The 83,809-nt window shown below is 59.4% G+C and carries 76 protein-coding genes, 1 tRNA gene, 2 rRNA genes and 1 pseudogene; 53 read left to right on the top strand and 27 right to left on the bottom strand.

The genetic code is table 11. The annotated features are described in order from the left end of the window. Both F6R97_RS09705 and rrf read left to right on the top strand, forming a co-directional pair. Window positions 1-365, top strand: a 23S ribosomal RNA gene (locus F6R97_RS09705); the annotation flags it as partial. Between the two features lie 173 nt (window positions 366-538). Next, window positions 539-654, top strand: a 5S ribosomal RNA gene (gene rrf, locus F6R97_RS09700). 255 nt (window positions 655-909) lie between these two features. Here the strand turns inward: rrf and F6R97_RS09695 are convergent. Together F6R97_RS09695 and F6R97_RS09690 are read right to left on the bottom strand one after the other, a co-directional pair. Continuing rightward, the gene (locus tag F6R97_RS09695; protein WP_048393681.1) at window positions 910-1,173 is read right to left on the bottom strand and encodes a hypothetical protein; all 264 of its coding nucleotides are present in this window, start codon (window positions 1,171-1,173) and stop codon (window positions 910-912) included. Further along, complete coding sequence (locus tag F6R97_RS09690; protein ID WP_038979073.1) at window positions 1,163-1,954, bottom strand: VacJ family lipoprotein; 792 nt, start codon at window positions 1,952-1,954, stop codon at window positions 1,163-1,165. The genes F6R97_RS09695 and F6R97_RS09690 overlap by 11 nt, the downstream gene beginning before the upstream one ends. Before the next feature lie 166 nt (window positions 1,955-2,120). Between F6R97_RS09690 and F6R97_RS09685 the strand changes: the two genes are divergently transcribed. Together F6R97_RS09685 and F6R97_RS09680 are read left to right on the top strand one after the other, a co-directional pair. Continuing rightward, entirely contained in the window at window positions 2,121-2,831 is a 711-nt protein-coding gene (locus F6R97_RS09685; protein WP_038979074.1) for a response regulator, read from the top strand. Then, a complete protein-coding gene (locus F6R97_RS09680; RefSeq protein ID WP_315866448.1) occupies window positions 2,828-4,180 on the top strand; it encodes an ATP-binding protein in 1,353 nt (450 codons plus the stop codon). Before F6R97_RS09685 ends, F6R97_RS09680 begins: the two co-directional genes overlap by 4 nt. Window positions 4,181-4,355: 175 nt before the next feature. On the opposite strand, the gene F6R97_RS09675 is transcribed toward F6R97_RS09680, so the two are convergent. The 6 genes from F6R97_RS09675 to F6R97_RS09650 form a co-directional block, all read right to left on the bottom strand. Next, on the bottom strand, window positions 4,356-4,577 hold the full coding sequence (locus F6R97_RS09675) for a formate dehydrogenase subunit delta (RefSeq protein ID WP_038979076.1): 222 nt from the start codon (window positions 4,575-4,577) through the stop codon (window positions 4,356-4,358). Further along, the gene (gene fdhF / locus F6R97_RS09670; protein ID WP_038979077.1) at window positions 4,574-7,456 is read right to left on the bottom strand and encodes a formate dehydrogenase subunit alpha; all 2,883 of its coding nucleotides are present in this window, start codon (window positions 7,454-7,456) and stop codon (window positions 4,574-4,576) included. The genes F6R97_RS09675 and fdhF overlap by 4 nt, the downstream gene beginning before the upstream one ends. Continuing rightward, window positions 7,453-9,015 (bottom strand): formate dehydrogenase beta subunit, encoded by a 1,563-nt coding sequence (locus F6R97_RS09665; RefSeq protein ID WP_174160250.1) that lies wholly within the window; start codon window positions 9,013-9,015, stop codon window positions 7,453-7,455. The genes fdhF and F6R97_RS09665 overlap by 4 nt, the downstream gene beginning before the upstream one ends. Beyond that, window positions 9,012-9,488 (bottom strand): formate dehydrogenase subunit gamma, encoded by a 477-nt coding sequence (locus F6R97_RS09660; RefSeq protein WP_038979078.1) that lies wholly within the window; start codon window positions 9,486-9,488, stop codon window positions 9,012-9,014. The genes F6R97_RS09665 and F6R97_RS09660 overlap by 4 nt, the downstream gene beginning before the upstream one ends. Before the next feature lie 464 nt (window positions 9,489-9,952). Further along, on the bottom strand, window positions 9,953-10,318 hold the full coding sequence (locus F6R97_RS09655; protein WP_038979079.1) for a hypothetical protein: 366 nt from the start codon (window positions 10,316-10,318) through the stop codon (window positions 9,953-9,955). Window positions 10,319-10,597: 279 nt separating this feature from the next. Beyond that, the gene (locus F6R97_RS09650; RefSeq protein ID WP_048393684.1) at window positions 10,598-10,909 is read right to left on the bottom strand and encodes a DUF3077 domain-containing protein; all 312 of its coding nucleotides are present in this window, start codon (window positions 10,907-10,909) and stop codon (window positions 10,598-10,600) included. A gap of 730 nt (window positions 10,910-11,639) precedes the next feature. On the opposite strand from F6R97_RS09650, the gene F6R97_RS09645 reads away from it, so the two are divergent. From F6R97_RS09645 to F6R97_RS09625, 5 genes and pseudogenes are all read left to right on the top strand, one after another. Then, window positions 11,640-12,776 carry an ImmA/IrrE family metallo-endopeptidase gene (locus F6R97_RS09645; RefSeq protein ID WP_315866447.1) on the top strand — a complete coding sequence of 379 codons (1,137 nt, stop codon included), beginning with the start codon at window positions 11,640-11,642 and terminating at the stop codon, window positions 12,774-12,776. Beyond that, a complete protein-coding gene (locus F6R97_RS09640; RefSeq protein ID WP_315866446.1) occupies window positions 12,773-13,270 on the top strand; it encodes a DUF4411 family protein in 498 nt (165 codons plus the stop codon). The genes F6R97_RS09645 and F6R97_RS09640 overlap by 4 nt, the downstream gene beginning before the upstream one ends. Window positions 13,271-13,613: 343 nt before the next feature. Continuing rightward, window positions 13,614-13,793, top strand: a complete 180-nt coding sequence (locus F6R97_RS09635; RefSeq protein ID WP_315866445.1) for a transposase — start codon at window positions 13,614-13,616, stop codon at window positions 13,791-13,793. Beyond that, window positions 13,774-14,058 (top strand): annotated as a pseudogene (locus F6R97_RS09630) (transposase domain-containing protein); the annotation flags it as partial. The gene F6R97_RS09635 and the pseudogene F6R97_RS09630, both read left to right, overlap by 20 nt. Window positions 14,059-14,070: 12 nt before the next feature. Beyond that, a complete protein-coding gene (locus F6R97_RS09625) occupies window positions 14,071-14,727 on the top strand; it encodes a VOC family protein (RefSeq protein WP_315866444.1) in 657 nt (218 codons plus the stop codon). Between the two features lie 83 nt (window positions 14,728-14,810). Here the strand turns inward: F6R97_RS09625 and F6R97_RS09620 are convergent, their stop codons facing one another. The 3 genes from F6R97_RS09620 to F6R97_RS09610 all read right to left on the bottom strand — a co-directional run bounded on the left by F6R97_RS09620 (window position 14,811) and on the right by F6R97_RS09610 (window position 15,942). Beyond that, window positions 14,811-15,365 carry a hypothetical protein gene (locus F6R97_RS09620; RefSeq protein ID WP_315866443.1) on the bottom strand — a complete coding sequence of 185 codons (555 nt, stop codon included), beginning with the start codon at window positions 15,363-15,365 and terminating at the stop codon, window positions 14,811-14,813. Then, on the bottom strand, window positions 15,366-15,695 hold the full coding sequence (locus tag F6R97_RS09615; protein ID WP_315866442.1) for a hypothetical protein: 330 nt from the start codon (window positions 15,693-15,695) through the stop codon (window positions 15,366-15,368). It lies immediately after the preceding gene. A gap of 162 nt (window positions 15,696-15,857) precedes the next feature. Continuing rightward, window positions 15,858-15,942, bottom strand: a tRNA-Leu gene (locus F6R97_RS09610). Between the two features lie 107 nt (window positions 15,943-16,049). On the opposite strand from F6R97_RS09610, the gene queA reads away from it, so the two are divergent. The 12 genes from queA (at window position 16,050) to F6R97_RS09550 (ending at window position 29,238) form a co-directional block, all read left to right on the top strand. Next, window positions 16,050-17,099: a tRNA preQ1(34) S-adenosylmethionine ribosyltransferase-isomerase QueA gene (queA, locus tag F6R97_RS09605; RefSeq protein WP_048393697.1), complete on the top strand. Its 1,050-nt coding sequence runs from the start codon at window positions 16,050-16,052 to the stop codon at window positions 17,097-17,099. A 14-nt stretch (window positions 17,100-17,113) separates the two neighbouring features. After that, complete coding sequence (gene tgt / locus F6R97_RS09600) at window positions 17,114-18,229, top strand: tRNA guanosine(34) transglycosylase Tgt (protein WP_162130630.1); 1,116 nt, start codon at window positions 17,114-17,116, stop codon at window positions 18,227-18,229. Window positions 18,230-18,273: 44 nt separating this feature from the next. Continuing rightward, window positions 18,274-18,609, top strand: a complete 336-nt coding sequence (gene yajC, locus F6R97_RS09595) for a preprotein translocase subunit YajC (protein WP_007903559.1) — start codon at window positions 18,274-18,276, stop codon at window positions 18,607-18,609. A 63-nt stretch (window positions 18,610-18,672) separates the two neighbouring features. Further along, window positions 18,673-20,541 (top strand): protein translocase subunit SecD, encoded by a 1,869-nt coding sequence (gene secD, locus F6R97_RS09590; RefSeq protein WP_038979085.1) that lies wholly within the window; start codon window positions 18,673-18,675, stop codon window positions 20,539-20,541. Between the two features lie 9 nt (window positions 20,542-20,550). After that, complete coding sequence (gene secF / locus F6R97_RS09585; protein ID WP_038979086.1) at window positions 20,551-21,465, top strand: protein translocase subunit SecF; 915 nt, start codon at window positions 20,551-20,553, stop codon at window positions 21,463-21,465. 121 nt (window positions 21,466-21,586) lie between these two features. Continuing rightward, complete coding sequence (locus F6R97_RS09580; protein ID WP_038979087.1) at window positions 21,587-22,141, top strand: glycine zipper 2TM domain-containing protein; 555 nt, start codon at window positions 21,587-21,589, stop codon at window positions 22,139-22,141. Window positions 22,142-22,275: 134 nt separating this feature from the next. Then, complete coding sequence (gene xerD / locus F6R97_RS09575; RefSeq protein WP_038979088.1) at window positions 22,276-23,172, top strand: site-specific tyrosine recombinase XerD; 897 nt, start codon at window positions 22,276-22,278, stop codon at window positions 23,170-23,172. 267 nt (window positions 23,173-23,439) lie between these two features. Further along, complete coding sequence (gene dsbC, locus F6R97_RS09570; protein ID WP_038979089.1) at window positions 23,440-24,171, top strand: bifunctional protein-disulfide isomerase/oxidoreductase DsbC; 732 nt, start codon at window positions 23,440-23,442, stop codon at window positions 24,169-24,171. A gap of 132 nt (window positions 24,172-24,303) precedes the next feature. Next, the gene (locus F6R97_RS09565; RefSeq protein ID WP_038980216.1) at window positions 24,304-25,608 is read left to right on the top strand and encodes a homoserine dehydrogenase; all 1,305 of its coding nucleotides are present in this window, start codon (window positions 24,304-24,306) and stop codon (window positions 25,606-25,608) included. A gap of 66 nt (window positions 25,609-25,674) precedes the next feature. Further along, window positions 25,675-27,084, top strand: coding sequence for a threonine synthase (gene thrC / locus F6R97_RS09560; protein WP_038979090.1), 1,410 nt, complete (start codon window positions 25,675-25,677; stop codon window positions 27,082-27,084). A gap of 133 nt (window positions 27,085-27,217) precedes the next feature. Further along, entirely contained in the window at window positions 27,218-28,573 is a 1,356-nt protein-coding gene (locus F6R97_RS09555) for a transporter substrate-binding domain-containing protein (RefSeq protein WP_038979091.1), read from the top strand. A 377-nt stretch (window positions 28,574-28,950) separates the two neighbouring features. Then, window positions 28,951-29,238 carry a DUF3509 domain-containing protein gene (locus F6R97_RS09550; protein ID WP_038979092.1) on the top strand — a complete coding sequence of 96 codons (288 nt, stop codon included), beginning with the start codon at window positions 28,951-28,953 and terminating at the stop codon, window positions 29,236-29,238. Window positions 29,239-29,408: 170 nt separating this feature from the next. On the opposite strand, the gene F6R97_RS09545 is transcribed toward F6R97_RS09550, so the two are convergent. Together F6R97_RS09545 and F6R97_RS09540 are read right to left on the bottom strand one after the other, a co-directional pair. Continuing rightward, complete coding sequence (locus F6R97_RS09545) at window positions 29,409-30,335, bottom strand: TIGR02285 family protein (protein WP_038979093.1); 927 nt, start codon at window positions 30,333-30,335, stop codon at window positions 29,409-29,411. Further along, the gene (locus tag F6R97_RS09540; RefSeq protein WP_038979094.1) at window positions 30,316-31,515 is read right to left on the bottom strand and encodes a CaiB/BaiF CoA transferase family protein; all 1,200 of its coding nucleotides are present in this window, start codon (window positions 31,513-31,515) and stop codon (window positions 30,316-30,318) included. Before F6R97_RS09540 ends, F6R97_RS09545 begins: the two co-directional genes overlap by 20 nt. Window positions 31,516-31,662: 147 nt before the next feature. On the opposite strand from F6R97_RS09540, the gene F6R97_RS09535 reads away from it, so the two are divergent. From F6R97_RS09535 to F6R97_RS09525, 3 genes are all read left to right on the top strand, one after another. After that, window positions 31,663-32,205 carry a YaeQ family protein gene (locus F6R97_RS09535; protein ID WP_028623872.1) on the top strand — a complete coding sequence of 181 codons (543 nt, stop codon included), beginning with the start codon at window positions 31,663-31,665 and terminating at the stop codon, window positions 32,203-32,205. 66 nt (window positions 32,206-32,271) lie between these two features. Beyond that, window positions 32,272-33,981 carry a single-stranded-DNA-specific exonuclease RecJ gene (recJ, locus tag F6R97_RS09530; protein WP_038979095.1) on the top strand — a complete coding sequence of 570 codons (1,710 nt, stop codon included), beginning with the start codon at window positions 32,272-32,274 and terminating at the stop codon, window positions 33,979-33,981. 267 nt (window positions 33,982-34,248) lie between these two features. After that, window positions 34,249-35,355: an NADH:flavin oxidoreductase/NADH oxidase gene (locus F6R97_RS09525; protein ID WP_038979096.1), complete on the top strand. Its 1,107-nt coding sequence runs from the start codon at window positions 34,249-34,251 to the stop codon at window positions 35,353-35,355. Between the two features lie 202 nt (window positions 35,356-35,557). Here the strand turns inward: F6R97_RS09525 and F6R97_RS09520 are convergent, their stop codons facing one another. Next, the gene (locus F6R97_RS09520; RefSeq protein ID WP_048393710.1) at window positions 35,558-37,183 is read right to left on the bottom strand and encodes a glucan biosynthesis protein D; all 1,626 of its coding nucleotides are present in this window, start codon (window positions 37,181-37,183) and stop codon (window positions 35,558-35,560) included. 411 nt (window positions 37,184-37,594) lie between these two features. On the opposite strand from F6R97_RS09520, the gene F6R97_RS09515 reads away from it, so the two are divergent. Further along, on the top strand, window positions 37,595-37,780 hold the full coding sequence (locus F6R97_RS09515) for a hypothetical protein (protein ID WP_038979098.1): 186 nt from the start codon (window positions 37,595-37,597) through the stop codon (window positions 37,778-37,780). 177 nt (window positions 37,781-37,957) lie between these two features. On the opposite strand, the gene F6R97_RS09510 is transcribed toward F6R97_RS09515, so the two are convergent. The 5 genes from F6R97_RS09510 to ydcS all read right to left on the bottom strand — a co-directional run bounded on the left by F6R97_RS09510 (window position 37,958) and on the right by ydcS (window position 43,692). After that, window positions 37,958-39,382, bottom strand: coding sequence for a gamma-aminobutyraldehyde dehydrogenase (locus F6R97_RS09510; protein WP_315866441.1), 1,425 nt, complete (start codon window positions 39,380-39,382; stop codon window positions 37,958-37,960). 175 nt (window positions 39,383-39,557) lie between these two features. Continuing rightward, window positions 39,558-40,382 (bottom strand): ABC transporter permease, encoded by an 825-nt coding sequence (locus F6R97_RS09505; protein ID WP_048393715.1) that lies wholly within the window; start codon window positions 40,380-40,382, stop codon window positions 39,558-39,560. Then, a complete protein-coding gene (locus F6R97_RS09500) occupies window positions 40,372-41,319 on the bottom strand; it encodes an ABC transporter permease (RefSeq protein WP_048393718.1) in 948 nt (315 codons plus the stop codon). The genes F6R97_RS09505 and F6R97_RS09500 overlap by 11 nt, the downstream gene beginning before the upstream one ends. Window position 41,320: 1 nt before the next feature. Continuing rightward, complete coding sequence (locus F6R97_RS09495; RefSeq protein ID WP_315866440.1) at window positions 41,321-42,358, bottom strand: ABC transporter ATP-binding protein; 1,038 nt, start codon at window positions 42,356-42,358, stop codon at window positions 41,321-41,323. Between the two features lie 182 nt (window positions 42,359-42,540). Beyond that, the gene (gene ydcS, locus F6R97_RS09490) at window positions 42,541-43,692 is read right to left on the bottom strand and encodes a putative ABC transporter substrate-binding protein YdcS (RefSeq protein WP_038979106.1); all 1,152 of its coding nucleotides are present in this window, start codon (window positions 43,690-43,692) and stop codon (window positions 42,541-42,543) included. A gap of 326 nt (window positions 43,693-44,018) precedes the next feature. On the opposite strand from ydcS, the gene F6R97_RS09485 reads away from it, so the two are divergent. The 15 genes from F6R97_RS09485 to F6R97_RS09415 all read left to right on the top strand — a co-directional run bounded on the left by F6R97_RS09485 (window position 44,019) and on the right by F6R97_RS09415 (window position 60,488). Continuing rightward, window positions 44,019-44,741 (top strand): tellurite resistance TerB family protein, encoded by a 723-nt coding sequence (locus F6R97_RS09485; protein ID WP_038979107.1) that lies wholly within the window; start codon window positions 44,019-44,021, stop codon window positions 44,739-44,741. 218 nt (window positions 44,742-44,959) lie between these two features. Next, the gene (locus tag F6R97_RS09480; RefSeq protein ID WP_050683190.1) at window positions 44,960-46,582 is read left to right on the top strand and encodes a methyl-accepting chemotaxis protein; all 1,623 of its coding nucleotides are present in this window, start codon (window positions 44,960-44,962) and stop codon (window positions 46,580-46,582) included. After that, entirely contained in the window at window positions 46,582-47,118 is a 537-nt protein-coding gene (locus F6R97_RS09475) for a chemotaxis protein CheW (protein ID WP_038979109.1), read from the top strand. Before F6R97_RS09480 ends, F6R97_RS09475 begins: the two co-directional genes overlap by 1 nt. After that, the gene (locus F6R97_RS09470) at window positions 47,115-48,398 is read left to right on the top strand and encodes a CheR family methyltransferase (protein ID WP_038979110.1); all 1,284 of its coding nucleotides are present in this window, start codon (window positions 47,115-47,117) and stop codon (window positions 48,396-48,398) included. The genes F6R97_RS09475 and F6R97_RS09470 overlap by 4 nt, the downstream gene beginning before the upstream one ends. Then, complete coding sequence (locus F6R97_RS09465; protein ID WP_038979111.1) at window positions 48,395-49,078, top strand: chemotaxis protein CheW; 684 nt, start codon at window positions 48,395-48,397, stop codon at window positions 49,076-49,078. Before F6R97_RS09470 ends, F6R97_RS09465 begins: the two co-directional genes overlap by 4 nt. Next, window positions 49,075-51,363 carry a hybrid sensor histidine kinase/response regulator gene (locus F6R97_RS09460; protein ID WP_038979112.1) on the top strand — a complete coding sequence of 763 codons (2,289 nt, stop codon included), beginning with the start codon at window positions 49,075-49,077 and terminating at the stop codon, window positions 51,361-51,363. The genes F6R97_RS09465 and F6R97_RS09460 overlap by 4 nt, the downstream gene beginning before the upstream one ends. Continuing rightward, window positions 51,360-52,370 carry a chemotaxis response regulator protein-glutamate methylesterase gene (locus F6R97_RS09455; protein WP_038979113.1) on the top strand — a complete coding sequence of 337 codons (1,011 nt, stop codon included), beginning with the start codon at window positions 51,360-51,362 and terminating at the stop codon, window positions 52,368-52,370. The genes F6R97_RS09460 and F6R97_RS09455 overlap by 4 nt, the downstream gene beginning before the upstream one ends. Window positions 52,371-52,418: 48 nt before the next feature. Beyond that, entirely contained in the window at window positions 52,419-53,420 is a 1,002-nt protein-coding gene (locus F6R97_RS09450; protein WP_315866439.1) for a PleD family two-component system response regulator, read from the top strand. Between the two features lie 106 nt (window positions 53,421-53,526). After that, a protein-coding gene (gene prfB, locus F6R97_RS09445) for a peptide chain release factor 2 (RefSeq protein WP_095920368.1) occupies window positions 53,527-54,622 on the top strand; the annotation gives its coding sequence in 2 pieces (ribosomal slippage) (window positions 53,527-53,598 and window positions 53,600-54,622; 1,095 coding nt in all). 110 nt (window positions 54,623-54,732) lie between these two features. Next, window positions 54,733-56,235, top strand: coding sequence for a lysine--tRNA ligase (lysS, locus tag F6R97_RS09440; protein ID WP_038979115.1), 1,503 nt, complete (start codon window positions 54,733-54,735; stop codon window positions 56,233-56,235). 104 nt (window positions 56,236-56,339) lie between these two features. Then, complete coding sequence (locus F6R97_RS09435) at window positions 56,340-57,056, top strand: TetR/AcrR family transcriptional regulator (protein WP_008070397.1); 717 nt, start codon at window positions 56,340-56,342, stop codon at window positions 57,054-57,056. 158 nt (window positions 57,057-57,214) lie between these two features. Next, window positions 57,215-57,769, top strand: coding sequence for a lipoprotein (locus tag F6R97_RS09430; protein ID WP_038979116.1), 555 nt, complete (start codon window positions 57,215-57,217; stop codon window positions 57,767-57,769). 36 nt (window positions 57,770-57,805) lie between these two features. Beyond that, complete coding sequence (locus tag F6R97_RS09425) at window positions 57,806-59,083, top strand: flavohemoglobin expression-modulating QEGLA motif protein (protein ID WP_038979117.1); 1,278 nt, start codon at window positions 57,806-57,808, stop codon at window positions 59,081-59,083. Between the two features lie 164 nt (window positions 59,084-59,247). Then, window positions 59,248-60,159, top strand: a complete 912-nt coding sequence (locus F6R97_RS09420) for an alpha/beta hydrolase (protein ID WP_048393732.1) — start codon at window positions 59,248-59,250, stop codon at window positions 60,157-60,159. Then, window positions 60,159-60,488 (top strand): hypothetical protein, encoded by a 330-nt coding sequence (locus F6R97_RS09415; RefSeq protein ID WP_038979119.1) that lies wholly within the window; start codon window positions 60,159-60,161, stop codon window positions 60,486-60,488. Before F6R97_RS09420 ends, F6R97_RS09415 begins: the two co-directional genes overlap by 1 nt. A 246-nt stretch (window positions 60,489-60,734) precedes the next feature. On the opposite strand, the gene F6R97_RS09410 is transcribed toward F6R97_RS09415, so the two are convergent. The 3 genes from F6R97_RS09410 to F6R97_RS09400 all read right to left on the bottom strand — a co-directional run bounded on the left by F6R97_RS09410 (window position 60,735) and on the right by F6R97_RS09400 (window position 62,712). Then, window positions 60,735-61,523, bottom strand: a complete 789-nt coding sequence (locus F6R97_RS09410) for an OmpA family protein (RefSeq protein ID WP_038979120.1) — start codon at window positions 61,521-61,523, stop codon at window positions 60,735-60,737. Between the two features lie 56 nt (window positions 61,524-61,579). Continuing rightward, window positions 61,580-61,993 (bottom strand): DUF4398 domain-containing protein, encoded by a 414-nt coding sequence (locus F6R97_RS09405; protein ID WP_038979121.1) that lies wholly within the window; start codon window positions 61,991-61,993, stop codon window positions 61,580-61,582. A 392-nt stretch (window positions 61,994-62,385) separates the two neighbouring features. After that, a complete protein-coding gene (locus F6R97_RS09400) occupies window positions 62,386-62,712 on the bottom strand; it encodes a hypothetical protein (RefSeq protein ID WP_038979122.1) in 327 nt (108 codons plus the stop codon). A 223-nt stretch (window positions 62,713-62,935) separates the two neighbouring features. Here F6R97_RS09400 and ppc point away from each other — a divergent pair, with 223 nt between their 5' ends. The 7 genes from ppc (at window position 62,936) to F6R97_RS09365 (ending at window position 70,371) form a co-directional block, all read left to right on the top strand. Continuing rightward, the gene (gene ppc / locus F6R97_RS09395; protein WP_038979123.1) at window positions 62,936-65,566 is read left to right on the top strand and encodes a phosphoenolpyruvate carboxylase; all 2,631 of its coding nucleotides are present in this window, start codon (window positions 62,936-62,938) and stop codon (window positions 65,564-65,566) included. A gap of 289 nt (window positions 65,567-65,855) precedes the next feature. Continuing rightward, complete coding sequence (adk, locus tag F6R97_RS09390; RefSeq protein ID WP_038979124.1) at window positions 65,856-66,503, top strand: adenylate kinase; 648 nt, start codon at window positions 65,856-65,858, stop codon at window positions 66,501-66,503. A 96-nt stretch (window positions 66,504-66,599) separates the two neighbouring features. After that, on the top strand, window positions 66,600-67,274 hold the full coding sequence (gene tsaB, locus F6R97_RS09385) for a tRNA (adenosine(37)-N6)-threonylcarbamoyltransferase complex dimerization subunit type 1 TsaB (protein ID WP_048393734.1): 675 nt from the start codon (window positions 66,600-66,602) through the stop codon (window positions 67,272-67,274). A gap of 308 nt (window positions 67,275-67,582) precedes the next feature. After that, entirely contained in the window at window positions 67,583-67,888 is a 306-nt protein-coding gene (locus F6R97_RS09380) for a hypothetical protein (protein WP_038979126.1), read from the top strand. Then, window positions 67,888-68,748: a DUF72 domain-containing protein gene (locus tag F6R97_RS09375; RefSeq protein WP_315866438.1), complete on the top strand. Its 861-nt coding sequence runs from the start codon at window positions 67,888-67,890 to the stop codon at window positions 68,746-68,748. Before F6R97_RS09380 ends, F6R97_RS09375 begins: the two co-directional genes overlap by 1 nt. Before the next feature lie 103 nt (window positions 68,749-68,851). Then, window positions 68,852-69,673, top strand: coding sequence for an oxaloacetate decarboxylase (locus tag F6R97_RS09370; RefSeq protein ID WP_253549925.1), 822 nt, complete (start codon window positions 68,852-68,854; stop codon window positions 69,671-69,673). A 2-nt stretch (window positions 69,674-69,675) separates the two neighbouring features. Further along, on the top strand, window positions 69,676-70,371 hold the full coding sequence (locus F6R97_RS09365; protein ID WP_315866437.1) for an extensin family protein: 696 nt from the start codon (window positions 69,676-69,678) through the stop codon (window positions 70,369-70,371). A 3-nt stretch (window positions 70,372-70,374) separates the two neighbouring features. On the opposite strand, the gene F6R97_RS09360 is transcribed toward F6R97_RS09365, so the two are convergent. Next, window positions 70,375-70,995 (bottom strand): hypothetical protein, encoded by a 621-nt coding sequence (locus F6R97_RS09360; protein ID WP_038979130.1) that lies wholly within the window; start codon window positions 70,993-70,995, stop codon window positions 70,375-70,377. Window positions 70,996-71,088: 93 nt separating this feature from the next. Here F6R97_RS09360 and F6R97_RS09355 point away from each other — a divergent pair, with 93 nt between their 5' ends. Then, window positions 71,089-71,871, top strand: a complete 783-nt coding sequence (locus F6R97_RS09355; RefSeq protein ID WP_038979131.1) for a class I SAM-dependent methyltransferase — start codon at window positions 71,089-71,091, stop codon at window positions 71,869-71,871. Window positions 71,872-72,002: 131 nt separating this feature from the next. On the opposite strand, the gene F6R97_RS09350 is transcribed toward F6R97_RS09355, so the two are convergent. Then, the gene (locus F6R97_RS09350; RefSeq protein ID WP_315866436.1) at window positions 72,003-72,647 is read right to left on the bottom strand and encodes a TetR/AcrR family transcriptional regulator; all 645 of its coding nucleotides are present in this window, start codon (window positions 72,645-72,647) and stop codon (window positions 72,003-72,005) included. 93 nt (window positions 72,648-72,740) lie between these two features. Between F6R97_RS09350 and F6R97_RS09345 the strand changes: the two genes are divergently transcribed. The 3 genes from F6R97_RS09345 (at window position 72,741) to F6R97_RS09335 (ending at window position 78,457) form a co-directional block, all read left to right on the top strand. Beyond that, window positions 72,741-73,841, top strand: coding sequence for an efflux RND transporter periplasmic adaptor subunit (locus F6R97_RS09345; protein ID WP_048393742.1), 1,101 nt, complete (start codon window positions 72,741-72,743; stop codon window positions 73,839-73,841). A gap of 6 nt (window positions 73,842-73,847) precedes the next feature. Next, window positions 73,848-76,919 (top strand): efflux RND transporter permease subunit, encoded by a 3,072-nt coding sequence (locus tag F6R97_RS09340; RefSeq protein WP_315866435.1) that lies wholly within the window; start codon window positions 73,848-73,850, stop codon window positions 76,917-76,919. Window positions 76,920-77,110: 191 nt separating this feature from the next. Beyond that, window positions 77,111-78,457, top strand: a complete 1,347-nt coding sequence (locus F6R97_RS09335; RefSeq protein WP_315866434.1) for a Fic family protein — start codon at window positions 77,111-77,113, stop codon at window positions 78,455-78,457. A gap of 48 nt (window positions 78,458-78,505) precedes the next feature. Here the strand turns inward: F6R97_RS09335 and F6R97_RS09330 are convergent, their stop codons facing one another. Genes F6R97_RS09330 through plsB form a run of 3 tightly spaced genes read right to left on the bottom strand, consistent with a single transcriptional unit; the run spans window position 78,506 to window position 82,177 of the window. Continuing rightward, on the bottom strand, window positions 78,506-79,195 hold the full coding sequence (locus F6R97_RS09330; RefSeq protein WP_038979136.1) for a DUF4197 domain-containing protein: 690 nt from the start codon (window positions 79,193-79,195) through the stop codon (window positions 78,506-78,508). 27 nt (window positions 79,196-79,222) lie between these two features. After that, window positions 79,223-79,621: a YbaY family lipoprotein gene (locus tag F6R97_RS09325; protein ID WP_038979137.1), complete on the bottom strand. Its 399-nt coding sequence runs from the start codon at window positions 79,619-79,621 to the stop codon at window positions 79,223-79,225. Between the two features lie 51 nt (window positions 79,622-79,672). Then, window positions 79,673-82,177, bottom strand: coding sequence for a glycerol-3-phosphate 1-O-acyltransferase PlsB (gene plsB, locus F6R97_RS09320; protein ID WP_315866433.1), 2,505 nt, complete (start codon window positions 82,175-82,177; stop codon window positions 79,673-79,675). A 166-nt stretch (window positions 82,178-82,343) separates the two neighbouring features. Between plsB and F6R97_RS09315 the strand changes: the two genes are divergently transcribed. Both F6R97_RS09315 and F6R97_RS09310 read left to right on the top strand, forming a co-directional pair. Beyond that, window positions 82,344-82,553 carry a cold-shock protein gene (locus F6R97_RS09315; protein WP_007964248.1) on the top strand — a complete coding sequence of 70 codons (210 nt, stop codon included), beginning with the start codon at window positions 82,344-82,346 and terminating at the stop codon, window positions 82,551-82,553. 271 nt (window positions 82,554-82,824) lie between these two features. Next, window positions 82,825-83,706, top strand: coding sequence for a hypothetical protein (locus tag F6R97_RS09310; RefSeq protein WP_315866432.1), 882 nt, complete (start codon window positions 82,825-82,827; stop codon window positions 83,704-83,706). Window positions 83,707-83,809: the final 103 nt, after the last annotated feature.

Raw genomic sequence — 83,809 nt, 5'->3', positions numbered from 1 at the left:
CAAGGGTATGGCTGTTCGCCATTTAAAGTGGTACGCGAGCTGGGTTTAGAACGTCGTGAGACAGTTCGGTCCCTATCTGCCGTGGACGTTTGAGATTTGAGAGGGGCTGCTCCTAGTACGAGAGGACCGGAGTGGACGAACCTCTGGTGTTCCGGTTGTCACGCCAGTGGCATTGCCGGGTAGCTATGTTCGGAATAGATAACAGCTGAAAGCATCTAAGCGGGAAACTAGCCTCAAGATGAGATCTCACTGGGACCTTGAGTCCCCTGAAGGGCCGTCGAAGACTACGACGTTGATAGGTTGGGTGTGTAAGCGCTGTGAGGCGTTGAGCTAACCAATACTAATTGCCCGTGAGGCTTGACCATATAACACCCAAGCAATTTGCTGACCCTTCTTTATAAATAAAAAGGGACGCCAGATTGCGGTGTGTGAAGACGAAACGAACCGAAAGTTTGTGACACTCACGAAACACCAGATCTATCACATACCCATTCGCTGGAGCGTAAGCCGTAAGGCAAACGACCTGGCTACCGAATTTCTTGACGACCATAGAGCATTGGAACCACCTGATCCCATCCCGAACTCAGCAGTGAAACGATGCATCGCCGATGGTAGTGTGGGGTTTCCCCATGTGAGAGTAGGTCATCGTCAAGATTAAATTCCGAAACCCCTATCTGCGTATGCAGGTAGGGGTTTTGTTTTGTCCGCAGGAAAGTTCGTACAGCAATATCGGACCGCTCCGGTCTGATTGCGATGTTGCCCCGTCAGTGTTTATCGATACTGATTGCCAAGGCGCGGCATACCGTGGAACCACCGATTGCGATGGAGGGGTTTGCGTTGCACTTGGCTTGGCATAAGTGGCGGGATGACGACCGGAAGACTTCCATCCTCCGTATCATCACCCTGAAATCAAGGCACCAACTGGCTGTCCGCTCTCAAGACCCCGGTCTCACCATTGGCCACGAGCCAACGAAACAGCTCGGCCACAGACACCGTATGGCTGCGCTCTATCCAGCGCACCAACGCCGGGCCGTAGTGTTCGGTGTAGCGGGTGAGTACCAGTTGGCGACAGTCCGCTGACAAACGCAGGGTAATTTCCCGACAGTGCAGATTGGCCGAGTCGTCCCGGATCACCCGTTGCTGCAAAATCAAGCTATTGCTTTCAGAACCCATCGGCCGGTGCTCCTGTGCATTGAGAGGTGGTGTTCTCTGGCGAGCCTTGTTTGCCATCGGCCACGTAAGCAGCACGATGCTCGGCCACCACATTGCGCAACGCACTGTAGTAGTCCGGCAGTTTTTGCAGGCTATCGGTCAGCGGTAAGGCTTCTGCCCGACCATCGACGATGCCACCGACAGTGCTGATAGTGGACAGCGTCTCCACGGTATCGCTATTGCTGCCGAATGGATCGACCACAAAGCCGAGCACGCGGCCGGCGGCGTCGCGACTGTTGGAGGTCCCGAGCAATGGCAGCTCGATGATCGGACCGTTGCCGATGCCCCACACGCCGAAGGTCTGGCCGAAGTCCGAGTCGTGGCGCGGGATACCGGCCATGCCGGAGACGTCGATCAAGCCCACCACACCTACCGTGGTGTTGAGCGCGAAACGTCCCAGGGTATTGACCGAGCGCATCGGGTTGCCTTGCAGCAGGTCATTAATAAAGACCTTGGGCTCACCGAAGTTCGCCACAAAGTTATGCACACCGGTCTGGAAAAAGTCCGGCGTGTAGCGGTAGCCGCGCGCGACCGGCGCCAATGCGTAATCATCAACCACCCGGTTAAACGCGAAGACTCCGCGATTGAACGGTTCCGCCGGGTCGTACACTGAATAAGTGATATCGGCGCAGGCCACGTCGGTGGTGGACGGCGGCTGGTTGCTGCAACCCGTAAGTCCAGCAGCCAACACAGCAATTGAGGTGTTGCGGGCCAGCCAGGGAGCACACTTGAAAGGCAACATGGACGCAAGTCTCAGGAGGAATTCGCCGTGATGCTGAGCTCCAAGCCTTGCGCAAAGATGTCTGGTTTATTGCGGCGCTGACGCTTTATTGCAGAGTTGAAATATATGACGCGCGGCTGTGAATGGTTTTAGATGGCGGTTCCATTCGCCCCTTAAGTGACCTTCGGTGAACAGCCTTTTAATTGTGGACGACGACCTTGAAGTCCTTGATCTACTGAAAAAATTCTTCGTGCAGCACGGCTACAGCGTCGAGGTCGCCACAGACGGCGCGTCGCTATGGACGGCCATAGAGCGCCAGGCGCCGGACCTGATCATTCTGGACGTGATGTTGCCCGGCGACAGCGGGCTGATCCTGTGTCAGCAACTGCGGATTCGACACGCAATACCGGTGATCATGCTGACCGCCATGGGCGAACTCAGTGATCGGGTGGTCGGCCTGGAACTCGGCGCCGATGATTATCTGACCAAACCCTTCGACGCCCGTGAACTGCTGGCCAGAGTGCGCGCCGTGCTGCGTCGCGTGGACGAGCGCCGTCCGGTATCGCAGGAACGGCCAAGGCCGCTGATCGACTTTGCCGACTGGCACCTGGACGTCACTCGCCGTGAGTTGCGCTCACCGGACAACGTGATGATCCCGCTGTCGGCCGGTGAGTTTGACTTGCTGCTGGTCTTCGTCGAACACCCCCAACGCATCCTCACCCGTGAGCAATTGCTGGACTTGGCGCGCGGGCATCGCCATGAGGCGTTCGACCGCAGCATCGATGTTCAGGTCAGCCGCCTGCGGCGCAAACTCGAGCCCGACACCAAGCGCCCGGAAATGATTCGCACCGTACGCAATGGTGGTTACCTGTTCACCCCCAGCGTGACGCGGCGATGAGCTGGCTGAAGCGGATTCGCGCCCGAGACTGGCCGCAAGATACGGTTGCGCGCTGGATCGCGTTGACGATCATCCTGGCCATGCTCATTTCACTGGCGCTTAACGGGTTGTTTATCCAACTGGCCGGCGTGTGGGCGCGCCCGCCGCTGACCGAGATCGGTCTGCTGGAAAAAGCCGCGGCCATCGCCCGCCTCATCGAGGCCGCCCCGGCGCCACTGCGCAACCCATTGGCGCAAGCAGCCAACGAGAACGGCTTCACTGTCACTTGGCACCCTGATCGGCACGATCTCAACCTGCCGAAAGTGGACGATCCGAAGTCTGACATCGGCTCAACCATCCTGCAGCCGATGCTCAGAGCCCCTGACCGGCGTATCGAAGCCTATGAACCGGCCGACTGGACGGAGCACACGGAAGACGCGCATTACGCGCTGCTGATCGAGCTATCGGATTCATCATGGCTGATGTTCTCCGCGTCCTCGCGCAGTTGGGGGCTCGACGAAGCGCCACGCTACCTGATCGTGATCCTGCTAGTGCTGATCTCCACCGCACTGGTCGCGCTGATCGCCACCCGACGTCTCGCCACCCCTTTGCAGCGCTTCGCCGAAGGTGCCCGCCGCTTTGGCGTGGACTTCCGCGCACCGCCGATCGAACCGCTCGGCCCCCACGAAATCCGCCAGGCCATTCTCGCGTTCAACGCCATGCAGGCTCAGTTACAGCACTTCATCCGCGACCGTACGCAAATGCTCGCCGCCATCTCCCACGACCTGCGCGCTCCTCTGACGCGGATGCGCTTACGTGGCGAATTCATCGAAGACAGCGAGCAACAGCAACGGCTGTTTCGTGACGTGGATGAAATGCAGGCAATGATCAACTCGGCGCTGGAGTTCTTTCGTGATGATGCGCGGCTTGAGCCGGCGACCCAGTTCGATCTGGCGGAACTGCTGCAAACACTGCTTGATGATTACCGGGATCAGGGCGTCGACATTACGTTCAGCGGGCCGCTGCGGTTGGTGTATTTCGGGCGTCCGTTGGGGCTTAAACGGGTGATGACCAACTTGCTCGACAACGCTATCAAGTACGGGAGTGAGCCGGGGATTGAACTGATCCCGAGCGCTGGCCAGGTGCGGATCAAAGTACTGGATCGTGGGCCGGGCATTCCAGATGCCTGCCTTGAGCAAGTGTTTGTGCCGTTCTTCCGGATGGAAGGCTCGCGGAACAAAAGCACTGGGGGTGTTGGTTTGGGGTTATCGGCGGCGCGGGCGATTGTGCTGGAGCACGGAGGCGAGCTGACACTGCGTAATCGGTCGATGGGTGGGTTGGAAGCGTTGGTGGTGTTGCCGGTGCATTAGTCCCGAAAGACTCGCCTCGAAACGATAAAAAAACTGTGGCGATGGAGCTTGCTCCCGCTGGGTCGCGAAGCGGCCCCAAAGAAAGGGCTACTGCGCAGTCCAACGGGAGCAAGCTCCCTCGCCACAGTTTCAGCCAACAGGCCAAGGGGCAATCCTCCCCAAGGATCGTGTAAACCTAAGCCTCCCAGCCCGCCCCACTGACCGCAGCCTGCGCCAGTGGGTGCATATCCGCCCCTTGATGCGCCGTCTGCCAGGCCAGCAACTCCTTGCGCATGCCGGGCGTCCAGTACATCTGCAGGTGATTACGCACGCCGAGCACGGCCTGTTGCTGATCCGGTTCGCTGGCGAAGTACTGGGCGATCTGGTTGGCCATTTTGATCAGATTTTCAGTACTCATCGGCGTACCTCGGCTTTAGAGCCACGCGCCTGGCGGCGTTCGTCGAGCAGACGTTGTTGTTCGTCGCTGAATGCCTGATAGCGTTTTTGCCACTCGGAAGGGTGGTAGACGCGGCTGACTTCCACGGCGGTAACCTTGTACTCCGGACAGTTGGTGGCCCAGTCGGAGTTGTCGGTGGTGATGACGTTGGCCCCCGATTCAGGGAAGTGGAAGGTGGTGTACACCACGCCTGGGGCTACCCGTTCGGTGATCCGCGCACGCAGTACGGTCTGTCCGGCGCGACTGCCAATGCCGACCCAATCATCTTCGTTGATACCACGGCTTTCGGCATCGGTCGGGTGGATTTCCAGCCGGTCTTCGTGGTGCCAGGCGACGTTGTCTGTCCGCCGGGTCTGGGCGCCGACATTGTACTGGCTGAGGATGCGCCCGGTGGTCAGCAGAAGGGGATAACGACTGTTGACCTTTTCCTCGGTGGGCACGTAGCCGGTGAGCATGAAGCGGCCTTTGCCGCGTACGAATTCTTCGATGTGCATGGTCGGCGTGCCGTCCGGTGCCGCGGCGTTGCACGGCCATTGCAGGCTGCCGTGGCGATCCAGCTCTGTGTAGCTGACATTGGTGAAGGTCGGCGTCAGGCTGGCGATTTCATCCATGATTTCTGACGGGTGCTGGTAACTCATTGGGTAACCCAAGGCGTTGGCCAAGGCCACTGTACCTTCCCAGTCGGCCTTGCCACCCAGAGGTTCCATGACCTTGCGCACTCGGGAGATGCGCCGTTCGGCGTTGGTGAAGGTGCCGTCTTTTTCCAGGAACGAGGCGCCTGGCAGGAACACGTGGGCGAACTTCGCGGTTTCGTTGAGGAAAATGTCCTGCACCACCACGCATTCCATGGCCGACAGCGCCGCGGTGACGTGCTGGGTATTCGGATCGCTCTGGGCGATGTCTTCGCCCTGGCAATACAGGCCCTTGAAGCTACCGGCCAACGCAGACTCAAACATGTTGGGAATGCGCAGGCCCGGGTCGGGTTGCAGGGTGACGTTCCAGGCCTGTTCGAACTGCGCCCGTACCACTTCGTTGGAGATGTGCCGGTAGCCGGGCAGCTCGTGGGGGAAGGAGCCCATGTCGCAAGAGCCCTGAACGTTGTTCTGTCCACGCAGCGGGTTCACGCCCACACCTTCGCGGCCGATGTTGCCGGTGGCCATGGCCAGGTTGGCGATGCCCATGACCGCGGTGCTGCCCTGGCTGTGCTCGGTGACGCCCAGGCCGTAGTAGATCGCCGCGTTGCCGCCGGTGGCATACAGACGGGCGGCGGCACGGATGTCGGCAGCGGCGACGCCGCAGATGGGGCCAAGGATTTCCGGCGAGTTTTCCGCGCGGCTGACGAACTCGCTCCAGCGGGCGAAATCGCTGCCCTCGCAACGGGCGTCGATAAAGGCCTGGTTGAGCAAGCCTTCGGTGACGATGACGTGGGCCAAGGCGTTGAGCATGGCGACGTTGGTGCCCGGGCGCAGGGCCAGGTGCAGTTCGGCGCGGGCATGCACCGAGTCCACCAGATCAATGCGCCGTGGATCGATGACGATCAGTCGCGCGCCTTCACGCAAGCGGCGTTTGAGCTGGGAGGCGAACACAGGGTGGGCATCGCTCGGGTTGGCGCCCATCACCAGGATTACGTCGGCCTGCATCACCGAGTCGAAACTCTGGGTGCCGGCGGACTCGCCCAGGGTTTGTTTCAGGCCATAGCCGGTCGGTGAGTGGCAGACCCGCGCACAAGTGTCGACGTTGTTGTTGCCGAAGGCGGCGCGCACCAGTTTTTGCACCAGGTAGGTTTCTTCGTTGGTGCAGCGGCTGGAGGTGATGCCACCAATGGAGTCGCGGCCGTATTTTTGCTGCAGCCGGCGGAATTCGCTGGCGGCGTAGGTCACCGCTTCATCCCAGCTGACTTCCTGCCAAGGGTCGTTGATGTGCTTGCGGATCATCGGCTTGGTGATGCGATCCGGGTGAGTGGCGTAGCCCCAGGCAAAGCGCCCTTTGACGCAGGAGTGGCCGTGGTTGGCCTGGCCGTTCTTGTCTGGAACCATGCGCACCAGTTGGTCGCCTTTCATCTCGGCGCGGAACGAGCAGCCAACGCCGCAATAGGCACACGTGGTGATCACGCTGCGTTCGGGCTGACCCAGTTCGACCACGCTTTTTTCCATCAGGGTCGCGGTAGGGCAGGCTTGCACACAGGCGCCGCAGGACACGCATTCGGAGTCGAGGAAGTTATCGCCACCGGCGGCCGCGACCCGGGATTCGAAACCGCGCCCGGTAATGGTCAGGGCGAAGGTGCCTTGGGTTTCTTCGCAGGCGCGCACGCAGCGGTTGCAGACGATGCACTTGCTCGGGTCGTAATCGAAGTAGGGGTTGGAGGTGTCCTTCTGGTCCGCCAGATGATTTTCACCTTCATAGCCATAACGCACTTCCCGCAGGCCAACTTGGCCGGCGACGGTTTGCAGCTCGCAGTTGCCGTTGGCCGAGCAGGTCAGGCAGTCCAGCGGGTGATCGGAGATGTACAGCTCCATGACGTTGCGGCGCAGGGTCGCGAGCTTCGGCGTCTGGGTGTGCACGCTCATGCCTTCGCTGACCGGCGTGGTGCAGGACGCGGGATAGCCGCGCATGCCATCGATCTCCACCAGGCACATGCGGCAGGAACCGAAGGCTTCCAGGCTGTCGGTGGCGCACAGTTTCGGAATGGTGGTACCCAGCAGAGCGGCGGCGCGCATCACCGAGGTACCTTCGGGCACGCTGATGCTGCGGCCGTCGATGTTCACGGTGACCTGCACCTGACTTTCGCGGGCTGGGGTTCCGAGGTCGATATCTGTATTCGGGTCGAAGAGGGTGATCATTGGTCGGCCTCCGAGGACTGCAGACCGAAGTCGGCGGGGAAGTACTTGAGGGCGCTGACCACCGGATAGGAAGTCATGCCGCCCAACGCGCACAGCGAACCGTATTGCAGGGTGTCGCACAGGTCCTTGAGGATGATCACCTGCTCATCGCGACTGTTCTGGTCCGGCGCAGCCAGCAGGCGGTCGATCACCTCCACACCCCGGGTCGAACCGATGCGGCATGGGGTGCATTTTCCACAGGATTCCTCGGCACAGAACTGCATGGCGAAGCGCGCCATGTGGGCCATGTCCAGGGTGTCGTCAGCCACCACCACACCACCGTGACCGAGCATGGCGCCGATGGCGGCGAAGGCTTCGTAATCCAGCGGCGTGTCGAATTGCGACGGCGGAACCCAAGCGCCGAGCGGACCGCCGACTTGCGCAGCTTTCAGCGGTCGGCCACTCGCGGTGCCACCGCCGTAGTCTTCCACCAGTTCGCGCAGGGTCAGGCCAAAGGCCCGCTCCACCAGACCGCCGTGACGAATATTGCCCGCCAGTTGGAAGGGCATGGTTCCCAGGGAGCGGCCCATGCCGTAATCGCGATAGAACTGCGCGCCCTTGGCCAGAATCAGCGGCACCGAGGCTAGGGTCAGCACGTTGTGCACCAGGGTCGGCAAGCCGAACAGACCCTGCAAGGCGGGGATCGGCGGCTTGGCGCGAACGATCCCGCGCTTGCCTTCGAGAGAGTCCAGCAGCGCGGTTTCTTCACCGCAGATGTAAGCGCCGGCACCGACTCGCACTTCCATATCGAAGGCCAGACCACTGCCGCCGACATTGGCGCCGAGGTAACCGGCGGACCGGGCGATGTCCAGCGCCGCGCGCAGGGTGGCCACGGCAGCCGGGTATTCCGAGCGCACATAAATGTAGCCGTAGCTGGCCCCGACGGTGATGCCGGCAATGGCCATGCCTTCGATCAGCAGGAACGGGTCGCCTTCCATCAGCATGCGGTCAGCAAAGGTGCCGGAGTCGCCTTCATCGGCGTTGCACACAATGTATTTCTGCGCCGCCTGGGTGGCGCGCACCGTGCGCCATTTGATCCCGGCCGGAAAGGCCGCGCCGCCACGGCCACGCAACCCCGAATCGAACACAGCAGTCGCGGTCTGCTCGCCGCCCAGGGCGATGGCCTGGGTCAAGCCCTCAAAGCCGCCGTGAGCCCGGTAATCCTCCAGGGACAGCGACCGGGTAATGCCGGCGCGGGCAAACAGCAGACGTTGTTGAGTCTTCAGATAAGGCAACTCCTCCACCAGCCCCAAGGCCAGCGGATGGTCGGACGACTCGCCTTGCAGCGCATCGAGCACCGACGGCACATCGGCCGCAGTCAGCGGACCGAAGCCGATACGGCCTTGTGGGCTGTCCACTTCCAGCAGTGGTTCCAGCCAGTACAGGCCGCGAGAACTGGTGCGTTGCAGGTCCAGCGGCAGATTGCGTTCCTGTGCTCCCGTGGCAAGGGCCACGGCCACCTCATCGGCGCCCACGGCGCGGGCCAGGGAATCACAGGGCAAATAGAGACGCGGCATCATGCGTCCTCCCGGCAAGCATCGAGCAAGGCATCCAGACGCTCGGGGCTGAGCCGCGCATGCAGCTGACCATCCAGTTCCAGAGCAGGCGAGCAGGCACAGGCGCCAAGGCAATACACCGGGCGCAGACTGATATTGCCGTCGGCGCTGCTACCGTGGTCGTCCAGTTGCAGACGTTCGCGCAATTGCGTCGCGAGCTGCTCGGCGCCGCGGCTCTGGCAGGACTCGGCCCGACACAGACGCAGGATATGCCGGGCCGGGGGCGCGGTGCGGAAGTCATGGTAGAAGCTGATCACCCCGCGAACCTCGGCCTGACTCAGGTTTAGCGCGTGGGCAATCTCGGGGATGGCGGCATCGGGGATGTAACCGATGCCCTCCTGAATCTCATGAAGGATGGGCAACAGTGCGCCGGGGGAGCGCTTGTGGCGCTCCAGCAGGCTGTTGACCATAGGCAGGTGCAACATCTCATCAGGCATACAGCATTCCTCACGATCACGGACAAACCAGGCGGTTGTCAGTTGTCCGAAAGTGTCGGCTGCGGCAGTCACACCACGTCACGGTATCGTGGCATTTTCAGGCCGTTGGCCAGGGCGCCCTGAGCGGGCATCTTGTTGGGCCCGGTGCGGTCTTTGCCGCACCTCTTCAGGGCATAACAGGCAGCTTGCCATGCTGCCTTTGATTCATCTGCACCAAAGCGACGTGTTCGGTTCTTTCTGCGACCTCTTATTGAGTCTAGATGAGAGTGGCGCGGGGCATTTACCCACGGGCCTGTCGATGCCTGATGTATATCAGGCGAAAGGGTAGGAAACAGCATCAGATCGGGGGGTATTACTAAGGTGCAGATGCGTTGACGTAGTGCGCTGTGCTGCCAACGCACAACCCCTGTGGGAGCGAGCCTGCTCGCGAAAGCGCCAGACCAGCCAACACCCACCAAATGTACTTACCCGGAAACCAAATACGACCACGTCATACCAAGCGCAACCGAGCCGGTAAAGAAACTGACACCCCCGGCAAACAGATGACGCAGGAACAGGTTTTCCGGCTGTTCCAGCCTGGCGATAAGCCAGATCCACATACCGACGAACGTGCCCAGCCCAGCCATGATCGAGAACAACATGAATGGAGCATCGGGAGAGCCAGCCCCTTCAGCGGAGCGAGTCAGAATCTCCACAACCATCGCGCCAATAAGGCCGCCCACGAACCCCGCCAGATTCGCCAGCCACAAATTCATGCTGCCACGACTACGCACCACCCAAACCCATATCCCAATCCACGCACCGTAAATAACCAGCGAATCGAAGAGCATTATTTATCCATCCCTGAACTCACATTTCGAAACTAACGGCGCTACCAGCCAACCACCAAACCCGGTAGGAGCAAAGCTTGCTCGCGATAGCGCCAGCCCAACCACTATTAATGCTGAAGGTGCACCGCAATCACAACCCACTCAGGCCAAACAATGCCAGCCAGCCCACCACAACCCCTGTGGGAGCGAGCCTGCTCGCGATAGCGTCAGCCCAACCAACATAAATGCTGAATCAACTACCACCATCACAAGCCACCCACACCCCGCAGGCCTCAACCACTAACCCTCAGCCTTCGCCCCCGCCCCTTTAGAGGCCGGCGCACAAGTCCGATCCCGAGGCAGCACCTTTACCGCATTATCTACCAACGCCTTGCTCATCGAAGTCAGATAATGCGCAGCCCAAGCGTGACGATCAGTGTCTCTGGCATAAGCAGCATCTTCAGTGAGTGCCTTGGCCAGGAACAGAAAATCGGAGGCCATGGACAACGCATCGCCGAGAGGAACACCGCGAGTGACATGAAACAGCGCTTGATCCGCGCAGTAGATGGCGGGTGTCAGGCCAATGGTTTTGAGTTCAGATTGTTCAGTCATTGGCCACCTCCGATGACGGAGAGACGGTGGGAGAGGGTGAACGGTGGGGAGTTACGCGATTGGGAATTGTGTTGAGGGAAAAGCCAAATGTTGTACGGATTTATGCTGCGCATTATCAGACTCCTTGATATGTGGAGCCGCCACGTTCGTTACCACACGAATGGGTGACAGCTGTGCGCAGGGTGGTAAACCGGGAATCAAGGAAACCGGCACGTCCGAAGACGTCCCACGCACAGCTGCCATAACTCACGCTTGCTGGCATAAAAAAAGCGCCGGCAATCGTGATGGGGGCGCTGTAGCGCCTTGAATAACTCGGGTTACCACACCCGGTCGCTGAATTGGCAGCGACAGTGGGAAGGGTATCGTGGAGACCTCATTCCTGCAACTTTCCTAATCACTGAGTAACAATCTGGTCGATCACGGCGTGAACTCGAGTTATGAAGTCGCGGCGGCGAGCCGCACTTCATTCATGAAACGCGTTGAAACAAAGTGCCGCCATCCGTCTGCGGGTTACATCTTTGCGCTTCGGGTCGTTGCGTATTTACCTCATACTCGCGTGCTTCTTCCGTCGGTAGTTCTGCTTCTCGACTAATCTGTAGACGCAGCCACCAGACCATTAATAGCCAAGGAGAAAGGCGATGCCAGACAACTGGAACCAGCATCAATCGGATGCATCTGCCAAGGATGCTCTCGAGCTTTTGCCGGCCCCATCTGAATTGCCTGCGACCCTATGAGCCAAGCCGCTTTAGTCAATCCAAGCCTGCTCACATGGTCTCGTGAGCGTGCGGGCCTCTCCACTGAGCAGGTTGCTAAAAAGCTGCCAGTTAAACCTGATCGGGTAGAGGAATGGGAGTCTGGCGAGACCAAGCCAACATTCCTTCAGGCTCAAAAGTGGGCGAGTCTCGCTCACATCCCTTTTGGCTTCCTGTTTCTTCAGCAGCCGCCCGTCGAACAACTTCCTTTGCCTGATCTTCGGACCGTCGGTGGGATTGCGCCTCAACGTCCCAGCCTGGAATTGTTGGACACCATCAGGGATTCCATGCGTAAGCAGGACTGGTACCTGGAGTATCTGCAACACCAAGAGCATCAACCGTTGGCATTTGTCGGTCGCTTCAACAGCCGATCTCGAGTCGCAGAGGTAGTGGACGATATCCGCCGGACGCTCGGCGTGAACCCTGACGCTGCTCGATTGGATTACGACAAATACAGCCGTGCCTTGATCGAGGCAGCGGAAGCAGCTGGTATTTTGGTTATGCGCAGTGGCATTGCTCTAGGAAATACTCATCGCAAGCTTGAAGTCAGCGAATTCCGTGGTTTTGCCATTAGTAATGTCTTCGCACCTGTCGTATTTATCAATAGTTCCGATGCTCCCGCTGCAAGACTCTTCACCTTAATTCATGAATTGGCACATATTTGGATTGGTAGCAGTGGAGTGTCTGACGGAAACACCGCTAATGGCCGAGACGAGGAACGTTTCTGCAATGCAGTTGCTGGTGAATTTCTAGCTCCCGAAGCCCAATTCCGCGCCCTGTGGAACGCAGATGTTAACTGGGAAGACAACTTAGCTCCGCTAGCCACTCGGTTTCACATCAGTAAATTAGCTATCGGTCGCCGCGCATTGGATCTTGGTTACATAAGCCCGGCGCATTACAGCGCTTACTATCGAATGATCCTCAAGGCTTTCCAGGGTGACAAAGGTGGAGCGGGTGACTATTACCGTAACGCCACCGCGAAAAACAGCCCTCGCCTAAGCAAGGCAGTGCTGACTGAAGCAATGAGTGGCCGGATGCTGCTGCGCGAAGCGGGACACTTGCTCGGCGTGCAACCTGCCAAATTAAGGACCCTCGCCAGCAAGATCACGGAATGAATCATTTACTCGACGCTAACACGCTGATCGAAGCAAAGAACCGTTACTACGGGATGGCTATCTGTCCTGGATTTTGGCAATGGTTACTACTTAAGAATAAAGCATTGGCTTTAGCCAGCATTGCACCTGTAATGGATGAGCTAACAAAAGGGAATGACGATTTGGCGGGTTGGGCGAAGGGCAATTCCGATTTCTTCCACTCCACCACCGATCAGGATACGCAGCTGGCATTCGCACGGATTGCGGGGCTTGTGGCAGATCAAGCGCCTAAGATGAAAATAGGCGCTATGGAAGAATTTTTAGCGGGTGCTGACCCTTGGTTAATTGCAAAAGCGATGACTACAGGGGCTACAGTCGTTACTCATGAAGTGCTAAATCTCGATGCTAAAAGAAAATTCATCATTCCCAATCTTTGTAAGGAGCTGAATGTTCCTTTTTTGAATACGTTCGAGTTGTTGCATAGGCTTGAAGCAAGGTTTGTATTGCCTGCTTAAGTTAATCTTCCCCGTTGAGTTGCCGCTGGGAGCCTCGATCAACTCAATATGTAGTCGCTGACCCGAAGCAACGGAAAAGGGGGCAGATTTATTATTCTTTCGACATTAAAAAGACCTGCCCACGGTGAAGCGCACGGCGGCGAGTCGTGCGGTTTTGGCCGCAACGTGGAGGCTGAAGGCGTTATCGAAGAGTCGGGTTCTAGCTACTCTCGGAAAACTCGCAAAGCTTGGCAAAACACGGTATCCGTCCGGCCAAGTCATCTACCCAGCCCCGCAAGGCCAAGACATGGTGTGCATTTAAATTTAAGTGGGCACCAGTTCTAGCCTTTTAAGCGGGTATTTCATGCAGCCACAACGCCGTTCCTATTCCAAGTCCTTCAAGGCTCAGGTCATTCAAGAGTGTGCCCAGCCTGGCGCTTCGATTGCCAGCATCGCGCTCAGCCATAGCCTCAACGCTAACCTCGTCCACAAATGGATTCGGGTTCGAGCGCAGAAAAGGGGCAGCGCTGTCGCGCTACCTTGAGGACGGGGCCGTCCCCATTGACAACAACTGGGCAGAGAACCAGATCCGCCCGTGGGTTCTTGGTCGCAAGAACTGGCTCTTTGCAGGTTCGCTACGCAGCGGCAAGCGGGCAGCGGCGATTATGAGCTTGATCCAGTCTGCGCGGCTGAATGGGCATGAACCATATGCTTATTTAAAAGACGTCCTCACGCGTCTGCCGACGCAGCGGGCGAGTGAAGTTACTGACCTGTTGCCGAATAATTGGGCTATCAAATCACAGGATTAAAGGGAATTAACGATGGAAATAGATCACATTTTTATTTGTGTGAATGATGACGGTCGAGGCGCTGACGCACTGAAAGCCCTCGGGCTCGCTGAAGGGACGCCAAACGTACACCCAGGCCAAGGCACTGCCAATAGAAGGTTCTTCTTCCGAAATTCTTTCATCGAGCTTTTACATTTCACCGATGAGTCAGAAGCTCAAAGTCAGTTAACAGCGCCAACCCAACTCTTTGACCGCCTCAAGTGCGCAGATGGAGTCGCCGCGCCCTTTGGAGTTTGCTTCAGACCATCCACCGTAGGCGAGAAGCCAATATTTCCGGTTTGGGAGTATCGACCTGTTTACTTACCAATTGCCCTGAAAGTCGACGTGGGATATGCGCCTATATCCGAACCGATGTGGTTTTTTCTTTCGTTTGCCAAGAGACCAGATGAGGCTCCGATTGAGCGAGCGCAGCCGTTAGAACATTCCAACGGCTTTCGCGACATTACATCTGTGCGAGTTACCACTCCCAACAGCCAAGCTTTTTCTACCCCTGCCAACTGCGCAAACCAGCTGAAAGGATTTGAAATTGCTCATGGTGATGAGCATCTAGTCGTATTGGAAATCGATCATGGCGCAAGCGGCCAGACACAAGATTTCCGTCCAGGGTTGCCGATGATTATGAACTGGTGATGTATTGACCTAACCATTCAGCCAATATCTCGTTCTGATCCCAACGCGGGGAGCGCTGGTGTGTGCCTCATTGAGGTTTGGATTCAGGAGGGTGTGTTGGCCGGGCGCTTACAAAACACGCGAAACCCGACATAGTCGGATGGATGTTTGTACAGGCGTCGGTAGTAGCAATCCCAGTAACTGGTCATGCGTGCTTGCGTTGTTTGAAAGTACGCCGGATTGTCTCGAGTGAAGCGACTGTAAAGCGCCGGATCAAACTTGGGCAGGTGGGCTTCAACGGTTTCAAGAATCTCGATGACGTATTCGCCCGTTAACTGAAATACGAACGGGACAATCCAGGGTTCATGCACTGAGAGAATCCGTTTCAGTTGACGTTGGCGCACATGTCCATCGTGGTGTCGAGTCAGAAGACACGAGTACAAAATGCTCTGGGTTTCAGTCAAGTGGCCAAAGGCACCCTCATAACCCTGGTGATAAATCCGGTAGGGAAAGACTAATTTCTCTTCACCGACTCTGACCTCTATGAGTCGATGCGTTGCCGCGTGCGTCTGGCGGAGCTGGCTCATAACCTGGTCGAGAGCCTTTGCCTCTTGTTCAAGACAAGACGGAAACGCCTGGCGTACACACTGCATCATCATTCACTGAATATCTTTCAAGTAGTCCTTAAGCGAAATGAGCGGCGCTTCAAGCTGCTCCATTGTCGGCGCATTGCTGAAGTCAGCTGCCAACCTATGCAGCTCGCGCCCTAGCGGCGTATCAACACCGCCTAAAGCTTCCATCGCCAAACCCACGCAGTGCGCCACTCTAAACTGGATCGAGTCGACATCGCCTCTGCGCACCAGCAACCCAAACACCTCCCGCTCATAATCACTCATGATCGGATCATCCCGCAAAATCGGACTTTCACCTTCCATCTCGTAAGCCAGCTTGAAGGCGAAAAGGGCAACGGTTTCCAGTGGCAATTCCATTGTGTGAATCCTTGATTCGTTAGCCGAGCGGTTTCGGGTTGTGGCGTTGAAAAGCAAGATCAAAAGATCGCAGCCTTCGGCAGCTCCTACGCGGCGGCGGGGCGAGATCACTTTTCTACAGGCGAAAAAAAAGGCCTTGCAAAGCAAGACCTTTCTTAATTTTGGTGCCCCGAGGGAGACTCGAACTCCCACTTCTTGCGAAAACGGATTTTGAATCCGCCGCGTCTACCAATTCCGCCATCAGGGCTCAATGGCGGCGAAGTATAGAGATGAGATAACCGTCGGTCAATCAGGTACATGGAGAATTTTTGATATTTCCGCTAGACTTCCCGGCCCTGCTAGACGAACCCCATCATGCGCGTTGCTGACTTTACCTTTGAGCTCCCTGATTCGCTGATTGCTCGCCATCCTTTGGCCGAGCGTCGCGGTAGTCGCCTGTTGACCCTGGACGGGGTCAGTGGCGCCCTGGCACACCGTCAATTCACTGATTTGCTTGAGCATTTGCGCCCGGGCGATTTGATGGTGTTCAACAATACCCGGGTGATTCCGGCGCGGCTGTTTGGCCAGAAGGCTTCCGGCGGCAAGCTGGAAATTCTGGTGGAGCGGGTGCTCGACAGTCATCGCGTGCTGGCGCATGTGCGTTCCAGCAAGTCGCCCAAGCCGGGTTCGAAGATCCTGATCGACGGCGGTGGCGAAGCCGAGATGCTGGCGCGTCACGATGCGTTGTTCGAGCTGGGATTTGCCGAAGAGGTGTTGCCGCTGCTTGATCGCGTCGGGCACATGCCGTTGCCTCCTTATATAGATCGCCCGGATGAAGGCTCGGACCGCGAGCGTTATCAGACGGTGTACGCCGAGCGCTTGGGCGCGGTGGCGGCGCCGACGGCGGGGCTGCATTTCGATCAGCCGCTGATGGAGGCGATTGCCGCCAAGGGCATCGAGACTGCGTTCGTGACCTTGCACGTCGGCGCTGGCACCTTTCAGCCGGTGCGAGTCGAGAAGATTGAAGACCACCACATGCACAGTGAGTGGCTGGAAGTCGGTCAGGACGTGGTCGATGCAGTCGAAGCCTGCCGCGCTCGCGGTGGTCGCGTGGTGGCCGTGGGGACCACCAGCGTGCGGTCACTGGAAAGTGCCGCGCGCGATGGCGTGCTCAAGCCGTTCAGTGGCGACACCGACATCTTTATCTACCCAGGCCGGCCGTTTCATGTGGTCGATGCCCTGGTCACCAACTTTCATTTGCCTGAATCCACGTTGTTGATGCTGGTTTCGGCATTCGCCGGTTATCCCGAGACCATGGCCGCCTATAAAGCCGCCGTCGACAACGAATACCGCTTTTTCAGCTACGGTGATGCGATGTTTATCACCCGTAACCCCGCACCACGTGGCCCCGAGGAAACAGAATGAGTCGCCAAAGTCGTATGTCGTTTGAGTTACTTGCTACTGACGGCAAGGCTCGTCGCGGTCGTTTGACCTTCCCGCGCGGTACCGTCGAGACCCCGGCGTTCATGCCGGTGGGCACGTATGGCACGGTCAAGGGCATGTTGCCGCGGGATATCACCGCTACGGGCGCGGAAATCATTCTGGGTAACACCTTCCACTTGTGGCTGCGTCCTGGCACCGAAGTGATCAAGAAGCACGGCGACCTGCACGATTTCATGCAGTGGAAAGGCCCGATTCTGACCGACTCCGGCGGTTTCCAAGTGTTCAGCCTGGGCGCGATGCGCAAGATCAAGGAGGAGGGCGTGACCTTCGCTTCTCCGGTCGACGGCGCCAAAGTGTTCATGGGGCCGGAAGAGTCGATGCAGGTCCAGCGCGATCTGGGCTCGGACATCGTGATGATTTTTGACGAATGCACCCCGTACCCGGCCGATGAAGACGTCGCTCGCGTATCGATGGAACTGTCGTTGCGCTGGGCCCAGCGTTCGAAAAACGCCCATGGCGATAACACGGCGGCGCTGTTCGGCATCGTTCAGGGCGGTATGCACCAGGATTTGCGCATGCGCTCCCTGGAAGGCCTCGACAAGATCGGCTTCGACGGCCTGGCCATCGGCGGTCTGTCGGTGGGCGAGCCCAAGCACGAGATGATCAAGGTGCTGGATTACCTGCCGGGCCAGATGCCGGCTGACAAACCTCGTTACCTTATGGGCGTTGGCAAACCGGAAGATCTGGTTGAGGGTGTGCGCCGCGGTGTGGACATGTTCGATTGCGTGATGCCAACCCGTAATGCCCGCAATGGGCATCTGTTCATTGATACAGGCGTGCTGAAGATCCGTAACGCGTTCCATCGCCATGATGATTCGCCGCTGGATCCGACCTGCGATTGCTACACCTGCCAGAACTTCTCCCGTGCTTATCTGCATCATCTGGACAAGTGCGGCGAAATGCTGGGTAGCATGTTGAATACCATCCACAATTTGCGCCATTACCAGGTGCTTATGGCTGGTTTGCGCGAGGCTATTCAACAGGGTACATTGGCCGCCTTTGTCGATGCCTTCTACGCCAAACGCGGGTTACCTGTTCCGCCTTTGGACTGAGTTTTCTGACCCCAAGATTTCAACATTTGCAACTGGAGTGCTAAATGAGCTTTTTTATCTCTAACGCCATGGCTGACGCCGCTGCACCTGCTGCTGGCCCAATGGGCGGCGGCTTTGAGTGGATTTTCCTGGTCGGTTTCCTGGTCATCTTCTACCTGATGATCTGGCGTCCACAGGCCAAGCGCGCCAAAGAGCAGAAAACCCTGCTGGGCAGCCTGCAAAAAGGTGACGAAGTTGTGACCACCGGTGGTATCGCCGGCAAGATCACCAAAGTGTCCGATGACTTCGTTGTTCTGGAAGTCTCCGACACCGTCGAAATGAAATTCCAGAAAGGCGCCATCGCCGCCACGCTGCCAAAAGGCACGCTCAAAGCGATCTAAGTTTCAACTTCTACTCAATCGACGGGGCGCGCAAGGCGCCCCGCGTCATAAGCGGGCGGCGTGATGCTGAACAAATACCCTCTGTGGAAATACATTCTGATCCTGGCGGTGCTGGCGATCGGTCTGATTTATTCCGCTCCCAATCTATACCCTGATGACCCGGCCATTCAGGTCAGCGGTGCAAGCACTGCACTGCAGGTTACTCAGGCTGATCTGGATCGTGTGAGCACCGCGCTCAAGGAATCCGGGATCAACGTCAAGGCGGCCACTTTGGCTGCGGGCGGCAAGGGCGGTCTGATCCGTCTGACCAAGGCTGAAGATCAGCTGCCAGCCAAAGACGTCGTGCGCAAGGCATTGGGTGATGACTACGTCGTTGCACTGAACCTGGCACAAACCACCCCGCAATGGCTGCGCAGCCTTGGCGCGCACCCGATGAAGCTGGGGCTGGACTTGTCCGGTGGTGTGCACTTCCTGCTGGAAGTGGACATGGACAAAGCCCTCGACGCACGCCTGAAAGTCTACGAAGGCGACGTCAAGAGCCTGTTGCGCAAAGAGAAACTGCGCTATCGCAGCCTGCCGCAAGTGGGCGGTGCCATTCAGCTGGGCTTCACTGATGAAGCGGCCCGCGAACAGGCCCGTGTGCTGATCCGCAAGAACTTCAACGATTTCGACATTGTTCCGGCCGACCTCAATGGCCAACCGGTACTGCGTCTGGCGATGACCCCGGCCAAGCTGGCGGAAATCCGCGAATACTCCATCAAGCAGAACTTGACCACGGTACGTAACCGCGTCAACGAGCTGGGTGTTGCCGAACCTATCGTTCAGCGCCAGGGCGCCAACCGCATCGTGGTTGAGCTGCCGGGCGTGCAAGACACTGCAGAAGCCAAGCGTATCCTCGGCAAGACGGCCAACCTTGAGTTCCGTCTGGCGGCTGAGCCAGGCGCTTCGAAAGCCACTTCCGAATCGTTCGAGTTCCGTGAAGGCAATCGTCCTGCGGCGCTGATCGAGCGCGGCTTGATCATCACCGGTGACCAGGTGACTGACGCCAAGGCTGGCTTCGGCGAGCAAGGCACGCCAGAAGTGAACATCCGTCTGGATGGCCATGGTGGCGAGCTGATGAGTCGTGCGACTCGCAACAACGTCGGTCGCAGCATGGCGGTGATCTTCATCGAACAACGTCCTGTCACCACTTACGTCAAGCAAGTGGTCAACGGCGTCGAGAAAGACGTGCCGGTTCAGACGTTTAAAGAAGAGAAGAAGATCATCAGCCTGGCGACCATCCAGTCGCCACTGGGTGCCCAGTTCCGCATCACTGGCCTGAACGGCCAGGGCGAGTCGTCCGAACTGGCGCTGCTGCTGCGTGCCGGTGGTCTGGCGGCCCCGATGTACTTCGCTGAAGAACGTACCATCGGCCCAAGCCTGGGTGCCGACAACATCACCAAAGGTATCGATGCATCGCTGTGGGGCATGCTGTTTGTCTCGCTGTTCATCATGGCCATCTACCGCTTCTTCGGCCTCATCGCCACCGTCGCGCTGACGGTGAACATGGTGATGCTGCTGGCCTTGATGTCGCTGCTGGGTGCAACGCTGACCCTGCCGGGTATCGCCGGTATCGTGTTGACCATGGGTATGGCGGTCGACGCCAACGTACTGATCTTCTCGCGGATACGTGAAGAGATCGCGGCCGGCATGAGCGTGCAGCGGGCAATCAACGAAGGCTTCGGCCGGGCATTCACCGCGATTCTCGACGCCAACCTGACAACCTTGTTGGTCGGCGGGATTCTCTTTGCCATGGGCACCGGCCCGGTCAAAGGCTTCGCAGTGACTATGTCCCTCGGGATCTTTACCTCGATGTTCACGGCCATCATGGTGACCCGCGCGATGGTCAACCTGATCTTCGGCGGTCGTGACTTCAAGAAGTTGTGGATTTAAGGGGCTGCCATGTTACGTACAATCAACTTCATGGGCGTTCGCAACGTTGCGTTCGGCGTCACATTGTTCCTTACGGTTCTGGCTCTGTTCAGTGTCGCCACCAAGGGCATGAACTGGGGCCTGGACTTCACCGGCGGTACGCTCATCGAGCTGACCTACGAGCGTCCAGCCGACGTCACCAAGGTGCGTGAACAGCTGGTTACGTCGGGTTATCACGAGGCAATCGTACAGAGCTTCGGTGCGACTACCGATTTGCTGGTGCGCATGCCGGGTGAAGACCCGCAGCTGGGTCATCAAGTGGCAGAAGCGCTGCTGAAAGTCGGCGGCGACAACCCGGCGACGGTCAAGCGTGTCGAATTCGTCGGCCCTCAGGTCGGTGAAGAGCTGCGCGATCAGGGCGGCCTCGGCATGCTGATGGCGCTGGGCGGCATTCTGATCTACCTGGCTTTCCGCTTTCAGTGGAAGTTTGCGGTCGGTGCGATCGTATCCTTGATCCACGACGTGATCGTGACCATCGGTATCCTGTCGTTCTTCCAGATCACCTTCGACCTGACGGTACTGGCGGCGGTGCTGGCGATCATCGGTTACTCGCTCAACGACACCATCGTGGTATTCGACCGGGTTCGTGAGAACTTCCGGGTACTGCGCAAGGCCAGCCTGATCGAGAACATCAACATCTCGACCACGCAAACCCTGCTGCGGACCATGGCGACGTCGATCTCCACTTTGCTGGCGATCGCGGCCCTGTTGTTCTTCGGTGGCGACAACCTGTTTGGCTTCTCCATTGCCCTGTTCATCGGTGTTCTGGCGGGTACTTACTCGTCGATCTACATCGCGAACGTGGTGCTGATCTGGCTGAACCTGAGCAGCGAAGACCTGATTCCTGCTGCGGTGGCCGAGACGGAAGTCGACGACCGTCCATAACGGTTATCGCTTTTCCAGCTGTAGGCCGAGAAGGCGCGAGTATTGAACTCGCGCCTTTTTTTATGCTCCAAGGCTAGGAGAAGCGCGGGCATGTCCCGCATGTGATGGTCAGGAGGTTCATGTGAACAAGTCGATGCTGGTTGGTGCAGTATTGGGTGCTGTTGGAGTGACGGCCGGGGGGGCAGTTGCCACCTACAGCCTGGTCAAAAAAAGCGGCCCTGAGTATGCGCAAGTGCTGGCCGTTGAACCGGTCAAGACACAAATCAAGACGCCACGTGAAGTATGCAAGGACGTTGCAGTAACCCGGCAAGCGCCGGTGAAAGATCAACACCAGATCGCCGGTACGGTGGTCGGCGCGCTGGCGGGTGGCCTGTTGGGCAACCAGATTGGCGGCGGTACAGGCAAGAAAATCGCCACAGTGGCCGGTGCGGTCGGCGGTGGTTATGCGGGTAACAAGGTGCAGGAAGGCATGCAGGAGCGTGATACCTACACCACCACTCAAACTCGCTGCAACACGGTCAATGACATCAGTGACAAGGTTGTAGGCTACGACGTTCGTTATTCACTGGATGGCAAGGAAGGCAAAGTGCGGATGGATCGCGATCCGGGCAACCAGATTCCGGTCGACAAGGAAGGCAAGTTGATCCTGGGGCAAAACGAACCGGCTCAACAATAAGCTGAGCGCCTCACGCAAAAAAGAAGCATCCCGCAGGGGATGCTTTTTTTGTGCCTGAATTTTATGTTCACTGCCAACGTGCTATGAAAGACTCTTCATTTTTCGCGGCCTTACGCCTGCCTGTCTGAGACTCCATGCCTGCCATCGATCATCCCCTGATAGACCAGTTCCTCGACGCCTTGTGGCTGGAAAAAGGCCTTTCCGATAACACCCGCGATGCCTATCGCAGTGACCTGGCCTTGTTCAACGGCTGGTTGCAGGAAAAGGGCCTGGAGCTGATCAACGCCGGTCGCGAGTTGATCCTCGATCACTTGGCCTGGCGCCTGGAGCAAAACTACAAACCCCGTTCTACGGCGCGATTTCTTTCCGGTGTGCGTGGTTTCTATCGCTATTTGCTGCGGGAAAAGCTGATCGCGGTCGATCCGACCTTGCGCGTCGATATGCCGCAACTGGGTAGGCCATTGCCTAAATCCTTGTCGGAAGCCGATGTGGAAGCGCTACTGGCCGCGCCAGATCTGAGCGAAGCCATCGGTCAGCGTGACCGCGCCATGCTTGAGGTGCTTTATGCCTGTGGCTTGCGGGTCACGGAACTGATCAGCCTGACGCTGGAGCAGGTCAACCTGCGCCAAGGCGTGCTGCGGGTGATGGGCAAGGGCAGCAAGGAGCGGCTGGTGCCGATGGGCGAGGAGGCGATTGTCTGGATCGAGCGCTACATGCGCGATGCCCGTGGCGAGCTGCTGGGCGGGCGTCCCAGCGATGTGCTGTTCCCCAGTCTGCGTGGCGAGCAGATGACCCGCCAGACCTTCTGGCATCGCATCAAGCACCAGGCCAAGGTCGCGGGTATTGGCAAGTCGCTGTCGCCACACACCCTGCGTCATGCCTTCGCCACGCACTTGCTCAACCACGGTGCTGACTTGCGGGTGGTGCAAATGCTGCTCGGCCACAGCGATCTCTCGACCACCCAGATCTATACTCACGTCGCCCGCGCACGGTTGCAGGACCTGCACGCCAAACATCACCCGCGCGGCTAGCGCAGCTCCTGGAATGGAAATGCTGACCTGTGGTGAAGGGGCTTGCCCCCGTTCGGCTGCGCAGCAGTCGTAAACCGGGTTTCGCGGTCGATCTGATGAAATCGGGTGACAGATTTTGGGGCTGCTGCGCAACCCAACGGGGGCAAGCCCCCTCGCCACGGGGGCCTTATGTGGTAGGCTTTGCCGGTTTGTACGATGGGCGGTTATGACCCGGTGTTTCGGCACGGGTGTTCTGATCGTCCCATTTGTCCGCCTTCAGGAGTTCTCATGCGTCTGACCCAGATTTTCGCCGCCGCAGCCATTGCGTTGGTCAGCACCTTTGCCGTCGCCGATGACGCGGCCGACAAAGCCATTCGTAAAAGCCTGGAAAACCTCAATCTCGACGTGCCGGTCGAAACCATCACCGCCAGCCCGCTGCCAGGTCTGTACGAAGTCAAACTCAAGGGCAGTCGCGTGCTCTATGCCAGCGCCGACGGCCAATACGTTGTTCAGGGCTACATGTTCCAGCTCAAGGACGGCAAACCGGTCAACCTGACCGAGAAAACCGAGCGTCTGGGCATTTCAAAACTGATCAACAGCATTCCAGTGGCTGAAACCGTGGTCTACCCGGCCATCGGCGAAACCAAGTCGCACATCACTGTCTTCACCGACACCACCTGCCCGTATTGCCACAAGCTGCACGCCGAAGTGCCGGAGCTGAACAAGCTGGGTATCGAAGTGCGTTATGTTGCGTTCCCGCGCCAGGGCCTGGGCTCGCCGGGTGACGAACAACTGCAGGCCGTGTGGTGCTCCAAGGACAAGAAAGCCGCCATGGACAAAATGGTCGATGGCAAGGAAATCAAAGCCGCCAAGTGCGAGAACCCGGTATCCAAGCAGTTCGCCCTCGGTCAGTCGATTGGCGTGAACGGTACACCGGCCATCGTTTTGGCCGACGGACAGGTCATTCCGGGCTACCAGCCTGCGCCACAAGTCGCCAAACTGGCACTGGGCGCGAAATAGTTTCGCATCGTCACGGTCAGCCTTGACGATCATGGTCTGGCGGCAACATTGTCGGGCCATTAATAGAGAGCCGCGAGTATGCGGTTGTTTTCACGGCCGGCCTTGAGTCGGCCGTTTTATGGGGAGTTCACAGTGAAACCGGTCAAAGTAGGCATCTGTGGGTTAGGGACCGTCGGTGGCGGTACCTTCAACGTACTTCAGCGCAACGCCGAGGAAATTGCTCGTCGTGCCGGGCGTGGAATCGAAGTGGCACAAATTGCCATGCGCACGCCAAAGCCTCAGTTCCAGACGACCGGTATTGCGATTACCAACGATGTGTTCGAAGTGGCCACGAACCCAGAGATCGACATCGTTATAGAGCTGATGGGCGGCTACACCGTTGCCCGCGAGCTGGTACTCAAGGCCATCGAGAATGGCAAGCATGTGGTCACCGCGAACAAGGCACTGATCGCCGTTCACGGTAATGAAATTTTCGCCAAGGCTCGCGAGAAGGGCGTCATTGTGGCGTTCGAAGCGGCCGTGGCCGGCGGCATCCCGGTGATCAAAGCGATCCGTGAAGGTTTGTCTGCCAACCGCATCAACTGGGTTGCGGGCATCATCAACGGCACCGGCAACTTCATCCTCACCGAAATGCGTGAGAAGGGTCGCACCTTCGAAGACGTACTCGCCGAGGCCCAAGCCCTGGGTTACGCCGAAGCCGATCCGACCTTCGACGTCGAAGGCATCGACGCAGCCCACAAGCTGACGATCCTGGCGTCCATCGCGTTCGGTATTCCGCTGCAATTCGACAAGGCCTACACCGAAGGCATCACCAAGCTGACCACCGCTGACGTGAACTACGCCGAAGCGCTGGGCTATCGCATCAAGCACCTGGGCGTGGCGCGCAGCACCGCGGCCGGCATCGAGTTGCGTGTGCACCCGACGCTGATCCCGGCCGATCGCTTGATCGCCAACGTCAACGGCGTGATGAACGCGGTGATGGTCAACGGTGACGCCGCCGGTTCGACCCTGTTCTACGGCGCCGGCGCCGGCATGGAGCCGACCGCTTCGTCGGTGATCGCCGATCTGGTGGACGTGGTTCGCGCCATGACCTCCGACCCGGAAAACCGCGTACCGCACCTGGCTTTCCAGCCGGATTCGCTGTCGGCCCATCCGATCCTGCCGATCGAAGCCTGCGAAAGCTCGTACTACCTGCGCATTCAGGCCAAGGACCATCCGGGCGTGTTGGCTCAGGTGGCGAGCATCCTGTCGGAGCGCGGCATCAACATCGAATCGATCATGCAGAAAGAAGTCGAAGAGCATGACGGTCTGGTGCCAATGATCCTGCTGACGCACCGTGTGCTGGAACAGCACATGAACGACGCGATCACCGCCCTGGAAGCCTTGGAAGGCGTGGTCGGCCCGGTCGTACGGATCCGCGTCGAGCACCTGAACTAAGCCGTTATCGTTCACCGGGCTCGCACGCGGGCCCGGCATTGCGAACACTGTCTATTGGAGCCAGTCATGCGTTATATCAGTACCCGCGGCCAGGCACCGGCCCTGAATTTCGAAGATGTCCTGCTGGCCGGTCTCGCCACCGACGGCGGTCTGTATGTCCCGGAAAACCTGCCACGTTTCACCCAGGAAGAGATCGCTTCCTGGGCCGGCCTGCCGTATCACGAGCTGGCCTTCCGGGTGATGCGCCCGTTCGTGACCGGCAGCATCCCCGATGCCGATTTCAAAAAAATTCTTGAAGAAACGTATGGCGTGTTTTCCCACAACGCCGTTGCGCCACTGCGTCAGCTGAATGGCAATGAATGGGTGCTGGAACTGTTCCACGGCCCGACCCTGGCGTTCAAAGACTTCGCCCTGCAATTGCTGGGTCGTCTGCTCGACTACGTGCTGGAAAAGCGCGGCGAGCGCGTGGTGATTGTTGGCGCTACCTCCGGCGACACCGGTTCGGCGGCGATCGAAGGTTGCAAGCACTGCGAAAACGTCGACATCTTCATCCTGCACCCGCACAACCGTGTGTCTGAAGTGCAGCGTCGCCAGATGACCACCATCTTCGGCGAGAACATCCATAACATCGCCATCGAAGGCAACTTCGATGATTGCCAGGAAATGGTCAAGGCCAGCTTCGCCGACCAGAGCTTCCTCAAGGGCACGCGCCTGGTGGCGGTGAACTCGATCAACTGGGCGCGGATCATGGCCCAAATCGTTTACTACTTCCACGCAGCCCTGCAATTGGGTGGCCCGGCGCGTTCGGTATCGTTCTCGGTGCCGACCGGCAACTTCGGCGATATCTTCGCCGGTTACCTGGCGCGCAACATGGGCCTGCCGATCAACCAGTTGATCGTCGCCACCAACCGCAACGACATCCTGCACCGCTTCATGAGCGGCAATCAGTACGTCAAGGAAACCCTGCACGCCACGTTGTCGCCGTCCATGGACATCATGGTGTCGTCGAACTTCGAACGCCTGCTGTTCGACCTGCACGGTCGCAACGGCGCGGCGATTGCCGGTTTGATGGACACCTTCAAGCAGGGCGGCGGTTTCAGCGTCGAAGAGGAACGCTGGACCGAGGCACGCAAACTGTTCGATTCGCTGGCCGTGGACGACGCCCAAACGTGCGAAACCATTGCCGAAGTCTTTGAGCAAACCGGCGAGCTGCTGGACCCGCACACTGCCATCGGCGTGAAGGCCGCGCGCGAATGCCGTCGCAGCCTGGATATCCCGATGGTGATCCTCGGCACGGCCCATCCGGTCAAATTCCCGGACGCAGTGGAAAAAGCCGGCGTAGGAAAAGCGCTCGAACTACCTGCACATCTTTCTGATTTGTTTGAGCGAGATGAGCGTTGCACCGTGTTGCCGAACGACCTGAAAGCCGTGCAGGCCTTTGTCAGTCAGCATGGCAACCGTGGCAAGCCGCTGTAACCGGTAAAAGCTGTCACATTTTGAAGCCCGTCTCCTGACGGGCTTTCTCATTTCTGCATGCCACACTTGTCGGGTTTCGTAAAAGAAGAGCCGCCCATGAAGGACGGGCGAGACGATCACCAAGGAAGTGGCAATGCTGTTTTTCAGAGGGTTTAAACCAGCCGTGTGCTGGATGTTTTTATTGGGCGCCCTGGGCTTTGGGCAATGGGTAAAGGCCGCGCAATTGGCGACACATGAATCGCGGGAGTCAGCCACCGTCGAACGCATTGAGCTGGAAGCTCAGGAGCGGCAATGGATCGCTGAACATCCGATGGTTATCGTCGCGTCGGCGCAGTACCCGCTGTATCTGTTCAAGGATGAGCACGGTCACTGGAGCGGTTTGAACAACGATGTGCTCAACCGCATCAGCGCCATGACAGGGCTGCGGTTCGTTCATGAAGAGTCGTTTTCCACCGACCAACTGCTGGAGCGGCTGGAAAGTGGCGCGGCGGACATGAGCACGACGCTGGCAATGAATGACGAGCGCAAGGTGTTTCTGGATTTCAGCCATGCGTTCGGCGGGGCGGGCTGGGTACTCGTGGGGCTGGCCGGCACCCCAGCGTTACAGTCGCTGGAACAGCTTTCGAAAAGAGTTCTGGTACTGCCGGCCCGGCACGCCCTGGAGGGTGTGATTCGTCGTGACTACCCGGCGATCGAACTGCGCTCGGTCAAAACCTACGGCGAAGCCCGGGCACTGGTGGAAAGTGGCGAGGCCTACGCCACCATTGAAAACGAAATCGGAGCGCAGCTCTACCCCTCGGGCCGGCTCAAGGTCGGGCATGCGGTGGAAGGCAAATGGGAGGCTGATCATTTGACAGTCCGCAAAGGACAGCCGCAGTTATTGAGCATCCTCAACAAGGCGCTGGAGGCATTTCCACCCGCCGAATTACGCGCCATGCGGTTGAAATGGCTGAACGGAATCGCGCCGGTACACGCCCCTTCGGCCTGGCAGCGGATAACCCAGTGGGGTTGCTGGAGCCTATTCATCGTTAGTCTGTTCGGCTTGCTCTCATTGCTTTGGAACCGCCGGCTCGCTGCACTGATCAAGCAACGTCGGGACGCCGAGAAAGACCTCAATGACCAGCTCGCATTCCAGCACGCGTTGATAGACGCCATGCCCGATCCGATGTTCGTGCGTGATCTGGAAGGGCGTTTGATCATGTGCAACAAAAGTTATGAGGAGCGCTTGTCGACCCGTTTCGACCAGGTTCAGGGGCGACAATTGATCGAACTCGACGTCTTGCCCAAAGAGACCGCCGAGCAACTGCACGCCGAGTTCATGGCCCAGCTCGGTACTCACAAGACCCGCTTCAGCGAACGTCAGTTGATGTTCAAGGACGGCGTCAGGGATATCTACCAGTGGACGGTGCCGTTTTACAGCGCGGACGGTCAGTTGCGAGGACTGCTGGGCGGATGGAGTGATATCGGCAAGCGTACGAGGCAGGCATGAAGGGTAATGCCAGTCAGTTAAGTGAAGGCCAAGACTTGTGGCGAGGGGGCTTGCCCCCGTTCGGCTGCGAAGCAGTCGCAAATCCGGTGCGTGCGGTGTGCTTGGCAGAATGAGGTTGCAGGTTTTAGGACTGCTTCGCAGTCCAACGGGGGCAAGCCCCCTCGCCACAGGTTTTGCACTTGACATCCTTCTTCACTGACTGGCATTTAGCACGGATCAGCTGTTTTTTTACTGTCATCTTTACCGTGCATGCTCTAGTTACCAGAGGCGCCGGTGCGCCTGCCGTTGGAATCCAGAACTTTCTTCTCGGGCCTGTGGTCATTTACTGTGGACACGCCCCAGGCACTTTGTTTTCGGACTATTGAGTGGTGATCGAGATGGAAAGTATCAGTCTATTGCTCGGTGAGGCTCTAAGCCCGTATCTGGTCAAGTTGACCCCATCGGGTGCCCATGGCGAATGCCTGGTGACATTGAAGAGTACGAGCGGCGCTATCGTGGTCGAACGGGTGTTCAATCAGGCTCAGTTAACCGATAAACGTCTGCTGACGGATGTCGTCGACGGGCTGCACCGCGACGTGCTGATCGCTGAAGGACGTCTGGAGCCCTGTGTCATCGCGGCGTTGCGCAATGCTGCTCAGGACAAGATCCTGGCCAGCCGAAATTGAATTGTTTTTTGTGGGAACCTTCCTGCGCCAAGGTCAGTCAGACCATGTAACAGCAGGATCAAGCATTGTGCTCCGGTGCTTGTAGCTTGTTGCCACTGGTCTTTATGTAGGCCACGTTTAACCCCGAGTCGTCTCCCCACTTCTCGGGGTTTCTTTTTGCCTGCGATTTGTCACTGCGCGGCCTGATGTTCGAAAAAGGCCCTGGTTTCTTCCAGGTAGTCCTTGCGTCTTTGCGGATCGAGCCAGTCGGCGTACAGCGCATCCAGGCGCTCGCGGGGCAGGGCGCGTAATAGCTGATTGATTTCACTGATTGCCTGTCGCCCCTGGGGCGTATTCGAGCAACCGATGTACCCGGACAAGTATTTGCCCGTGCCTTTGACCGGATAGAACTCCAACTGCTCATCGGTAATATTTTCCTGACGAGCCTGATAGCGGATTTCCGGCCAGTAACCCAAGACCACCTGCAAACGACCCAGTCGCTGCATCTGCAACAGACTGCCGAGGGCGTTGTTGCCGTAGTGAGGCGCCAGCACGCCGGGCGGCGCCTGTTGCAGCAGCGTGTCGAGGAACTGACCGTAACGGCGCTCGGCCACTACACCGACTTTCTCTCGACGGCTGGCCAACAGTGCTGCCAAATCGACTTCATCGCCAATGAGAAAGGGCTCCAGCACCGACCGATCTTCACGTCGAATCACCAGCCCATTGCTGACCGCCCGGAAAGCCGGAATGGAAAAGGCTATCCATTGTTCGCGCTCCTCGCTCCAGATCAGCGAAGGGTCGCAGGTAAAGGATTTTTCATGGAGCATTTGCATGCCACGGGCGCGATTGACCCGCATCAGGGTGTGTTCGTATTGCGGCATGCCGGCGATCAACAGCGGCATCAGTTGATCGATAACCCCCTGGCCTTTTTTCGGGCCTTCGAAGATCGTCACGGGCGGCAGATCGCGCAGCAGCCAGAGCAAATGTTCTTTAGGTTGCGCTTGGGCCGGGGACATCAGCCCCGCCAACAGCACGAGCGCCGTCAGCGCGCGACCTATGCCGGCGTAATCGATGACTGATGAAAGCAGGCGCTTCAGCTTAGATGGCCCCGTCTTCACGCAACCGTGCGATCTGTGCCGGGTCATAGCCAAGGTCGTGGAGTACTTGCTCATTGTGTTCACCCAACTGCGGCCCGACCCATTCGGAGCTGCCGGGCGTCTCAGAGAGTTTTGGCACAATGCCGGGCATCTTGAAGTCCTTGCCATCGGGCAGCTTGGCTTGCAAGAACATTTCCCGGGCCAGGTACTGCGGATCACTGAACATGTCTTCGGCACTGAAGATTCGGCTGGCGGGAACGTCGGCCTGGTTCAGTTGCTCGATCACCGCATCCAGCGGCAGTGAGTTGACCCATCGATCGATCACCCCGTAAATCTCGTCGCGACGGCTATCGCGTCCGTCGTTGCTGGCCAGCACAGGGTCGTTGGCCAGGTCTTCGCGACCGATGATCAGCATGAAACGCTTGAAGATCGCATCGCCATTGGCGCCGATCTGCACATGTTTGCCGTCGGCGCTGGTGTGAATGGAGGAGGGCGTGATGCCCGGCATGATGTTGCCGGTGCGTTCGCGGATGAAGCCGAACACGTCGAATTCCGGGACCATGCTTTCCATCATGGCGAAGATTGCTTCGTACAGTGCCACGTCCACCACTTGGCCCAAGCCGCCGTTGACCTCGCGATGACGCAAAGCCATCAGTGCGCCGATCACGCCCCAGAGCGCGGCAATCGAGTCGCCGATGGAAATTCCGGTGCGCACTGGCGGCCGGTCCTCGAACCCGGTGATGTAGCGCAGGCCGCCCATCGATTCACCGACCGCACCGAAGCCCGGCTGATCTTTCATTGGCCCGGTCTGGCCAAAGCCTGAGAGCCGCACCATCACCAGTTTCGGGTTCAGTGCATGCAAGACTTCCCAGCCCAAGCCGAGCTTTTCCAGCACGCCGGGGCGAAAATTCTCGATCAGGATGTCCGCTTCGCTGAGCAGCTGTTTCAGAATTTTCAGGCCGTCCGGGTGTTTCAGATTCAGGGTCAAAGACTTCTTGTTACGCGCCTGAACGAACCACCACAGCGAAGTGCCTTCATACAACTTGCGCCATTTGCGCAACGGATCGCCGCCGTCCGGGGACTCGATCTTGATCACTTCGGCGCCGAACTCGCCGCAAATACGCGAGGCAAACGGCCCGGCAATCAACGTACCCAATTCGATGACTTTCAGACCGGAGAGCGGTTTGTTGGAGAACGGCATGCTGAATCCTGTAGGACAAAGGCTGAGCGAGTGCAGAGTTTTAACATAGCAGACCGTCAGTCGCCCAAGGTTGATCGCCTTCAATTCGTTGATTGCCTGTTGCATCGGTTAGACTTGCCGCCTTTCCTCGTATCAAGAAGCCCGTTCATGGCCCAGCCGTCCACGACCTACAAGTTTGAACTGAACCTCACCGACCTCGACCGCAGCGTCTACGAGAGCGTGAAGCAGACCATCGCCCGTCATCCTTCGGAAACCGAAGAGCGCATGACCGTGCGGCTGCTGGCCTACGCCTTCTGGTACAACGAGCAGTTGTCCTTCGGTCGCGGTCTGTCAGACGTGGATGAGCCGGCACTGTGGGAAAAGAGCCTGGATGATCGTGTCCTGCACTGGATCGAAGTCGGCCAGCCAGACGCCGATCGCCTGACCTGGTGCTCGCGCCGCACCGAGCGCACCAGCCTGCTGGCTTACGGCAGCCTGCGTGTCTGGGAAACCAAAGTGATCCCGGCGATCAAAAACCTGAAAAACGTTCACATCGCCGCTGTGCCCCAGGAAATCCTGGAAACCTTGGCCAAGGACATGCCGCGCGTTATCAAGTGGGATGTGATGATCAGCGAAGGAACGATTTTCGTCACCGACGACCGTGGCCAGCACGAAGTCCAGTTGCAATGGCTGAGCGGTGAACGCGGCTGATTATTCGCCGCTGAACCGCGTTACCCGGTTTTATCCTACGTATTCAAGAGAAGCACCTGTCACCCCATGCGCATCGAACCTCGCCTGTTGCCCGACACCCTGCCATTCCTCGGTGATATTCCACCGCTGCTGACTCGCCTTTACGCAGCGCGGGGCGTGCAGTCCGAGGCTGAACTGGACAAGAGCCTGGCGCGGCTGATTCCGTACCAGCAGCTCAAAGGCATCGATGCGGCGGTGGATTTGCTGGTGACGGCTCTGGAGCAACGTCAGCGGATTCTGATCGTCGGCGACTTCGACGCCGATGGTGCGACGGCCAGTACCGTGGGCATGCTGGGGTTGCGCCTATTGGGCGCGGCGCATGTCGATTATCTGGTGCCGAACCGGTTCGAGTACGGCTATGGCCTGACGCCGGAGATCGTCGAAGTGGCGCTGACCCGCGAGCCGCAACTGCTGATCACCGTGGACAACGGCATCTCCAGCGTCGAAGGCGTGGCTGCGGCGAAAAAGGCCGGGCTCAAGGTGCTGGTCACCGATCACCACTTGCCCGGCGATGAACTGCCGTTGGCCGATGCCATCGTCAATCCGAACCAGCCGGGTTGCGAGTTCCCGAGCAAAGCCCTGGCCGGTGTCGGGGTGATCTTCTATGTGCTGATGGCGCTGCGTGCGCGCTTGCGCAGCCTGGGTTGGTACGAGAGCAAGCCGCAGCCGAACATTGGCGAACTGCTGGACCTGGTGGCGCTGGGCAGCGTCGCCGACGTGGTGCCGCTGGATGCCAACAACCGGATTCTGGTGCATCAGGGGCTGGAGCGGATTCGCGCCGGGCGCGCGCGGCCGGGGATCAAGGCGATCCTTGAAGTGGCCAAGCGCGACCATTCGCGCATTACCTCCACCGACCTGGGCTTCATCCTCGGCCCGCGTCTGAACGCGGCGGGGCGTCTGGATGACATGAGCCTGGGCATCGAATGCCTGCTCACCGATGACGCGGGCGCTGCCCGTGAAATGGCCGCTCAGCTGGATGGAATGAACCAGGACCGCAAATCCATCGAGCAGGGCATGCAGCGTGAGGCGCTGGCCCAGCTCAAGGATTTGCCGGTGGAATCGATGCCGTTTGGCCTGTGTCTGTTCGATCCCGAGTGGCACCAGGGCGTCATCGGAATTCTCGCGTCGCGTATGAAAGAGCGCTATTTCCGTCCGACCATTGCCTTTGCCGATGCCGGCGATGGCCTGCTCAAGGGCTCGGGGCGTTCGGTTCAGGGCTTTCACATTCGCGATGCCTTGAGCGTGGTCGCGGCGCAGCATCCGAACCTGATCAGCAAATACGGCGGCCACGCCATGGCGGCCGGCCTGACGTTGCCGGAAGCGAATTTTCCGTTGTTTGCCGAGGCCTTCGACGCTGAAGTGCGTAGGCAAATGCGCGAAGAAGACCTGACCGGGCGCCTGTTGTCGGACGGCACATTGGCGGTCGAAGAGTTCCACCTGGAACTGGCCCGCGCCCTGCGCCACGCCGGGCCTTGGGGGCAACACTTCCCGGAGCCGCTGTTTCATGGTGTGTTCCAGTTGGTCGAGCAGCGTGTTGTGGGTGAGCGGCACCTCAAAGTAGTGCTGAGAAGTGAATGCGGTTCGGTGAAGCTGGACGGCATTGCCTTCGGTATCGACCGTGATATCTGGCCGAATCCAACCATCAAGTGGGTTGAATTGGCCTACAAACTCGACCTCAATGAGTTCCGTGGGAACGAGACCGTTCAGTTGATGATTGCCCACATCGAACCGCGTTAAGCCCTTCGCGGGCAAGCCTCGCTCCTACAGACTGTGCATAACTTGTAGGAGCGAGGCTTGCCCGCGAAAGCAATTTCCCCGCACCGAATCCCTCGGAACCCTCCCTCATCCCCCGATGTCGACTAGGCTCTAAGCACTGCTTGATTATCCTTGTGACGTCTTGTCGAATTTTTTGCCCGCGGGGGCGGGTGCTGCACCTTTTTCCTGTCACTCGTCGACTATTCAAACAGAACCCTGGAGCCTGCCCACTGATTCGAGAGGTGCCCCATGAGTCTGCTGCTTGAACCCTATACCCTTCGTCAATTGACCCTGCTTAACCGCATTGCGGTGTCACCGATGTGCCAGTACTCCAGCGTCGATGGGCTGGCCAATGACTGGCATCTGGTCCACCTCGGTAGCCGCGCTATCGGCGGCGCTGGTCTGGTATTCACCGAAGCCACGGCGGTCACCGCCGACGGGCGTATCACCGCCCAAGACCTTGGCCTCTGGAATGATCAACAGATCGAACCCTTGCAGCGTATTACGCGCTTCATCGCCGCCCAAGGCGCCGTTGCCGGCATCCAGTTGGCCCACGCCGGGCGCAAGGCCAGCACGCATCGGCCGTGGCTCGGCAAGCATGGCAGCATCAAGCCGGAAGACGGCGGCTGGATCCCGGTCGGTCCTTCGCCGATCGCTTTCGACCCACAGCACACACCACCGAAGCAGCTCGATGAGGGCGAGATCGCTGACGTTATCCGGGCCTTCGTCGATTCGGCCAAACGGGCACTGACCGCCGGTTTCAAAGTGGTCGAAGTACACGCCGCCCACGGTTACCTGTTGCACCAATTTCTTTCGCCCCTGAGCAATCAGCGGCGCGATCAGTACGGCGGTTCGTTCGAGAATCGGATTCGGCTGGTGCTGCAAGTCACCGAAGCGGTGCGTGCGGTGTGGCCTGAAGAGTTACCTGTGTTTGTGCGGGTGTCCGCCACCGATTGGGTGGAGGATGGCTGGAACCCCGATGAAACCGTAGAGCTGGCGCGACGCCTCAAAGATCTGGGCGTGGACCTGATCGATGTCTCATCGGGTGGTACGGCGGTTAACGCCGAGATTCCTACAGGCCCCGGTTATCAGACGCGTTTTGCCGAGCGCGTACGCAAGGAGTCAGGCATTGCCACCGGTACTGTAGGAATGATCACCGAACCGGCCCAGGCCGAGCACATTCTGCGTACCTGTCAGGCCGACATCATCTTCCTCGCCCGGGAGTTGTTGCGTGATCCGTATTGGCCGCTGCATGCCGATGACGATCTGGGCGGGCACAAAGCTATCTGGCCAGCGCAATATCATCGGGCTACCCATCGTGACCAGCCGATTCATGAATCGGATTTGCGTGATTGAATGTTGCTGTAAAAAAAAGCCCCGGTCGTGTTGATCGGGGCTTTTGCATTTTTGTGCCGAGAGGTTTGTCGTCTGTCCTGCCGCCTTCGCGGGCAAGCCCGCTCCCACAAGGATCGGCGGCGTACACAAATTTTGTGAACACCCCCATCACTGTGGGAGCGGGCTTGCCCGCGAAGGGGCCGGTTCAGGCGCCCACTTACCGTCAGGTGTACTTACGCTTCTCCGGCGCTGGCGGGAAATACTGGTACAACCAGGTTTCACTCAACGTCCGGTCATTGGTGCGAATGAACAACCGCAGCTCCACCGGAGCCACGCTGTCATTGGTCGGGTACCAGTCGAAAGTAATGCGGTAGCCCTTGATGTCATCCAGCACCAACACATTGAAGTCCTTCACTTCGCCGTTCGAGCAGGTCACCACCGGCTCGATCCCCGCGCCTGCGGGCAAGCGGTCCAGACCACCACCGGTGAAGTCCACGGCAAAGCGTCGCGCCCAGACTGGTGGGTAATGCTCGCCCGGCGCCCAGCCTTCAATGAAGCCTCCCATGCCCGAACGAGTCGCGTTGACCCGCGCCAGCGGCGTGCTCACCGGCGGCAGAGCGCTCCAGTAGAGCTTGTAGCCGTAGTTGAGGGAGTCCCCGGCTGCGACCGGTTTTTTCGGCGTCCAGAATGCAACGATGTTATCCAGGGTTTCGCCGGTTGTAGGAATTTCCAGCAAATCGATAGAGCCTTCGCCCCACGCGGTTGTAGGTTCTACCCACAAGCTCGGGCGCTTGCTGTACCAGTCGACGGTGTCCTGATAATTGGCGAACTCGTGATCGGTCTGCACCAGACCAAAGCCTTTCGGATCGGTGTCGGCAAAGGCATTGAATTGCAGGGTGGCCGGGTTATTCAGCGGGCGGCAGATCCACTCGCCATTTCCGCGCCACATCGCCAAGCGATCGGAGTCGTGGATTTGCGGGTGGATCGTGTCGCACATGCGCCGCTCATGGGTGCCGCAGCTGAACATGCTGGTCATCGGCGCGATGCCCAACTGCTCGATGGCGGTGCGGGCATTGACGTGGGCGTCGACTTCCATCACCACACGCTCGGCCTGGCAATCGATGTCAAAACGGTAGGCGCCGGTGGCGCTCGGCGAGTCGAGCAAGGCATAAACCACGAAGCGGGTGCTGTCCTTGTCCGGGGTCTCGAACCAGAACTTGGTGAAGTCCGGGAATTCTTCGCGCTTCTTGGCGTACGTATCGATCGCCAGGCCGCGGGCCGACAAACCGTACTGGCCGGTGGCATCTACCGCGCGGAAATAGCTGGCGCCGAGGAAGGACAACACGTCGTGCTGATCCAGCTCCGGGGCCTTGAACAGCTTGAACCCGGAGAAACCCAGATCGCCTTTGAGCTGTTTAGTGTCAACAGTGGTTTTTTCGTAGTTGAACAGCGACGGGCGGAAATGCACCTCGCGCGCCAACCGAGTCTTGGGATCGACGCTGTACATGCGCACTGGCTGCTTGAAACCCATGCCGACGTGGAAAAACTGTACGTCCAGCTGACCTTTCAAGTCCTTCCACAGCGAGTGATTGCCGTCGTAGCGGATCGCGTTGAAGTTCTGCGGCGTCATGGTCGCCAGCGTCGGCGGCAGCACCTGCTTGGTGTCTTGCCAGGGCTTGCCAGCGAGCTGTTTGGCCTGGTTCTTCAGCGCTTCGAAGTCGAACGCCACAGCGTCGCCATCAGCCGCGCCGCTACCGGCCCAGGCGTTCGCCGCCAACAGGCCAGTGGCCGAGAGACCGGTGTAAGCCGCGATGGCCATGGAGGCTTTGAGCAAATTCCTGCGGTGCATAAGTACAACCTGTCGTGAACAATCCCGCGCCGTTCCTGGCACGTACTGGATCAGAAATAACGGTTCGGACATGCCTTGGCCAAACGCAACGGACTTTAGAACAGATGCCAAATAGCTTAAACCGTTCGGTTGCAGAGCAAAAATGATTGATGGCACAGCGACAGAGCGGCAATGAAACAAGAGATGTCAGGTAACGTTTCTCACAGCACTTTCTGATTTATAGGGCATATCTGCTTTTTTCGACTAATTACTCTAAAAACGCTTTTCAGCGCCGATTTAATTTCTATTCTATGGGGCATGACCGGTTTCGGCCCTTCAGGCCGGTAGGTTCAGCAGGCACAAGGTGGCCGCTGAAAGTGATAGGGCGATGCGGTTTTGAAGTTTTCTCTGACGTATAGAAGGACATCGTCCATGTCGAAAGTACAAGGCATCACTGAAATATTAGGAATATTCCCCTGCCTGGCCACTGGTCGGCGAAGGCGTCGGCTCAGTTCGGAGGAGTTGAAGTTGGTGGAGCGGTATCGCGAGTTGTCGGAGAGTGACCGGATTGCGATGCGGTATCTGGTGGATGCGATGAGGAGTGTTTCGCGGTTTTGAGCGGAGGTGGTTACCGTGAGAGCCATTTGGCTTTTACGGAGTTAAGCCACCGGTGTCTGCCTTGGTTGTGCGGTGAGGCCTTCGCGGGCAAGCCTCGCTCCTACAGGGTTCGTCGTTTGATCGACACAAAACCTGTAGGAGCGAGCGGTGCGGCGATCCGACTTGCCCGCAAAGCTTTTAATGCTTGAACATCACATGCCTTACAACGGTGTAATCCTCCAACCCATACATCGACATGTCTTTCCCATAACCGGACAGTTTCTGACCGCCGTGAGGCATTTCGCTGACTAGCATGAAGTGGGTGTTCACCCAGGTGCAGCCGTACTGCAGGCGAGCAGACAGGCGATGCGCGCGGCCGACGTCCGCGGTCCAGACTGACGACGCAAGGCCATAGTCTGAATCGTTGGCCCAGGCGAGTGCTTGGGCTTCATCGGTGAATTGGGTGACCGACACTACCGGCCCGAACACTTCGCGGCGCACGATCTCGTCGTCCTGTTGCACGTCGGCCAGCACCGTCGGTTCAAAGAAGAAACCGTTGCCTTCCACCGCTTTGCCACCAGTGATCAAACGAATGTGCGGTTGCGCCATGGCACGCTCGACCAATCCGGTCACGCGGTCGCGATGTTGTGCGCTGATCAGAGGGCCCAGCTCCGTCGATGGATCGTCCTGTAAGCCGTACTTGATACTGCTGACGGCCGCACCGAGCTTCTCGACGAACTGGTCGTAGATGCCTGCTTGCGCGTAAATACGGCAGGCGGCGGTGCAGTCCTGGCCGGCGTTGTAGAAACCGAAGGTGCGAATGCCTTCCACGGCGACGTCGATGTCGGCATCGTCGAAGATGATCACCGGCGCCTTGCCGCCCAGTTCCATGTGCATGCGTTTGACGTTGCCGGCGGTGCTGGAAATGATGTTCGAGCCAGTGGCGATAGAGCCGGTCAGCGACACCATGCGCACTTTCGGGTGAGTGACCAATGGGGTGCCGACCGTAGGACCACGACCGACTACCAGGTTAAGCACACCTGCCGGGAAGATTTCCGACGCCAGTTCTGCCAGGCGCAGGGCGGTCAGCGGGGTTTGTTCCGACGGCTTGAGCACCACGGTATTACCGGCAGCCAGGGCCGGGGCGATCTTCCAGGCGACCATCATCAGCGGGTAGTTCCACGGCGCGATGGAGGCAATCACGCCCACCGGATCGCGGCGGATCATCGAGGTATGGCCGGGCAGGTATTCACCCCCCAGCGCACCGCTCATGCAACGGCTGGCGCCGGCGAAAAAACGGAACACGTCGGCAATCGCTGGAATCTCGTCGTTCAGCGCGGCGCTGTAGGGTTTGCCGCAGTTGTCCGACTCCAGTTTGGCCAGCTCTTCGCCATGGGCTTCGATGATGTCGGCGAGTTTGAGCAGCAGCAACGAGCGTTCTTTCGGCGTGGTTTGCGACCAGGTTTCGAAGGCGTTGTCGGCGGCCCGCACGGCGGCGTCGATCTGGGCTTCGCTGGCTTCGTTGATTTCTACCAGCACACGGCCGAGGGCCGGGTTGAACACGGCTTGGGCGGGGCCGTCGCCATTGACGAGTTGGCCGTTGATCAAGAGTTTGGTTTGCATGGCTATGTCCTCTTCGAAGCTGCTTTTGTTTTCCTGCTGAAACCGGCCCCCTGTGGGAGCGGGCTTGCCCGCGATGACTGACTGACATTCAACAGAAATGTCGACTGTAAGACCGCTATCGCGGGCAAGCCCGCTCCCACTGGATTCGGTTTCCACATCGGGAATGAGTTGTCCGTTATTTCCCGCCACTGCCCGCAACGCTTTCGCCACCACGGGTCAGGTAGTAGGCGCCGAGAATCGGTAACATGGTCACCATCATCACCAGCATCGCGACGACGTTGGTCACCGGCACGTCCCGTGGGCGGCTGAGCTGATTGAGCAGCCACAGCGGCAAGGTGCGTTCGTGGCCGGCGGTGAAGGTGGTGACGATGATTTCGTCGAACGACAGGGCGAACGCCAGCATGCCGCCAGCGAGCAACGCCGAGCCGAGGTTCGGCAGGACGATGTAGCGGAAGGTCTGCCAACCGTCGGCGCCGAGATCCATCGAGGCTTCGATCAAACTGTATGAAGTGCGGCGCAAGCGGGCGATGACGTTGTTGTAGACGATCACCACGCAGAAGGTCGCATGGCCGACGATGATGGTGAACATCCCCGGCTCAATCCCCAAGGTCTTGAAGGTCGCCAGCAGCGCGATGCCTGTGATGATCCCGGGCAGGGCAATCGGCAGGATCAGCATTAGCGAGATGCCTTGCTTACCGAAGAAATCCCGTCGGTACAACGCCGCCGATGCAAGGGTGCCGAGGACCATCGCAATCAATGTGGCGACGGCCGCGATTTGCAACGACAGCTTGATCGCTTCCAGCACGTCGGGCCGGGAGAACGCCACGCCGATCCACTTCAGGGTGAAGCCCTTGGGCGGAAAGCTGAACGCGGCGTCTTCGGTGTTGAAGGCGTAGAGGAAGATGATCAGGATCGGGAAGTGCAAGAACATCAACCCGCCCCAGGCGGCGATGCGCAAGCCCAGGGATGCCCGATCTTGAGATGAAGCATCAGAGCGCATCGAAAGCCCCCAGACGTTTGACGATGGACAGGTAAATGGCGATCAGCACGATCGGCACCAAGGTGAAGGCCGCCGCCATCGGCATATTGCCGATCGCTCCTTGCTGGGCGTAGACCATGCTGCCGATGAAGTAGCCCGGCGGGCCCACCAGTTGCGGCACGATGAAGTCGCCCAGGGTCAACGAAAAGGTGAAGATCGAACCGGCGGCGATGCCCGGAATCGACAGCGGCAGAATCACTTGCATGAAGGTCTGACGCGGCTTGGCGCCGAGGTCGGCCGAGGCTTGCAGCAAGGACGGCGGCAGGCGTTCAAGTGAAGCCTGAATCGGCAGGATCATGAACGGCAGCCAGATGTAGACGAATACCATGAACCGCCCCAGATGCGAGGTCGACAAGGTGCTGCCGCCGACGCCCGGAATCCCGAGCACCAACTGCAACACCGGCTCCAGCCCCAAGTGCTGAACGAACCACTGGGCCACGCCGCCCTTGGCCAGCAGCAAGGTCCAGGCGTAGGCCTTGACGATGTAACTGGCCCACATCGGCATCATCACCGCGATGTAGAAAAACGCCTTGGTCTTGCCGCTGGTGTAGCGCGCCATGTAGTAGGCGATCGGGAACGCCACGATTGCACTGGCGATCGACACGACGATGGCCATGCTCAGGGTGCGCAGGATGATGTCGAAGTTCGACGGCTGGAACAGTGCGGTGAAATTCGCCAGGGTCAGGTCGGGCGTGACCGCCATGGTGAAGTCATCGAAGGTGTAGAAGCCTTGCCACAACAACGTCAACAGCGAGCCGAGGTAGATCGCACCGAACCACAGCAGCGGCGGCACCAGCAGCAGCGACAGATACAGGTTCGGTCGGCGGTACAGCAAGTTCGAAAACCGGCGCAACGGCGAGCCGCTGGCCGGGGGTTGAGGAGCGGTCACGCTGTTCATCTCACACCCCGCCCACAACATTGTCGTGCAGCGGGATCATCGCCTCGCGCGCCCAACGAGCGCTGATGCGTTGTCCGGGTTGATGTTGTGTGCTGACGTCCAGCCACTGGACGTTGGCCTGGCTGATATTCAAGGTCTGGCCGTTTTCCAGTTTCAGTTCATAGCGGGTGGCGCTGCCTTGGTACTGGATGTCGTGCAGTAGGCCGCTGACTTCGATTTCATGGCTGGCCAGCGGGCCTTCGGCGAAACGTACATGTTCCGGGCGGATCGAAAAGGGCTGTGGATTGCCGCTCAACTGCTGCGCAAGATCGCCGCGAATCACGTTGGAAGTGCCGACGAATTCAGCGACGAAAGTGGTCGCCGGCTTCATGTACAGGTTGCGCGGTGTGTCGACCTGTTCGATGCGGCCCTTGTTGAACACGGCCACGCGGTCGGACATCGACAGCGCTTCGGTCTGATCGTGAGTGACGAAGATAAAGGTGATGCCGAGCTGGCGTTGCAGCTTCTTCAACTCGCCTTGCATTTGCTCGCGCAGTTTCAGATCGAGTGCGCCCAAGGGCTCGTCGAGCAGCAACACGCGAGGGCGATTGACCAACGCGCGGGCCAGGGCCACACGCTGACGCTGGCCGCCGGAGAGTTGCACCGGTTTGCGCTCGCCGTAGCCGCCGAGGGCGACCATGTCGAGGGCTTCTTCGGCGCGTTTTTGGCGTTCGGACTTGCCGACGCCTTTGACTTTCAAACCGTAGGCGACATTGTCGAGTACGTTCATGTGCGGGAACAGCGCGTAATCCTGGAACACAGTGTTCACGTCGCGCTGATACGGCGGCAGCCCGGCGGCTTCGGCGCCATGAATACGGATGGAGCCAGTGCTCGGTTGTTCGAAACCGGCGATCAGACGCAGACAGGTGGTTTTGCCCGAGCCGGAAGGGCCCAGCAGGGAAAAGAACTCGCCGTCCTGGATATCGATAGAAACCCGGTCAACGGCCTTCACTTCGCCGAACTGACGGGAAACGTTGGTGAACTGGACTGCAAGCGTCATGGTGCGGAGCTCCGAAAAGGCGCGCTTTCTATCAATTGAGTCGGGTGTTCCGTTAAAAGATCGCAGCCTTCGGCAGCTCCTACGGGATGCGCAGAAGACGCCATATTTGCGGTGCATGCCGTCGGCGTAGGAGCTGCCGAAGGCTGCGATCTTTTGATCTTTCTTTTGACCTCAAGGAGGGCTTAACGCCCACCCATAATCGCAATGTAATCCTGGGTCCAGCGGCTATAAGGCACGAACTTGCCGCCCTCAGCCTGCGGGGTTTTCCAGAAGGCGATCTTCTCGAACTGGTCGAAACCGTTGGTCTTGCAACCCTCGGCGCCCAGCAGTTCGCTTGCCTTACACGCCTCCGGGACCGCCGGCAGCGAGCCGAACCAGGCAGACACATCACCCTGGACTTTCGGCGTGAGCGACCAGTCCATCCACTTGTAGGCGCAGTTCGGGTGCTTGGCCTCGGCGTGCAGCATGGTGGTGTCGGCCCACCCGGTGGCGCCTTCTTTCGGGATGGTCGAGGCGACTGGCTGTTTCTCGTTCATCAGACCGTTGACCTGATAGGGCCAGGCGCTGGACGCCACCACGCCTTCGTTCTTGAAGTCACTCATTTGCACAGTGGTGTCGTGCCAGTAGCGATGGATCAACTTTTGCTGGGCGCGCAGGAGATCGAGCACGGCCTTGTACTGGGCTTCGGTTAGCTCGTAGGGGTTCTGGATACCCAGTTCCGGCTTGGCGGTCTTGAGATACAGCGCGGCGTCGGCGATGTAGATCGGCCCGTCGTAGGCTTGCACCCGGCCTTTGTTGGGTTTGCCGTCGGGCAGGTTTTGCGCGTCGAATATCACGCTCCAGCTGGTTGGCGGTTGCTTGAACACGTTGGTGTTGTACATCAGCACGTTCGGGCCCCATTGATAGGGGGTGCCGTAAGTCTGCTTGTTGACCACATACCACGGTGCATCCTTCAAGCGCGGGTCCAGATTCTTCCAGTTGGGAATCAGTGCAGTGTTGATCGGCTGCACACGTTTGCCGGCGATCAGGCGCAGGGAGGCGTCGCCGGATGCCGTCACCAGGTCGTAACCGCCCTTGGCCATCAGGGTGACCATTTCATCGGACGTGCCGGCGGTCTTGACGTTGACCTTGCAGCCGGTTTCTTTCTCGAAAACGCTGACCCAGTCGTAGGCCTTGTCGGTTTCACCCCGTTCGATATAACCAGGCCAGGCGACGATATCCAGCTGACCTTCGCCGGCGCCGACGGCTTTCAGCGGTTCGGCGGCCTGCAGGCTGGTGCTGGCCAGAAACGCCGTGGTGATTGCACTGAGCAGTGCGGTCTTGTGCACAAGCATGGTGAACCCTCTTCTTTAAATTATGGTCGGGGCGGTGTTGAACGGGGTGATGCGCCGTGAGTGGCTTGTTATTAGCTTAGTGCGCTTTGTGAGAGGCAGATTGAGGCCGGGCTGTCTTATGGATTTATCCAGCCTAGTGCGCGGTTTCACGGTCGACAAATCTCAAAGGCTGCATTCGATGAAATAGATTGTGTGGATGCGTTTCCGCCGGTTTACCTGACAGTGAGCAACATCTGGAAGCACTCTCATGGAGAGATGTCGGGCACTTTCGATCTAGGCTGGGGGCCTTAAAGATCCGGTTAACCCGAATTCGTGGAGGCAGCAAAATGAACACTCGTGGATTGCTCGATCAACTACTCAAATCCGGTCAGGACCTGTTGCAGAACAAGGCCGGCGGTATCCAGAACAAAGCGTCCAGCGGTGGTTTGGGCGGTTTGCTCAAAGGCTCCAGTGGTTCGGGCGGCCTCGGCAGTGTGCTATCCGGCGCCGGCGGCGGTGCTCTGGCGGCTGGCGCCATGGGGCTGTTGCTCGGCAACAAGAAGGTGCGCAAGGTCGGCGGCAAAGTGGCGATCTACGGCGGTCTCGCGGCATTGGGCGTGATTGCCTACAAGGCGTACGGCAACTGGCAGGCCCAGCAGGGCACCGCAGCCACAACCGAACCGCAAACTATCGACCGCTTGCCAGCGGCCCAGGTCGAGCAACACAGCCAGGCGATCCTCAAGGCGTTGGTCGCCGCGGCCAAGGCTGACGGTCATGTCGATGAGCGTGAGCGTCAATTGATCGAAGGCGAGTTCAGCAAGCTCGACAATGATCAGGAGCTGCAACACTGGCTGCACGCCGAACTCAACAAGCCGCTGGACCCGACCGACGTCGCCCGTGCCGCCAGCACGCCGGAAATGGCGGCTGAGATGTACATCGCCAGTGTGATGCTGGTGGATGAGGAGAACTTCATGGAGAAGTCCTACCTTGATGAGCTGGCGCGGCAGTTGAAGCTGGAGCCGGGGTTGAAGGCAGAGCTGGAGAAGCAGGTGCGGCAGGCTTCGGTGTAAGTCTTCAGGGCGCCTTCGCGGGCAAGCCTCGCTCCTACAGTGAATTGTCGAACACGACGCTGACCCGTAGGAGCGAGGCTTGCCCGCGAAGGCGGTGTGTCAGGCAACAGATTTTTGGTTCGTCAGGAACACGGCGTTATCGTTCTTCGCGAGCAAGCCCGCTCCCACAGGCCCTCGGCTATACTCCCTCGCAATTTGAACCGCACCGAGGACTGACTGTGAAGAACTGGACGTTGCGCCAACGCATTTTGGCGAGCTTTGCGGTGATTATCGCGATCATGCTGTTGATGGTCGTGGTGTCTTTTTCCAGGTTGATGAAGATCGACACCGGCGCAGAAAAGGTCCGCACCGATGCGGTGCCCGGGGTGTATTTCAGTTCGATGATGCGCGGTGCCTGGGTCGACAGTTATAACCTCACCCAGCAGATTGTCGGCCTTTCCGGACGTCGCGAAATAACACCCGCCGACCACGCGATGTACAAGAGCTTCGAAGAGCGCTTGAGCGAGCAGATGGTCAACTACCGCAAGACCATTTTCACACCGGAAGATCAGGCTGCATTCGATGAATTCGAAGCGCGTCATCAGATCTTCAATCAAGAAATGGCCAACGTCCTTGAGCTCTATCAGCGCAAAGAGTATGAGCCAGCGCGTCTTGCCCTGGAACAAAAGCTCACGCCGGCCTGGGTCAATGGGCGCAAACAGCTGAACTCCCTTATCGAAAATAATCATGACATGGCTGACAGAGTCTCGCTGGCCATTGGCGAAGCGGTGACAGCCGCCAAAATCAGCATGGGCGTCTCTTTGCTGGTGGCGATCATCGTCGCCGGCCTCTGTGGCCTGCTGCTGATGCGCGCGATCATGGCGCCGATGAATCGCATCGTGGATATCCTCGAAATCATGCGCACCGGCGATCTCAGCAGTCGCCTGGATCTTGATCGCAAGGACGAGTTCGGCGCGGTGGAAACCGGCTTCAACGACATGATGACCGAGCTCACCTCGCTGGTGTCCCAGGCCCAGCGCTCCTCGGTGCAGGTCACCACGTCGGTCACGGAAATCGCCGCGACATCCAAGCAGCAGCAGGCCACGGCCACCGAAACCGCTGCCACCACCACCGAAATCGGTGCGACATCGCGGGAAATCGCCGCCACCTCGCGGGATCTGGTGCGCACCATGACCGAAGTCTCCACCGCCGCCGATCAGGCTTCGGTGCTGGCCGGTTCCGGTCAACAAGGCCTGGCGCGCATGGAAGACACCATGCACTCGGTGATGGGCGCGGCAGATCTGGTGAACGCCAAACTGGCGATCCTCAACGAGAAGGCCGGCAACATCAATCAGGTGGTGGTGACCATCGTAAAAGTCGCCGACCAGACCAACCTGTTGTCCCTGAACGCTGCGATCGAAGCCGAGAAGGCCGGTGAATATGGCCGCGGGTTTGCCGTGGTCGCTACCGAAGTGCGGCGCCTGGCGGACCAGACCGCTGTGGCCACCTACGACATCGAGCAGATGGTGCGCGAGATCCAGTCGGCGGTATCGGCCGGGGTCATGGGCATGGACAAGTTTTCCGAAGAAGTGCGTCGTGGCATGTCCGAGGTGCAGTCGGTGGGCGAGCAGTTGTCGCAGATCATCCATCAGGTTCAAGCGCTGGCACCCCGGGTGTTGATGGTCAATGAAGGCATGCAGGCCCAGGCCACCGGCGCCGAGCAGATCAACCACGCGTTGGTGCAGTTGGGCGATGCCAGCAGCCAGACCGTCGAGTCCCTGCGTCAGGCCAGTTTCGCCATCGATGAACTGAGCCAGGTGGCCGTGGGGCTGCGTGGCGGCGTCTCGCGATTCAAAGTCTGATGAGCGAGCTCGCGGTCAAACGCGGCGCGGTGATGCCGGTGAAACAGTCGTTGTTTCTGGTGTTCCGCATCGGCAACGAGCGTTACGCCTTGCAGGCTATCGAGGTGGCCGAAGTGCTGCCGCATTTGCCGTTGAAACCCATTCCCCGGGCGCCGGACTGGGTGGCGGGGGTGTTCGCCTATCGCGGCGCGGTGGTGCCGGTGATCGACCTCTGCGCCCTGACGTTCGGCCAACCGGCTCAGGCCCGCACCAGCACGCGGCTGGTGCTGGTGCACTATCGGCCGGATGAGGCGACGCCTGCGCAATTGCTCGGGCTGATTCTGGAACAGGCTACCGATACGTTGCGCTGCAACCCGGCGGACTTTCAGCCTTATGGCCTGGACAATCGCCAGGCGCCGTACCTCGGGCCGGTGCGCGAAGATGCCCAGGGTTTACTGCAATGGGTGCGGGTTGCCGATTTGCTCGACGAACAGGTCCGCGCCTTGTTGTTTCCCTCGCCGCCGTTGGACCTGGCGCAGTTTGAGGAGCAGGGATGAGCAGCGATCAAAGGTTTTTCGATTTCCTCAAAGAACGTATTGGCCTGGATGTGGGCTCGGTCGGCCCGGCGATCATCGAACGCGCGGTGCGCCAGCGCTGCACGGCAGCTCGGGCGCTAACGACTGATGAGTACTGGCACTCTTTGCTGGGCTCGCGCGACGAACAACAGGCGCTGATCGAAGCGGTGATCGTCCCCGAGACCTGGTTTTTCCGTTACCCGGAATCCTTCGCCACACTGGCGAAACTGGCGGCCAAACGTCTGGCGGCGATCAATAACATGCGCGCCCTGCGGATTCTCAGCCTGCCGTGTTCCACCGGCGAAGAACCGTACTCCATCGCCATGGCATTGCTCGATGCCGGGTTGGCGCCGCACCAGTTCAAGGTCGACGGCATGGATGTCAGCCCGCTGTCGGTGGAAAAGGCCAGGCTCGCGCTGTATGGCAAGAATTCGTTTCGTGGTCAGGACATCGACTTCCGCGAGCGGCATTTCATGGCTGAAAATGACAACTATCGCCTCAGCGGGCGCGTGATTGAGCAAGTGCGTTTGCAGGTCGGCAATCTGCTGGATCCGGCCTTGCTAGCCAGTGAGCCACCTTATGACTTCGTGTTCTGTCGCAATTTGCTGATCTATTTCGATCAGCCGACTCAGCAACAAGTGTTCGAAGTACTCAAGCGGCTGACCCACGTCGACGGCGTGCTGTTTATCGGCCCGGCGGAGGGCAGTCTGCTGGGGCGTTTCGGCATGCGCTCGATCGGCATCCCGCAGTCGTTTGCCTTCAGTCGTCAAAGTGCGCCCGAACCGCTCGCGACCTTCGTGCCGACGCCGCTGCCGCTTCCGGTGCAACAACCTGTGCGAAGCGTGACACCGGCGCCAGTGCGCAGTCGGCCTTTCGCGACGGTCGTGCCAATGCCTCAGGTCGCCGCCACCGCTTCGGACGCTACCCCTTCAGACGCCGCCACGCTGTTGGCGAATATCACCGCGCTGGCCAATGAGGGCAAAAGCGCTGAGGCCCGCGCCGCGTGCGACAGTTATTTGCGCAGTCACGAGCCGGTGGCGCAGGTGTTCTATTGGCTGGGGCTGCTCAGCGATGTCGCAGGCAGCGCCCTCGAGGCCCAGGGTTTTTATCGCAAGGCGTTGTACCTCGAACCGCAACACCCCGACGCATTGATGCATCTGGCCGCTTTGCTGCAGTCCCAGGGCGACACGGCCGGTGCCAGACGATTGCAGGCCCGCGCCGCCCGCAGCGAGCGCGCCGCTGACAGTGAGCGTAAACGATGAACGCCGCCGACACCTTGAGCGTCACCCATGAAGATGCCCAGGCCATCGACGACTGCTGGAACCGCATCGGTATTCACGGCGACAAGTCCTGCCCATTGCTGAGCGAGCACATTCATTGCCGCAACTGTGCGGTGTATTCGGCTGCCGCCACACGCTTGCTCGACCGCTATGCCTTGCAGCAGGACGACCGCGAGCAAGTTTCCACAGTGACCGGGAGCGATGTGAAAACCCGCTCGCTGCTGATGTTTCGCCTCGGCGAAGAATGGCTGGGCCTGGCCACTCGCAGCCTGGTCGAAGTGGCGCCGCTGCAGGCGATTCACTCGTTGCCGCATCAGCGCTCCCGGGCGTTGCTCGGTGTGGCGAATGTGCGCGGTGCCTTGGTGGCGTGCCTGTCGCTGGTGGAACTGCTGGGGCTCGACGCCACCAGTGGCGCGGCATCCGGCGCACGGGTGATGCCGCGGATGCTGATCATTGCCGCTCACGGCGGGCCAGTGGTGGTGCCGGTGGACGAGGTCGACGGGATTCATGCCATCGACGAGCGCATTCTCGATGCGGCGTCTCAGTCCGGTACCCAGGCCAGCGCCAAGTACACCCGTGGCGTCTTGCAATTCAAAGGTCGCAGCCTGCGTTGGCTGGATGAAGAACAGCTGCTGTCCGCCGTGACCCGGAGCCTCACATGACCCCCGAGCAAATGCGTGACGCCTCTTTGCTGGAACTGTTCAGCCTCGAGGCCGAGGCCCAGACCCTGGTGCTGAGCGCAGGTCTGCTGGCGCTTGAGCGTGATCCAACCCAGGCCGATTACCTTGAGTCGTGCATGCGCGCGGCCCATTCGCTCAAGGGCGCGGCGCGGATTGTCGGTGTCGATGCCGGGGTCAGCGTCGCCCATGTGATGGAAGATTACCTGGTCAGCGCCCAGGAAGGGCGCCTGTACCTGCGGCCCGAACACATTGATGCATTGTTGCAAGGCACCGATCTGCTGATGCGAATTGCGACGCCGAGCAACGCTCCGGCGCCTGCGGATATCGACGCTTACGTCGTCTTGATGGGACGGCTGCTTGATCACATGGCGGCCACAGGTCCCATGACGGCGCCGATGGCAGAACTTCAGCTGGAACCGCCGACGCCCAAGGTTGAGCCGCCCATGTCGGCCACCAACGAAGCTCCCCCGGCAACGCCCGTCGAACCAGCGCCCATGGCTAAACGCTCCACCGAAAGTGGCGAACGCGTATTACGCGTCACGGCCGAGCGCTTGAACAGCCTGCTCGACCTGTCGAGTAAATCCCTGGTGGAAACCCAGCGGCTCAAGCCGCATCTGGCCACCATGCAGCGCCTCAAACGCATGCAGAGCAACGGCCTGCGGGCGCTGGAAAACCTCAACGTCCATCTCAAGGACCATGCCTTGAGCCTCGAAGCCCAGGAAGCCTTGGGCGATGCCCGTCGGCTACTGGCGGAGTCCCAGCAATTGCTGGCGGAAAAGAACGCCGAGCTCGATGAGTTCGCCTGGCATGCCAGCCAGCGTGCGCAGGTGTTGTATGACACGGCGCTGGCCTGTCGCATGCGGCCGTTCGCCGACGTGCTGAGCGGGCAAGTGCGCATGGTCCGCGATCTCGGCCGCGACCTTGGCAAACAGGTGCGGCTGGAGATCGAGGGCGACAAGACTCAAGTCGACCGCGACGTACTGGAAAAACTCGAAGCGCCGCTGACGCACCTGCTGCGTAATGCGGTGGATCACGGCATCGAAACCCGGGAACAACGGCTATTGGCCGGTAAACCGGAGGAAGGCCTGATCCGTTTGCGCGCGTCCCATCAAGCCGGTCTGCTGGTGTTGGAGCTCAGCGATGACGGCAATGGTGTTGATCTGGAAAAGCTCCGTCGCAACATCGTCGAGCGGCAGTTATCCCCAGCCGAGACCGCCGCTCAGTTGAGCGAAGAGGAGCTGCTGACGTTCCTGTTTCTGCCGGGTTTCAGCCTGCGTGACTCCGTCACTGAAGTCTCCGGGCGCGGCGTCGGGCTGGATGCGGTTCAGCACATGGTTCGCCAATTGCGCGGCGCCGTGGTGCTGGAGCAGACGGCGGGTGAGGGCAGTCGCTTTCATCTCCAAGTACCGCTGACGCTGTCGGTGGTGCGCAGCCTGGTGGTGGAAGTCGGTGACGAGGCGTATGCCTTCCCGCTGGCACACATCGAGCGCATGTGCGACCTGGCGCCGGAGGATATCGTGCAGGTCGAAGGCCGGCAGCACTTCTGGCACGAAGGCCGGCATGTCGGGCTGGTCGCCGCCAGTCAACTGTTGCATCGCCCGGCGAGCCAGAACAGCGCGCAGACCCTCAAAGTCGTGGTCATCCGCGAACGCGAGGCGATCTACGGAGTGGCGGTCGAGCGGTTTATCGGCGAGCGGACGTTGGTGGTGCTGCCGCTGGACGAGCGCCTGGGCAAGGTGCAGGACATTTCTGCCGGAGCCTTGCTCGACGACGGCTCGGTGGTGTTGATCGTCGACGTCGAAGACATGCTGCGTTCGGTGGACAAACTACTCAACACCGGGCGTCTGGAGCGCATTGCCCGGCATGCCAATCAGGCCGTCGAAGCAGCGCGTAAACGGATTCTGGTGGTCGACGACTCGCTGACTGTTCGTGAGTTGCAGCGCAAATTGCTGCTCAATCGCGGCTATGACGTCGCCGTGGCGGTGGACGGTATGGATGGCTGGAACGCCCTGCGTTCGGAGGATTTCGATCTGCTGATCACCGACATCGACATGCCGCGCATGGATGGCATCGAGCTGGTGTCTTTATTGCGTCGCGATAACCGCCTGCAATCGCTGCCGGTGATGGTGGTGTCCTACAAGGACCGCGAAGAAGACCGCCGCCGTGGCCTGGACGCCGGAGCCGACTATTATCTAGCCAAAGCGAGTTTTCATGACGACGCTTTGCTGGATGCAGTGGTTGAGCTCATTGGAGGCGCGCGGGCATGAAAATCGCCATCGTCAACGACATGCCCATGGCCGTAGAGGCATTGCGCCGCGCTTTGGCGTTCGAACCGGCGCACGAGGTGGTCTGGGTCGCCGGCAATGGGGCCGAGGCGGTGCAACGTTGCGCCGAATACACTCCGGATCTGATCCTGATGGATTTGATCATGCCGTTGATGGACGGTGTGGAAGCGACCCGGCGAATCATGGCCGAGACCCCGTGCGCGATAGTCATTGTCACTGTCGACCGCGAGCAGAACGTGCACCGGGTGTTCGAAGCCATGGGTTACGGCGCGCTGGACGTGGTCGATACCCCGGCTATCGGGGGCGGCAATCCTCAGGACGCCGCCGCACCGCTGCTGCGCAAGATCATGAACATTGGCTGGCTGATCGGCGATCATAGCAATCGGGTGCGATCGGCACCGAGCTCGCACCGCCACTCGTCCTCGCGCCAGCATTTGGTGGCCATCGGTTCATCCGCTGGCGGGCCGGCGGCGCTGGAAGTGCTGCTCAAGGGCCTGCCACGAGATTTTTCGGCGGCTATCGTGCTGGTCCAGCATGTGGATCAGGTGTTCGCCGCCGGCATGGCCGAATGGCTGGCCAGCGCCAGTGGCCTGAACGTGCGCCTGGCCCAAGAAGGCGAACCGCCACGAAGCGGCACGGTCCTGCTGGCCGGGACCAACCATCATATTCGCTTGCTGAAAAACGGCACGCTGGCCTACACCGCCGAACCGGTCAACGAGATCTATCGGCCTTCGATCGATGTGTTTTTCGAGAGTGTGGCCAGTTACTGGAGCGGCGACGCCGTGGGCGTTCTGCTGACCGGTATGGGGCGCGACGGCGCGCAAGGACTTAGACTCATGCGCCAACAGGGCTACCTGACCATCGCTCAGGACCAACAAAGCAGTGCGGTGTATGGCATGCCGAAGGCGGCCGCGGCCATCGACGCGGCTGTGGAAGTTCGCCCACTGGACAAGATAGCGCCACGATTGCTGGAAATTTTCTCAAAATGACTATCATTAGCAGCAATTGTGGCCAAAGCAGTACTCAGGTGACCGCACATGAATGATTTACAGCTCGACGACTTCAAAACCGACGAAAACGCCGCCATGGTGTTGTTGGTGGACGATCAGGCGATGATCGGCGAGGCGGTGCGGCGTGGTTTGTCGAACGAAGAAAACATCGACTTCCATTTCTGTGCCGACCCGCACCAGGCCATCGCCCAGGCGATCCGCATCAAGCCGACGGTAATCCTTCAGGATCTGGTCATGCCCGGCCTCGACGGCCTGAGCCTGGTGCGCGAATACCGTAACCACCCGGCGACCAAGGACATTCCGATCATTGTCCTGTCGACCAAGGAAGACCCGCTGATCAAGAGCGCGGCGTTTGCCGCCGGCGCCAATGATTACCTGGTCAAACTGCCGGACAACATCGAACTGGTGGCGCGCATCCGCTATCACTCGCGCTCCTACATGACCCTGCTGCAGCGTGACGCGGCGTATCGCGCGCTGCGGGTCAGCCAGCAGCAGTTGCTCGACACCAACCTGGTGCTGCAACGCTTGATGAATTCCGACGGCCTGACCGGGCTGTCGAACCGCCGGCATTTCGACGAATACCTGGAGCTGGAATGGCGGCGTTCGCTGCGGGACCAGACTCAACTGTCGTTGCTGATGATCGACGTCGATTACTTCAAGTCCTACAACGACAGCTTTGGCCACCTCGAAGGCGATGAGGCGCTGCGCAAAGTCGCCACGGCGATTCGCGACGCCAGTTCCAGACCTTCGGACTTGCCGGCCCGTTACGGCGGCGAAGAGTTCGTCCTGGTCCTGCCCAACACCTCGCCGGGCGGTGCACGAATGGTGGCGGAAAAACTACGCCAGACCGTGGCCGGGTTGAAGATCCCGCACATTTTCCCGACCGAAGGTTCGTGCCTGACCATCAGCATCGGCCTGTCGACCATAATCCCGCAGTCGGGCAGCGATTGCCGGCAATTGATCTCGGCGGCGGACAAGGGGCTGTATCTGGCGAAGAACAATGGGCGCAATCAGGTGGGGATTGAATGAACCATCAGGTTCATTCGCCGCTAAAGCCGCCAGGCGGGCTGCCTTGACAGCTTCATTACGTTATACTCGTCGGCTTTCAAAAGTTCGCCAACGAGTGCTGCCCGCCATGGAAATCAACCCGATCCTTAACAGTATCAAGGACCTGTCCGAGCGCTCCGAAACTATTCGGGGGTATCTTTGACTACGATCAAAAGCATGAGCGTCTGACTGAAGTCAATCGCGAGCTTGAAGATCCGTCTGTCTGGAACAACCCGTCGTACGCTCAGGAGCTGGGCCGCGAGCGGTCGCTGCTGGCTCAGATCGTCGAAACCCTCGACGAAATGCACAGTGGCCTGGCCGATGCCAAAGACCTGCTGCTGATGTCCGCCGAAGAAGAAGACCAGGCCGCCGTCGATGACGTCGCCGCCGAAGTCGAGCGCCTGCGCGAGTCCCTGGAAAAACTTGAATTCCGTCGCATGTTCAGCGGTGAGATGGACGCCAACAACGCCTACCTGGACATCCAGGCCGGCTCCGGCGGTACCGAGGCTCAGGACTGGGCCAACATCCTGCTGCGCATGTACCTGCGCTGGGCTGACAAACGCGGTTTCGACGCGACCATCATGGAGCTGTCGGCCGGTGAAGTCGCCGGTATCAAGGGCGCTACCGTGCACATCAAGGGCGAATACGCCTTTGGCTGGCTGCGTACCGAAATCGGCGTGCACCGTCTGGTGCGCAAGAGCCCGTTCGACTCCGGCAACCGTCGTCACACCTCGTTCTCGGCCGTGTTCGTGTCGCCGGAAATCGATGACAACATCGAAATCGACATCAACCCGTCGGACCTGCGCATCGACACCTACCGCTCCTCCGGTGCCGGTGGTCAGCACGTTAACACCACCGACTCGGCCGTACGGATTACTCACGTACCGACCAACACCGTGGTCAGCTGCCAGAACGAACGTTCCCAGCATGCGAACAAAGACACCGCGATGAAAATGTTGCGGGCGCGTTTGTATGAGCAGGAAGTGCAGAAGCGCAACGCCGCTTCCCAGGCGCTGGAAGACACCAAGTCGGATATCGGCTGGGGTCACCAGATCCGTTCGTATGTACTCGATGCCTCGCGGATCAAGGATCTGCGTACCAACATCGAACGCAGCGACTGCGACAAGGTGCTCGACGGCGACATCGACGAATACCTGGTGGCGAGCCTCAAGCAAGGCCTGTAAGCCATGTAATACCGGATCGCCTGACAACGCGCGATCCCTGTGGGAGCGGGCTTGCCCGCGATCCCCAGCCGCAGGCTGGGGACAACGAACCTGATGGAATATTTAAAGACATGAGCGACCTACAACTCGACCCGCAAGCCCTGCAACAGGAAGAAAACTCCCTGATCGCCCTGCGCAAGGAAAAGCTTGCTGCCGAGCGCGCCAAGGGCAATGCCTTCCCCAACGACTTCCGCCGCGACAATTACTGCGAAGATTTGCAGAAACAGTACGCGGACAAGACCAAGGAAGAGCTGGCAGAGGCTGCGATTCCGGTCAAGGTGGCGGGTCGCATCATGCTCAACCGTGGCTCGTTCATGGTGATCCAGGACATGTCCGGGCGGATTCAGGTTTACGTCAACCGTAAAACCCTGTCCGAAGACACCCTGGCCGCGGTGAAAACCTGGGACATGGGCGACATCATTGCCGCCGAAGGCACCCTGGCGCGCTCCGGCAAGGGCGACCTGTACGTCGAAATGACCAGCGTACGCCTGCTGACCAAATCCCTGCGCCCGCTGCCGGACAAGCACCACGGCCTGACCGACACCGAACAGCGCTACCGTCAGCGTTACGTTGACCTGATCGTCAACGAAGAGGTGCGCCAGACCTTCCGCGTGCGTTCGCAAGTGATTGCGCACATCCGCAGCTTCCTGATGAAGCGTGACTTCCTGGAAGTGGAAACGCCGATGCTGCAAACCATTCCAGGCGGCGCGGCGGCCAAGCCGTTCGAGACTCACCACAATGCGCTGGACATGGAAATGTTCCTGCGTATCGCGCCTGAGCTGTACCTCAAGCGTTTGGTAGTCGGCGGTTTCGAGAAAGTCTTCGAGATCAACCGCAACTTCCGTAACGAAGGCGTTTCGACGCGTCACAACCCTGAATTCACCATGTTGGAGTTCTACCAGGCTTACGCCGACTACGAAGACAACATGGACCTGACCGAAGAGCTGTTCCGCGAACTGGCGCAGCTGGTTCTGGGCAGCACCGACGTGCCTTACGGCGACAAAGTGTTCCACTTCGGCGAGCCATTCGTGCGTCTGTCGGTGTTCGACTCGATCCTCAAGTACAACCCTGAGCTGACCGCTGACGACCTGACTGACATCGACAAGGCCCGCACCATCGCCAAGAAGGCCGGCGCCAAGGTGCTTGGCTTTGAAGGTCTGGGCAAACTGCAGGTGATGATTTTCGAAGAGCTGGTCGAGCACAAGCTGGAACAGCCGCACTTCATCACCCAGTACCCGTTCGAAGTGTCACCGCTGGCCCGTCGTAACGACGAGAACCCGAACGTCACCGACCGTTTCGAACTGTTTATCGGTGGTCGTGAAATCGCCAACGCCTACTCCGAGTTGAACGACGCGGAAGACCAGGCTGAGCGCTTCATGGCGCAGGTCGCCGACAAGGACGCCGGTGACGACGAAGCCATGCACTACGACGCCGACTTCGTTCGCGCGCTGGAGTACGGCATGCCGCCGACCGCCGGTGAAGGGATCGGCATCGACCGTCTGGTGATGTTGCTGACCAACTCACCGTCGATCCGCGATGTGATCCTGTTCCCGCACATGCGCCCGCAAGCGTAAGTGTTTCAATTAAAAAGCCGCCGATAACAGGCGGCTTTTTATTGCCTGTCTGGTACAAACGTATCAATTGGTTACTTTTGACGTTTTAGAGAGGAATACCTGTCGTGAATCGTGCAATGGCTCAAGAAGGTGCAGCGGGTATCGCCACTGCGGTCGCTGAAAGTGTTCAGTACCAGGGCCGCAAGGCCAGCCGACAGGGCAGCGAACAGCGTCGACAGGACATTCTCGACGCAGCGATGCGCATTGTCGTGCGTGATGGCGTGCGGGCCGTGCGCCACCGTGCAGTGGCCGCTGAAGCGGGTGTGCCGCTGTCGGCCACTACGTACTATTTCAAGGACATCGATGACTTGCTCACCGATACCTTCGCCCAATACGTGGAACGCAGCGCGGCGTTCATGGCCCGGTTGTGGGCCAGCAACGAAGGTCTGTTGCGCGAGATGGTGGTCAGCGGTGATGGCACCCCCGAGTCCCGCTCACAGCTGGCGGACGATATCGCACGACTGATGGCTGACTATGTTCATCGGCAATTGATCAATCGCCGCGAGCACTTGATGGCCGAGCAAGCCTTCCGCCAGGAAGCCTTGCTCAACCCGCGTCTGGCCTTGTTGGTGCGCTCCCATCAGCAAATTCTGCTGCAGGGTACCTGCCAACTTTTCGAAGTATTGGGTTCCCGTGAGCCACAACAGGATGCCAAAGTGTTGACTGCGATTATCGGACGGATGGAATATCAGGGCCTGCTCAACGACGCCGAGCCTGTTGCCGAAGAGGAAATGCTCGGCATCCTCAACCGCTACATGCATTTGGTGCTGGCGTCGGTGTAACCCCTTATGGGAACTCAACCCTGTGGGAGCGGGCTTGCTCGCGAAGGCGGTGTGTCAGACAACGAAGATGTTGAATGTTAAACCGTTTTCGCGAGCAAGCCCGCTCCCACAGGGATAGTGGCCATTTGAGGGCGGCGTGTATTCATAGGGAGTGTTGAATGAAAGCCTGGCGCGTCGTTGTGATCGCCTTGTCGATCCTGCTGCTCAGTGGCTGTCTGGTGACTTTCAAGGAGCCGCTGCCCGCCAGCGAGCCCGCGCCCAAAGGGTTGCTCGGCAAATGGACCAGCACCAACGCCTGGGGCGAGCCGATGAACCTGGAACTGACGCGCATCGGCGACAATCGCTATCAGGCGGTCAGCTACTTCAAGGCCAAGCCCCATGAGCGTGAAGCCTATCCCTTCACCGTGTCGCGCCATGGCAATCGCTGGTACCTGTCGGCGAAGGTGCCGGCGCAGTTCGGCGGGAACTTCACCATCACCGGTTTCGAACTCAACGATAAGCACGAACTGGTGGTCTACAACCTCGATCTCGAACAGATCAAACAGGCCATGGGCCAAGAAGCCCTCAGTGGCCAAGGCTTCCAGACCGACGACGGCGACGGGGTGTTGATCAGCAACAGCCTGGATCAGGTGTTCGCCTACCTCGATGATCCGGCCAATTCCGATGTTTTCGTCGAAGCGGTGCGCTACCAGCGCCTGGCCAAAACCAAATAAACCCAGCACGTAACGGTTTTACTACAGGAGTTTCGGGTGGACGAATACCAGCAGACGATACGCATTTTGTCCGATCGCATAGTGCTGGCGCAGACGCCGATTCGCGTTCTGGATGCGGTCAAGTGGGACGACAGCATTCGCAAGGGATTCTTCAAAGGCAAGGGCAAGGAAATGCCGGCCGTGGACCGCGACTATTACCTCAATCGACCGCTGGCATTTGATTCCAGCAAAGTGAAGCTGGAGTTCCAGAACATCGAGCGCGACATCACCCGCCAGCTCGGCCAGTTCAACCCGGTCGGCCAGATCATGCGCCGCATGTGCAAGGAATACCGGATGGTGGTGCGCATGCTCGAAGCGCGCGGCACCGAGGATTTCGGGCTGATTTCCCAGGAGTTGTATGGCGCGGCGTCCGATGCGTTTCACGCCGGTGACCCGACCCTGGCCGACCTGGGCCTGATGCTCTCCGATTACCTGAACAACATCGATGGCCGTGGCGACCTCAAGGACGAACCGAAACTTCTCACCGCCAAGGAAGCCGTCGACCTGCTGCAACATCGGTTGAACAAGGTGTTTGGCGAAAACGAGGAAACCATTCGGGTATTCGAATCCGACGGGATCGTCGCCGATGCCGCAGCCGGCGCCGACTACATCAAGATCCGCGCCGACGCGATGTTCAACGACCGTGATGTGCGTGCGCTGGAAGTCCACGAAGGGCTGGTGCATGTGGGCACCACGCTCAACGGCCTGAATCAGCCAATCTGCACCTTCCTGTCCAAAGGCCCGCCGTCGTCCACCGTGACCCAGGAAGGCCTGGCGATCCTGATGGAAATCATCACCTTCGCCTCCTACCCGAGCCGCCTGCGCAAACTGACCAACCGCACCCGTGCCATTCATATGGTGGAGGAGGGCGCGGACTTCTTGCAGATCTACGATTTCTTCTGTGAGCAAGGTTTCGAAATGGCCGAAAGCTATGGTAATGCCAGTCGGGTTTTCCGCGGCTCGGTGCCGACCGGTCTGCCATTTACCAAAGACTTGTCCTACCTCAAGGGCTTTATCATGGTTTACAACTACATTCAGTTGGCCGTGCGTAAAGGCAAGCTGGAGCAGATACCGCTATTGTTTTGTGGCAAGACCACGCTGGAAGACATGCGGACCTTGCGCCAATTGGTGGACGAAGGCCTGGTCGTGCCGCCCAAGTACCTGCCCGACCAATTCCGCGACATGAACGCGCTGTCGGCCTGGATGTGCTTCTCCAACTTCCTGAACCACCTGAGCCTGGACCGGATCGAAGCGGATTATTCCAATATTTTGTGAGCAACGAATCCCCTTGTGGGAGCGGGCTTGCCCGCGATGGCGGCTTAACATTCAGCTTTCATGTTGCCTGTGACATCGCTATCGCGGGCAAGCCCGCTCCCACAGGGTTAATTGTTGTCCACAGGATACTGTTCCAACCCCCTATTTTCGCGAGGCTTCACCGGATGAGAATCCTCGGCATCTTTTGCCTGCTCCTGGCCCTCGGCGGTTGCGACTCTCTGCTGTTCTATCCCGAGCCCGGCCAGCCGTTCACCCCGGGAAAAGCCAAACTCGAATTCCGCGACGTCACCCTGATCACCGCTGACGGCCTCAAGCTGCATGGTTGGTGGTTGCCGGCGAAAAAAGGTGTCGAGGTCAAAGGCACGGTGCTGCATTTGCACGGCAACGGCGGCAACCTGGCGTGGCATTTGGGTGGGAGCTGGTGGTTGCCGGAGCAGGGCTATCAAGTGTTGTTGGTGGACTATCGCGGGTACGGTTGGTCCGAAGGTAAACCGGCGTTGCCGGCGATCTATCAGGACATCGACGCCGCGTTCAAATGGCTCGACCAGGCCCCGGAGGTCAAGGGCAAGCCGCTGATCCTTCTCGGTCAGAGCCTTGGCGGTTCGATGGCTGTGCATTTCCTGGCCCAGCATCCCGAGCGCCAGCGGCAACTCAAGGCTTTTGTACTCGATGGCGTGCCTGCCAGCTACCGTGATGTCGGGCGTTTCGCCCTGAGCACGTCATGGATGACCTGGCCGTTCCAGGTGCCATTGTCCTGGTTGGTGCCGGACGGCGACAGCGCGATCCATTCCATGAAGCAACTCAACGGCGTACCGAAACTGATCTATCACAGTATCGATGATCAGCTGGTGCCCCTTTCCAATGGCATCCGACTGTATCAAGCTGCGCCGCCGCCGCGAGTGCTGCAACTGACCCGGGGCGGTCATGTGCAAACCTTCGCCGACCCGGTCTGGCAAAAGGTCATGCTGCGCTACCTCGAAGACCCGCAGCATTTCGACGGCCTGCGCCGCTTGGGTGAGATCCCCAATTACCCGGCACCCCCGAATTCTGAAGATGAACCACCAGAGAGTCCGTAATGAGTGAAGAACGTAACGCCATCCCGCTGATCATCACCGGTATTTGCAGCATCCTCGGCACCGTTGGCGCCCTGTGGTGGTACGGCTACCTGCACTTCGCCAAACCCGAAGATGCGCTACTGCTCAGCGACTTCACCATGCTCAAGACCGTGCCGGGCGAAGACTATAAAGTCTCCCTGCAACCGGCCCCGCAAGTGGCCCAGTGCATCGATGGCGTGCTGGTGCTGTTCGACACCGAACAGAAAGGCCTGACTGGCGTGCTGATCAACAGCAAGAAAAAAGCCGTGCGCTGCATGGGCGAGGAAACGCCGCAAAAACTCGAACAGTAAGTCTCGCACCCATCGGCAACGATGAACCCTTGTGGCGAGGGGGCTTGCCCCCGTTGGGTCGAGAAGCGGCCCTAAAACCTGCATTCGCGTTTTGTCGGTTATACCTTGGGGGATGGTCTCACGACTGCTTCGCAGGCGAACGGGGGCAAGCCCCCTCGCCACAGGGTGTTTGCCCACAGTGTTCAGCCAATTAAAAGCCCCGCCTGATCGATTCAGGCGGGGCTTTTAATTATCAGCGTGGTCAGCTTACTTGGCGCTGATCGCCGAACGCGGAATGACCGGCTGGTTGTCGTTGGAAATGGTCACTTCCACCCGACGGTTCATCGCGCGGCCCGAAACACTGGAGTTCTCCGCAACCGGGTATTCCTTGCCATAACCCTGGGCCACGATGCGTGCAGGATCGACACCCATCTTGATCAGGGCCACTTGCACCGAGGTCGCACGACGCTCGGACAGCGACTGGTTGTACGACGCCGAGCCGGTGCTGTCGGTGTAGCCTTCGACAATCACCTTACGGTCCGGGTTTTCCTGAAGGAACTGCGCCAGTTTGTTGATATTCACCAAACCGTTGGACTTCAGGTCCGCCTTGTTGGTGGCGAACAGCACGTCACCGAAGGTCACCAGCGTGCCGCGATCGGTCTGTTTGGCGTTCAGGCTGTCTTGCAACTGTTTGATCTGCTGGTCGCGGGCATCCAGACGAGCCTGGGCTCGTTGTGCCGCGGCATTTTTCAGGTTGTTTTCAGCGGTGCGCAGGGCGATGGTCTGTTTGGCCACTTCAACACGCTGATTGGTCAGGTAAGCCAGTTGGTCGACCTTGGCCTGGTCTTCCCTATCCAGGTAAGCCTTTTCGGCCTTGTCCAGGTATTCGCTGGCGTCTTTGGTTTCCAGCGCCGCAACTTTGCTGGCTTGCGGGTTGGCTTGCAGGCCGGTGTAGTTGGTACGGGCTTGTTCCAGGTTCGCGTTGGGCGGTGTGGAGCAGGCAGCCAGTGCAACGCTTGCGGCCAGGAGGGCGGGGATCATCAATTGTTTGCGCATAATGGTTCGTCCTTTCTATCGATAAGAGTTTCAGGTCTGGAAATCGGGATGCGCGCTTACTGCACGGTGCGCTGACTTTCCTGACGCAGTTCCTGAACACCTTTCTGGGAGTCCTTCACAGCTTGTTCGGCTTTCATCGCCTGGGCCTTGCGCTCGGCGACACGGGCGTCCCACTCGGCTTGCTCAGCCAGCATTCTGGCTTCGTCATACTTCTTGTCGTGCATGGCGATTTCGGCTTGTTTGAGCTTGTCCTGAGCGGCCTTCATTTCCACGGCGGCGAATTCGGTACCGCCAGCGCTGACGGCGTTGTTCACAGCCGATTCGGTCACGGCGTATTGCTCGCTCGGCGGGTTACCGGCGCAACCGGCCAGAACGAAGCTGCTACCGATGGCCAGGGCCGCCAGTTTGAGACCGCGCAGATGGGTGAACGAGGATGGGGCAGTGCTGGTCTTCATGGTCTTCAACTCCATTGGATAACTCCTGAAAAACATCTGAATCCATCCTGGGCAAGGAGCCGCAACCTACAATTCCAGAGTGCTTTTTGAAACGGCCGTCCCAGGCGTGGTTACTGGGTTGACCCAAGGTGTTTTTCAAAAGTTCAGAGAAGATGGCTTTTCGCCCGAAAAAAACCTGATCGAGCTGACAAGGCTCTAGGACGGGAACTTTAGCGATGTGCAGTGGTATCTCTGGGCTTTCATAGGCTCAGGAGTGCATCATTTTTAAGGAGGAATGCGACCCTTGTGGGAGCGAGCTTGCTCGCGATAGCGTCAGCACAGTCGACATCAATGGTGGCTGACCGACAGCTATCGCGAGCAAGCTCGCTCCCACAATTTTATATGGGTTGGATCAGTGTCTTTGCTTGTCAATCGGTCGATAAATCATGCAAATGACGACGGGACAAAGCGAGAAAACGCGGGGTCGGACCGACGTCTTCGTACAGCGGATCGCCTTCTTCGTCGGTGGCTACTACCGTTGACCCTTTCACATACGGAAAGCTCGCTTCGAGTTCTTCCAGCGCGGCGCCGATCAGCTCGCCGAGCAGTTCTTCGGGGTGCCGTTTGGGGTACATCTCGATAATCGCCGCCAGCCGTGCGGCGGCCTCCACGTCCAGACGAATCGTGTAGCCAGAGTCGGTCAGGCGACCCTTGGCGTTTTCTTCCCAATGCTTGGCGAGCTCGCGGATTTTCATAATGACCTCATTGCGCACCTGCTCGTGGCAGGCCGGGTGAGTGTCCGGCGGTGGCCGGCGGCAAGCCGTTGTACGGCTTATTGTTGAGACTAGCTTCAGTTGAAGTCCCTTGGTCGTCCGCTTGTAAGAAGCGCTGTACGACGGCACTCTCTATATCAGAGCCCTATATCAGAGCCTCTAATAACCAAGCATAGCTGCCCGGATTTTCGCTGGAGAACTGCTGATGACCGATATTGATGCACGCTTGCGCGAGGACGTTCACCTGTTGGGTGAACTGTTGGGCAACACCATTCGTGAACAGTACGGGGACGACTTTCTCGACAAGATCGAGCAGATCCGCAAAGGCGCCAAGGCCGACCGTCGCGGTTCGATGGACGCCGAACTCAGCGCCAGCCTCAACCAGTTGAGCGAAGACGAGTTGCTGCCGGTAGCGCGGGCGTTCAACCAGTTCCTCAACCTGGCCAATATCGCCGAGCAATATCAGTTGATTCATCGCCGCGAAGAGTCGCAGCCCGAGCCGTTCGAGGCCCGGGTGTTGCCGGAACTGCTCGCTCGCCTGCTGACTGCGGGCCATGATGCCGAGTCCTTGGCTCGGCAGTTGGGGCGGCTGGAAATCGAGCTGGTATTGACGGCGCACCCCACCGAAGTGGCGCGTCGCACGCTGATCCAGAAATACGACGCGATCGCCGCGCAACTGGCCGCCCAGGACCACCGTGACCTGACCAGCGCCGAGCGCGAGCAGATCAAGACGAAGTTGCAGCGCCTGATCGCCGAAGCCTGGCACACCGAAGAGATCCGCCGTACCCGCCCGACACCGGTGGACGAAGCCAAGTGGGGCTTTGCGGTGATCGAGCATTCGCTGTGGCAGGCGATTCCCAACTATTTGCGCAAGGCCGATCAGGCCCTGCATGCCGCCACCGGCCTGCACTTGCCACTGGAAGCCGCACCGATTCGCTTTGCCTCATGGATGGGCGGCGACCGCGACGGCAATCCCAACGTCACTGCCGCCGTGACCCGCGAAGTGTTGCTGCTGGCGCGCTGGATGGCCGCCGATCTGTATCTGCGCGATGTTGATCACCTCGCCGCCGAGTTGTCGATGCAGCAGGCCAGTGACGAGTTAAAAGCCAAGGCCGGCGACAGCGCTGAGCCTTACCGCGCAGTGCTCAAACAATTGCGTGAACGCCTGCGCGCGACCCGTAATTGGGCCCACGCATCCCTGACGGCAACCACGCCAGCGTCAGCCGATGTGCTGCAAAACAATCGCGACCTGCTGGACCCGCTGGAGTTGTGCTACCACTCGCTGCATGAGTGCGGCATGGGCGTCATCGCCGATGGCCCGTTGCTCGATTGCCTGCGCCGCGCGGTGACGTTCGGGCTGTTTCTGGTGCGCCTCGATGTGCGCCAGGACTCGTCGCGCCACACGGCGGCCATGACCGAAATCACCGATTACCTCGGCCTGGGCCGTTATGAGGATTGGAGTGAAGAGGAACGCATCGCCTTCCTGATGCGCGAACTGAACAATCGCCGGCCATTGCTGCCGGCGTACTTCAAGCCGTCTGCCGACACCGCCGAAGTGCTGGCGACGTGTCGGGAAATCGCCGCAGCACCGGGGGCTTCTCTCGGTTCGTACGTGATTTCCATGGCCGGCGCCGCCTCTGACGTGCTGGCTGTGCAATTGCTGCTCAAAGAGTCTGGCGTATTGCGGCCGATGCGCGTGGTGCCATTGTTCGAAACCCTCGCCGACCTCGATAACGCCGGCCCGGTGATCGAAAAACTCTTGCTGTTACCGGGCTATCGCTCGCGCCTGCAAGGGCCGCAGGAAGTGATGATCGGTTATTCCGACTCGGCCAAGGACGCCGGCACTACAGCGGCGGCCTGGGCGCAGTATCGGGCGCAGGAGCGTTTGGTCGACATCTGTCGCGAACAGCAAGTGGAACTGCTGTTGTTCCACGGTCGCGGTGGCACCGTGGGCCGTGGTGGTGGTCCGGCGCACGCGGCGATTCTGTCGCAGCCGCCGGGGTCGGTGGCGGGGCGTTTCCGCACCACCGAGCAGGGGGAAATGATTCGTTTCAAATTCGGCCTGCCGGACATCGCCGAGCAAAACCTCAATCTGTACCTGGCGGCGGTGCTGGAGGCGACCTTGCTGCCGCCACCACCCCCTGAGCCTGCCTGGCGCCATTTGATGGACGAATTGGCCGCCGATGGCGTCAAGGCTTACCGCGCCGTGGTGCGAGAGAATCCGCAGTTCGTCGAGTATTTCCGCCAGTCCACCCCGGAGCAGGAGTTGGGGCGTTTGCCTTTGGGCAGCCGCCCGGCTAAGCGCCGCGCTGGCGGGATTGAAAGCCTGCGCGCGATTCCGTGGATCTTCGGCTGGACCCAGACGCGCCTGATGTTGCCGGCCTGGCTCGGCTGGGAAGCGGCATTGAGCAAGGCGCTGGAGCGCGGCGAGGGCGAGTTGCTGGGGCAGATGCGCGAGCAGTGGCCGTTCTTCCGTACCCGCATCGATATGCTGGAAATGGTGCTGGCCAAGGCCGACGCCGATATCGCCCAGTCTTACGATGAGCGCTTGGTCGAGCCGGATCTGCTCCCTTTGGGTGCGCATTTACGCGACCTATTGTCGCAGGCCTGTGCGGTGGTCCTGGGGTTGACCGGTCAGTCGCAGCTACTGGCACATAGCCCAGCTACCCTTGAATTCATCCGCCTGCGCAACACTTATCTCGACCCGCTTCATCTATTGCAGGCCGAACTGTTGGCACGTTCGCGGCAACAGGATGTGGCCCAGGGCAGCCCGGTAGAACAGGCGTTACTGGTGTCTGTGGCGGGGATTGCCGCCGGTTTGCGAAATACCGGCTAAGGTTTTCATCGTGGGGGACAGGCACCCGGCGCGAGCGTCGAGTGCCTGCTGGCGAGCGGTCGAAAAGGTCTGTCACGCGACAGTTAATGATGGGGTTGCGACTTGGCTTACCTCTTTTCAAGGCATCCTCCCGGGCGGGTTTCTCCGACTTTCGGCGGCTTGTGTGGGCAGGGCCTGCTGTGTATCTTGATCAGCCTTTGGCCGTTTGGGCGGTCGCGATCCTATTTTTGAGATTGGCCCCAAGAGGCGAATCTGACGTTATCTATATAAAAAATTGAGGAGCACATCGATGCGCGTCATTCTGCTGGGAGCTCCCGGGGCCGGTAAAGGTACTCAGGCTAAGTTCATCACCGAGAAATTCGGCATTCCGCAAATCTCCACCGGCGACATGCTGCGTGCTGCCGTAAAAGCCGGTACCGAGCTGGGTGTTAAAGCCAAAGGCATCATGGATGCCGGTGGTCTGGTCTCCGACGATCTGATCATCGCCCTGGTCAAGGACCGTATCGCGCAGCCTGACTGTGCCAACGGTTTCCTGTTCGACGGTTTCCCGCGCACCATTCCGCAAGCTGAAGCGCTGGTAGAAGCGGGTGTGGAACTGGACAACGTGGTCGAAATCGCCGTCGATGACGAAGAAATCGTTCAGCGTATCGCCGGTCGTCGCGTTCACGAGGCCAGCGGTCGTGTGTACCACACCGTCTACAACCCGCCAAAAATCGCCGGCAAAGACGACATCACCGGTGAAGAGCTGGTGCAGCGCAAGGACGACACTGAAGAAACCGTGCGTCATCGTCTGTCGGTCTACCACTCCCAGACCAAACCACTGGTGGAGTTCTACCAGGGTCTGGCCGCTGATAAGGGCAAGCCGAAATACAGCCATATCCCAGGTGTTGGCTCGGTAGAAGCGATCACCGGCAAGGTGCTTGAAGCACTGAGCTGAAAAGTCTGATCGGCTTCATCTTCTACTACGGCCCGCTTGCGGGCCGTAGTTGTTTATACTGGCGCACTTTTTCTGACCTCTCTTACGGAAACATCGATGAGCACCTTGCTGGCCCTGGACACCGCGACTGAAGCTTGCTCCGTTGCTTTGCTGCATGACGGCAAAGTCACGAGTCATTACGAGGTGATCCCGCGCCTGCATGCGCAGAAGCTACTGCCGATGATCCAGCAACTGTTGGCCGATGCCGGCACCACGCTGCAAGCGGTCGATGCCATTGCGTTCGGCCGTGGACCGGGCGCGTTCACCGGTGTGAGGATCGCCATCGGTGTGGTGCAAGGGCTGGCGTTTGCGCTGGATCGCCCGGTGTTGCCGGTCTCCAATCTCGCCGTACTCGCCCAGCGGGCCTATCGCGAACACGGCGTCAGCCAGGTCGCGGCGGCCATCGATGCGCGCATGGATGAGGTGTACTGGGGTTGCTACCGCGAAACGGCGGGAGAGATGCGGTTGGTGGGTAATGAAGCGGTACTGCCACCGGAAGCCGCTGCGTTGCCGGCTGATGCCAGCGGCGAGTGGTTCGGCGCGGGCACCGGTTGGGGGTATGCCGAGCGCATTGCCGTCAACCTGAGCGGCCAGGACGCGGGCATGCTGCCCCACGCCGAAGACCTGCTGACGCTGGCGCGCTTTGCCTGGGAACGCGGTGAAGCGATCGTGGCCGATCAGGCGCAGCCGGTGTATCTGCGCGATAAAGTTGCGACGCCCAAAGCGCGATAATCCACGCCGTCCTTGTGGCTACAGGCCTTCTGTGGCGAGGGGGCTTGCCCCCGTTGGGTCGCGAAGCGGCCCCAAAAACAACAACCACATTCCCCGGATGCACCACATCGGCTGACTTGCGACTGCTTCGCAGCCGAACGGGGGCAAGCCCCCTCGCCACAATGAATGTGTCGGATTTAGCCAATCGTCAGTTTTCTACCCGCCGTTTTTAAACCTTTTCGCTTTTCTGTGTTCTAGTTATCACTCGGCAGTTTGCGAAGTGGGCTATGTGCCACTAAGCTGCCATCACTGATACCGGACATGTACTCATGCGTATAGACGGCGTTTCCTCCCAGTCCTACCCCATCAAGCGCAAGCCCCGCAAAGGCCCTGTGGCGGATGACGACTACGTCGATATCGACGGCGAGCTGGAATTCCCTACCGAAGAGCAATTGGCCGCCCGCGCCGCCAAAGCCTCTGCGCAACGCCTGAGCAATCTCCCCGCTCGTCAACAAGACATGATTTATCACCGCGCCATGAGCAAAAGCGCAGCGATGGCACTGGCCAGCTACCTGAGCACCGCCACTTTTGTCGATTGGGATGCGGATGTACTGGGTCTCGACCTGTACATCTGATGTTGCAGCCTTACTACCTCGGCTGCCCGTCCTGGAGTGAAAACGTCTGGCGCGATTACTTGTATCCACAAGACGCCAGGCCCGCCGAGTTTCTCAATCTTTATTCTCAAGTGTTCAACGCCGTGGAAGGCAATACGACCTTCTACGCGAGCCCCTCTGCCGCCACCGTGCAGCGTTGGGCCGAAACCATGCCTGAACACTTTCGCTTCACCGCCAAGTTCCCCGGCGACATCAGCCACAGCGGTGACCTGCGCGAACAATTGACCGCCGCCGAAACCTTCCTGCAATTGCTCAGCCCTCTGGGTGAACGGGTTTCTCCCCTTTGGCTGCAATTGTCCAAAAGCTTCACCCCTCAACGCTTGTCTGAGTTGGCCGGTTTTATCGACGCGGTGGACCGGCCCTTGGCGGTCGAAGTGCGGCACGATGAGTTCTTCGCCAAGGGCGATGCCGAGCGGATGCTCAATCGTCTATTGCTGGACCGCGGTGTCGAGCGCATCTGCCTTGATCCGCGAGCGCTGTTCAGTTGCACATCGACCGATTCTTCGGTGCTCCACGCTCAATCGAAAAAGCCCAGGGTGCCGCCTAGACCTGCTGCGTTTACTCAGTTTCCGCAGGTGCGTTTCATCGGCCATCCTGTGCTTGAAGCCAACGATCCATTCCTGGTGCCGTGGGTCGAGAAAATCGCTGTCTGGATCGAAGAGGGCCGCACGCCCTATATCTTCCTGCACACCGCCGATAACCTGCTGGCGGCAAAACTGGCCCAACGTTTTCACGCACAATTGATGCTGCGTTTGCCTGGCCTGCCGCCGCTGCCTGAGCTATACAGAGAGCCCGCCGCCGAGCAACTTGGCTTGCTGTAGGAGCCAGGCTTGCCGGCGAAGGCGTCCTTAAGAGCGCCTTCGCCGGCAAGCCTGGCTCCTACGAAAAGCGGTTTATCTTTCCCCCCTTTTCAGGAGTCTGCCAATGGATGCGCAAACCCTTCGAGCCCAGGCGTTCAAAGCATTGCACGAACGCGAGGGCGCTTTTGTCATTCCCAACCCTTGGGACGCCGGCTCGGCGAAAATGCTCGCCAGCCTTGGCTTCGAGGCGCTGGCGACCACCAGTGCCGGTTACGCCTTTTCCCGGGGGCGTCCCGATGGTGGGTTAACGCTCGACGAGACCCTGGCAAACGTAGAGGCGATTGTCGCGGCCACTGACCTGCCGGTAGCGGTGGATCTCGAAAACGGATTTGCCGACGCCCCTGCCGACTGCGCCCAGAGTATTGTGCGGGCCGCCAAGGCTGGTGCGGTCGGCGGTTCGATCGAAGATGCCACGGGGCGTGAGGATGGTCCGATCTACTGCTTCGAGCATGCGGTGGCGCGTATCGAAGCGGCCGTCGCGGCGGCTCGCAGCTTGCCTTTTCCCTTCGTATTGACGGCGCGTGCCGAGAACTTTCTGCACGGCAATCCTGACCTCGACGATACCATTCGCCGCTTGCAGGCGTTCGCCGAGGCGGGGGCCGACGTGCTTTACGCACCGGGCCTGCGCAGCGCTGAAGAAGTATTGGCGGTGGTCCGCGCCGTGGCGCCGAAACCGGTCAATGTGTTGATGTCCGGCGGGCTCAAGCTGACGGTCGAGCAATTGAGTGAAATGGGCGTCAAACGCATCAGCGTCGGTTCGGCCCTGGCCTTGGCGGCGTATGGCGAGTTCTTCCGCGCCGCCGAGGAAATCCAGCAACACGGGACCTTCGGCTTTACCTCCCGCTCGATGCCGTTCCAGAAGGCCAATCAATTGTTCAAAGGCTGACGATGCGTTTTCGCTGGGGGCTGTTGCTGGTGCTGTTGATCATCGGCGCTGCCGGGCTGAGCGTCTGGCGCGGCTGGGTTTCCATTCCCCCGCAATGGAACCCATGGGCGCCGTTGGACGTGAAGGCCGAACCGAACCTGCTGACCCGCTACAAACTGATGCGTCTGCGCGATGATCCGCAGTTATGCGACCAGGCCCTGAGCAGCTCCGGGTTACGTGTAAACCATCAGGCCGACAGCCCGGACGCGGCCTGCCCGTTGACCAACACCTTGCGTGTGCAAGGCGGCGAGGCGGCGCTGAGCAGCAGTTTCCTCGCCAGTTGCAGCCTGGCGGTAGCGTTCGCCTTGTTCGAGCACCACGCCCTGCAGCCGGCGGCTCAGGCTGTCTACGGGCAGGCGGTGAAACGGGTCGACCATCTCGGCAGCTTTGCCTGTCGCAACGTCTACAACCGCGAAAACGGGAGGCGCAGCCAGCATGCCACGGCTGATGCACTGGATATCAGCGGATTTCGGCTGGCGGACGGTCGATTCATCAGCGTGCTCAAGGATTGGCCGAAGGATAATCAGGACGCGCGATTTCTCCATCAGGTCCGCGACGGCGCTTGCGACATGTTCAGTGTGGTATTGAGCCCGGACTACAACGCCGCCCATCGCAATCACTTTCATGTGGATGTCGGGCCGTGGTGGCGGTGTCGCTGAGGGTTATGCGGCGATGCGCAGGTTCTGCAGAACGATAGGGCGTGCCCAGCCGTTATCGAAATCGAATTGTTTCTGTTGTTCCACCAGCTCTTCGGGCGAGAACGGCGGGAACGGCTTGTCCAGCAGGTCGAGTTCGAACTCGGCGATCGGCAAGTGCAGCGGACGCGGTTGCGGTGCGGTGCCAGGCTCTGGCAGCGGTTGACCGGCAGTGAGCACGATCGGGCGTACCCAGCCGCTGTCGAAGTCCTGCTGTTTTTGTTGCGCGACGATTTCTTGCGGCGGGAACGGCGGGAACGGTTTGTCGGCCAGGTCCATTTCGAACTCGGCAATCGGCAAAAATAGTGGCTCGGGTGGGCGGACTGGTGTTTCCATCACATCACATTCGCGCTGGGAAATGATGTGCGCCAGCAGCTCGCTGCCGACGGTCGGTTCGACCGGGCTCTCGAGATCGACTGGTGGAAAATTCAGCGATTCAGGCAGCACTTCACCCGACTGTTCGGCCAGCGCTCGGGCAAAAAAATCCTGCCAGATGTGGCTGACGCCGCTCAGTGCCTGGGTGTTTCGCAGGTTGTAGTCGCCGTAGGGCGAGATAAAACCTGTGAATGTGGATTGAATGTCTGACATTTCTCTCGGTCGACGCTCAGCTCTGGCAAAATGCTCGATAGTTTGGTTATCGGCCGTTTTTGCCGATCATTAATTTTTTGAGCGTGTTTTCCCATGATTGAGCAACCTGCGGCCTGCCGCATCCATGTCGAAGCCTTGGGCGCGACCTTCCAGCCACAGGCCGAGCAATGGGCCGAGCGCCTGGGGTTGCCGTTGCAGGTGGATGACGGCGAGTTTGCCTTGCAGGTGGGCGAGCAGGGGTTGCAGTTGCAACAACTGGGGCCGGATGCACCGGGGCCGGTGCGGGTGGACTTCGTCGAGGGCGGCGCGGCTCATCGTCGGTTGTACGGTGGCGGCAGCGGTCAGATGATCGCCAAAGCGGTCGGCATCGCCCAAGGCGTGCGCCCGCGTGTGCTGGACGCCACGGCGGGGTTGGGCAAGGACGCGTTCGTGCTGGCCAGCCTGGGCTGCGAGATGAGCCTGATTGAGCGCCAGCCGCTGATCGGTGCCTTGCTTGAGGATGGCCTGGCGCGCGGCGCTGAAGATTTCGACGTGGCGCCGATCGTGGCGCGGATGCGTTTGCTCAAGGGCAATTCGATCGAGGTGATGCGCAACTGGGAAGGCGAGCCGCCGCAGGTGATCTACCTGGACCCGATGTTTCCCCATCGCGAGAAAACCGCGTTGGTGAAGAAGGAAATGCGCCTGTTCCGGCCGCTGGTAGGTGATGACCAGGATGCCCCGGCATTGCTCGAAGCGGCGTTGGCCCTGGCCAGTCACCGGGTGGTGGTCAAGCGTCCACGCAAGGCTCCATGCATCGATGGGCCGAAGCCGAGCCATGCGCTGGATGGCAAATCCAGCCGATACGACATTTATCCGAAGAAAGCGCTCAAGCCCTGAGATCGTGTCGCCCCCATCGCGGGCAAGCCTCGCTCCCACAGGTTTTGTGTTGGGCACAATATCCGAGAACACCTCGGAACCTGTGGGAGCGGGCTTGCTCGCGAAGGCGTCAGCGCAGACACCTCAATTTATCAGGCTGTCTCAGGTCGATAAGCCCGCATAAACAACCCCACCACTTCCCGCACATGGGCTTCAGCCGCATCTCCGGTCACCGGCTCGCCGCAGCCATACAGCAACCGAAAATTCCCCGCGCCCTTGAGCAGGCAAAAGAAATGCTCTGCCGCATTGCGCGGTTTATCGATGCTCAACGCTCCGCTCTGATTAACCTTGCTCAACAACCCCTCCATGCCGTGCAGCACACGCTCTGGCCCGGCCTCGAAAAAGATCGCCGAGAGTTTCGGGTCCTGGCTGCCCAGCGTCATCATCAGCCGGTGCAGGTTCACCGATTCGTCGCTGTTGATCAGCTGATGAAAGCCGCGCGCGATGTTCAGCAGCACGGTTTCCACGGCAATGCCGTCCGGCAATTCAAAAAACAGCGTTGGCAGTTGCTCCTCGCACTTGGCCATCACCGCGGCGGCAAACAGCGTCTCTTTGTCATTGAAATGGCTGTACACCGTCAGCTTCGACACGCCGGCCTCGGCCGCCACGGCATCCATGCTGGTGTTGGCGTATCCCTTACTCAGAAACAGGATTTTCGCCGCGTCGAGGATTGCCTGGCGCTTGGCCAGATCCTTGGGACGGCCCGGACCGCTGGGTGTTGAAAGATTGTTAGACATTCTTCGCTTTAATACTGGACTGGTGAGTTTGCTATTAATAACATACTGGTCAGTATAATTATTCCAAGCACCATTAGCGAAAGGTCCTTCACCATGTTCCGCTATGCCTTGTCCCTCGCATTGCCGGTTAGTCTGGCTTTTTTATTGTCTGCGTGTGGCCATGAAGAGGCGCCTCAAGTCACCGTCCGCCCGGCCATGGTCGTCCAGCCAGAGCCCTCGGCTCAGGCCATGGAAAGTTATCCCGGAGAAGTCCGTGCGCGCTATGAGCCAGATCTGGCCTTCCGCATTGGCGGCAAAGTCAGCCGACGACTGGTCGAGGAAGGCCAGCGGGTCAAGGCTGACCAGCCTCTGGCGGAGCTCGATCCTCAGGACGTGCGCCTGCAACTGGAAGCCACCCGTGCACAGGTCGCGGCCGCCGAAGCCAACCTGAGCCTGGTGCGCGCCGAGCGTGATCGCTACAAGACCCTGATGGAGCGGCAGATGGTCAGCCGTTCGCAGTACGATAACGCGGAAAACCTCTACCGCTCCGGTGAAGCACGCCTCAAGCAAATCAAAGCCGAATTCAACGTCTCGACCAATCAGGCCAGTTATGCGGTGCTGCGTGCGCCGCAGGATGGCGTGGTGGCCAAACGTGCGGTTGAAGTCGGGCAAGTGGTGGCTGCCGGGCAAACCGTGTTTACCCTCGCCACCGATGGCGAGCGCGAAGTGTTGATCAGCCTGCCGGAGCAGAGCTTCGGTCGCTTCAAGGTCGGCCAGCCGGTCTCGGTGGAACTCTGGACCCAACCCGATCAACGTTTCCCCGGACGCATCCGTGAGTTGTCGCCCGCCGCCGATCCGAAATCCCGCACCTTCGCCGCCCGTATCGCTTTTACCGCGGGCAAGGTTCCCGCCGAACTCGGTCAGAGCGCCCGGGTGTTCATCCAGACCGCCGATGTGGTGTCGTTATCGGTGCCGCTGTCGGCGGTCACTGCGGAAAACGGTGCCACTTATGTGTGGGTGGTCGGCGCCAACAACACCTTGAAAAAAGTCCCGGTGCGGGTCGGTGCATTCGGTGAAAAAAACGTGCCGGTGCTTGAAGGCCTGAACGCCAGCGATTGGGTGGTGGCGGCCGGTGTTCATGTGCTTCACGACGGGCAGCAAGTGCGCCCGGTGGATCGCTCCAACCGCGTGGTCAATCTGGCGCACAAGGAGTAATCCCCGATGGGTTTCAATCTTTCCGAATGGGCGCTGCGTAACCGCCAGATCGTACTGTTCCTGATGCTCTTGCTGGCCGTCGTCGGCGCGTTGTCCTACACCAAGCTCGGCCAAAGCGAAGACCCGCCGTTCACTTTCAAAGCCATGGTGATTCGCACCAACTGGCCGGGGGCCACGGCCGAGGAAGTATCGCGCCAGGTCACCGAGCGTATTGAAAAGAAACTGATGGAAACCGGCGAGTACGACCGGATCGCTTCGTTCTCTCGCCCGGGCGAGTCTCAGGTGACATTTATCGCTCGGGATTCGATGCATTCGGTGGAAATCCCGGAGCTCTGGTATCAGGTCCGCAAGAAGATCAGCGACATTCGCCACACCCTGCCACCGGGCATCCAGGGGCCCTTCTTCAACGATGAGTTCGGCACCACCTTCGGCAACATCTACGCCCTGACCGGCGAAGGTTTTGATTACGCGGTGCTCAAGGACTACGCCGACCGTGTCCAGATTCAGCTGCAACGGGTCAAGGATGTGGGCAAGGTCGACCTGCTCGGGCTGCAGGACGAGAAGATCTGGATCGAGCTTTCCAACGTCAAACTGGCCACCCTCGGGTTGCCTTTGGCGACGGTGCAGCAGGCGCTTGAAGAGCAGAACGCGATGTCCACCGCAGGTTTCTTCGAAACCACCAGCGAGCGTTTGCAGCTACGGGTTTCGGGGAATTTTCAGACGGTCGACGAGATCAAGAACTTCCCGATCCGCGTAGGCGATCGCACGTTCCGCATTGCCGATGTGGCCAACGTTCGTCGTGGCTTCAACGATCCACCGGCGCCGCGCATGCGTTTCATGGCTGAAGACGCCATCGGCCTGGCGGTGGCCATGAAGGGCGGTGGCGACATTCTGATTCTGGGTAAAGCGCTGGAAGTCGAATTCGCCCGGATCCAGCAAAACCTCCCGGCCGGCATGCAGCTGCGTAAGGTATCCGATCAACCCGCCGCGGTGAAAACCGGTGTCGGCGAGTTCGTTCAGGTACTGGTGGAGGCGCTGGCGATTGTGTTGCTGGTGAGTTTCTTCTCCCTCGGTGTGCGCACCGGCATGGTCGTAGCACTGGCGATTCCGCTGGTGTTGGCGATGACCTTCGCCTGCATGTATTACCTCGGCATCGGCCTGCACAAGATTTCCCTCGGCGCACTGGTGCTGGCGCTGGGGTTGCTGGTGGACGATGCGATCATCGCCGTGGAAATGATGGCGATCAAAATGGAGCAGGGCTTCGACCGGGTCAAAGCCGCCAGCTATGCCTGGACCAGCACCGCGTTCCCGATGCTCACCGGTACGTTGATCACCGCCGCCGGTTTCCTGCCGATTGCCACCGCGCAATCGGGCACCGGTGAATACACCCGTTCGATCTTCCAGGTGGTAACCATCGCGTTGGTGGCGTCGTGGGTTGCCGCCGTGGTCTTTGTGCCTTATCTGGGGGAAAAACTCCTGCCGGACCTGGCGAAAATTCACGCAGCCAAACATGGTACCGGCGACGGCCAACCCGACCCCTATGGCACGCCGTTCTATCAGCGTGTCAGACGGCTGGTGGAGTGGTGCGTGCGCCGACGCAAAACAGTGATCGTCCTGACCATCGCGATGTTCGTTGCCTCAGTGGTGCTGTTCCGTTTCGTCCCGCAGCAGTTCTTCCCGGCGTCGGGGCGACTGGAGTTGATGGTCGATCTGAAACTGGCCGAAGGAGCGTCTTTGAGCAATACCGCCGAGGAGGTCAAGCGCCTCGAAGGTCTGCTCAAGGATCACGCCGGGATCGACAACTACGTGGCTTACGTCGGCACCGGTTCGCCGCGGTTCTACCTGCCGCTGGATCAGCAACTTCCGGCAGCGAGCTTCGCGCAGTTTGTTGTCCTGGCCAAAACCATAGAAGACCGCGAAACCCTGCGCACCTGGCTGATTGAAACCCTCAACGAACAATTCCCGGCCTTGCGCTCGCGGGTCACGCGGCTGGAGAACGGCCCGCCAGTTGGCTATCCGGTGCAGTTCCGGGTCACCGGTGAGCACATCGAGGAAGTCCGCGCATTGGCCCGTAAAGTCGCGGCCAAGGTTCGAGAGAACCCACACGTGGTCAACGTGCATCTGGACTGGGAAGAGCCGAGCAAAGTCGTTTACCTGAACGTCGATCAGGACCGCGCCCGGGCGCTGGGGGTGAGCACGGCAAACCTCTCGGGTTTCCTGCGAAGTTCGCTGACCGGTGCCAGCGTCAGCCAGTACCGCGAAGACAACGAGTTGATCGAAATCCTGCTGCGCGGCACGGTGCATGAACGCACCGAACTGGCGTTGCTACCAAGCCTGGCTGTGCCGACTGACAATGGTCGCAGTGTGGCGCTGTCGCAGATTGCGACGCTGGAATACGGCTTTGAGGAAGGCATCATCTGGCACCGTAACCGTCTGCCCAACGTGACGGTTCGCGCCGACATCTACGGCAAGGAACAGCCGGCGACGCTGGTGCAGCAGATCATGCCGACCCTCGATCAGATTCGTGCCGAGCTGCCAGACGGCTATCTGCTGGACGTCGGCGGTACGGTAGAGGACTCGGCTCGCGGGCAGAACTCGGTGAAGGCCGGCGTGCCACTGTTTATCGTGGTGGTGCTGACGTTGCTGATGCTGCAACTGCGCAGTTTCTCACGCACGGTGATGGTGTTTCTGACGGCGCCACTGGGGCTGATCGGGGTGACGCTGTTTCTGTTGGTGTTCCGCCAGCCGTTCGGTTTTGTGGCGATGCTCGGGACGATCGCCTTGTCCGGGATGATCATGCGTAACTCGGTGATTCTGGTGGATCAGATTGAGCAGGATATTGCTGCCGGGCTTAAGCCATGGCAGGCGATTATCGAGGCGACGGTGCGGCGGTTCCGACCGATTGTGCTGACGGCGTTGGCGGCGGTATTGGCGATGATTCCATTGTCGCGAAGCGTGTTTTTCGGGCCGATGGCGGTGGCGATCATGGGCGGGCTGATTGTGGCGACGGCGTTGACGTTGCTGTTTTTGCCGGCGTTGTATGCGGCTTGGTTCAGGGTCAAGAAAGAGGTTGTGTGATCCTTTGATCTTGGCGGCCTTCGGGCCGATCAATTTCTCTCAGACATACGCCGACCCATTTGTAGGAGCGAGGCTTGCCCGCGAAGGCAGTCCAGGCTCCTACACATATTTCAGATCCGTCTGATATTGAGTCAACCCAGGTGCGCTGTTGTACTCAAGACTCAATTTCGTGAGTTTCTGAGCCACCAATAATGAAAAAGCCGCCCACGCTGAAGGGCAGATCCGACCCGGTGTTCGATCGGTTGGGACAATCGCCCCACAAGGAACGCCTCTCGGACTATCTCGCGCTGCTCAAGCCTCTGGACGATCGGGGGCGTTATCTTCCATTTGATGAGTTGCGCTACCGTTGGGCGCCGGGGCTGGATTCGAATCTGTGCTGGGCCTTGGTCAAGAAAGCCCGAACCGCCCAATACGCAAGCCTTCTGCCATTGGGCGAGCCCACTCAGTGGGGCCAATTTGTGCTGACTCCATTGGCACAGAAAGCTATTTCTGCCGTCGACAGGAAAGCCACAACGGCCGCGCTGGAATACATGACCGGCCAGATCGGCGAGCGCGCGCATTTCAGCTATCTGCTCAACGATCTGATCGAAGATGAAGCCATCAGTAGCAGCCAGCTCGAAGGCGCGGCAACCACCACCCGTGTGGCCAAGGACATGCTTAAGCGCAAGCGCCTGCCGCGTACGCCGGATGAGCGGATGGTCATCGGCAACTACAAGATGATGAACTTCGCCTGGGAAAAGCGTTATGAACCCTTGAACGTCGAACTGATCACGGCGATGCATCGTGTTGGCGTCGAAGGTATCGATGACCCGCAATATTCACCGGGTGCTTTCAGGATCAACGATGACGTGTTGGTGCAGGACGGTGAGGGCAACACTGTTCATACGCCGCCCCCCGCAGCGGGACTCGCGTCACGATTGCAGGTGCTGTCGAAGTGGATCAACCAGTCTCACGACGATCCCAATCCAGTGGATTACCTTCATCCATTGATCAAAGGTATCGCGCTGCATTTTGCGCTGGGTTATGAGCATCCTTTTCGCGACGGTAACGGTCGGGTCGCGCGGGCATTGTTTTACTGGTTCATGTTCAAGAATGACTTCTCGGCCTTTCGCTACATCGCGATCAGTCTGTTACTGCGCAACGCGCCGGTGAAATACGGGCGCTCGTATCTGAATACCGAGGCCGATGATCTGGACTTGACCTATTTCATCGACTTCCAGTGTTCAGTCATCTTCCGGGCAGTCAGCGCTTTTACCGAGGCTTATCGAAAAAGCCTGGCCTATACCGAAGTCTTTGATCGATGGCTGCTGGAGTCAGGTTTCTTCGACCAGCTCTCCGAGAAACAGCGAGCCGTATACCAGGTGGCCAAGAGTGGTATGGCCAAGGAATTCACGGCGGTCAATGTGAAGGAGAATCTGAACTGCTCTTACAACACCGCATCGGCCACCCTGAACGGGTTGGTCGAGCTGAAGGTGTTCGAGAAAAGGAAGATGGGGCGCGAGTGGGTGTTCTTCCTGCGGGCAGCGTCGGCGACCTGATGTTCGTGGGAGCGAGCAAGCTCGCTCCCACAGGATCGGAGTTGAGGTTTAGAGCGTACCAAACACCTTCTTCGCCAAACTGGTCGCCGCCGCCGCAGGATTCTGGCGAATGGTTTCTTCCTGCTTGCCGATCATCTCGAACAAACCGTTCAACGCTTGCTCGGTCACGTAGCTTTCGATGTTGGCATTTTTCGCATCCAGCACGCCCAAGGTCGCGGCTTGTCCGGCGAATGCGTTGTACTGCTGGGCCAGGCCGACCTGGTCGGTGGCTTGCTTGACGATCGGCAGGAACTTGGTGCGGATCTGCTCGCGGCTGGTTTTGCTCAGGTACTGAGTCGCCGAGTCCTTACCGCCGCTGAGGATTCCCTTGGCATCTTCCACGGTCATCTTCTTCACCGCATCCACCAGGATCGGCTGAGCCTGTGTCACGGCCGTTTCAGCCGCTTTGTTCATACTGGTTTCCAGTTGATCGACTTGATCGCCCATGCCGAACTGTTTCATTTTCTTGGCGACTTTACCCAGCTTGCCCGGCAGTTCGATTTTCACGTCCGGGTTGTTGCTGAAGCCGCCGGGTGTGCCGAGTTGTTTAACGGCCAGTTGCGCGCCTTGGGTCAGGGCGTCCTTGAGACCGCCGGTGGCGTCTTGTTGCGACAGGTCACTGAGAGACCCTGCCAGGGCGTTGGCGCAGATCATCAAGCCTGCGCACAGGCCGGCGAAGCGAAGGGTAGGGCGGAGCATGGCGGCTTCCTTGTTCATAAAAGAGAGTTAGCGGGCGGCGTCGACGCGGATTTTCAGGGGTTGCGGATCTTTGCCGTCCAGTTGCACCGCGTAATTTTCAGTGGTGATGAACATCAGCTCGCCATTGACTTCGATGCGGGCGCTGACCGAGTAGCGGTGGCCGGGTTTGACCTGCGCCGGATCGTAGCTCAAATGGAACGGCAACGGCACCTGGCCTTTGACCGGGCCTTTCTGCTCGTCGAGCACTACCGCCGGTGCGTCGGCCAGAGACACATCTTGCAAGCTGACGCTCAAGGTTGCACTCGGTGGCAGGGCGATGCGTTGTAAGTAGAACACTTCGCCGGCGAGGCTGGCGTTGGGGGTCGGTTGTGTCGACTGGCAGGCACCGAGCAGGGTAGTCAGCAGGACGAGAGAGAGTTTTTTCATCGAAGATCTCCGTATCGAAGGCGCCAGAAGAAGCCTGGCGCCTGTAGGAATTTAGACGCTCTGCGCTGGAGCCGCGACTTGGTCCGCCGCATCTTCACTGCGATGCAATGCCACCTGACGGATCGACAAACGAATCTCCGCCGGCAACACCCGTTTGGCCGCGCCTTCGGCCAGTTCGCCGAGCAGTTCGTGGTAGCTCAGCTTGCCGGTTTCGTCACGGCGCAGCACGTCGAGGTCCAGCATTGTCTGGATGAAGTGACGGAACAGGCTCTTGTCGAAGAACTCCGGGGCGTTCAGGCCGTGGAGGATCGACAGGCGTTGGGCCATGACCGTGCACAGGTCTTCCAGCTCTTCGGCGCTGATGCTGTTCTGGCCGCTGTTGAGCAGCAAGGAAACGGTCATGTAGAAGCGCTGCAAGGTCTGGGCGATGCTTTTCGACAGCAGCGTCAGCAGCACGAAATGCCGCGAACTCGGCGCGGGGCGCAGATACACCTCTTTCTCGAAACGCAGCAGGCCTTGCTCGACGAAGGCTTCGAGCCATTGATCGACCACGCCATCGAGTTCGTCCAGCGACCAGCGAATGAACAGCTCCGATTGCAAGTACGGATACAGTGCGCGGGTGTAGCGCAGGATCTGCTCGCGGCTCATGCGCGAGGTGCTCTGGAAGAAACTCGCCAGCAACGACGGCAACGCGAAGATGTGCAGCACGTTGTTGCGGTAGTAGGTCATCAGGACGGCGTTTTGTTCGTCCAGGTACAGAATCTTGCCCAGCGCATCGCTTTGCTCGGACAGCAGGTCCATGTCCTTCACGTGTTCGATCAACGCCCGACCGTCGCCCTCCGGCAGGGTGGTGTGCGAGGAGTAGGGAACCCTGCGCAACAGCGCCAGATACAGATCGAGCACCCGCGCCATGGCGCGATCGTCCAGGGCCAGACGGCTGGTGGACAGCAACGCCAGGGCCACCAGATTCACCGGGTTGATCGCCGCCGCTTCGTTCAAATGCTGTGCGACTTTCTCGCCGAGGCGGTTGGTGGTTTCGTTGAGCCAGGCCGGTTTGAACTGCGGACCGAGTTCCTGTTGGCGCCAGTCTGGCTGTTCGCTGTCGAGGAATTCCGCCAGTTTGATCGGCTCACCGAAGTTGACCGCGACCTGACCGAAGCGCTGTTTGAGCGCGCCGATGACTTTGAAGATGTCGAAGATCGATTCTTTCTTCTTGCTCGCGCCACGCAATTCGCCGAGGTAGGTGCGGCCTTCCAGCACGCGCTCATAGCCGATGTACACCGGCACGAAGACGATCGGCATGCGCGACGAACGCAGGAAGCTGCGCAGAGTGATCGCGAGCATCCCGGTTTTTGGTTGCAGCATGCGTCCGGTGCGCGAACGGCCGCCCTCGACGAAGTACTCGACCGGGAAGCCTTTGGTGAACAGGGTGTGCAGGTATTCGTTGAACACCGAGGTGTAGAGCGGGTTGCCCTTGAAGGTGCGGCGCATGAAGAACGCGCCGCCACGCCGTAGAAGGCTACCGATCACCGGCATGTTGAGGTTGATCCCGGCGGCAATGTGCGGCGGGGTCAGGCCGTTGCGGAACAGCAGATAGGAGAGCAGCAAATAGTCGATGTGGCTGCGGTGGCACGGCACGTAGATCACTTCGTGACCCTGGGCGACTTTCTGCACACCTTCGATGTGGTTGACCTTGATCCCGTCGTAGATCTTGTTCCAGAACCAGCTCAGCACCACTTCCAGAAAGCGGATCGCGGTGTAGGTGTAGTCCGAGGCGATCTCGTTGCCGTAGCGCAAGGCCTGGGCCTTGGCTTTTTCCGGCGAGATGTTCTCGCGCTCGGCTTCGTCGAGGATCGCCTGTTTGACCAAGGGCTGATTGAGCAGGCCTTTGACCAGGTTGCGGCGGTGGGAAATGTCCGGGCCGATCACCGCGGCTTTCAGGTTGCGAAAGTGCACCCGCAGAATCCGCTGGGCCATGCGCACGGTGCGCTCGTGGCCTTTGTTGTGATCGATCAGTTCACGCAAATGAATCGGCGCCGAGAACTGCACCCGGGTCTTGCGTCCCAGAATCATGATGCTCAGCAGCCGACGCAAACGCCCGGTGACCGCCCAGCTGTCGGCGAACAGCAGTTTCCACGGGCTCGACTCGCTGTCCGGCGACTGGCCCCAGAACACGCTGACCGGAATGATCTGCGCGTCTTCGGCGGCGTTCTGGCTCAGGGCGCTGACCAAGCGGGTCAGGGTCGGCGGCGCGCCGCGTTTGTCCTGACGGCCGAGCCAGTCGGGTTCCGGCGTCAGGTAAAAGAACGCGGCGGGTTCCACCAACGCACCCACCGATACCGGCAACACCGGGCGCGGCAGACCGGCCTTGCTGCATTCGGTATCGACCACGGCAAGGTCGGTCAGTGAAGGATTTTGCAGGACGTAGAACACCGGCCGGCTGCGGTCGAGGTTGAGGGTGAACGACGACTGATTGATCGTCTCCGAGCGAACCCAGAGGTACAGCAGTCGGCGCAGGGTGCCAAACACAAGACGACGGAACGGGGAACGGGTCATACGGCTTCTGCGTGAGTGAAAAAAACCGAGCGTTTGCTCGGGCGGTAGATAGTGTGCCGTATTCGTCGAAAATCGGCAAAAAAGCGCCTAAGTAAACTTGAGTTGAGAGTTTTGGCGTCTGTCATATACTCGGCCGTTCAAAATAAAAACAAGGGGGTAACTGGATATGGCTACGCGCGAAACTGGCAATGTGAAGTGGTTCAACGACGCCAAGGGCTATGGCTTCATTCAGCGCGAGGACGGGGTGGACGTGTTCGTGCACTACCGCGCGATCCGCGGCGAAGGGCATCGCTCGCTGACTGAAGGTCAGCAGGTTGAGTACGCAGTGGTGACTGGGGAGAAGGGCTTGCAGGCTGAGGATGTTGTAGGTCTGTAACCCTGGAAATCAAAAGATCGCAGCCTTCGGCAGCTCCTACAGGTGTACATATGACCCTGTAGGAGCTGCCGAAGGCTGCGATCTTTTTGGTTTTACGCGGTCTTTTCCAGCTTTTGGCTTTGCGCCAAAAGACTGTTGAACAAAGCGCTGGATGGATAATCACCTGTCAGTTCTGACAGTAGACGACCTCTTGCCCCAGACCTACCCTCACTCCACGTTCACCTGGATTGTTTTGTTTCCGGTGTGTTGCTCATGCGAGAGGGATACGGTCATGCGGAAGATCATCGCGTTTTTGCTGATGTTGAGTCTTGGTGGATGCACCACTCAGGATCCCTTCGATAAAAACCTGACTGAGCCCACCACTGCAATTACCACCTTGGCAGTGCCGCAACAGGACGATATTCAAAGTGTCTCGACCGCCCTGCCGTCAGTGTTCAAGGTGGTCGAAGCCCCGGCCGGCGAGCTGAATGCCGACACCTTGGGCGCCGAAGCCAGCGTGCAGGTGAGTTACCCGGCCATGGCACTTCGTGACACTGTCGGGATACGTCTGGCCGGTGTGGTACTGCGCGATGCATCGATTCAGACGGTCTCCACGGTGGGCACCCTGACGTTCAAGGTGCCCAAGGCGTGGGTGACCGAGAACCGCAATCGTACGGTCAGCCTGACTTTCACCTACAAAGTGGGCGGCGCTGGCAACCTGATCACTTCATCGCCGTTGAGCATCCGTGTGGTGGGCGCGCAGGGGCAAAGCGTGTTCAAAGTGGTCGAGGCCCCGACGGGTGAGTTGAATGCCGACACACTGGGCACCGAGGCCAATGTGCAGGTGAGTTACCCGGCCATGGCACTCCGTGACACTGTCGGGATACGTCTGAGCGGCGTGGTATTGCGCGATGCATCGATTCAGACGGTCTCCACGGTGGGCACCCTGACGTTCAAGGTGCCCAAGGCGTGGGTGACCGAGAACCGCAATCGTACGGTCAGCCTGACTTTCACCTACAAAGTGGGCGGCGCTGGCAACCTGATCACTTCATCGCCGTTGAGCATCCGTGTGGTGGGCGCGCAGGGGCAAAGCGTGTTCAAAGTGGTCGAGGCCCCGACGGGTGAGTTGAATGCCGACACACTGGGCACCGAGGCCAATGTGCAGGTGAGTTAATCTGCAAACGGACTCTGGGCGGCTGTGTCAGTTGGGCAGAAGGGAGAGGTACTGCGCGATGCACTGATTCAGACGGTTTCCACGGTGGGAACGCTGACGTTCA

It is taken from the genome of Pseudomonas sp. JV414 (genome assembly GCF_032424305.1).
In the GTDB taxonomy this organism is placed as follows: Bacteria; Pseudomonadota; Gammaproteobacteria; order Pseudomonadales; family Pseudomonadaceae; genus Aquipseudomonas; species Aquipseudomonas lini.
The sequence above is the reverse complement of the archived record's forward strand: the minus strand, read 5'-3'. Positions and strand labels throughout refer to the sequence as shown.

Coding starts and splice junctions, on each gene's coding strand:
- F6R97_RS09695 (WP_048393681.1), bottom strand. CDS start 1,173: ATGGGTTCTGAAAGCAATAGCTTGATTTTGCAGCAACGGGTGATCCGG.
- F6R97_RS09690 (WP_038979073.1), bottom strand. CDS start 1,954: ATGTTGCCTTTCAAGTGTGCTCCCTGGCTGGCCCGCAACACCTCAATT.
- F6R97_RS09680 (WP_315866448.1), top strand. CDS start 2,828: ATGAGCTGGCTGAAGCGGATTCGCGCCCGAGACTGGCCGCAAGATACG.
- F6R97_RS09675 (WP_038979076.1), bottom strand. CDS start 4,577: ATGAGTACTGAAAATCTGATCAAAATGGCCAACCAGATCGCCCAGTAC.
- fdhF (WP_038979077.1), bottom strand. CDS start 7,456: ATGATCACCCTCTTCGACCCGAATACAGATATCGACCTCGGAACCCCA.
- F6R97_RS09665 (WP_174160250.1), bottom strand. CDS start 9,015: ATGATGCCGCGTCTCTATTTGCCCTGTGATTCCCTGGCCCGCGCCGTG.
- F6R97_RS09660 (WP_038979078.1), bottom strand. CDS start 9,488: ATGCCTGATGAGATGTTGCACCTGCCTATGGTCAACAGCCTGCTGGAG.
- F6R97_RS09655 (WP_038979079.1), bottom strand. CDS start 10,318: ATGCTCTTCGATTCGCTGGTTATTTACGGTGCGTGGATTGGGATATGG.
- F6R97_RS09650 (WP_048393684.1), bottom strand. CDS start 10,909: ATGACTGAACAATCTGAACTCAAAACCATTGGCCTGACACCCGCCATC.
- F6R97_RS09645 (WP_315866447.1), top strand. CDS start 11,640: ATGAGCCAAGCCGCTTTAGTCAATCCAAGCCTGCTCACATGGTCTCGT.
- F6R97_RS09640 (WP_315866446.1), top strand. CDS start 12,773: ATGAATCATTTACTCGACGCTAACACGCTGATCGAAGCAAAGAACCGT.
- F6R97_RS09635 (WP_315866445.1), top strand. CDS start 13,614: ATGCAGCCACAACGCCGTTCCTATTCCAAGTCCTTCAAGGCTCAGGTC.
- F6R97_RS09625 (WP_315866444.1), top strand. CDS start 14,071: ATGGAAATAGATCACATTTTTATTTGTGTGAATGATGACGGTCGAGGC.
- F6R97_RS09620 (WP_315866443.1), bottom strand. CDS start 15,365: ATGATGATGCAGTGTGTACGCCAGGCGTTTCCGTCTTGTCTTGAACAA.
- F6R97_RS09615 (WP_315866442.1), bottom strand. CDS start 15,695: ATGGAATTGCCACTGGAAACCGTTGCCCTTTTCGCCTTCAAGCTGGCT.
- queA (WP_048393697.1), top strand. CDS start 16,050: ATGCGCGTTGCTGACTTTACCTTTGAGCTCCCTGATTCGCTGATTGCT.
- tgt (WP_162130630.1), top strand. CDS start 17,114: ATGTCGTTTGAGTTACTTGCTACTGACGGCAAGGCTCGTCGCGGTCGT.
- yajC (WP_007903559.1), top strand. CDS start 18,274: ATGAGCTTTTTTATCTCTAACGCCATGGCTGACGCCGCTGCACCTGCT.
- secD (WP_038979085.1), top strand. CDS start 18,673: ATGCTGAACAAATACCCTCTGTGGAAATACATTCTGATCCTGGCGGTG.
- secF (WP_038979086.1), top strand. CDS start 20,551: ATGTTACGTACAATCAACTTCATGGGCGTTCGCAACGTTGCGTTCGGC.
- xerD (WP_038979088.1), top strand. CDS start 22,276: ATGCCTGCCATCGATCATCCCCTGATAGACCAGTTCCTCGACGCCTTG.
- dsbC (WP_038979089.1), top strand. CDS start 23,440: ATGCGTCTGACCCAGATTTTCGCCGCCGCAGCCATTGCGTTGGTCAGC.
- thrC (WP_038979090.1), top strand. CDS start 25,675: ATGCGTTATATCAGTACCCGCGGCCAGGCACCGGCCCTGAATTTCGAA.
- F6R97_RS09555 (WP_038979091.1), top strand. CDS start 27,218: ATGCTGTTTTTCAGAGGGTTTAAACCAGCCGTGTGCTGGATGTTTTTA.
- F6R97_RS09550 (WP_038979092.1), top strand. CDS start 28,951: ATGGAAAGTATCAGTCTATTGCTCGGTGAGGCTCTAAGCCCGTATCTG.
- F6R97_RS09540 (WP_038979094.1), bottom strand. CDS start 31,515: ATGCCGTTCTCCAACAAACCGCTCTCCGGTCTGAAAGTCATCGAATTG.
- F6R97_RS09535 (WP_028623872.1), top strand. CDS start 31,663: ATGGCCCAGCCGTCCACGACCTACAAGTTTGAACTGAACCTCACCGAC.
- recJ (WP_038979095.1), top strand. CDS start 32,272: ATGCGCATCGAACCTCGCCTGTTGCCCGACACCCTGCCATTCCTCGGT.
- F6R97_RS09525 (WP_038979096.1), top strand. CDS start 34,249: ATGAGTCTGCTGCTTGAACCCTATACCCTTCGTCAATTGACCCTGCTT.
- F6R97_RS09520 (WP_048393710.1), bottom strand. CDS start 37,183: ATGCACCGCAGGAATTTGCTCAAAGCCTCCATGGCCATCGCGGCTTAC.
- F6R97_RS09515 (WP_038979098.1), top strand. CDS start 37,595: ATGTCGAAAGTACAAGGCATCACTGAAATATTAGGAATATTCCCCTGC.
- F6R97_RS09510 (WP_315866441.1), bottom strand. CDS start 39,382: ATGCAAACCAAACTCTTGATCAACGGCCAACTCGTCAATGGCGACGGC.
- F6R97_RS09505 (WP_048393715.1), bottom strand. CDS start 40,382: ATGCGCTCTGATGCTTCATCTCAAGATCGGGCATCCCTGGGCTTGCGC.
- F6R97_RS09500 (WP_048393718.1), bottom strand. CDS start 41,319: ATGAACAGCGTGACCGCTCCTCAACCCCCGGCCAGCGGCTCGCCGTTG.
- F6R97_RS09495 (WP_315866440.1), bottom strand. CDS start 42,358: ATGACGCTTGCAGTCCAGTTCACCAACGTTTCCCGTCAGTTCGGCGAA.
- ydcS (WP_038979106.1), bottom strand. CDS start 43,692: ATGCTTGTGCACAAGACCGCACTGCTCAGTGCAATCACCACGGCGTTT.
- F6R97_RS09485 (WP_038979107.1), top strand. CDS start 44,019: ATGAACACTCGTGGATTGCTCGATCAACTACTCAAATCCGGTCAGGAC.
- F6R97_RS09475 (WP_038979109.1), top strand. CDS start 46,582: ATGAGCGAGCTCGCGGTCAAACGCGGCGCGGTGATGCCGGTGAAACAG.
- F6R97_RS09470 (WP_038979110.1), top strand. CDS start 47,115: ATGAGCAGCGATCAAAGGTTTTTCGATTTCCTCAAAGAACGTATTGGC.
- F6R97_RS09465 (WP_038979111.1), top strand. CDS start 48,395: ATGAACGCCGCCGACACCTTGAGCGTCACCCATGAAGATGCCCAGGCC.
- F6R97_RS09460 (WP_038979112.1), top strand. CDS start 49,075: ATGACCCCCGAGCAAATGCGTGACGCCTCTTTGCTGGAACTGTTCAGC.
- F6R97_RS09455 (WP_038979113.1), top strand. CDS start 51,360: ATGAAAATCGCCATCGTCAACGACATGCCCATGGCCGTAGAGGCATTG.
- F6R97_RS09450 (WP_315866439.1), top strand. CDS start 52,419: ATGAATGATTTACAGCTCGACGACTTCAAAACCGACGAAAACGCCGCC.
- lysS (WP_038979115.1), top strand. CDS start 54,733: ATGAGCGACCTACAACTCGACCCGCAAGCCCTGCAACAGGAAGAAAAC.
- F6R97_RS09430 (WP_038979116.1), top strand. CDS start 57,215: ATGAAAGCCTGGCGCGTCGTTGTGATCGCCTTGTCGATCCTGCTGCTC.
- F6R97_RS09420 (WP_048393732.1), top strand. CDS start 59,248: ATGAGAATCCTCGGCATCTTTTGCCTGCTCCTGGCCCTCGGCGGTTGC.
- F6R97_RS09415 (WP_038979119.1), top strand. CDS start 60,159: ATGAGTGAAGAACGTAACGCCATCCCGCTGATCATCACCGGTATTTGC.
- F6R97_RS09410 (WP_038979120.1), bottom strand. CDS start 61,523: ATGCGCAAACAATTGATGATCCCCGCCCTCCTGGCCGCAAGCGTTGCA.
- F6R97_RS09405 (WP_038979121.1), bottom strand. CDS start 61,993: ATGGAGTTGAAGACCATGAAGACCAGCACTGCCCCATCCTCGTTCACC.
- F6R97_RS09400 (WP_038979122.1), bottom strand. CDS start 62,712: ATGAAAATCCGCGAGCTCGCCAAGCATTGGGAAGAAAACGCCAAGGGT.
- ppc (WP_038979123.1), top strand. CDS start 62,936: ATGACCGATATTGATGCACGCTTGCGCGAGGACGTTCACCTGTTGGGT.
- adk (WP_038979124.1), top strand. CDS start 65,856: ATGCGCGTCATTCTGCTGGGAGCTCCCGGGGCCGGTAAAGGTACTCAG.
- tsaB (WP_048393734.1), top strand. CDS start 66,600: ATGAGCACCTTGCTGGCCCTGGACACCGCGACTGAAGCTTGCTCCGTT.
- F6R97_RS09380 (WP_038979126.1), top strand. CDS start 67,583: ATGCGTATAGACGGCGTTTCCTCCCAGTCCTACCCCATCAAGCGCAAG.
- F6R97_RS09375 (WP_315866438.1), top strand. CDS start 67,888: ATGTTGCAGCCTTACTACCTCGGCTGCCCGTCCTGGAGTGAAAACGTC.
- F6R97_RS09370 (WP_253549925.1), top strand. CDS start 68,852: ATGGATGCGCAAACCCTTCGAGCCCAGGCGTTCAAAGCATTGCACGAA.
- F6R97_RS09365 (WP_315866437.1), top strand. CDS start 69,676: ATGCGTTTTCGCTGGGGGCTGTTGCTGGTGCTGTTGATCATCGGCGCT.
- F6R97_RS09360 (WP_038979130.1), bottom strand. CDS start 70,995: ATGTCAGACATTCAATCCACATTCACAGGTTTTATCTCGCCCTACGGC.
- F6R97_RS09355 (WP_038979131.1), top strand. CDS start 71,089: ATGATTGAGCAACCTGCGGCCTGCCGCATCCATGTCGAAGCCTTGGGC.
- F6R97_RS09350 (WP_315866436.1), bottom strand. CDS start 72,647: ATGTCTAACAATCTTTCAACACCCAGCGGTCCGGGCCGTCCCAAGGAT.
- F6R97_RS09345 (WP_048393742.1), top strand. CDS start 72,741: ATGTTCCGCTATGCCTTGTCCCTCGCATTGCCGGTTAGTCTGGCTTTT.
- F6R97_RS09340 (WP_315866435.1), top strand. CDS start 73,848: ATGGGTTTCAATCTTTCCGAATGGGCGCTGCGTAACCGCCAGATCGTA.
- F6R97_RS09335 (WP_315866434.1), top strand. CDS start 77,111: ATGAAAAAGCCGCCCACGCTGAAGGGCAGATCCGACCCGGTGTTCGAT.
- F6R97_RS09330 (WP_038979136.1), bottom strand. CDS start 79,195: ATGCTCCGCCCTACCCTTCGCTTCGCCGGCCTGTGCGCAGGCTTGATG.
- F6R97_RS09325 (WP_038979137.1), bottom strand. CDS start 79,621: ATGAAAAAACTCTCTCTCGTCCTGCTGACTACCCTGCTCGGTGCCTGC.
- plsB (WP_315866433.1), bottom strand. CDS start 82,177: ATGACCCGTTCCCCGTTCCGTCGTCTTGTGTTTGGCACCCTGCGCCGA.
- F6R97_RS09315 (WP_007964248.1), top strand. CDS start 82,344: ATGGCTACGCGCGAAACTGGCAATGTGAAGTGGTTCAACGACGCCAAG.
- F6R97_RS09310 (WP_315866432.1), top strand. CDS start 82,825: ATGCGGAAGATCATCGCGTTTTTGCTGATGTTGAGTCTTGGTGGATGC.